Genomic DNA, 114868 nt, shown 5'->3' on the forward strand with positions numbered 1-114868 from the left:
CGGTCAAGGGCAGCAAGGTCCTGCTGTGTCGTCGGGCGATCGCCCCGCGCAAGGGCTTCTGGACCCTACCGGCCGGGTTCATGGAGAACGCCGAGACCACCGTGGAGGCAGCGGCTCGGGAGACCCTCGAGGAAGCATGTGCCGAGGTGGCCATCCATGGCCTCTATACTTTGATCAACCTGCCGCATATCAACCAGGTCTACATGATCTTTCTGGCCGATCTCGCCGGTGGCTTCGATGCCGGGTCAGAAAGTCTCGAGGTCGCGCTGTTCGAGGAACACGAGATTCCCTGGGACGAGCTGGCGTTTCCCACCATCGAGCGCACCCTGCGCCATTTCTATGCCGATCGTCATCATGACGATTTTCCACTACACATCAGCGATATCACCGCGGAAGACCGCGAGCGCTATTTCGGCAGCGCCTGAATCAGATCTTCTCCAGCTTCCACACGTCGTAGGCCGGTTCCTCGTAGGGGTGAGCCCGCTTCAGGGCCGTGACGGCGTCGTGGATCAGCGAGTCCTCGCATACCAGTTCCACCTTGAGCTCCTCGACTTTCTCCAACTCGCCGACCCGGCCGATATGCGGGTCGGCGCCGGCGAGCGGGCGGAACTGCCCGGTGCCGGGCGTCTGGAAACAGCAGGCCTCGTAGTCGCCGATGCGCCCGGCGCCAGTCGTGAAGATGGCTTCCTTGACGCTTTCGGCATCCTCGACGGGCACGAAAAAGGCGAGTTTGTACATGGGAGCGCTCCTATGCTGGTCGTGTGGTCGTTCTTGCCATAGTGGTCGGGCCCTTCTTTGCCAGCCCGGTGGTCTATCGTGTTCAGTATGAAACCTTCACCTCATGAGAGCATGCCGAGGGAGTGCAATGAAGGAGGGCCGAGGATGGAGCGCCATCTGCAGGAGTTATTGTCGGTATTGGGCCTGACATCGAAAGGTGAGTTGCAGCCTTTGTCGGGTGGCGATATCGCTGCCGTCTACCGACTCGACACCGATCAGGGGATGGTGGTGATCAAGCGTGACGATCCCGAGCGTCTGGCTGGCGAGGCCGATGGTTTGCGTGCCCTGCGCGATGCCGGCACTCGCCTGGTGGTGCCGGAGGTGTTGGGTGAGGCGAATGGCTGGCTGGTGATGGAGGCGCTCGACAGCGGGCTGTCGTCTACGGGAAACGACGAGGTGCTGGGCGAGGGGTTGCGCGAGCTGCATGAGCTGACGGCGGATCGCCACGGCTGGTATCGGGACAATGCCTGCGGGCGCACGCCGCAACCCAATGCTCCGCTCGCCGACGGCCGCGCCTTCCAGCGCGAGCGACGCCTGCTGCCCATGGCCGTGGCCTGTCATGAACGTGGTCTGATGGATGCCCGCCTGCGTGGACGCCTCGAGGCACTGGCCGCATCACTCGAAGACTGGCTGCCGGACGTGCCGGCGAGCCTGGTGCATGGCGACCTGTGGTCGGGGAATGTGCTGCATACCGCGCGTGGTCCCGCCATCATCGACCCAGCGGTGTATCGCCACTATCCCGAGGTCGACCTGGCCATGCTGACCTTGTTCGGCTCGCCTTCGGAAGCCTGCTTCGATGCCTACTGGAACGGCCCTGCCCCCGACGACTGGCCGCGGCGGCAGGCGCTGTTCCAGTTGTATCCGTTGCTCAACCACTTGTTGTTGTTCGGTGGCGCCTACCGGGGTGCCGTCGAGCGTACCCTGGACCGTCTCGCGGCTTACCAGGCCCTGTAGAGCAACAGCTTGCCGTCCATGGGACTGAGGCGAGAGGATTCCCGGACTGTTGTGGCCTTTTCTGGCGTTCACCTCACGGGAGCAATGACGCCTATCTGGCACCGAGAAGGTGCATGAGTGGTGGTGCCCCGTCGGTTGCTCCCGGCGGGTGAAAACCGTCTTTGTGGATTAGGAAAGGTTTAAGTTTCATAAGGGTAGGCGCAGAATAAAGGACATCATTGCTGACGGCATGCCGCGACAGAAATTCGTGATATGCGATATTTCGTTGAAAGGATGACGATTTTTCGTCCCTGGCGTGCCACTTGCCTGGCCAATAGCGGAACCACGGAGGAGGACCGCTGCCATGTCATTGCCACAACAGGCTTTCTGGTCGGCACCGCAGGCCATGCTGGTGGTCGACCCTGTCGCCGATCGACTGCTGGAAGCCAATCATGCCGCCAAGGCGCTGCTCGGCGGCGAATTCGATGCCTGCGCCGCCTATCCCTTCAGCCATTTTCTGGACGATTCATTGCCGCGATGGGCCAGTTCCGGCGACGAGCCGTTGGCCCGGTCGTCGCCATGGTCGGACGATCTGGTGCTCCTCGACCTGGCACGCCAGCCGCACAATGTCGAAGCTTTCGCCGTGACGATGGAGGGAGGGCCGCTGCTGCTGACCCTGATCGATCGCGACATTCGCAAGCCTCGGCTGGCCGAGCAACGCCTGCGCGACGACGCACAACCCCAAGTGGTCAAGGATAGCGGCGTGCTGCCGGAGCAGGAGTGGCAACGCCGCCTGCGGGACAATGCTGTCGCGGCCCTGCAGCGTAGTGCCGGCAAGGTATCGGGACAGGGTGGTGCCGCTGAGCTGCTGGGCGTCAAACCCACTACCCTGACCTCGCGATTGCGCAAGTGGCGCATCGATCCACGCGAATTCAAGCATCGTCATAACAGGGAGGGCGCTATTGACCTAAAGTCAACTTGAGGTCTTAGTCTTGCGTTGCACGAGGCACCACGAATCCTCGCGTGAGGGGAGGGAGCGGTCGGGAGAGGTAGCATACATACATGAATGTAGCTATAATCGCCCGATACGCTACGACGTGAGCCGACCACGGTGCCTGGTAACCACCTGAAGTGTATATCAATTTTTCCTGATAAAAGATTTGGGATGGCGTTCATGCATAACTTTGACTCACCTGGCGGAAGGTTTGTCGTTCAGGGGCGGCGTGCCTTCCTATCGCTACTGATATCCACGATGCTGGTCGGCCAGGCTCAGGCGGCGGATCTCTGGGCCATCACCCGCGATGCGCTGGAAAACAATGCCGAGCTGGCGGCGTCGCGATCGCGGCTCGATAGCGTCGAAGCCGGACGCGATGTGGTTGGCGGTGGGCTGCTGCCGCAAATCAGTGCCTCCGCGGAGGCGGCGCACAATCGTACCTACGATTCCCAGTCGACGTCTTTGGAAGGACTGGACGGTTCCGCCCCTGGTGGCCTGGAAGGGCTGAGTTCCCTCTTTGAGGAGGACGATGTCTTCAACAGCGCCGGTATGGGCCTGGAGGCCAGCCAGGCACTGTATGATGCTGCCACCAGCCGTGAAGTGACACAGGCCGAGCGGGAAATCGACCAGGAGGCTTTCAACCTGGCGGCCAGTGAGCAGCAACTGTTATTCGATGTAGCCAACGCCTATTTCGAGATTCTGCGTGCCAATGACATCCTGGCGGCGCGTGAAGCACAAGCGCGTGCCATCAAGCGCCAGTTGGCGCAGGTTCGCGAACAGTTTGAAGTCGGTTTGGTCGCCATCACCGATGTCGAGGAGGCCGTGGCCAGTTTCGACCAGGCCAGGGCCGATCGGATTGCCGCACAGAGCGACCTGCAGGTCAGTTTCGAAGCGCTGGAAAGGTTGACCGGAGAACGCTACGACAGTATCGAGAGCCTGGGCGAGGACATGCCGATCGAAATGCCCACGCCGGCTGAGCGCGATGCGTGGGTGGAACTGGCGTTGGCCAACAGCCCTGTGCTCAAGGGCGCCCAAGCGGGGGTCGAGGTGTCGCGCAGTGCCGTCGAAGTGGCGCGCGCGGCGCGGTTGCCGGTATTGGAGGCCTTTGCCAGCTACGATTATGCGGATAGCGACAGTGAGACCCTCAGTGGCTACGACTCGTCCAGCCAAGTCGGGCTGCGAGCCAATATGCCGCTCTATACCGGCGGTACCACCAGTAGCCAGATTCGCCAGAACACCTATGAACTCGAAGTCAGTCAGTATGATGCCGAGGCGCAGCGCCGTGACACGATCCAGCAGGTACGGTCGCTCTTCACGCGTGTCCAGAACGATGTCGCCACCGTCGAGGCTCGCCGCCAGGCGGTCGTGTCCAATCGCAGCGCTCTGGAGGCGACCCGTTCGGGCTACGAGGTCGGTACGCGCAATATCGTCGATCTGCTGAATGCCGAGCAAAACCTCTATGACGCCGTCGCGGCGCTCGCCGAGGCGCGTTACGACTTCGTGCTCGACCGCCTGGAGTTGTTCCAGCAGACGGGGATGCTCGATGCCGAGGATATCCAGGGGCTGAATGCGCGATTGAATGCCGATGAGCCGGTTTCACTTGAGTTCGAGAGTGGCAGCGATGCCTACCGCGATGCGATGGACATTGGTGAGCCGCCGCGCCGCTGACGGCAGTGGCCGATGGGTTATGTCTTGTCCGCAGTGGTCGTTCGGCCGAGTTGGCAAGGAGATAGGTAAGCATGGATCGCCATCGTCGTTCCACGCGATCAACAGGGACCGAGATAGATGCTAATCATGAAACATGAGCGAATTCGTTTGACGTCGGCGTTGCTGGGCCTCGGCTTGCTGCTGGCAGGTTGCGGTGATGAGCAGCAGGCGTCTTCGGCCGAGCAGCAGGCGCCGCCGCCTATGCTTGCTCAGGTGATGGAGATGGCGCCGCGGAATATCTCGCTCGACAAATCCTATCCCTCCATGCTGCGTAGCGACAATGAAGTCACGGTGGTGGCGCGCGTTAGCGGCACCCTCGAGGAGCGCCTTTTCGAACCCGGCGACCTGGTCGAGAAAGGTGAAAGCCTCTATACCATCGAGCCACCGTTGTATCAGGCGATGGTACGCCAGCGCGAGGCCGATCTGCAGAGCGCCGAGGCCGAGTTGAGCCGTGCCCAGCGGGATGCCAACCGCTACGAGCGACTGCTGGGACAGAACTCCATCAGTCGGCAGCAATACGATCAGGCCCAGTCCGAATTGCTGGTCGCGCGCGCCAATGTGGCGCAGGCCCAGGCAGCGCTCGACAGCGCTCGGATCGACCTCGACTACACCAGCGTCGAGGCACCGGTGGCGGGAATGATCGACCTCAGTGAGGTCAATGTCGGCAATCTGGTCGATGCCGGTACGGAACTGGTTACCATCACCCCGCTGGATCCACTCGAAGTGCGCTTCCAATTGCCTCAGGCGGATGCGTTGGAGCTCCGCCGTCAACGTCAGCAAAATAGCAGCCAAATTACCGCCGAACTGGTGTTTCCGGCGTCCAACAGCAGCCAGCCCCAGACGCTGCCGGGGCAACTCGACTTCCTGGGCGCGCGGGTCAGTGAGCGCACCAGCACCGTGGAAGCCAGTGCCACCTTCGACAACCCGGATAGTCTCTTCTTGCCTGGCCAGTTCGTGCGCGTGAAGCTCACGGGGCTCCAGCGTTTCGATGTGCTGGCGGTGCCGGAGATCGCGGTGACCGAAGGCTTGATGGGCCCCCAGGTCTTCGTGCTCGATGAGGAAAACAAGGTACGTGCCCGTAACGTGGAGCCGGCGGAAACCGCCGGGCCCTGGCTGATCATCGCGTCCGGACTCGAGCCTGGCGATCGTGTGGTGGTCAGTGATCCTGCCGGTCTTCAGCCTGGCAGGGTCATCGATCCGCAGCCTTTCGATGGTGAAGCGGAGAAGGTGGCCGAGACCCGGACGCCGCAGGAGACTGACGTCGGCTCCGAAGGAGAGCGGCAAACGGACAAGGCAGACGGGGCCTGATCGATGGGTATTTCCAATTTCTTTATCAAGCGGCCGATATTCGCCACCGTCATTTCGATCATTGTCGTGCTGGTCGGCTTGATGGCGATGCGCATCCTGCCGATCGAGCAATATCCCGAGGTGGTACCGCCGACAGTCACGGTGGAGGCCACCTACCCGGGGGCCGACGCCGAGACGATATCGCAGACGGTGGCGGCTCCTTTGGCCGAGGCGATCAATGGGGTCGAGAACATGCTCTACATGACCTCGACCAGTTCGGACAGCGGCACGATGAATATGGAGATCGCCTTCAGTATCGATTCCGATGGCGATACCAATACCATCAACGTCAACAACCGGGTGCAGCAGACCTTGTCGTCGTTGCCGGAAGCCGTGCAGGCCCAGGGTGTGACCGTCGAATTGAGTTCCAGCAGCATTCTGATGTTTGCCGCGTTGATCTCGCCCACCGGCGAGTACGACAACATCTACATGCAGAACTATGCCACGCTCAATATTCTCGATGAGCTGCGCCAGATCCCTGGTGTGGGCAATGCGCAGGTGTTGGGCGGTGGTGAGTTCGCCATGCGCATCTGGCTCAATCCGGACAAGCTGGCGCAATACGACCTGACGCCCGCCGAAGTAGCCAATACGATACGTTCGCAGAACACCGAGATACCGGCAGGCGGGCTGGCCCAGGTTCCGAACAGCGACCCGCGGGCCTATAGCTATACCGTTACGGCACCCGGGCGCCTGACGAGTGCGGAAGAGTTCCGCAACATCATTCTGCGCACCAATCCCGATGGCTCCGCGTTGCGTCTGGATGATGTCTCGCGTGTCGAGTTGGGAGCGTCGAGCTATGGGGTCGAGGCACGTCTCAATGGCAGTGCCATGGCACCGATTCTCATCAACCAGCAACCGGGAGCCAATGCCCTGTCAACCGCCGAGGCGGTCAGGGACGCCATGGGGCAGCTGGCGGAGCGTTTCCCGGCGGGGCTGGACTATGTGGTGCCCTATGACACCACGCTGTTCATCGGGGCGTCGGTGGAGACCGTCACCGAAATCTTCATCGAAGCGTTCCTGATCGTTGCGGTGATCGTCTTCGTGTTCCTGCAGAATTGGCGCACGACGCTGATCGCCATGTCGGTGGTGCCGGTGTCGGTGATAGGCACCTTCGCCGGTCTCTATCTGTTCGGCTTTTCGATCAACCTGCTGACGCTGTTCGCCATGATACTGGCCATCGGCATCGTGGTGGATGACGCCATTCTGGTGGTGGAGAACGTCGAACGTCTGCTCGAAGAGGACGATGAGATCCCGATACCCAGGGCGGCGATGCAGGCCATGAAGGAGGTCGGCGGCCCCGTCATTGCCACCTCCTTCATCATGGCGGCGGTGTTCGTGCCCGTGGCCTTCCTGGGCGGTTTCACCGGGCAGGTCTACCAGCAGTTCGCCTTGACCATCGCGGTATCGGTGGCGATCTCCGCAGTGGTGGCCCTGACCTTCACGCCGGCGATGTGCGCGCTTTTCGTCAAGCACAAGCGGCAGGTTTCCGACTCGACATTCGTGCGTGCCCTGCAGACGCCTTTGCGCCTGTTCGACCGAGGGTTCGCCTGGGTGACCGGCCTCTATCTGTGGATCGTGCGGGGGCTGGTCAGGTACTGGGGGCTGACCCTGATCCTGACGGTGGCCACGCTTGGCGCTTCCTACTGGATGTTCGAGCGTACGCCTTCGACCCTGGTGCCCGAAACCGATCAAGGGATCGTGATCGCCAGCATCTCGTTACCGGATGCGGCTTCACTGGCGCGTACCGAAGCCTACATGGAGAAGCTCAGTCACGAGATCGAGCAGACTCCGGGCGTGGCCTATTCCACTGCCGTGGCGGGGTACGACATGCTGACCAGCTCGGTCAATACCGCGCGTGGCGTGATATTCATCAGCATGGTCCCGTGGGAGGACCGCGAACTCACGGTCCAAGGCTTGATCGGCAAGGTCATGCAGGCCGGTGCCATGATCGAGGGCGGGTCGGCGATGGCCTTCAATATGCCCCCGATCATCGGCTTGTCGACGACCGGTGGTTTCACCGGTTATCTGCAATCCTATGCCGGGGCGAGCCCTCAGGAACTCCAACAGGCCGCCTTTCAGGTCATGCAGGCGGCCAATCAGCGTCCCGAGCTGAACCAGGTCTTTACCACCTTCAGTGCCAACGTGCCGTCATACCGCGCCAACATCGATCAGGAGAAGGCACTCAGCTATGGCGTGTCGCTCGATGACCTGAATACGACCCTGTCGAATACCCTGGGTACCGGTTTCGTGAACTACTTCACGTATCGCAACCGTAACTTCCAGGTCTATCTACAGAACGAGTCGGAGTTCCGCCAGACACCGGAAGACCTGAATGGCATCTTCGTGCGCAGCGCTGGGGGCGAACGTATTCCCCTGTCGGAATTCGTGACCATGGAACGTCAGGCGGTACCTGCGGTCATGACGCGCTTCAATGTCTATCCAGCCGCCCAGTTCCAAGGCGGGGCGGCGCCCGGCTACAGCTCGGGTCAGGCGATTGCCGCCATGCAGGAAGTCGTCAATGAGACCCTGGGCTCCGGTTGGGGCATGGGCTGGACCGGCACCTCCTATCAGGAGGTGAGTACAGGGAACGCGGCCACCATCGCTATCGTTTTCGGCATCGTCATGATCTTCCTGATTCTGGCCGCACAATACGAGAGTTGGGCATTGCCGCTGGCGGTGATCACCGCGGTGCCCTTCGCCTTCCTGGGAGCCATCGGCGGCATCGTGTTACGAGGGCTGGAGACCAGTGTCTATGTGGAGATCGGCATGCTGGTGGTGGTGGGTCTGGCGGCCAAGAATGCCATTCTGATCGTCGAGTTCGCCGAGTTGCATCGCCGCGAGTTGGGCAAGTCGATTCGCGACGCCGCGGTGATTGCCTCGGAATTGCGTTTCCGGCCGATCGTCATGACCTCGCTGGCGTTCATCTTCGGCACCTTGCCGCTGGCTCTGGCGACCGGCGCTAGCGACACCAGCAGTCACCATATCGGGACCACGGTGGCGATGGGCATGGTATCGGTGGCTATCCTGTCCAGCTTCTTCGTGCCGTCTTTCTACGTGATGATCGCGCGTGTCCAGCAATGGTTGGTGGACAAGCGCGGTGGCTCGAGACACGAAGAGGAGGCCACCGTCTAGGAAATATCGATCCCTGTCTCACTGGTGAGAGATGGAAAATTCATGGATGAATTTTTCATTGGCAGTGAATTGCACAAGGCCATTTCCCTGCACCGGGAAATGGCCTTCTTCGTCTTGCATCGCGCTCCAGCGTGATGGGGTCTGCCTGGCTATACTGGGGTTGTGAGGGCGGTCCAGCCGCCTGCATCGACCATAAAGCGTGTGGTCAGGGCTCCGGAAACGGGAATGCCATTTCTTGCGCGCGAAGCGTTAGGAGGCAGGGCGTCATGGAACTGCTGATCCAATCTGCGCTGAGTTTTCCCTCCGTCGTTCTTGTCGTGCTTCTGGGTCTACTGGCCGTCTATTGGCTGTTAGTGGCCATTGGGCTGGCACCGATCGAGTTTCTCGAGCACAACAGCCTGCGTGATGACCATCTTGCCAGTGCCATGGTATCGCTTGGTTTCGCCGGTGTGCCGGTATCGGTGGCACTGACGGCATTGCTTGGGTTGGGAACACTCGTGGCGGTGGCGCTGGAACTGTTGGTGCTGCGTTTCTTGCCACTGGGAATGTTGCGGCTGCCACTGGGCTTGGTCGTGCTATGGGGTTCCCTGGCTTTGGCCGCTCCGCTCAGTGTGTCCCTGTGCCGGAAGTTGCAACCACGTTTGCATCGCTTCCGCTCTGCCTGCCAGTGCTCGTTGCTGGGAGAGTCGGTGATTGTGAAGGCAAGGGAACAGGAGGACGATCTGTATCGCGCCACCCTGGAGGATGATCCGACGGTCGAAGTCATCTTGCACACTAAGCGTGGTGCCATCCCCGCTCCTGGGGAGCGCTGGGTACTGGTCAAGTACCTGGCTGGCGAAGAGGCTTACCGTGCCGTGCCCAGGTCCAAGTATCTGGATGCCCGGACACGACTCCGCAGGCTGCGTAGGGTGCAGCGTGAAGGAGGGCATGCAACGCATTGAAATGTCTTGCTCACGGGGAAGACAGTAGCCGTCGCAACCACGACCAACCGCGTTGCCAGAAGGGCAGGTGGTCGACCTTCCTGGCGAGCTTGAAGGCCAAGCGCGGGCGTGTCAGGAAGGTACGTATCGGTGCGACCTGGCTCGCCCGGTCGAGCATCGGAGCATGGCCACAGCCTGGCACCTCGAGGGATACCAACCCGGGTTGCGCCTCGCGCATGCGCTCGACCACCTCGGCACTCAGCAGGGGGGAGTCGGCACCGCGGATCACCATCAGCGGGCACTGGATGGCACGCCAGTCGGCCCAGGTGTCGCGCGGGGTGTCGTGCACGAACTGCTCGGTGATGCGTGGATCGAAGTGAAAGGTCCAACCGCCATCCGGCAGCCGCCGGGCACTGTTGAGAGCCAGTTCACGCCAGGCAGCCTCGTCGTCGATACCGAAGCTGGCGTAGTGCTTCCTGAGTTCCCGGGACAGATCGCGGAAGCTCGAAAAACGATGCGGCAAGGTGAAGTAACGTCCCAGATCCACCAGGCCTTCCTGCTCGAGTTCCGGCCCCACGTCATTGAGGACCAGTCGTTCGATACGTGCATGATGCTCCTCGTGAGCGGCCAGCAGCATGCCCAGCAGGCCGCCCATCGAAGTGCCCAGCCAGGCGACGCGTTCGAGCTCGAAGTGGTCGAGCAGTGCCACGGCAATGGTCATGTAATGGCTATAGAGATAGTCGTGGGCAGGAAACAGTGACCAGCTCGACAGGCCACGCCCGGGAGTGTCGGGGGCCAGGACTCGCCACTCGGGACCCAGCTCCCGCGCCAGGGCAGCGAAGTCTCCTCCATGCCGGGCCAGGCCATGCCAAGCGACCAGGGTGTGCGGCGCCTGGGGATGCCAGACGCGTATCGCTATCTCCAGTTCGCGTACGCGCACGAATTCCAGGTGATCCATCTCCGTCTCCTCTCGCCGGACACGCCCTGAGTGTAGCCGGTTTTTATTGCAGTGCAGCGTGAGAGGTGGTGCAAAGCAGGATCCTGGCTAGCGACGCATCAGCCCTAACAGGGTGTCGACCAGTTCGCCACCGCGTTCCCGGATCGAGAAGTCCTCGGGATTGCGGTGCCAGTCGTGCACCAGGCCACCGAAGGTGGATTGCAGCAATCGGGTGGCGGTTTCCGGACTCAACTCGGGCTTGAGCATATCGCGCTCGTGGGCTTGGCGGAATTGCTCGCACATCTCTTCGTGACATTCATGAGCCAGGCGATTCTGCATCTCCAGGGGATTGATATCACTGAAGAATTCACAACGATGCAAGACAATGGAATGAATGCGTCGATAGTGGGGCTGTTCCATCTTGGCCAACCCCTTGTGACACGCCAGGCGAATGGCCTCGAGGGGAGACTCGGTGAGAGCCGGGTCATTGATTTCCTCGACCAGCTCCTCGAAGGGCATGCGCACACGCTCCAGCAGGGCCAGGAACAGGTCGGCCTTGTTCTTGAAGTGCCAGTAGATGGCGCCGCGCGTCATGCCGGCGTGGCGCGCGATCTGCTCCAGTGAGGTGCGGGCGACGCCTTTCTCGTAGAAGACGTCTTCAGCGGCGTCCAGCAGGGCTTCGCGGGTTGCTTCGGCTTCGGCTTTGGTTCGTCTTGCCATGGGCGTGCGGGGTCTCGAGTCGCAATACACACTCATTTTACCCCAAAGTCGCCATACTTACATTCATGTTTGTATGATTGTATGGTACGAGCCGAATACTGGCGAGGGTCGTCATTGTCGTACAGGCACGGTATAAAGGAAACACTGTTCTGTCACAGGATGTCGTTTCATGGCTCGTGCTCCCTTCGAACTTGCTGGCGTGCGTGTGGCGCCGGGCAGCCGCGCTCAAATCGATGTGCCCGTCGCCAAGCTCTATACGCACGCGCCGCTGCATATCCCGGTGGAGGTGGTACACGGTCGCCAGAGTGGGCCGGTGCTGCTGGTGTGCGGTGCCATTCATGGTGACGAGATCAATGGTGTCGAGATCGTGCGTCGACTGCTGCGTTCCAAGGCGATCCGGTCGTTGCGCGGTACCTTGGTGGCGGTGCCGATCGTCAATGTGTTCGGCTTCGTGCAGCATACCCGGTATCTGCCCGATCGTCGCGATCTCAACCGCTGTTTTCCCGGGAGCGAATCGGGCTCGCTGGGCTCGCGGGTGGCGGCGCTGTTTCGTGAGCAGATCGTCGATCTGGCCACTCATATCATCGATCTGCATACCGGTGCCATTCACCGCACCAACCTACCGCAGATCCGGGCCCAACTGGCCCCCGGCAGCGAAACCGATGCCATGGCCATGGCGTTCGGCGCGCCGGTGATCCTCAATGCCGAGCTGCGCGAAGGCAGCATCCGCCACTATGCCCAGAATCGCGAGGTCCCGGTGCTGACCTACGAAGCCGGAGAGGCGCTGCGTTTCGACGAGTGGGCGATCGCCCCGGGGGTGCGTGGGGTACTGCGGGTCATGCGCGCGATCGGCATGCTGTCCGGTGAACGGCGCCGACGCGCGCCGCGACCCGCCGAAGTGGCCAATGGCTCGAGTTGGGCCCGGGCGCCTATCGACGGCATCCTGCGCCCCAAGGTGCGCCTGGGGGCACGTGTCGCCAGGGGAGAGGTGCTGGGCTTGGTGGCCGATCCTTTCGGCAATGCGGAAGGCGAGGTATGTGCCAATGCCGACGGCATCGTCATCGGCATGAGCAATCTGCCCCTGGCCAACGAAGGCGAAGCGCTGTTCAATGTGGCGCGCTTCGATGCCATCGAGGAGGCGGAGAGCGCGGTGGAGTCCTTCCAATCGGACTATGAGCCCAATCGCATTGGTATGAAATAGCCCTGCGCGCAAACAGACGGGCGGGCGAGACGGCTGCATGGGAGGGGCAAAGCGGCATATGATGGGGCCTGTCATCTTACTCCATTCATACGAGAGGCTCTCCCATGCAGTGGCCGTTTTCCCGGCGCGCCAAGGCGCTGACCAGCTCCGCCATCCGTGAAATTCTGAAAGTGACCGAACAGCCGGACGTGATCTCGTTCGCCGGCGGCTTGCCGTCGGCGGCAACGTTTCCGGTGGAGGCGATGCAGGTGGCGACCAGGAAGGTGCTCGGAGAGCAGGCGGAGAGCGCACTGCAATATGGTCCGAGCGAAGGGCTTGGCAAACTGCGTGAGTGGATTGCCAAGGAGTATTCCCGTGACGGCGCCGAGGTACGGCCTTCCCAGGTACTGTTGACCACCGGGTCGCAGCAGGCGCTGGATCTGATCGCCAAGGCACTGATCGATCCCGGCAGCCGCGTGCTGGTGGAAACGCCAACCTATCTAGGCGCGCTGCAGGCGTTCTCGCTGTTCGAGCCGGAGTACGTGTCGGTCGCCAGCGACGAACAGGGGCTGCTACCCGAGGCGCTGACCCCCGAGGTCATCGAGGGGGCGCGTTTCCTCTATGCCCTGCCCAACTTCCAGAACCCGACCGGCCGACGGCTGCCGCTTGCTCGACGTGAAGCGCTCGCGGCTATCGCCCGCGAGCATGACTTGCCGATCGTCGAGGACGATCCCTACGGCGAGCTCGACTACCAGGGCGAGCGACTGGCGAGTCTGCGCTCGCTGGCGCCGAAGCAGGTGATTCATCTGGGGTCGTTTTCCAAGGTGCTGGCACCAGGGCTGCGGCTTGGCTACGTCATTGCCGACGATCCCTTGATCGCCAAGCTGGTCCAGATCAAGCAGGCGGCCGACCTGCATACGCCGAGTTTCACCCAGCAGGTGATCTACGAGATTGTGAGCCAGGGCTTCCTGACGGGCCATATCCCGGGAATTCGCGCCCTCTATGCCGAACGCTGCCGGGCGATGCTGGCGGCACTGGAAAAACACATGCCCGCGGGCGTGCATTGGAACCGGCCCGAAGGGGGCATGTTCATCTGGGTGACGCTGCCCGAGTCGCTGGACAGCACCGAGCTGTTGACCGAAGCGATTCGTGAGCGAGTGGCGTTCGTACCGGGGGCACCGTTCTATGCCACGGCACCCCAGCCCAATACGCTGCGGCTCTCCTTCGTCACCGTCGAACCGGCACGTATCGGCGAGGGCATACAACGCCTCGGGCGGCTTGTCGCCAGGCAACTGGGTGGCGCGTCGGAGCACCTGCCGCTGGTTTGATGCCAAGGCAGGGTCAGGCGGGCTCCGCCTCCCGCTCGGCGACCAGGCCCAGTGCATCGTCGAACACGGCAAGACCGGCACCGTCGCGGTGCGCGTTCTCCGACAGGTGACGGCGGAAGCGGCGCCCGCCGGGGCAGCCCTGGAACAGGCCGAGCAGGTGGCGGGTGACATGGTTGAGCTTGGCGCCCTCGGCCAGCCGCTCGGCGATATAGGGGCGCAGGGCCTGTGCCGCGGCATGGCGGTTCTCGACCGGCGCGGGTTCGCCATACAGCGCTTCATCCACCTGAGCCAGCAGCCAGGGATTCTGATAGGCCTCGCGACCCACCATCACGCTGTCGACGTGGGCGAGCTGGGCCCGGCACTCCTCCAGCGTCTTGATGCCGCCGTTGATGCCGATATGCAGCTCGGGACGGCTGGCTTTCAGGCGATGCACGCGAGCATAGTTGAGCGGGGGTACGTCACGGTTTTCCTTGGGGGAAAGCCCCTGCAGCCAGGCCTTGCGAGCGTGCACGATGAACGTCTTGCAGCCGGCGTCCTCCACCAGCGAGATGAAACGCTCCAGGTCGGCGTCCTCGTCCTGGTCGTCGATTCCGATACGGCATTTCACCGTCACCGGAATCGAGACGGCATCGATCATCGCCCGCACCGCTGCGGCGACCTTCTCCGGATGGCCCATCAGACAGGCGCCGATCAGGTTGTTCTGCACCCGGTCGCTGGGGCAGCCGACGTTCAGGTTGACCTCGTCATAGCCCCATGCCTCGGCGATGGCCGCGCACTCCGCGAGTTCTCGTGCGTCGCTACCGCCCAATTGCAGGGCCAAAGGATGCTCCACCGCGTCATAGCCCAGAAACCGCTCCCGCGGGCTGCCATGCAGAATCGCCCCGGTCGTCACCATCTCGGTATACAGCAGCGCACGCCGCGTCAGCGTGCGCGCGAAGGCGCGGTAATCGCGGGTGGTCCAATCCATCATCGGCGCGACGGAGAAGGTGCGGTCTATATCGGGCATCGGGCATCACAAAGAGGTGAGCAGAAGGGCACACATTCTAGCAGCCCGGGAGCACGACGCGCGATACCCTGGAAAGGCATCGCTGGGTTTGCGATCGGTCGAGAAAATCCGTCAGTGATAGGCCTACTTGGCTAGTAAGCACTTACTGGGGCGATTTGGCGCGGCCAAGTTGGGGCTAGGGCAGTGATGCGTGAGTGTCCACGGCTGCCTCCTTGGCCTGGTGCCGCTCGTCCATACTGAGGGATCATGCACATGCCACCTTTCGGGGAGCCATCGTCACAAGGAACAGAACATGAGTACGGATCTCACAAGCCACCAGAGGGAACTCCTTTCCCGTGTTCTCCAACATGGCGGAGTGCTGGCGTCCCCCTTTGGCCATGCCGGCGAGGACAGTCTGTTGCCACAGGTATTGGACGATATCGATGACCTGGAAGCCAAGGGTCTGATTACGGTCACGCGCTTCCAGGACAGCCATGACCCTCAACGAATCGAACTCACCGCTACGGGATACACAGCCCTGGGGATCGAATAGAGAAGTGAGCGCTTCTCTCGACAACTGTCTCCCGTTCCTCCTATTGGTTATACAGCAGTGCTGGACAGGGCCATCCCCAATAGGTCTCAATGGCTTAGGGGTATTGGCAGGGAGTGGGTCCGGCTGTGACCCGAGGTGCGCGAGGAGGAGTGGATGAGAGTGTGGAGCGGCTGGTTGCGAGGTCTGGGTATTGGCGTGGTGGCGTCCTTGTCTCTCGCCGCCTGTGGCGACAACAACGATGATGCCGCGGCACCGGTCGCCGAGCCGGAGCGAAATGTCGAGGCAGCGTCATCCAATCCCGAAGCGGCACCTGCTCCCGAGCCATTCTCCGAACCGGTGGCAATCAGTGCGTCGGCGGAGCCACTTCCCGATCGTCGGCTGCGTGTGTCAGGCGAAACCAACCTGCCCGATGACGCCGTGCTGCTGATTATCGTCGAGCGCCGTGCCAGCGGTGTGCGCTGGCGTCATCGTACCAGCGTCAGTGACGGTCGCTTCTCGGCGGAGCCGTTCGGCCCCGGGAGTGGTCTGCCCGATGGGACATATACGATCACGGTGTCGTTGCAACCGGCGAGCGTTCAGCCCCAGGCGGTGCAGGCCCGGATTGGCGATCGCGGGCAGCACCTCAGTGGGCCGCTGGTATACGAGTCGGTGCATCAGGGCACGACTGCCGAATATTCCATCACCTATACCATGGGGGGCTGAACAGGATGTCGGCACGTGACGTGGCCGATCCCCCTTCCTTCCACTGCCTGCGCTTCGTTGACATCACGCTTGTCACTGCATACGCCAGCGGGCCTGGATCTTGCCATGCAGGCGGAGTGTGGCGTCGGCGGTGGTGACGTCGTTCTCGGCCTGAGACTCTCCCGTCAGTTGCAGTTCACCGGTGGGGCCTTGCTGGAGCCGCCGTACCTGGATCTTGCTTCGGTGTTCGACAACATAGAGCCCGACACGCTGGAAGGTCGAGGTAGGACTGACGGCAGCCAGATCGCCGCGGGCGAGGAAGTCGAAGTGTTGATCGGGGGCAGGCGTCACCAGCAAACACTCGGCCTCGACACCGACCGAGGCATAGAAGAGTTCCTGAGGCAAGGTAATGGGGCTTCTGACCTTGTCTAGCCAGGGCACCGGCGGTGTGGCGTTGAGTTGCAATATCTGGGGGGTGGGCTTGGGGCGATCGTCGAGGAGTTCGCTCAGTGGGCAGCCCAGTGCGCAGGCCAGGGCTACCAGTCGCTCATGGCCGATCTGTTTGATGGCGCCGGACTCCCAGTAGGAAATGGTGACATCCGATACACCCACCAGCCGCGCCAGCGCTGCCTTGTTCAGGCCGGCCTGTTGGCGTAGCCGCTTGATCCGAGGACCTAGAGCATCCATCGCTACATCTCTATTTGAGGTGAGGGTAGTGATGCTCCAGTATCCCGCTATTACTGTGCAAGATCACGCATCAACGATGTGACAACTTTGTGTCACAGGATAAAGTGCCATGCGTGTGCCAGGACATCGGAAGGTGACGCGGAGAAGCGGAAAGAAAAGCGCGCCGGTGTCTACAGACAACCGGCGGCGCGCAAGCGGAAGTGCACTGAAGGCGTCATCCAGGCCTAGGCGGGATTGCCGCGGCCTGATGGCGTTGACGCTCGGGGACGGCGCAATGAATGGGTCGTCTCCGAGCGCTTGGGCAGTATAGGCAGTCGGCTTTTGCGGAATAAGGGGGTACAATCGAAAACTTGTGTTTCCAAAATGGAAACATGATCGCGAGCCCGCTGGCGTCGCGGTCGGGAGCTGGCATGAAGAGGAGGGTGATGTGGCGACCCTGGATGCCTTGAAGGTCTTCGTCGAAGTGGTGCGTAACGGCAGTTTCACCGCAGCGGCCAGGCGCATGGGGATCTCCAAGTCGATGGCCTCCAAGCGGGTGGCGGCGTTGGAGGAGGAGCTGGGGGTGAGCCTGCTCAACCGCTCGACACGCTCGCTGCATCTCACCGAGGCGGGGCAGATCTACTATGAGCATGGGCTGCGTATTCGCGAGGAGCTGTCGGCGGCCGAGGCCCAGGTGCAATCGGTGACCGCTCGCCCCCGTGGACAGCTCAAGGTCAGCGCCCAAGTCAGTTTCGGTTTCATGTATCTGGCGGCGCCGACCACCGCCTTCATGCGTCGCTACCCGGACGTGGCGGTGGAGATTCTGCTCGAGGACCAGCGTTTCGAACCCATCGACGACTCGGTGGACCTGGCCATTCGCATGGGGCCGCTGCCTCCTTCGAGCCTGGTGTCGCGGCCATTGTGCAAGGTGGTCTATGGCTTGTACACCGCACCGGAATACCTGGTGCGCGTCAATCGGCCGCTGCATCCGCAGGATATCCGCGAGCACGACAGCATCTTCTATGGCAACTACGACCTGGGCGCGCACTGGCGTTTCTCGCTCAACGGCCAGCCGCTCGATATCGAGCCGCAGTCGCGACTGGTGATCAATAACCTGCTGGGAGTGGTGGAGGCGGCCAAGGCCGGCTTCGGCCTGGCCTATCTACCCACCTTCGCCGCCCGCGCGGCTGTTGCCGAAGGGGTATTGGTGCCGTTGCTGCAGCCGTACTGGAATGAGCACGGCAGCATGCTGGTGCTGTTTCGCTCGCGCAAGTACCTCCCCGACAAGACCCGCGCCTACCTGGACTTCATCACCGACTGGTTTCGCGAGCATCTGGCGCTATAACCTGTCCCCAGAGCTGATGGGTAGCGGCCGAGTGCGTATAATGCCGTCAAGTTCATTCACCCAACGGATCTGGCAAGACAATGACCGTACGTACCCGTATCGCCCCGTCGCCCACCGGCGATCCCCACGTGGGCACCGCCTATATCGCCCTGTTCAACCTGTGCTTCGCCCGCCAGCACGGCGGCCAGTTCATTCTGCGTATCGAGGATACCGACCGGGTGCGTTCCACGCCGGAATCCGAGCAGATGATCCTCGATTCGCTGCGCTGGTTGGGGCTGGAGTGGGACGAGGGTCCCGATGTGGGCGGGCCGCATGGCCCCTATCGCCAGAGCGAGCGCGGCGAACTCTACGCCGAATACGCGCGGCAGTTGCTGGAGGCCGGGCATGCCTTCAAGTGCTATCGCACCAGTGAAGAACTCGACGAGCTTCGCGAGGCGCGCAAGGCCGAGGGCCTGCATCTGGCCCTGAAGCCGGCCGACCTGGCCTTGCCCAAGGACGAGCTGGCCCGGCGTGAAGCCGAAGGGTGGCCCTACGTGGTGCGCATGCAGGTGCCTGCGGACGGCACCTGTGTGGTGGAGGACATGTTACGTGGCACCATCGAGGTGGACTGGGCCCAGGTCGATGCCCAGATCCTGCTCAAGTCCGACGGTATGCCGACCTATCACCTGGCCAACGTGGTCGACGACCACCTGATGGGCATCACCCATGTGCTGCGTGGCGAGGAGTGGATCAATTCGGCGCCCAAGCATCAACTGCTGTACGAATACTTCGGCTGGCCGATGCCGGTGCTCTGCCACATGCCGCTGTTGCGCAACCCCGACAAGTCCAAGCTTTCCAAGCGCAAGAACCCGACCTCGATCAACTATTACCGGCGCATGGGGTTCCTGCCGCAGGCGGTGACCAATTACCTGGGCCGCATGGGCTGGTCGATGCCCGACGATCGCGAGAAGTTCAGCCTCGACGAGATGATGGCGCATTTCGATATCCAGCGTGTGTCGCTGGGCGGGCCGGTATTCGACCTCGACAAGCTGACTTGGCTCAACGGCGTCTATATTCGTGAGGATCTCGACGACGATGCCTTCCTCGAGGCCCTGCGTGACTGGGCGTTCAATGAGGAGTACGTGCGTCAGATCCTGCCTCAGGTGCGCCCGCGGGTCGAGACGCTGTCCGATGTGGCTCCCCTGGCCGGTCATTTCTTCTCGGGACTGCCGCGTATCGACGAGGCCAGCTTCGCATCCGTCAAGCTGGAGCGCGAGACGCTGCTCAAGCTGCTGCAGTTCCTGGTCTGGCGCCTGGAAGGGGTGAGTCGTTGGGACAAGGAGGTGCTGCTGGCCGAGATCAAGGATCTGACCGGCTATTTCGAGTTGAAGATGAAGGCCTTCCTGGCGCCGGTGTTCATCGCCGTGACTGGATCCTCGACTTCGACTTCGGTGCTGGACGCGATGGCGATCCTGGGCTCCGATCTGACCCGGGCACGGCTGCGTCATGCCATCGAGGTGCTGGGTGGCGTCTCGAAGAAGCAGGCCAAGCGTTTCGAGAAGGAATACCGAGAGCTGTAAGTCGGAAGCTGTAAGCTGTAAGTAACCCCTTGAAAGGAAGAGGGCTGCCGTCGGGTAGGCAGGGTGCACGCCGCCTTGGCCTTTGGCTGTTGCTTAAAGCTTAAGACTTACAGCTTGCAGCTGATTTTTCTGTTGACCAACCCGGGGCGAATCAGTAATATGCGCCCCGTCTTCACGAGTCTTTCGACGAGTTCTGGGGCCTTAGCTCAGCTGGGAGAGCGCGACACTGGCAGTGTCGAGGTCAGCGGTTCGATCCCGCTAGGCTCCACCAACTCATCGTGACGACCGTTGCGTCCCATTCGTCTAGTGGTCCAGGACACCGCCCTTTCACGGCGGGAACAGGGGTTCGAACCCCCTATGGGACGCCACCTCTCCTGACCGATGTCGATGGTCATTCTCCAAGGCGCCGAAGGCGTCTTTTTTTGTCGCTGGGATTACCTTTTCTCATACTTCGTGTGTTGGCCATTTCGGTTATTCAGAGGCGGTCTGCAGGCAAATTTTTCCTCTTGTCACCCTTGACATGGCCTTCAAGTTGTCCACTTCCCGACATTGAGACGCCCGGCTTGTGCACAAGCCGGGCGGATGTTGTACGACTGTGAGGCTTTCTCCTTATCCCCTTTGAAATCAATAGCTTATATTTGATCAAAAAGTGATCAATCTAAGCGTAACCCGCCTGTCATGGTAACTGATGCGACTTTTCTCGAGGTTTTGAACAGGGTTATCCACAGAAAGTGTGGAAAACGAAGCGCCCCTCGGCAGGGGGCCAGGCGGCACCTGGGTTCGCTGTGGCGCAGCATGGAATCGCAGGGCAGAAGGGGTGCCCTGCGATTCGAGGGTATGAAGAGCGCTAGGATGAAAAAATGAGAAAAGTCAGTCTTTGCGTGCGGCTGCCGGGCGCAGGCGTCTGAGCAGCGAAGAGGTGTCCCAGCGGCCACCGCCCATGGCCTGGATATCGCCATAGAACTGGTCGACCAGGGCCGTGACCGGCAGGCGTGCCTCCACCTTGCGGGCTTGTTCCAGGCAGATTGCCAGATCCTTGCGCATCCAGTTCACGGCGAAGCCATGGTCGTACTGGTCGGCGATCATCGTCTGGTGGCGGTTCTCCATCTGCCAGGAATTGGCTGCCCCTTGGGAGATCACCTCGATGACCCGGGTCGGGTCGAGGCCGGCCTGTTCCGCGAAATGCAATCCCTCGGCCAGCCCCTGGACCAGCCCGGCGACACAGATCTGGTTGACCATCTTGGTGAGCTGGCCGCTGCCGGCGAGGCCGAGCAGGTTGACCGCTCGGGCATAGTGTTCGAGCACCGGCTGGACCCGTTCGAAGACTGGCTGCTGGCCCCCGCACATGATGGTCAGGACGCCGTTCTCGGCACCTTGCTGACCACCGGACACCGGGGCGTCGAGGAAGTCGACGTCTCGTTCGCGGCACGCAGTATCGAGTTCGTACGCGAGGGTGGCCGAGGCCGTCGTGTGATCGACCAGCACGCTGCCGGCGCTCATGCCGGCCAGGATGCCATGTTCGCCGAAGGTAACCTGGCGAACATCGTCATCGTTGCCTACGCACATCAGCACCAGATCGGCTCCTTCGGCCGCTTCGCGAGGGGAGGGGTGATGACTGCCCGTGTATGCCTGACACCAGGCTTCGGCCCTGGCGCTCGTGCGATTGTAGACGCGCACTTCAAGACCGGCATGGGCCAGGTGGCCGGCCATGGGATAGCCCATCACGCCAAGACCGATGAAGGCGACACGTGAGATCTCGTTATGCATTGGTTGGCTCCTCGATGCGAATGGCTGTGGAGAAATGAAAGAGGTCGCCCGTAGGCGACCCCGATGACTTTCTCGATACTTCAGCGTAGGACAGGAACACTCACTTGGCCGGGTAGTCGCGCTTGTCGTGCCCGATATAGAGCTGACGCGGGCGACCGATCTTGTAGTCGCCGCTGATCATCTCGTTCCAGTGGGAGATCCAGCCGATGGTGCGCGATACGGCGAAGACCACCGTGAACATATTGGTGGGAATGCCGATGGCCTTGAGAATGATGCCCGAATAGAAGTCGACGTTGGGGTAGAGCTTGCGCTCGATGAAGTAATCGTCTTCCAGAGCGATCTGTTCCAGGCGCTTGGCGATCTTGAGCTGCGGGTCATCGGCCATGCCCAGTTCGCTCAACACCTCGTCGCAGGTCTCTTTCATGACCTTGGCGCGTGGGTCGAAGTTGCGATACACGCGGTGGCCGAAGCCCATCAGGCGGAAAGGGTCGTCCTTGTCCTTGGCCCGGTCGACGAAGCGCTGGATGTTCTCCTCCGACTCGTCGCCGATCTCGTCGAGCATGTTCAGCACCGCCTCGTTGGCGCCGCCGTGGGCCGGCCCCCACAGGGCCGCAATGCCGGCGCTGATGCAGGCGAACGGATTGGCGCCAGTGGAGCCGGCCAGACGTACCGTCGAGGTGGAGGCGTTCTGCTCGTGGTCGGCGTGGAGCATGAAGATGCGATCCATGGCCTTGGCGAAGACCGGGTTGATCTTGTACTCCTCACAGGGGTTGCTGAACATCATGTACAGGAAGTTTTCCGCGTATTGCAGGTCATTGCGCGGATAGTTGAACGGCTGGCCGATGTTGTACTTGTAGCTCATCGCCGCCAGTGTCGGCATCTTGGCGATCAGCCGGATGGCGCTGATGAAACGATCTTCCTCACGGGTGATGTCCATATGGTCGTGATAGAAGGCCGCTAAGCCGCCGACCACACCACACAGGATCGACATGGGGTGGGCGTCGCGACGGAACCCCTTGTAGAAATTGGCCAACTGCTCGTGAACCATGGTGTGGTTACGAATGGTCCTTTCGAAGGTGGCGTATTCTTCGTTGGTCGGCAAGTCGCCGAACAGCAGCAAGTAGGACAGTTCGACGAAATTGGAGTGGTCGGCCAGTTGGTCGATCGGGTAACCGCGGTGCAGCAGTACCCCCTTGCCTCCATCGATATAGGTGATGGCGGATTGGCAGGAGGAGGTGGCCATGAAGCCGGGGTCGTAGGTGAAGAAACCTTCAGCGGTCAGGCCTCGGACGTCGATGACGTCAGGACCGACAGTGCCGGAGTAGACAGGAAATTCGATTACCTTGTCTAGCCCTTCGATCGTCAACTGCGCTTTCCTGTCAGCCATGCTGGCCTCCTCTATTTTATCTGGGTGTCAGGCGATAAGTCGTTGTCTCGCTTGCCATGTCGGCGAAAAAGGTCTGCCCACTATAGAAGTGTCCCGGGGATTGTCAATTAGCCCATCGGGCAGTTGCCTTGTGCAAGGGGAAGGGCTTGTTATAGGGTTTGTATAGCTGATGGTGCTTTGCACCATTTTCCCCCTTTCCTGGCGTCGGTCAAGGCAACACGATGGTCGTTCTTAGACTTCTGCGATTTGTCATGGTTGTCCCTAGTCCCTATAATCCACCCCGCGCGACAGGCAGGAGTAGAGGTCGCGCCGACTTGGCAGACGGCCGAGCCCTTCCTCAAAATCACCGCCCGCTCGGACCCATGTCCGATGCACAGAAGAGCGGGCTAAGAGAGTGTGTAAAGAGCCGTGAATAGCAAACGACCTGTAAACCTCGATCTTTCCACGATCCACTTCCCGCTTCCGGCGCTGACGTCGATTGCCCACCGTATTACTGGCGTCGTCCTGTTCATCGGCCTGATCTTCGGCTTCTGGGCGCTCGACAAATCGCTTTCCTCCGCTCAGGGGTTCGCGGCGGTGCGTGATGCCCTGGAGCACAATATCCTGGCCAAGCTGATTGCCTGGGGTCTGTTGTCCGCCTTGGCCTTCCATTTCGTGGCCGGCATCAAGCACCTGCTGATGGATATCCACATCGGCGTGACCCTGGAAAGCGGTGTGCGCAAGGCACAGATCACTGTGGTGGTCAGTGCGGTCCTGGTGATTCTGGCGGGAGTCTGGGTATGGTAACCAACATCACGAACTTCGGCCGCAGTGGCCTGTCCGACTGGTTGATTCAGCGCGTCTCGGCGATCATCCTCGCACTCTATACACTCTTCCTCGTCGGCTATCTGCTGCTCAACCCGGGACTGGATTATGCCGCCTGGAGCGGTCTGTTCGAACAGACGTGGATGCGGATCTTCTCCCTGCTGGCTTTCGTCTCGATAGCGGCGCATGCGTGGATCGGTCTGTGGACCGTGGTCACCGACTATCTCAGGTCGACCAGCGTCCGTCTCACCGTCCAGACCATCATCATCCTGGCCATCTTCGTCTTTCTGGTGTGGGGCGTTCAAGTCCTGTGGGGAGCCTGATTCATGTCTAACATGCGTAGCCTGACCTTTGACGCAATCATCATCGGTGGTGGTGGCTCTGGCCTGCGTACCGCCCTGGAACTTGCCAAATCCGGCAAGAAGACGGCCGTCCTGTCCAAGGTGTTCCCGACCCGCTCGCACACCGTTTCCGCCCAAGGCGGCATCACCTGTGCCATCGCTTCCGCCGACCCCAACGACGACTGGCGCTGGCACATGTACGATACCGTCAAGGGCGGTGACTATATCGCTGACCAGGACGCGGCCGAGTACATGTGCTCCGAGGGGCCCAAGGCGGTCTTCGAGCTCGAGCACATGGGCCTGCCGTTCTCGCGCTTCGACAATGGCCGCATCTATCAGCGCCCCTTCGGCGGCCAGTCCAAGGACTTCGGCAAGGGGGGCCAGGCGGCACGTACCTGCGCCGCCGCCGACCGTACCGGGCATGCGCTGCTGCACACGCTTTATCAGAATAATCTGAAGAACAACACCACCTTCCTCAACGAGTGGTATGCCGTCGACCTGGTCAAGAACGCCAATGGCGATGTGGTCGGCTGCATCGCGCTTTGCATCGAAACCGGCGAAGTGGTGCTTGTGAAGTCCAAGGCCACGGTATTGGCCACCGGCGGGGCCGGTCGCATCTACGCTTCCACCACCAACGCCCTGATCAACACCGGTGACGGTATCGGCATGGCGCTGCGCGCCGGCTTCCCGATGCAGGACATGGAGATGTGGCAGTTCCACCCCACCGGTATCTATGGCGCGGGCACCCTGGTGACCGAGGGTTGCCGTGGCGAGGGGGGCTACCTGATCAACAAGGACGGCGAGCGCTTCATGGAGCGTTACGCACCCAACGCCAAGGATCTGGCTGGCCGCGACGTGGTCGCCCGCTCCATGGTCATGGAGATCCTCGAAGGCCGTGGCTGCGGCGAGAAGGGCGATCATGTCTTCCTCAAGCTCGACCACCTGGGTGAGGAAGTTCTCGGCAAGCGCTTGCCGGGCATCGTCGAGCTGTCCAAGACCTTTGCGCATGTGGATCCGGCCCAGGAGCCGATCCCGGTGGTGCCGACCTGCCACTACATGATGGGCGGCATTCCTACCAATGTGCATGGCCAGGCGATCATGCAGGACGCCGATGGTAACGACCAGGTCGTCAACGGCCTGTTCGCCTGCGGCGAAGCGGCCTGTGTCTCGGTGCATGGTGCCAACCGCCTGGGCGGCAACTCGCTGCTCGATCTGGTGGTGTTCGGCCGCGCCGCCGGCATGTTCATCGAAGGGGCGCTCAACGACGGCATCGATTACCTCGACGCCTCCGAGTCGGACGTGGATGCGGCGATGAAGCGCATGAGCCGTTGGAACGAGTCGGCGGGCGGCGAGTCGGTGCCCGCGCTCAAGGCTGAACTGCAGGACGTCATGCAGAATGCCTTCGGTGTGTTCCGCCAGGAAGACAACATGCAGAAAGGGGTCAAGAAGCTTGCCGAACTGCGTGGCCGGATCGCCGAAGCTCACCTGGGCGACAAGTCGAACGCCTTCAACACCGCGCGTGTCGAGGCACTGGAGCTCGACAACCTGATGGAAGTGGCCGAGGCCACTGCGATTTCGGCGCTGGAGCGCAAGGAGAGCCGCGGCGCGCATTCCCGCTATGACTATCCGGACCGTGACGACGTCAATTGGCTGAAGCACTCGCTGTACTTCCCGGCTGACAAGAAGCTCGGCAAGCGCGACGTCAACTTCACGCCGAAGACTGTCGATACCTTCGAGCCGAAAGTCCGCACTTACTAAGGGGGTCACGATGTCCACGCTTCAGGTATCCGTATACCGCTACAATCCGGAAACCGATTCCGCACCTTACATGCAGGAGTTCCAGGTCGACACCAAGGGCCGCGACCTGATGGTGCTCGATGTGCTGAGCCTGATCAAGGAGCAGGACAGCTCCATGGCCTACCGCCGCAGTTGCCGTGAAGGGGTGTGCGGCTCCGACGGCATGAACATGAACGGCAAGAACGGTCTGGCCTGTGTCACCGCCTTGTCCGAGGTGGTCAAGAGCAACAAGCTGGCACTGCGTCCGCTGCCCGGCCTGCCGGTGATCCGCGACCTGGTGGTCGACATGGGGATCTTCTACAAGCAGTACGAGCGTATCCAGCCGTACCTGCAGAACGACGAGCCGGCGCCGGCCATCGAACGGCTGCAGTCGCCGGAAGATCGCGACAAGCTCGACGGCCTCTACGAGTGCATCCTGTGTGCCTGTTGCTCGACGGCCTGTCCGTCGTTCTGGTGGAACCCGGAAAAGTTCGTCGGTCCCGCTGGCCTGCTGCAGGCCTATCGCTTCCTGGCAGACTCGCGCGACACCGCGACCCGCGAACGCCTGGCCGATCTCGAGGATCCGTTCTCGGTGTTCCGTTGTCGTGGCATCATGAATTGTGTGGCGGTATGTCCCAAGGGACTCAACCCGACCCGCGCCATCGGCAAGATTCGCGAGATGCTGTTGGCCAATGCCACTTAAATCGTGGCGCTTAGCTTGCTATCATGGGCGCCGGTTTTCGGCTGTGACCAAGTGTCGCAGTCGGGCCCGGCCGCGTCGTCGAGAGCCGGTGCCTAGTGCACCGGCTCTCGACGATGGATGGCAAGGCTCGCGGACCCTATCGATCACGGCCAGGTCCGGAGTTCGCCGGTTAGCATGATCGCCCTTCCGGCAGGGCACCAGAAACGCCCGATGCGGCGATGCCGTATCCGGCGCCGACAACACCCCATCAGTGTAGGGTGACCGAGAGATGCAAGAAGGCATAATGGAGTTGATGTGGCGCACCTCCCACATGAGTGGTGGCAATGCCCACTATGTGGAAGCGCTCTATGAGCAATACCTCGTCGATCCAAATGCTGTCCCAGACGAATGGCGCAACTATTTCGATCGATTGCCCCGTCCAGACGGCAGCTCCTCCCACGATGTTCCACTAAGCCCGATTCGCGACCAGTTCTATCAGCTCGGCAAAAACCGACGCGCCACCCAGGCCGCAACGGCCATCGACAGCGGCGAGAGCAAGAAGCAGGTCAGGGTTCTCCAGCTGATCAACGCCTATCGTTTCCGTGGCCATCAGAAGGCCGATATCGATCCGCTCAAGCTGCGCAGTCAGGTACCGGTTCCCGATCTCGATCTTTCTTTCCATCAGCTATCGTCCGCCGACCTGGACACCGAGTTCCAGACCGGCTCCTTCTTCCTGGGCAAGGACAAGGCGCCGCTCAAGGAGATCGTCGATGCCCTGGAGCAGACCTATTGCCGGTCGATCGGCTGCGAGATCATGCATATCGTCGACACCGAAGAGAAGCGCTGGCTGCAGCAGCGTTTCGAGTCGGTGCGCTCGAAGCCGAAGTTCAGCCCCGAGGTGCGCAAGCATGTACTGGAGCGACTGACCGCGGCAGAAGGGCTGGAAAACTATCTGGCCTCCAAGTATCCGGGGACCAAGCGCTTCGGCCTGGAGGGCGGCGAGGTTTTCATCCCGATGATGGACGAGATCATCCAACGTGCCGGTGGCTATGGCACCAAGGAAGTGGTCATCGGCATGGCCCACCGTGGCCGTCTCAACCTGCTGGTCAATATCCTCGGCAAGAGCCCTTCCGAGCTGATCGAGGAGTTCGACGGCAAGAAGGTGATCGAGCAGGGCTCGGGTGACGTCAAGTATCACCAGGGCTTCAGTTCCAACGTCATGACCCCGGGCGGCGAAGTGCACCTGGCGCTGGCCTTCAACCCCTCGCATCTGGAGATCGTGTCGCCGGTGGTGGAGGGGTCGGTGCGCGCTCGTCAGGATCGTCGCGACGACAGCGAAGGCGACAAGGTGCTGCCGATCAATGTCCATGGCGACGCTGCCTTTGCCGGCCAGGGCGTGGTCATGGAGACCTTCCAGATGTCCCAGACCCGCGCCTACAAGACCGGTGGCACGCTGCACATCGTCATCAACAACCAGGTGGGCTTCACCACCTCGCACCCCGATGACACCCGCTCCACGGAGTACTGCACCGACATTGCCAAGATGGTTCAGGCGCCGATCTTCCACGTCAACGGCGACGATCCGGATGCCGTGCTGCATGCCACTCAGGTGGCCACCGACTATCGCCAGCAGTTCAAGCGCGACGTGGTCATCGATCTGGTCTGTTACCGCCGCCGCGGTCACAACGAGGCCGACGAGCCGTCCGGCACCCAGCCGATGATGTACCAGAAGATCAAGAATCACCCGTCGGCTCGCGCGCTGTACGCCCAGCGCCTGGCCGAGGAGGGTGTGGTGCCGGAAGAAGAAGGCCAGGCACTGATCGAGACCTATCGCCATGATCTGCTGGCCGGCAACCATGTCGCCAATGCCCTGGTCAAGGAGCCCAACAAGGAGCTGTTCGTCGACTGGGCGCCCTACCTCGGCCATCAGTGGACCGGCGATGCCGATACCACCGTCGACATGAAGCGCATGCAGCAGCTCGCCGCCCGGATGTGCGAGATCCCCGACGGCGTTCAGGTGCAGCGCCAGGTGGCCAAGATCTACGAGGACCGCCGCAAGATGCTGGCCGGTGGCATGGCGATCAACTGGGGCTTCGCCGAGACGCTGGCCTATGCCACGCTGCTCGACCAGGACCACCCGATCCGCTTCACCGGCCAGGACAGCGGCCGCGGCACCTTCTCCCACCGCCATGCGGTGGTGCACAACCAGAAGGATGGCAGCACCTACGTACCGCTAGAACATATCGCCGATGGTCAGCCACGCTTCACCATCCATGACTCCTTCCTGTCGGAAGAGGCGGTGCTGGCGTTCGAATATGGCTATGCCACCACGATGCCCAATGCCTTGATCATCTGGGAAGCCCAGTTCGGCGACTTCTTCAATGGCGCCCAGGTGGTGGTCGACCAGTTCATCTCCTCCGGCGAGACCAAGTGGGGGCGGTTGTGTGGCCTGACCATGCTGCTGCCGCACGGCTACGAAGGCCAGGGACCGGAACACTCCTCCGCACGCCTAGAACGCTTCCTGCAGCTGTGTGCCGAGCACAACATGCAGGTCTGCGTGCCGACCACTCCGGCCCAGATCTTCCATCTGCTGCGTCGCCAGGTGATTCGCCCGCTGCGCAAGCCCTTGGTGGTGATGTCGCCCAAGAGCCTGCTGCGTCACAAGGAAGCCACCTCGACCCTGGAAGAGCTGGCTCACGGCAAGTTCCAGATGGTGCTGCCGGACCAGGGCAAGCTCGAGGCGGAGAAGGTCAGGCGTGTGGTGCTATGCGCCGGCAAGGTCTACTACGACCTGGCCAGCTATCGCAGTGAGCACGAGCGTGATGACACCGCCGTCTTGCGTCTCGAGCAGCTCTATCCCTTCCCCAAGGAGGAGCTCTACGAGGCGCTCAAGGCTTACGCCAACCTGGAACAGGTGGTGTGGTGCCAGGAGGAGCCGCTCAACCAGGGAGCCTGGTACCAGAGCCAGCACCATATGCGTGTGGTCGCCGACATGCTGGGCGAGGGCCTGGGCCGCGGGCTCAAGTTCGCTGGTCGTCCGGCCTCCGCCGCCCCCGCGTCGGGCTACATGTCCGTTCATGTCGAACAGCAGCGCCAACTGGTGGACGACGCCTTCAATGCCTGAGGCGTCCTATCGGACGAGAGAGAACACACAAGGGAAACGAAATGGCTACCGAGATCAAAGCGCCAACCTTTCCGGAATCCGTTGCCGAAGGCAGCGTGGCTGCTTGGCACAAGCAACCGGGCGATAGCGTTGAGCGTGACGAACTGATCGTCGAAATCGAGACCGACAAGGTCGTGCTCGAGGTAGTGGCGCCGGAAGCCGGCACGCTGTCCGAGATCAAGGCGCAAGAGGGTGATACCGTCCAGTCCGCACAGGTGCTGGGCCTGCTGGGGGCAGCGGGTCAGAAAGCCGAGCCCAAGGTGAACGACAAGGCAGAAGCGAAATCCGTGAACGAGAGCGAAGCCAAGGCCGAAAAGCCGGCCGCTGCCAACAAGCCGGCTGTTTCGGCCAAGACCCATGAGGTCAAGGCGCCGAGCTTCCCGGAATCGATCCAGGAAGGCACCGTGGCCACCTGGCACAAGCAGGTCGGCGAGGCGGTCAAGCGTGACGAGGTGCTGGCCGATATCGAGACCGACAAGGTGGTGCTGGAAGTCGTGGCTCCCGCCGATGGCGCGCTGAGCAAAATCAACGCCGAGGAAGGTTCACAGGTGGAATCCGAGGCGGTGCTGGCACTTTTTGCTGAAGGTGCCGGAGGCGAGGTTGAGGAGGGCAAGACCCAGGCCGAACCGAGTGCCGAGGCCAAGGGAGCCGAGGAAAGCGGCGATGAAAAACTCGGTGACAAGATCCTGGCGCCGGCGGCGCGCAAGCTGGTCGCCGAGCACAACCTCGACGTGAGCAAGATCGAGGGGTCCGGCAAGGGAGGACGCATCCTCAAGGAGGATGTCCAACGTGCCGTCCAGGCGGGCAATGCCAAGAAGGCCGCCAACAAGCCTGCCGCTGCACCCCAAGCGAGTGCCGCGGCGGCTGTACCGGCCTTCGAAGGCGAGCGCCCCGAGAAACGTGTGCCGATGAGCCGTCTGCGCCAGACCATCGCCAAGCGACTGGTCCAGGCCCAGCAGACCGCTGCCATGCTGACCACCTACAACGAGGTCGACATGGGCGCGGTGATGGACCTGCGTGCCCAGTACAAGGATACCTTCCTCAAGGCCCATGACATCAAGCTCGGCTTCATGGGGTTCTTCGTCAAGGCGGCTTCCGAAGCCCTCAAGCGCTTCCCGGACGTCAATGCTTCCATCGACGGCACCGATATCGTCTACCACGGCTATCAGGATATCGGCGTGGCCGTCTCCACCGACCGCGGCCTGGTGGTGCCGGTGCTGCGCGATACCGACAGCATGAAGATCGCCGATGTCGAAAAGACCATCGTCGACTTTGGCAAGCGCGCCCGTGACGGCAAGCTCGGCATCGACGAGATGCAGGGGGGCACCTTCACCATCACCAACGGCGGCATCTTCGGTTCGCTGATGTCGACGCCGATTCTCAATCCGCCGCAAACCGCGATCCTGGGCATGCACAAGATCCAGGAACGTCCCATGGCCGTTAACGGCAAGGTCGAGATTCGGCCGATGATGTACCTCGCGCTGTCATACGACCATCGCATGATCGATGGCAAGGACGCGGTGCAGTTCCTGGTCACCCTCAAGGAGCTGCTGGAGGATCCAGCGCGCCTGCTGCTGGATATCTAAGGCGCGTCGTTACGCAACGAACTCTCAAGCGATCCGACTAAACAGGAAGATTTCATGGCCGATAAATTCGATGTGATCGTCATTGGCGCTGGTCCCGGCGGGTATGTTGCCGCCATTCGTGCCGCACAGCTCGGGCTGAAGACGGCCTGTGTGGAAAAGTGGACCAACAAGGAAGGCAAGGTCGTGCACGGCGGCACCTGCCTGAACGTGGGCTGTATCCCGTCCAAGGCGTTGCTCGAGACCTCGCACAAATTCGTCGAGGCGCGCGACCATTACGACGAGATCGGCATCGAGGTGGGCGATCTGTCACCGAATATCGCCAAGATGCTCGAGTTCAAGGAAAAGGTCATCGCCAAGAACGTCGGTGGCATCAGCGCCTTGTTCAAGGCCAATGGGGTCACCGCTCTCGATGGTACCGGCAAGGTGCTGTCCAGCAAGCAGGTCGAAGTCAACAATGGCGGTGACAAGACCGTCTATGAAGCCGACAACATCGTTATCGCCACCGGCTCGGTACCGGTGGAGATTCCGCCCACGCCGCTGACCGACGACTTGGTCGTCGACTCTAGCGGTGCCCTGGAATTCACGGAAGCACCCAAGCGTCTGGGCGTGATCGGCGCGGGTGTCATCGGCCTGGAGCTGGGCAGCGTGTGGAATCGTCTGGGCAGCGAAGTCACCATGCTGGAGGCCATGGACACCTTCTTGCCGGCGGTGGATACCGCCATTGCCAAGGAAACCCAGAAGCTGCTCAAGAAGCAGGGCCTGGACATCAAGTTGGGCGCTCGTGTCACCGGTTCCGAGGTCAAGGGCAAGGAAGTCGTCGTCAAGTATACCGATGCCAAGGGCGAGCAGGAGCAGACCTTCGACAAGCTGATCGTGTGTGTCGGTCGCCGTCCCTACACCCAGGGGGTGCTGGGTGAGGATGCCGGCGTCAAGCTCGACGAGCGCGGTTTCATCTTCGTCGACGATCAGTGCCGTACCAGCGTGCCGGGTGTGTATGCCATCGGCGACTGCGTGCGTGGCCAGATGCTGGCTCACAAGGCCTCGGAAGAGGGCGTGATGGTCGCCGACATCATCGCCGGCCACAAGGCCGAGATGAACTATGACGCCATTCCCTGCGTCATCTACACTGCCCCGGAAGTGGCGTGGGTAGGCATGAACGAGCAGGAAGCCAAGGCTGCCGGCATCGAGGTCAAGACCGGCTCCTTCCCGTTCTCCGCCAACGGCCGCGCGCTTGCCAACAATGCTCCGGATGGCATGGCGAAGGTCATCGCCGATGCCGAGACCGACCGCATCCTGGGGGTGCATATCGTCAGCCAGCACGCCGGCGAACTGATCGCCCAGGGTGTGATCGCCATGGAGTTCGGCTCCAGCGCCGAGGATCTGGCGTTGACCTGCTACGCTCACCCGAGCACCTCGGAAGCCGTGCATGAGGCGGCCCTGGCCGTCGGTGGCCACGCCATCCATATGGCCAACCGCAAGAAGCGCTAGTTCGCATTACGCAATAACAAGCGCCACCCGAGGGTGGCGCGTCGTTTCCGGCGACGTATCGGGAACGCACGGGGGTGACCCGGGTTCGGCGCCAGAAGCGCCGCCGCGGTCATCGTTCGAGTCACATGCAACCAATGGCATGAATCGATGAACCTTCACGAGTATCAGGGCAAGCAACTGTTTGCCGATTATGGTCTGCCGGTGTCCAAGGGTTTCGCCGTGGACACTCCCGAAGAGGCCGCCGAGGCCTGCAAGAAGATCGGTGGCGAGATGTGGGTCGTCAAGGCCCAGGTTCACGCCGGTGGCCGCGGCAAGGCCGGTGGCGTCAAGCTGATCAAGAGTCCGGAGGAGGCCAAGGCCTTCGCCGAGCAGTGGCTGGGCAAGAACCTGGTGACCTACCAGACCGACGAGAACGGTCAGCCGGTCGCCAAGATCCTGGTCGAGAACTGCACCGATATCGCCAGCGAGCTGTACCTGGGCGCTGTCGTCGACCGCCAGACGCGTCGCGTCGTGTTCATGGCCTCCACCGAGGGTGGCGTGGAGATCGAGAAGGTCGCCGAGGAAACTCCCGAGAAGATCCTCAAGGCGGAGATCGATCCGCTGGTCGGTGCCCAGCCGTACCAGGCACGTGAGCTGGCCTTTGCGCTGGGCCTTTCCGGTGATCAGGTCAAGCAGTTCACCAAGATCTTCCTGGGGCTGTCCAAACTGTTCCACGACAAGGACCTGGCGCTGCTCGAGATCAACCCGCTGGTGATCACCGACGAAGGCAACCTGCACTGCCTCGACGCCAAGATCAACCTGGACAGCAACGCCCTCTACCGTCATCCGGACCTGCAGGCGATGCGTGATCCGTCCCAGGAAGACGAGCGCGAGGCCGAAGCCGCGGCGTGGGAGCTCAACTACGTGGCGCTGGAAGGCAACATCGGCTGCATGGTCAACGGCGCCGGCCTGGCCATGGGCACCATGGACATCATCAAGCTCAATGGCGGTCAGCCGGCGAACTTCCTCGATGTCGGCGGTGGTGCCACCAAGGAACGCGTGGCGGAAGCCTTCAAGCTGATCCTCTCCGATGATTCGGTGAAGGCCGTGCTGGTCAACATCTTCGGTGGCATCGTGCGTTGCGACATGATCGCCGAGGGCATCATCGGTGCCGTCGAGCAGGTCGGGGTCAACGTGCCGGTGGTGGTGCGTCTCGAGGGTAACAACGCCGAGCTGGGTGCCGAGAAGCTGGCTTCCAGCGGTCTGAACATCATCGCTGCTACCAGCCTGACTGACGCGGCACAGCAGGTCGTCAAAGCGGCGGAGGGCAAGTAATGAGCATCCTGATCGACAAGAACACCAAGGTCATCTGCCAGGGCTTCACCGGTGGCCAGGGGACCTTCCATTCCGAACAGGCGATCGCCTACGGCACCCGGATGGTCGGGGGCGTGACCCCGGGCAAGGGCGGCCAGGAGCACCTCGGTCTGCCGGTGTTCAACACCGTCAAGGAAGCCGTGCAGAAGACCGGTGCCGAGGCCAGCGTGATCTACGTGCCCGCCCCGTTCTGCAAGGATTCGATCCTCGAAGCCGCCAATGCCGGCATCAAGCTGATCGTGTGCATCACCGAAGGCATCCCGACCCTGGACATGCTCGACGTCAAGGTGAAGTGCGACGAGTTGGGCGTGCGCCTGATCGGTCCCAACTGCCCGGGCGTGATCACGCCGGGCGAGACCAAGATCGGCATCATGCCGGGCCACATCCACCAGCCCGGCAAGGTCGGTATCGTGTCGCGTTCCGGCACCCTGACCTATGAAGCGGTCAAGCAGACCACCGATCACGGCTTCGGCCAGTCCACCTGCGTGGGCATCGGCGGCGACCCGATCCCGGGTTCCAACTTCATCGACATCCTCGAGCTGTTCGAGAAGGACCCGCAGACCGAAGCCATCGTCATGATCGGCGAGATCGGCGGTACCGCCGAGGAAGAGGCCGCGGCCTACATCAAGGAGCACGTCTCCAAGCCGGTGGTCTCCTACATCGCCGGTGTCACTGCCCCTCCCGGCAAGCGCATGGGCCATGCGGGCGCCATCATCGCCGGTGGCAAGGGCACCGCGGACGAGAAGTTCGCCGCCCTGGAAGCCGCGGGCGTCCGGACCGTGCGTTCCCTGGCCGAGATCGGCGACGCACTGAAGGAAGCCACTGGCTGGTAAGCCATGCCTTCCTGACCCGCACGAAAAAGGGCACCTTCGGGTGCCCTTTTTCCTGTCTGGAAGGGCGCTATGCTGGCACGTCGTCGACCTGGGTGCCGTTCATGCCGAGCAACTGGACCTCCAGGTCCTGGCCGTCGGCACCGCGCACGGCGACCGTTTCGGGCAGTGACTGGTCCTCGCCGTAGGCCTTGTAGGAAAAGCGCCAGACCTCGCCGGGCGTCAAGGTATTGCTCTCGTCATCGCTGACCTGATAGCCACCGTCGCTCTCGCTGAGTTCACCGTTCCACAGCGTGTCGATATCGGCAGGCAGCGAGAAGCTGGCCACGGGGTCGACGATATCGCTCTCCGAGGTGTTCTCGACAAAGATCTCGGCCACGTACCCACTCGACCATTCGCTGGTGACATTGCCGGTGATGGTGATATCGGCCTCCGCCTCGGTCTGGGTACTATCCTCTGTGGTCGTAGTCGAGTCCCCGGAGGTCGTGGTCGATTCCTCAGTGGTTGTCGTGGTTGAGTCACCGAGGATGTCGGCGGGGGTGGGAATGCTCATCGGCTCTCCGCTGGTGACTTCGCCGGTGCCGAGGTCGAGGTGGGTGCCGTCGGCAAAAACGGCGCGCTCCATGTTGACCAAGGTGTCGGTACCGCTTTCGCCCCGGATAGTGACCTCACCGTCTTCCGCGATCACGATGTCGAAGGCATCGTAGCTCTGCAGGTAGAGCGCCGTATCGTTGCCATCGCCGCCATCGAGCACGTCGTCGCCGTCATAGCCATGGTTGCCCGGGCCTCCTTGCAGAATGTCGTCCCCGACGCCGCCGGTGAGGTGATCATGGCCCAGGCCGCCGTCCAGGTAGACCCCGTCGTCGGATCCCTGGAGGGTATCGTCGCGGCGTGAGCCTATCACATAGTCGAAGCTGACCTGATTGGCTGATGCGTCGGTGATGGCGCCGAAGCTTTCGCCACCGGAGTTGACCCACAACGTGGTCGACATCTCGTCGGCCTCGGGATCGCGAATGGACTCCAGGACGTGCACGCTGTTGCCATGATCCCGGCCACCGTGGAAGTTGATATCGCGGTCGGTAGAGGCCACTTCGATGTCATTGCCCACCGAAGAACGCCAGGAGGCGAACAGCAGGCCGTGCCGCATGCCGGTATCCTCCAGCCCCGTGAAGGTACCGTCGTAGCTCTCCCGCAATTCGTAGGCATAGCCGTTGCCGCCACTGCCCTTGTTGAAGGCGCCATGGGCCTCGATGCCATCGACCACGCTGTCGAGCGACCTCGCGATGTGGAAGGCCTTGGAAGGACCATTGACGACCTGGATATCGGACAGCCGACTATCCACCGTGCCATCGAGAGACACGGCCTGATATCCCGTCAACTCGTCCAGGGTATTCTCGAAGGTCGCCTTGTCGGGGATGCCCAGCTCGAAGCCGATGCTGAAACCTTCCAGGGTGACGCCGTTGACCGTATCGAGGCGTTCGACCTGTGTCTTGCCGGCGTCGAAACCGAAATGCACGCCGCGGTCGAGGGTGACGGTGCCCCCATCGACGGCGGCGACCTTGGCCATGCTGGTGCGCAATTCGGCGTACTGCTGCTTGCGCCAGGAGGTGTCGCCGATCTCCTCGAAGAATGCGTCGTCGTTGTCCTGCCAGAGCCGCACGCTATCTCCGGGCTTCAGGCCATGGTCCTGGCCCAGCGTGAGAAGGCGTTCGCCCTCGTCGAGCGCGGACTGCAGCGAACCGATGGTTTCATTCTCGCTGCCATCCACGCGAATGCCATAGTCGTCATTACGATCGAGGGCCGCGTTGCTGAAGGTGAGGGTGGTCTGGCCGGAGCCGGCGCCGACCAACGAAATATCGGAACGAGCAATGGTGATGGCGTCATCGAAAACATAATGTCCAGCCTCGAGCTTGAGGATGGTGTTTTGGGGAGCGCTGCCGATCAATTCCTCGAGTTCTGTGGCCGTGGTGCTGATGCTGACGTCGATAATGCCGTTGTGGTTGCTCATGCAATGTCTCCAATCATTCCATAATGCTCGACAGTAGAGTGTTGTTACTGAGAGCGATGCCATGGCCTTTATATGAGCAGTTCCTGTAGAGACACTGCGTACTTATTACATGGAATACCGGTTCCATTTTGGTTTTATTCTCCGGGTCTGCTGCTGTTTATCGGTCATGGACAGGGCGTGAGAGGGGATGCTAACGGCCAGGAGGCAAGGAAGACAATAGAGTGTTCTGGCCGGTCGTGACGGGCATCAAGGACTGTGTCTCGGGGATTCTGCCAGGAGTCCGCTTTTGTTCTTGCGCACTCCCTTGATAAGGAAGATTTTTCTATTGAGCAATGGTGGGATGCCTTTGTGTCATCCTAATGAGTGACAAACATTTCTGTTACAAAAGTGTGATTAAAGTACTCATAACTTAGCAATTCGTCTGGTACTCTGGCGCCCCAGACGGCAAGTATGGCGAGAACATGCTTGTCGTGCTCGAGCTGATCCGCATCCATGACTCGGTTGTGTGCCATGACGTCCGACAACGACCTCACCGAATTGCAGCGTGCGATGAAGGCATGTCGGCATTCCTTTTTCTCGGTAGCCGGGTTCAGTCTGTTCATCAATTTGCTGATGTTGACGCCCGCCTTTTACATGCTTCAGGTCTATGACCGGGTCATCCCCACGGGCAGTGAGGAAACCTTGCTCATGCTGACCCTGGTGGTCATCTTGTTGCTCACGATCATGGGTGGCCTGGAACTGGTGCGTTCACGTCTCCTGGTTAGGGTCGGCAATCGCCTCGATAGCCTGGTCAGCGCCCGCCTCTACCGTGCCATGTGCCGCCATAGCCTCGATGTCGGTGGGCGCCAGACCGCCCAGCCGCTGGATGATCTGAGAACGGTCCGCCAGTTTCTCTCCGGCAACGGACTGTTTGCCTTCTTCGATGCTCCCTGGGTGCCGATCTATCTGGGGCTCCTGTTTCTGTTCAATGTCTGGTTCGGGGTATTCGCCACCTGCGCCGGGGCGGTGCTGCTGGCTTTGGCGCTCGCCAACGAGAAGGTGACCAGGACGCTGCTGGCCGAAGCCAGCGATGAGCACATTCAGGCGCAAGCCCTGGCCAACGGCAATCTGCGCAACGCCGAGGTGCTGCATGCCATGGGGATGCTGCCGGGAATCATGAGGCGCTGGGCGACGAAGCATCATGCTTCCCTGGTCAAGCAGTCCCGGGCGAGTGACCGCGCCGGTGGCTTGTCCAATTTGTCCAGGGTGCTGCGCATGCTGTTCCAGTCGATGATTCTCGGAGTGGGGGCGCTGCTGGTGCTGGATGGCAGCATCACGCCGGGCATGATGATCGCCGGCTCCATCATCATGGGACGAGCCCTGGCACCCATCGACCAGATGATTGGTAGCTGGAAGGGATTCCTCGGTTGGCGCGATGCCTACCAGCGGCTCGATGCGCTTTTCGCACAGGTGCCTGACGAACGGCGCTACCTGTCGTTACCCGCGCCCCTCGGCGACATGGCCATCGAGGACGTGACCGTGGTACCGCCGGGTGCCCGCCAGGCGGCCATCGATGGGGTCGACATCCGTGTCGCGAGGGGGGAGCACGTTGGCATCGTCGGGCCCAGTGCCGCCGGCAAGTCGACGTTGGCGCGGGCATTGTTGGGCATCTGGCCTTGCCAGGCTGGCACGGTGCGTCTCGATGGCGCGAACATCGACCATTGGAATCGTGATGAACTGGGGCCGCATCTGGGCTACCTGCCCCAGGATATCGAGCTGTTCGACGGTACCATCAGCGAGAACATCGCCCGCTTCGGCGAGGTCGATGCCGAGCAGGTCGTGACGGCGGCCACCAAGGCCGGTGTCCACGACATGATCCTGCGCTTGCCCGATGGTTACGACACGGTCATCGGTGCCACCAGCGGCGTGCTTTCCGGCGGGCAGCGGCAGCGGGTCGGCCTGGCTCGTGCCCTGTACGGCAACCCCGTGGTCGTGGTACTCGACGAGCCCAACTCGAATCTCGATGAAGGCGGTGAGCGTGCCCTGTCGCAGGCCATGCAATGTTTGAAGAACGAGGGAGTCACGCTGTTCGTGATCAGTCATCGCCACAATGTGCTGAAGAATGTCGACAAGCTGCTGGTGCTCAACGATGGGCAGGTCAGCCTGTTTGGGCCGCGTGACCAGGTGATTGCCAGACTGACCCAACCGCAGCGCGTGCGCTCGGAAGCGGCCACGCGCTCCGGCGGTGGGCGCATGGCGGCGGTCGGCACCCAGGGCCGCGGTGGGACGCCTCCGGCCGAGGGGCAACGGGAGTGAACGCGATGCACGATGCCGACAGTCGCTCCCGTGACGTCCTGCCGGTCAGTGGGCGAGGCTACCGGCGTCTGGGGCTGCTTATCCTCCTGATCGGCCTCGGTGGCTTCGGTGGCTGGGCGCTGGCGGCCAACCTGGCCATCGCGGTCGTCGCTCCCGGCAAGGTCTCGGTGGCCTCCTTCAAGAAGACGGTTCAGCACTACGAGGGTGGTATCGTCAACGAGATCCGTGTCGGCGATGGGGATCGAGTCGAAGCCGGCGATACCCTACTGGTACTCGACAACACCCGGGCGCTCTCTCAACTGCGGATCGCCCGCTCGCGGTATCTGATCAATCGGGCCAGTGAAGTCCGGTTGATCGCCGAACAGTCCGGCCGGGAGACGCTGCGCTTTCCCGACGAGTTGCTCGACAGCGACTCTCGACGCGTCGGCGATGTCCTCGCCGTTCAGCGAGGTCTGTTTTTTGCTCGGCGCCAGGCATTGCAGGGGGCGCTCGATGCTCTTGACCAGCAGACGCAACAGTTGCGCGAACAACGCGAGGGGCTTACCGCACTGGTGGAGATCACCCGTCAACGGGTCGCGTCGCTGCGCGAGGAAGCCGAGGATCACCGCTCGCTGTTCGAGAAGGGGATGGGCGATAAACAGCGGCTGCGGGAGCTGGAACGCCGAATCCTGCAATACCGTGGCGAGATCGCCCAGCACCGGGCCGAGATTGCTCGACTCGCGTCGCAAGCCAGTGAAAACGAATTGCGCAAGCAGGTGCGGGTGCAGGAGTTTCAGCAGGACATCGGCGAGCAATTGCGTCAGGTGCAGGGTCGGATCGCCGATGCCGAAGAGCGCATCACGGCATTGAACGACGAGGTGCGTCGCACTGCCGTGACGGCGCCGGTCGCGGGAACCGTGGTCGGGCTGCAGGTGCATACCCGTGGCGCGGTGATCGAGTCGGGAGACCCCATCATGGACATCGTCCCCAGCGGTGAGGGCTTCGTGGTGGAGGCCCGCATCGCCGATCGGGACATCGATAACATCTACCCGGGCCAGTCGGCGGAGATTCGCTTCAGTGCCTTCAACCAGCAACGCTCCGATGTCATCGAAGGCGAGGTGGTCCATGTCTCGGCCGACAGCTTCGAGGACGAAGCGACCGGAGCGGGATACTACAAGGCACGTGTCAAGGTCGTCGATGCGAAGCAGATGGCGCTGCCCCGGGATAGGCAACTGCTCGCCGGAATGCCGGCCGAGGTCATGATCCGCACCGGGGAACGTACCTTCGCCAGCTATCTCGTCAAGCCTGTCGCCGATATGCTGGCGCGAGCGATGCGCGCGGGATGAGTCGTCGAGAAGCGTTGACGGGAAGGCGGCCAAGGGATGCCGTGATCGGCTAGGATAGGTGAGTTCCCCTTGAACGACCGCTCAGGAGACCATGCATGGCCAAGGTGCCTGCCGCCTATCAAGCGACCCAGGGGTCGGTGCTGGATGTCGATCGCGACTTCTATTCCCGGCTGACCGATCCTGCCGCCCGGACCCGCATCGAGCAATTGACCGTGCCGATTCGCGACGGCCGTGCCTGGCGAGTGCCGGCCGGCCACGTGCTGCGGCTGTCCACCCTGGAGGGACCGCAGGTCGGCGACTTCAATCTATGGCACCTGCACAACCCCCGCGAACGCTTCTGGGCGTCGCGCACCCGCCAATTGCAGCGTGCCCATGTCTCGACCTTCGATCGGCTGTGGTCGACACTGCCTTATCTGCGCCCGATGGCGACCCTCATCGACGACACCTTGGCCGACTATGGAGTGGACCACGAGGGGGGGCGAGTGCACGACCTGCTGGGTACCCGCTGCGATCCCTACGTCAATCGGCTGCTCACCGGCGAAGACTTCGACCATCATTGCCACTCCAATCTGGTGCGTGCCGTCGCGCCCTTCGGCTTGACCGAATTCGACGTCCACGATGTGCTCAACATCTTCCAGTGCACCGGACTCAACGACGACGACCAGTACTTCATGAAGGCATGTCCGGCGCAGGAGGGCGATTATCTCGAGTTGTTCGCCGAGATCGATCTGCTGTGCGCACTGTCGTGTTGCCCGGGCGGTGATCTGTCGGTGGATCTGTGGGGGCCGAATGCACGCGATCCTCTGGCTACCTGTCATCCGATCGGTGTCGAAGTCTTCGCACTGGACGATGCCCTGCTGCAGGGGTGGCGGCCGCCCGAGATCGCCCCCTACCAGGGCGGTCACGGCATGCGCGGTCCCGCTATCGACTGGACGGTGGAGAAGGCTCGGCGCTTCGGATCGTAGCGACGGGAGCGTCGCGGGTCAGGCGAGGTCGACGCAACTCCGGTCGCGGCCGCTACGCTTGGCCCGCAACAGCGCCTGGTCGGCCCGGTGGAGCGTCTCTTCGAGGGGGTTCTCGCCGTTGCGATGCTCGCTGAGTCCCGCGCTGGCGGTGATCGACAGGGTCATGTCGCCCACCGTGATCGGGATCTCGGACAGACGTTGGCGGAGGCGGTCGACGATAGCGTGGGCTTCCTCGAGCTGGGTGTCGGCCAGTAGCAGCAGGAATTCCTCGCCGCCCCAGCGGGCGCAAAGGTCGTAGTCACGCAGTTCCTGCCGCATGACGTGCGCGATGGCCACCAGGACCTGGTCGCCGACATCATGGCCGTGGCGGTCGTTGATTCGCTTGAAGTGATCGATATCGAGCATCGCCAGGGTATAGCTTTGGGGATGCCGCTTGGCACACTTCGCTTCCTGCTTGAGGCGTTCACCGAACAGGCGCCGGTTGGGCAGGCCGGTCAGCGGGTCGTGGGTCGAGTCCTGCTTGAGGGCGAGATTGTGCTCGCGCATGAGCTGCTGGTAGCGATCCGAGATGCGTGACAGTTTTGCCTGACGCTTGAGGGCCTTGTCGTAGCGTTGCCGGGCGGACAGTTCGTCCTCCCGGGCATAGCGTTGGTAGGTGTCGGAGATGCTGATCAGGCGCTCGAGACGTTCCTTCTCCTCGAGGTGGTGCCGATAGAGGTCCTCCAGTGCCTCGTGCAGCGGGTGCCGGGCGTGGGCGGGATCGGCGAGCAGCGCCTCGACCCGGGCCAGCAGGGACGTCTCGTCGCGTGTCATGCCCCGACCCGTGCCGGTGTGATCGCGAAGGGAAAGCTGCAGTCTTCGCGAAACTCCTCGGCCAACTCGGCGATGCGCTCGTTGCGGGCATCATAGCGCCAGGTCACGCCGATCTCGCGGCCGCCGAGATGCGCTTCCTCGAGAAGATCGAAGATGTCCATCATGGCCTTGACCGAGCTGGTGTTGAGATAGACCAGTTCCAGTTCCAGGGCGAGTGGTCGCGACTCCTGGTCGAGAAAGTGCTCGACCCAGCCGATGACCTGGTCGAAGAGTTCATAGGAGTTCTCGGGATAGGAATCTCCCTGCATGGCGAGACGGCCGGCCTGCCAATCGCTTTGTATGGCCGGCGTGGCTTGGCTGCCGGGGATGTTCAAGTCGGTGGTCATAAGCTTACTCGGCAGGGTCAGATAATGGCTGTCAGGCTAAAGAATCCACGGCCGTCGGGCAACGCCGTGAGGGACGCCTGCATCGGTTCGCTCGACTTGCGTGCGATATCGAGCAGTCCCAGGCCCGCACCGGAGCAGGACGCCGCCTCGCGCGGCTGGCGAAGCTGTTGCTTGTAGGCTTTCTTCAGTTCCTGCTTGTCGAGACGAGCCAGGGCGTCGATGGTTGCGACCAGCCTTTCGCCATCCTCGCGCTCGACGAGGTTGCCGGCCGACACCAGGTAATGCCCCTGCTCGTTCTTGGCGACGGCAACGGTGGCGGAAGCGCTCTCCTCATCGTAGCCTTGAAGACGCGCATAGTGACGGATGTTTTGTGTCATTTCGATATAGGCGGCGAAGACGTCCATCGCGGCGGATGGCGTCGTCTGCTGGGAGTTCAGGTAATTGCGCAGGGCGTTGCCGATCTCCTCGATCAGGCTGCGCGATATGGGGCCATTGAAGCACAGCATGATACGTTGTTGCAGATAGCTTTCACGCATGCCTAACAGGTCCATGACACCTCCTATTGCGGTTTTCCCACCCCGGTAGGGGCCGTTGGGACAGGGGAATCGGTTGCTGGCTCCGTGCGTGCTTCGTGCTCCCGGATCCGTCGCGGGCAGCCATCGTCCTGAGTAAAGCGGAAGCCGAGAACGGTGATGTCGTCGCGTTGCGGCAGGCTGCCCTGGTAGGTGAGCAGTTCGGCCTCGAAGGCCGCCATCTGTTCATCCAGGGGGCGGTGGGCATGGGACTTCAGGATCGCTTCGAAGCGGCCCTTGCCGAACCCGAAGCCGTTCGCGCCGCCCGCCTGGTCGAGGAACCCGTCGGTACACAGGGAGTAGCTCCATCCCAAGTGTAGCGGCGCGGTCTGGTTGTGGTAGGTGGCCTGACGCTTGTGTCCGAGGGCGCGTTTGTGTCCTTGCAGCCTCTCCAGGGAGACTCCGTCCGTGGCATAGAGGCCGATCTTGGCCCCGGCGAAGGTCAACTGGCGTGCTTCGAGGTCCACCCACACCAGGCCGATATCCATGTTGGTGGCGATCGATGAGGGCAACTGGTCGGGACGCAGCGTTTCGCGACTCTGGCGGTCGGTTTCGTTGAGAATGGCGGCAGGATCCTCGGCGCCGACCTGCAGGATGGCGTGGTCGATGATCGCGCGGGCCAGCATGGTCATCAGCGAGCCCGGTACGCCGTGGCCGGCACAGTCGACGACGCCCAGCAGATAACCGCGCTCGGTGGCCCGAAAGACGTAGAAGTCGCCGCCCACCGTATCGCGAGGCTTCCACAGCACGCCGTAGAGGTGTTCGAGATGGAGCGCGAGTTGTCGGTCGGGCAGGATGGCGCGCTGGATAATGCTGGCGTACTGCAGGGAGTCGTCGATCTGCTGGTGCGCCGCCGCCATCTCGGCATTCGCCTGCTCCAGGGCCCGGGTGCGTTCGCGCACCTTGCCTTCCAGTTCCTGGGTATGACGTTCGACCTGATCCGCCATGTGGGAAAAGGCTTGGGACAATGCGCCGATCTCGTCGTTGCGGGATGTCGGAAGTCGTGAGCCGTAGTCGCCGGCAGCGATCGCCTGAGCCGAGAGTTTCAGGCGGTTCAGCGGGGCGAGGATCAACCTGTCGGTGGCGTAGGCGAAGGCAGCCAGGAGGATACCCAGGATCAGGGTCAGGGCGATAAGCAGTGGCCATAGCCAGCGACGTTCGAGGATCGGGGCAACGTTGAGGTCGAGGGCCGTGATCAGATGCCAGTCGAGTTCGGGGATGTAGCCGACCGAGAGCAGGCGTTCACGCTGGTCGAAGGTCACCCACAGTGTCTGGATCTGGTCGGGCGACTCGCGGGAGGCTTGCATGGCGTCGCTCAGGCGTTGCTGCTGTTCGGGATCGTTCAACAGGGACTGAATGGTCTGCCGCTCGTCGATATCGCTGGCGCTCGCACCGGAACTGAAGGCGATGCGCTCCTGAGAGGGATGGGCCTGCAGGGCCCCTTGGCGATCGACGATCATCGGCGTCAGCCCGGGAGCTTCGTCACGGATGAACTCATCGAGGAAGTCGCTGAGGTCGAGACCCGTACCGGCGAGCCCCACTGGGCCTTGCTCGCCCTGGACCACGACATTGAACCACACCTTGGTCACGCCAAGCTTGCGATCGATATTGACATTGAGATTGTAGGGCTCGCCGCTGCGAATCGTCTGGAAGTACCAGGCGTCTTCCGGGTCATTGGCATTGAGCCGATAGCTGGGCGCTTCTGGATTGGGCCGCTCGTCATCGATGAAATAGTAATCGCCACTGTCATGGTCGATGACGAAATAGGAGCGGTCGGCGAAATCGTGACGATAGCCCTCGGCCTCTTCGAAGAAGCGCGCCCTCTTGGCGGGATCCGCTTCGTCCTCGAGCCACTGGCGCGTCACGACGGACTCGGCGAAGCGCCGCGACAGGGCCAGTTCCCGCGACACCGGAGCCAGGATCTTCTGCATGTGCAGCAGGGTATAGTTCTCGGCGTAGGCGTTGGCGAAATGCCGTCGAATGTCGTCGATCGCCTGCCAGCCGATAATGGCGGCGGGTATCAAGGACAGAATACAGGCCAGCAGCAAGGTCGCGACCGACTTGCCTCGCAGCCCCCAGCGTGCAGCCATGATGAAAGGTCCCCGCTACGCTATGACAAACGGACTTGTGTCGTATGCCGTTAGTCATTCATTGACTAGTTCTTCTCATACTAAGATGCCACAAAGAAATCGTCATGGCGAGGTGGAAAAGGGGGTGGGCGGCGCTCGTGTGCAGACGTGCGACCGGTCAAGTCGCGATAGTGATGCAGCAGGTGCTCGATGACCCGCGGCCAACTGAAGTGGCGTTCGACATGCCGGCGAGCATGTCGTCCCATGGCGGCGGCATCGTTGAGGAACAGCTCTTTCACTGCTCGCGCCATGGCCTCGGGGGAGTGGGGTTCACAGAGGATGCCGCAGCCGAGAGGAACATTCTCCGCCAGCGCGCCGGCACGTGCGGCGACCACCGGCAGACCGCTGGCCATGGCCTCGAGGGCGACCAGCCCGAATGTCTCGCGGGTTCCCGCATGGATCATGGCGTCGGCGCTGGCCAAGGCCCGGGCCACTTCATTGGGGTTGCAGCAGCGATTGACGACGGTCACGTTGTCGGGCGTTCGGGTTGGCATGCCCGGCCCCATCACCAACAAGTGATAACGTGGACCAAGCAAATGCGCCGTTGTGAAAAGGACATCGATGTTCTTTTCCCGAGAGTTGCGCCCAGCGAAGACCAGTAGGCGTTGCGAGTCTTGCATGTCCAGCCAGACCCGGAGTTCGGGACTGCGACGCCGGGGGTGGAACGTATCCACGTCGACACCCAGGGGCTGGACACGTACGCCATCCACCCCCCATTCCTGAAGCCGGTCGGCCATCGAACGGCAGGGGGCCAGAACACTGTCGAAACGTTGGTAGAGGTCGGCGACATAGCGTTGCAGTCGCCGTGAAACGAGCTGCCCGAAGCGATCCCCCATCAACCGCGGCAGATCGGAATGGTAGAAGCCGACCACCGGCACGCCCAGCATCTGGCCGGCTTCCAGCGCCGCCCAGGCGGTGACATAGGGATCACCGGCCTCGATCGCGTCGGGGCGAAGCTCGATCAGGGCATCGCGCCAGGGGCGTCGGCGTAAGGGAAATCGATACTCTTGTCCCAGCGGCAGACGCAGTGCCGGCAGGGTCTGCAGAACGCCCAGGCGCAAATGTTCGCTGCCGGGAATCAGCAGGCTGGCGTCGATATCCCTCGACTGGGCAAAGTGCCGGTGCTTGGCTTGCAGGTAGGTTCTGACGCCGCCACTGCTGGGGGCATGAAACATCGTGATATCTGCGATATGCAAGGCTGTCTCCCAGGCGAGAATCGGTACCCGGCATCAGCCTAGCGGCGCAATACGACAGTTCGGCGACAAGGCAACAAAACGGCGGCCCGCAGGCCGCCGTCGAAACTCCCGGAGGGGGTGGTGGCTATCAGGCCGAGGGGCGGGCCACCAGCGAACGGGTCTCCTCGCGGGCCTCGGTGAGGACCACGCGAATGGCATCGCCGAGCTTGAAGCGTTCCTCGCCCTCGACCTGCACGCGGCCTTCCTTGTCGTCGATGGCCACCTTGTCGCGATCGCTGTGAATCAGCGGGGCCGGGATGAAGGCGGTAGCACCATTGGCGGTCAGGCGTACGCGCATGCCGCCGCGGCGGATATCGATGATCTCGGCATCGAACTCCTGCTGTTCCCTGGCGGCTGAAGTCAGGTAGCGCACATACAGCCAGTCCTTGACGTCGCGCTCAGCCATGCGGTTGAGCCGGCGGCGCTCGGTGAGCTGCTCGGTCAGCGCCTGGCTGGCTTCGGCCGGAGCGCCTTCGCCTTTCAGGACGCGCTTGATCAGGCGGTGGTTGACCATGTCGCCATACTTGCGGATCGGCGAAGTCCAGGTGGCATAGGCGGCCAGCCCCAGGCCGAAGTGCGGGCCGGGCAGGGCGGACATGCTGGTGAAGCCCTGGAAGCGGCGCAGGCGTGCATCGAGCCAGGCGTCATCGCGGCTTTCCAGCGCCCGCTTGAGTTCACGGTAGTGTGACAACTCGAGCAGGGCCTCGCGCTCGACCTCGATCTCCTGGGCGGTCAGGAATTCGTGGGCGGCCTCGGCCTTTTCCGGCTCGAAGGCGCGGTGCACGTTGAAGATGCCATGCCCGACCTTGTTGGCGAGCAGATCGGCGCAGCAGGCGTTGGCGGCGATCATCGACTCCTCGATCATGCGATTGGCGATGCGCCGCTCCTCGGTGCGGATATCCAGCACGTTGCCGGCATCGTCGAGGTCGAAGACGTAGTCCGGCCGGTCCTTGAACACCAGCGCATGTTCGGCGCGCCAGGCGCTACGCGCTTCGGTGAGCGCCTGCAGCGCCTGGAGCTGGGTACCGATTTCGTCGCTGGGGACCCAGTCGCCCCGGTCTTCCAGCCAGTCGGAGACCTGGTCGTAGATCAGTCGCGCCTTGGAGCTCATGGTGGCGGCGAAGAAGCGATAGTCACCGAGGCTGCCGTCGGTGCCGACCTCGAGGCTGCAGGCCAGGACGGGGCGCTCCTGGCCCTCCCGCAGCGAGCACAGATCATCGGCGAGGATCTCCGGCAGCATGGTGACGTTCTGGCCGGGCAGGTAGACGGTGAAGGCGCGGGTGCGGGCCTCCAGGTCGGCGGCATGGTTCTCTTCGACGTAGGCGGTGGGGTCGGCGATGGCCACCGTCAGGCGCCAACCGCCTTCGGGGCGCGCCTCGACGCGCAGGGCGTCGTCCATGTCGCGGGTCTTCTCGCCATCGATGGTGAAGAAGGGCTCGGCCGTGAGGTCTTCACGCGGGAGGCCTTCGTCGCGCAGCGGCCAGTCGTTGCCGGCTTCGGGCGAGGCCTGCTCCAGCGCGTGACGGGCCAGGGTCACACGCCACGGCACGGCCGGGTCGGCGCTCTTGGCCACCAGCTCGTCGATCTGGGTGAAGAAGGCGCGGTCGTCGGGCTTGAGGGGGTGGCGCACCATACGCGCCACGACCCAGTCGCCGTCGCCGATGCTGTCCTCGTCGAGGCTGCGCTTGATGCGCGCCTTGAGCGCGTTCTTGATCGACGGATGATCGGGCACCACGGCCAGGCGGCCGTCACGCTTCTGCACGCGGGCAATGAAACGCTGGAGACCCATTTCCAGCAGGGTGTCAGGCTCGACCGAGGTCTTGTCGCCTTCCTCCTTGAGGACAGCCTCGACGCGGTCGCCATGCAGCACCTGCTTCATGGCGGGAGGCGGCACGAAGTAGGACTCGCCGTTGTCGGTTTCGAGGAAACCGAAGCCCTTGTCGGTGGCCTTGATCACTCCCTGGACGCGGGGCGTGTTGTCGCGGATCTGTTGCTTGAGCTGAGCAAGCAGCGAGTTGTTCTGCAGCATCGGACACTTTTGCTTGGCGGGGGGACAGAGGGTCACTATACGGATTCAGGCCGGCCGCGCCAATCGTGACGCGGCCGATTTCCCACCTGCCGGCTACAGCAGTGCCATGGCAATGCTCGACTGGCCGTCGAGCAGATCGAACTCGCGATTCTTGAGCATTCTGGCCTGGGCCAGATAGAGCAGGGCATGAGCGACGTTGCCTCGTGAGACCTCGTTGGTTTCGGCATGGCTCAACGACGTGGCGACCTGCCGGGTAGCCGGTTCGTCGGTCAGGCGTCCAGGCTTGAGGATCACATGCGGAATCCTGGCACAACGCAGATAAGCATCGGCGGCGAACTTGGCGGCCAGGTAAGGGCGCAGCTTCTCCGGGGCCGCGAGTGGGTCGCTGGCACGCAGGGCGCTGACCATGATGAAACGCTCCAGCCCCACCTCCACCGCACGATCGACCGCACGAATGGCGCCGTAGAGGTCGATCAACAGGGTCTTGTCGGCGCCGGTATGCGGCCCCGAGCCGGCGGTGAAGATGACCTGATCGCAAGCGTAGAACGCCTGGCGCATGTCGCCCTCGAGGTCGGCGATCACCGTCTCGATGCCGTGCTCATGAAACCAGGGTTGCTGATCGGAATCGCGAATCATGGCGCGCAGTGGTATGCCGCCGCGAGCGGCGAGTTCGCAGAGCTGGCGGCCGATCTTGCCATTGGCGCCGATCACCAGAGTCTTCATCGTCAAGTCTCCTCACCGCGATACGGGGGTCGCTACACATGCTGCCAGTTTGGCAGGGAGTTGGGCAGGTAATCGGCGAGGTTCGACCAAGGTTTACCTCTATTGGTATTTGATTGGTTATGTTTAGGGTCTATATTGGTACTATTCCGATGCCAAGATAGGACTCGCTCATGGATCCTCGCTTTCAACAACTACGCCTCGACCCCGCACAGTCCTCGCCGCTGTATCACCAACTCGCACGGCGACTGGAACAGGCCATCGAGGCCGGCGTCTGGAGCCCCGGCGAGGCGCTGCCCTCCGAGCGCACCCTGGCCGAATCCCTGGAAGTGTCACGCATCACCGCGCGCAAGGCGCTCGATCGGCTGGCCGAGATGGGCCTGATCCGGCGTACTCGGGGTTCCGGTACTTTCATCGCGCCGCGGCTCAACCAGTCCCTGACGCGGCTGGTGAGCTTTACCGAAATGCTGACCCAGCGCGGCTTCACACCACGCTCTCAGTGGCTGTCGCGGACCCTCGGGACGCCCTCGGTGGAAGAGAGCATGCGCCTGGGTTTGGCCGCCGATACCCGCGTGGCGCGGCTCAAGCGTCTGCGCCTGGCCGACGAGGTGGTCATGGCCGTGGAGGAGAGCTGCCTGCCGCAGGCGGTACTCGAGGATCCCGAAGCGGTGACCTCATCGCTATACGCCACGCTGGCAGCGGTCGGCCGCCCGATCGCCAGAGCCTTGCAGCATGTCACCGCGGTCAACGCCGATCCCGAGCTGGCACGGCTGGCCGAAGTGCCGGAGGGCCAGGCACTGCTCAAGGTCACCCGCCTGGGGTATCTGGCTGACGGCAAGCCCGCCGAGCTCACCGTCACCTACTGTCGCACCGACTACTACGACTTCATGGTCGAACTGACGCGCTAGCTCGGGAGCCCACGCAATGATCTACGGCAATATCCTCACCCCCGACGGCTGGCGGCTTGGAGAGCTGCATTGGCAGGCGGGGCGCATCACGCGCATCGCCGGCGAGCCTGCCGACCCCGGGGCCAACGAACATCCGCGCATCCTGCCGGGGTTCATCGACCTGCATGTGCACGGCGGTGGCGGTGCCGATGCCATGGAAGGCGGCCACGCCCTGGCCACCGTGGCGCGCACCCACGCTCGCTTCGGCACCACCAGCCTGCTGGCGACGACCATGACCGCGCCGGACGACGAGATTCGTCGCGTGCTGGGCGAGATCGATGCCTACATGCAGGCGCCGCCCGCCGGCGGCGCCCGAGTGCTGGGCGTGCACCTGGAAGGCCCCTACATCAACCCCGGCAAGCTCGGTGCCCAGCCCGCTCACGCACGTCCGGGGCGGATCGAAGAGGTCGAGGCGCTGCTGGCGCTGGCGCCCATTCGCCTGCTGACGTTGGCGCCTGAGTTGGCTGGGCATGGCGAGCTGATTCGCCACCTCACCGAGCGCGGTGTGCGTGTGCAACTGGGCCATACCCTGGGCAGCTACGAGGAAGGGGTGGCGGCGCTGGAGCATGGCGCCTGCGGCTTCACCCACCTGTTCAACGCCATGACCGGGCTGCACCACCGCAAGCCGGGCATGGTCGGCGCGGCGCTGGCCCATGCCGACTACGCCGAACTGATTCCCGATCTGCTGCATGTGCATCCCGGGGCGATTCGCGCTGCCTTGCGCTGCATTCCCCGCCTCTATGCGGTCACCGATTCCACTGCGGCGGCGGGCATGCCCGAAGGCGATTACCGTCTCGGCGAACAGACGGTGACCAAGTGCCTGGGCGGCGTCCGCCTGGCCGACGGCACCCTTGCCGGCAGCACCCTGACCATGGACCAGGCGCTGCGCAACCTGGTCAGCATCGGCTTGCCTCTCGAGGAGGCCTCGCGACGGCTGTCGCGCTATCCCGCCGATTTCCTGGGACTGAACGAGCAAGGCCGCCTGGCCACCGAGTGCCTCGCCGACCTGGTGGTGATGGATACCGAACTGAACCTGCAGGCCGTCTATGTGGCGGGCCAGCTCATCGAAGGAGAAACCGATGTCACTGATGCTCGATGAAGCGCGCAACGCCCCGGAACGCATCCGCGGCCAGCTGGAGCGCAACCGGTCCATGCTCACCGAGGTCGGTGAGCGATTGCGGCTGGCCGAACCGCGCGCCGCGGTGACGGTGGCGCGTGGCAGTTCGGATCATGCCGCCAGCTATTTCGCCTACCTGTGCATGAAAAGCCGCGGCATCCCGGTGGCGTCGCTGCCGCCGTCGCTGACCACCCTGGCCAGGGCGCCGTGGCAGTTGCAGGGCCAACTGGCGGTGGCGATTTCCCAATCCGGCCAGAGCCCCGATCTGGTCACCACCCAGCAGGCGCTGGGCGCCGGCGGTGCACGCACGCTGGCGCTGGTCAACACGCCCCAGTCGCCGTTGGGCGCGGCCAGCGATATCGAGGTGCCGCTGTTCGCCGGTGAGGAGCGGAGCGTGGCGGCGACCAAGAGCTACCTGGCCACTCTGTCCGCCGGTGCCCAGTTGCTGGCGCACTGGAACCAGGACCGGCGACTGCAGACGGCCCTCGAGCAACTCCCCGAGTGCCTCGCCGAAGCGGTTGAGCAGGACTGGACATCGGCCATCGAGGCCCTGGCCGGTGCCGATCGGCTGATGGTGATCGGCCGCGGCGCCGGTCTAGCAGTGGCCCAGGAGGCCGCGCTCAAGTTCAAGGAGACCTGTGCCATCCAGGCCGAGCCGTTCAGCGGCGCCGAGGTGCGTCATGGTCCCATGGCGCTGGTCGAGCCGGGCTACCCCGTGCTGGTATTCGCGCCGCCGGGGCCCGAACAGGCCGGATTGCTGGAGCTCGCCGAGTGGCTGGAAGGCATCGGCGCCCGGGTCCTGCTGGCTGCCGACGAGGCCGTGCCCCAGCGGCAACTGACGATGACCGACGCCGCTCATGAGGCCCTGCAGCCGCTGTCGGTGATCCAGAGTTTCTATGTCATGGTCGCCGGCCTGGCCGAGGCGCGAGGCAGCGATCCCGATCGGCCCAGACACCTGCGCAAGGTCACCCGTACCCTCTGAACCCCACGTCAATTCGTGGCCACAACAACAATCCCTGGAGTCAATCATGTCATCCCCATCCTTGATGCTGAAGGCGCCGTTCGACGGCATCGTCGTTCTCCTCGCCGACGTGCCCGACCCGGCCTTTGCCGAGGGCATCCTGGGCGAGGGCATCGCCCTGGATCCCCTCGGCGATACCCTGCATGCGCCCTGCGACGGTGAAGTGGTGCAGTGTGCGCGGGCCAAGCATGCCGTGACGCTGCGCACCGACATGGGTATCGAAGTCTTGCTGCACCTGGGACTGGATACCGTCAACCTGGACGGCCAGGGCATCGAACTCCTGGTGGAGGTCGGCAGCCGCGTCGAATCAGGCGCCCCGCTGTGCCGCTTCGATGCCGACCGCCTGGCGCGAGGCGCAACCGCCCTGATCACACCGCTGATCGTCACCGATGGGGCCGGCTGGCAGGTCCGGCCGCTCACCGCGCTCGCCAGCGGCAGCCGAGTGCGGTGTGGCGAGCCGCTGTTGCGACTGGAGGCCGCCGAGGCGGCGCCATCCGCGACCACCGATGCCACGGGGTCGGCCCAGGAGCGTGCCCTGACGCTGGCCCTGGGCGGTGGTTTGCATGCCCGCCCGGCGGCCCGCCTGCGCGCCATCGCGCAACGCCATGAGGTGACGCTGACGGTCGTCGCCGAGGAGAACGAGGCCGATAGCGCGAGTCTGAGTGCACTGATGAACCTGGGGCTCGCCCACGGCAGCAGCCTGACCTTGATGGCCCGTGGGGCGCATGCCGAGCTGGCGCTGGACGAGGCCGAGGCGCTGCTGACCACGCCGGAAGCGGAGGAGCATGGTCAGGAAGCGCCCAGCGAGTCCTTGCCCACGGCCGGCGAGGGGCAGCTTCCCGGCCTGGTGGCCAGCCCCGGGCTGGCGCTGGGGCCGCTGGTGCCTTATCGCGCGGCACTTCCCGAGGTGCCCGTCGACGGCGAGGGCGACGCCGTCGAGCGCTTGCGCCTGCGGCAAGCGCTGGTGCGAGTCGGTGAGTCCCTGCAGGCCTCGATGCACCGCGCCGAGCGCGATGGCCAAGCGGCCGAGGCGGAAATCTTCGCCGCCCACCAGGCCTGGCTCGAGGATCCCGACCTGCAGGCCGCCGCCGGCGTGCGCCTAGCGGCGGGCCGCAGTGCCGGCCACGCCTGGCGTGAGGCGCTGGATGCCGAGGCCGATCGCTTGCTCGCCACTGGCAACGCACTGCTGATGGGGCGGGTCGCCGACCTGCGCGACCTGCAGTGCCGGGTGATGGCCGAGCTTGCCGATCCGCAGGGCAAGCCCGGTCTCGATCTGCCCGCTGGCGCCATCGTGATTGCCGAGGACCTGACCCCCTCGGAGTTGGTGACGATCGCCTCCCGGCAACCCGCCGGGTTGTGCCTGGCTGCCGGTGGTACTACCTCGCATGTGGCGATCCTGGCGCGAGCTCGCGGCATTCCCTGCCTGGTGGCGATGGGAGAGAGAGTGCTGCGCATGGCGAGCAGCGACCGCGCCGTGCTCGACGCCGAGCAGGGGCTCCTGGAGCCGACGCCGGATGCCGAGCGCCTGGCCGCGGTCGAGGCCAACATCCGCGACAACGCCAGGCGTGCCGCTGAAGAACGTGAGGCGGCCCAGGCTCCGGCGACGACTGTGGATGGCCGTGACGTCGAGGTCGGGGCCAATGTCGGCTCGGCTGCCGAGGCCCGCCTGGCAGCCGAGCAGGGCGCCGATGGCATCGGTCTGATGCGTAGCGAGTTCCTGTTTCTCGAGCGCCGCAGCGCCCCCGACGAAGAGGATCAGCGGTGTGAATACCAGGCGGCGGTCGAAGCCTTGGGTGGCAAGCCGGTGATCATCCGCACCCTGGATATCGGTGCCGACAAGCAGTTGCCTTACCTGATGCTGCCCCAGGTGCCCAACCCAGCCTTGGGGGTGCGCGGGGTGCGCCTATGGCAGCGCCATCCCGACTTATTGGATAGCCAACTGCGAGCCCTGCTCCGTGTCGAGCCACTGGAGACCCTGCGGATCATGGTGCCGATGGTCAGCGACGCCAGCGAGCTGCACTGGGTGCGTGGTCGGATGCAGTCCCTGGCCAAGGAGCAGGGGCTCACGATCCTGCCCCGACTGGGCGCCATGATCGAGGTGCCGAGCGCGGCGCTGTGTGCCGCCAGCCTCGCCGAGGAAGCCGATTTCCTGTCCATCGGCACCAACGACCTGACCCAGTACGTGCTGGCGATGGACCGCGAGGATCCTCACTTGGCCGCCCGGGCCGATGTGCTGCATCCCGGCGTCCTGCATCTGATCCAGGCCACGGTGACCGGGGCCGCCGGCAAGTGTCCGGTGGGGGTCTGCGGCGCCGCGGCCGGAGACCCCCTGGCGGCACTGGTACTGGTGGCGCTGGGGGTCGACGAACTGTCCGTGGAGCCGGCCCGGATACCGGCGATCAAGGCCGCGATCCGTCGCCTCGATGCCCGGACGCTGGCGGATGAGCTGCCCGCATTGCTGCGCCTGGCGGATGCCATGGCCGTGCGCGAACACCTTGCCGCCTGGCAACAGGCCTCGCAGGACACGACAACAACGAATCTCGAGAGGATGCCGTCATGATGACCGACATCGGTTCCCGGACCATGGCCGGGCTGCAGAAGCTCGGCCGCTCCCTGATGCTGCCCATCGCCGTGTTGCCGGTGGCCGGCCTGCTGCTGCGCCTGGGGCAGCCGGACCTGCTGGACATCGCCTTCATCGCCAGTGCCGGCGATGCCATCTTCGCCAACCTGGGGCTGATCTTCGCCATCGGTCTGGCAGTGGGCTTCGCCGACGACAACAACGGTGCCGCCGGGCTTGCCGGGGTGATCGGCTATCTGGTATTGGACGCCGTTCTCATGTCCCTGAACCCCGACATCGACATGGGGGTGCTGGCGGGGATCATCATCGGCAGCGTGGCGGGGCTGCTCTACAACCGCTACAAGGCCATCCAGTTGCCCGAATACCTGGCGTTCTTCGGCGGACGGCGCTTCGTACCCATTGCCACCGGGCTCGCGGCGGTGTTGCTGGGCATGGCGTTTGGCGTGATCTGGCCCTCCGTCCAGCACGGTATCGACGCCCTGGGGCAGTGGTTGATCGATGCCGGCGAGCTGGGGCTGTTCGTCTACGGGGTGCTCAATCGCCTGTTGATCGTCACCGGGCTGCATCATGTGCTCAATAGCCTGGTGTGGTTCGTCTTCGGCAGTTACGAGGCCGCCTCGGGGGCCGTGGCCAACGGCGACTTGAACCGCTTCTTCGCCGGTGATCCCACCGCGGGCAGCTTCATGGCCGGTTTCTTCCCGGTGATGATGTTCGGCCTGCCGGCCGCGGCACTGGCCATGTATCACGCCGCGCCCAAGGGGCGTCGGGCGCAGGTCGGTGGCCTGCTGCTGTCGCTGGCGCTGACCGCCTTCCTCACCGGGGTGACCGAGCCCATCGAGTTCACCTTCATGTTCCTGGCTCCGCTGCTGTACGTCATGCATGCGGCGTTGACCGGCCTCTCCATGGCGGTGATGCACCTGTTCGACGTCAAGCTGGGGTTCACCTTCTCCGCCGGGGCCTTCGACTATGCGCTCTCCTATGGCCTGTCGACCAATGGCTGGCTGATGATCCCCTTGGGCCTGGTCTACTTCGCCCTCTATTACGGCGTGTTTCGCTGGGCGATCGTGCGCTTCGACCTGCCGACGCCGGGGCGCGAACCCGAGGTCGCGGCGCCCAGCGGCCAGCAGCCGGCCGGCGAGCGGGGGCCGGCCTTCGTCAGCGCGCTTGGTGGTGCCGCTAACCTGGCTAGCGTCGGGGCTTGTACCACCCGCTTGCGCCTGGTGCTCGAGGATGTCTCGGCCATTGATGAAGCCGCGCTCAAGCACCTTGGCGCGCGCGGTGTCCTGCGGCTGCGTGGCGGTGGGGTGCAGGTCATCCTCGGCCCCATCGCCGATAGCGTCGCCGATGAGATCCGTGCCGCCCTGGAGGCACAGGGCGCGGAGGTGGCCGTGACCGGAGCGACGGCCGATCGTGGCGCCGGCGACGTCGACGCGATCGACGCCGAAGCGAGTGGCGACTGGCATCGCGCACTGGGGGGCGAACCCAATGTTCACGAGGCGGCGGTGGTGGCATTGACCCGCTTGCGGCTGCGACTGGCGGATCCCACCGTTGTGGATGAGCCGGCCCTGCAGCGACTCGGCGCCCGCGGGGTGCAATGGCTCGAGGGCGGCGTGGTTCATGTGCTGCTCGGCGAACGTGCCGCCGCAGTGGCCCAAGGGCTGCGAGGCGAGTGACAGGACAGGGGGCGTCCCCGACGCCCCCTGTCTCGACCCCCCGAGATGCGGTAGGCTGAGAGCTTGAGTGACTACCCACAGGGACCGTGCATGACGCCCCGCTTGATCGTTACCGACCTCGACCGCACCCTGCTCAATGCCGACCATGACCTGGATCCGCTGAGCGTCGACACTTTCCGTGCCCTCGAGGCGCAAGGGCACCATCTGGCCATCGCTTCCGGTCGCCACTACCGGGATATCCTGGCCATTCGCGACAAGCTGGGGGTGGCGGCCCACATCATCAGTACCAACGGCGCCTATCTGCACGGCCCCGACGACACCCTGCTCTCGGCCAGGTACCTCGACGAGATCCTGGTGCGCGAACTGATCGGCCTCGAGCGCCCACACGGGATACGCCTGAATCTGTATAGCGACGACGACTGGCTGATCGACGCGCCCATGCCGGAACTGCTCGCACTGCATGCGCATACCGGTTTCGGCTACCGGGTCACGGATCTCGATGCCCTGGACGGCGAGGGTATCGGCAAGGTGCTGTATATCGGCGAGCCCGAACAGCTCTCGAAGCTCGAGGCCGAGGTGCGCTTGCGCCACGGCGAACGGCTGCACGTCACCTACTCGATGGTCGATTCCCTGGAGGTCATGGCCGAAGGCGTCAACAAGGGCACCGCACTGCAGCGTCTGCTCGATGTCCTGGGGCTGACGCCGCGAGAGTGCCTGGCGTTTGGCGACAACCTCAACGATACCGAAATGCTGAATCTCGCCGGGCATGCCTTCGTGATGGCCAACGCCCATCCCGACCTGCCGGGCCAGGTACCCCGGGCGCTGCGTATCGGTCGCCATGACGAGTTGGCGGTGGCGAGGATGTTGTGCCGGCACTTCGATCTTGATATGTGAGCGCTGGCCATACGATGCTATTGGCTGGAGGGCCTGAAAAGGGGTGAGCCATGAATGACCCGAAACCTTCGTCACCGAAGCCAGGCGATCAACCCGACGAGCTGGCACGGCGCTATGCCGAGGCCCTCGAGCGATTGTCGGCCGGGTCGTCCCGGGCCTGGCAGGGCTGGCTCGAGCGGCAGGCGCGCGGGGATTTCTTCACCCTGCCCGACCCGGCGGTCGCGGCCAAGGCGCTCACCAGCCTGGGCCAGCAGTTCCTGCTGCATCCCCAACGCGCCCTGGAGGTCCAGCAGCAGCTGTGGCAGGGCTATACGTCACTGTGGCAGAACACCGCGCGGCGCCTGTCTGGCGAGGCGCCATCACCGGTGGCCCAGCCCGACCCGAAGGACCGGCGCTTCAAGGGGAAAGGCTGGGAGGAGAACCTTTTCTTCGATGCGCTGCGCCAAGCCTACCAGCTGACTGCCGAGCAGTGGTTGAAGGGGGTGCATGAGGTCACCGAGGAACTGGACCACGACGAGCGGGTGAAGGTCGAGTTCTACGCCCGCCAACTGATGGACGCCCTCGCCCCCAGCAACTTCGCCACCAGCAATCCGGAGGTGATCGAGGCCACGGTGCACACCGGCGGTGCCAACCTGCTGCAGGGCCTGGCCAACCTGATGGAGGACCTGGCGCGGGGGGAGGGGTTGCTGCGCATCAAGCAGAGCGATTCGGCCGGGCTGGAGCTGGGCAAGAACATAGCGGTGACCCCGGGCAAGGTCGTCTACCAGAACGAACTGATGCAGCTCATCCAGTACGCGCCGGCCACCGAGGCGGTCGACCGGCGACCGCTGCTGATCGTCCCGCCCTGGATCAACAAGTTCTACATCCTCGACCTGACCCCGCAGCGCTCCTTCATCCGCTGGGCCGTCGAACAGGGAATGACCGTCTTCGTCATCTCCTGGGTCAATCCGGACGAACGCTATGCCGAGGTGGCCTTCGACGACTACCTCATCCAGGGCACCCTCAAGGCCATGGACGTGGTAGCGGAGGTCACCGGCGAGGAGACGCTCAACACCATCGGCTACTGCATCGGCGGTACCCTGCTGGCCTGCACCCTGGCGCATCAGGCCGCCCGGGGCGATGAGCGGGTGCGCAGTGCCACCTTCTTCACTTCCCTACTCGACTTCAGCGAGGTGGGGCCGCTGGAGGTGTTCATCGACGAGGAGCAGATCCGCTACATGGAGCAACACATGGCGCGGCGCGGCTACCTGGAGGGCACGCACCTGGCCAACGCCTTCAACCTGCTGCAGTCCGCCGATCTGATCTGGGGCTTCGTGATCAACAACTACCTGCTCGGCCGCGCTCCCCAGGCCTTCGACCTGCTCTACTGGAATTCCGACTCCACCCGCATGCCGCGGCGCATGCAGAGCTTCTACCTGCGCAACATGTACCTGGAAAACCGCCTCGCCGAACCGGGGGCGATCTCCCTGGCGGGGGAGGCCATCGATCTAGGCAAGGTGCGCATCCCGGCGTTCTTCGTGGCGACCGAGAAGGATCACATCGCGCCCTGGCAGTCCTGTTACCGCGGCGCGCACCTGCTGGGCAGGCGCCCGCGGTTCCTGCTGGGTGGGTCCGGCCATATCGCGGGGGTCATCAATCCGGCCGGTTCCCCGAAGTACGGCTACTGGTCTTATGGCCGCCTGCCTCGCGATCCCGAGCGCTGGCTGGCCTCGGCCACCCATCACCCGGGCTCCTGGTGGCCGGAATGGCGCAACTGGCTCAAGCGCCACAGCGGCGGCCAGGTGGCGGCCCGCGAGCCCGGCGGTGAGCGCTTCCCACCCATCGAGGATGCGCCGGGTTCCTACGTCCAGGTGCGTGTCGATGCCACGGCAAGGACTGGCACCTGAATGTCGGCCAGAACGAGCGTTGCGAGCGGGATGCCAATGAGCACTGTGGTCGGACTCACGCACGCGTTGCGTGTTCACGCCGCATGGTCGAGCGCAGGCCGTCTTGGGACAAAGGCTACCACCTTGGTCGTAAGCGTCTTGTCGAGGCCATCGGCCATCACCCATGATCTAGGGGCGGCAACCCAACGATAGCTACGCAACGACAACAAAGGGGCGCTGCTGACACGCCGCCCGCTGCTGGCCCATTCCTGCGATGACGACGACTCCCGCCACCCTGATCGTGGTCGACGACGACCCCGAGATTCGTGAGCTGCTGGCCGATTACCTCGGCCGCCACGGCTACCGCGCACTGGTGGCCGAAGACGCCGAAGCGCTCAAGCGGCTACTGGCCCGCGAGATCCCGGATCTGCTGATCGTGGACATCATGCTGCCCGGCGATGACGGTTTCACCATCTGCCGCGAGGTACGCCGCACCAGCGAGGTGCCGATCATCATGCTGACCGCCAGCGCCGACGAGACCGATCGCATTCTCGGCCTGGAGCTGGGCGCCGACGACTACCTGGGCAAACCCTTCAATCCCCGTGAGCTGCTGGCGCGGATCAAGGCCGTGTTGCGGCGGACCCGCTGCGCCATCAGCGAGCCACCGGAGCATGCGCGCCTGGTGGCCTTCGGCGGCTGGCGGCTGGACCGGGTGACCCGCGAACTGATCGATCGCCAGGGCGAACGCAGCCCGCTGTCGGGGGCCGACTTCCAGTTGCTGCAGGTGTTCCTCGAGCATCCGGAGCAGGTGCTGTCGCGCGAGGCCCTGTACGACTTGAGCCGCGGCCGCCCGGCGCCGCCGCTCGATCGCTCCATCGACGTGCATGTGTGCCGCCTGCGCCAACGCCTCGGTGAGGACGCCCAGCATTCGCAGCTGATTCGCACCGTACGCGGGGCGGGCTATGTGCTGGCCACCCAGGTGGACGTCCTGCAGTGACGCAGGTGTCGCCATGGCGCCGCCTGCGGCGGCGTCTCGCGCGTTATCTGCCACGTACCCTGCGCGGCCGCTTCGTGCTGATCATGATCGTCGGCGTGCTTGGCGCCCAGCTCTCCAGCTATGCCATCTGGACCGCCCAGACACGCACCAGCCAGTTGGAGCAGATCGACGAGCTGTCGAACAACGTGGCCTTCAGCGTTGCCTCCACGGTGCGCTTCTTCCGTTCGTTGCCGTACGAATACCGGCATATCGTCCTGGATCAGTTGCGCAACATGGGCGGTACGCGTTTCTTCGTCAGCATCAACGACCACCGCATTCCCGTTCTCGATATCGGCGATGGTCCCGCCAAGGCGCTGGTGGTGGACAACTTCCAGCGGGTACTGGCCTCGGAGCTCGGCATCCGCGATGCGCTGGTGGAATTCTCGCGCCCCGAAGACCTGCGCCTGCTCAACAACGAGGTGCTGCTCAGGGACCTGCCACCGCGCTGGGGGCACTATAGCCTGTTGCTGGATCCGCTGGAGCCGCCGATCCTGGTGGTGCAACTGAAGCTCGAGTCGAATGCCTGGCTGTACGTCGCGACCCTGCTGCCGGTCCCGGACCTGTTCAACGACGACGGGTGGCTATCCGAGGAGCGTCTGTTCGCCGCCTTGATCGTGCTGTTGACGGTGATCGGCCTGTCGCTGCTGGGCATTCGCAGTGTCACCCGTCCGCTGGCCCGGCTGGCGCGGGCGGCGCGACAACTCGGCGATGACCTCGATACGCCGCCGCTGCCGGAGCGGGGCCCCCGCGAGACCCTGGATACCACCCAGGCCTTCAACCGCATGCAACAGCGCATCCGGCAACAGGTGGAGGAACGCGAGCGGCTGTTCTCGGCGATCTCCCACGACCTGAAGACGCCCATCACCCGCATGCGTCTGCGCGCCGAAATGCTCGATGACGAGGGACAGCGTGAGCGCTTCTGCGCGGCGCTGGATGAACTGGATCTGCTGGTCAAGGGCGCCCTGGCGTCGGTCAAGGGGCTGGACCTGCATGAGAATATCGAGCGCATCGACCCGCGCCGGATGCTGGACGACCTGGCCGAGGAATTGCGCCTCCAGGACGCGGAGGTGAGTATCGAAGGGCGGGTGGCACCGTTGGCGGTCAAGCCGCTGGCCTTCAAGCGTTGCCTGGGCAACCTGTTGGAGAATGCCGTCTTCTATGGCCGCCGCGCCGAGGTGATCCTCAGCGACGAGGCGCGGAAGTTGACCATCACGATTCGCGATCGGGGCCCGGGAATTCCCGAAGCGCAACGTCAACGGGTCTTCGAACCGTTCGTGCGGCTGGAGCCGTCGCGCAGCCGTCATACCGGCGGCAGCGGCCTGGGACTGGGCATCGCGCGTCATATCGTGCGTGCCCATGGCGGCGAGCTCGGGCTCGCCAATCATCCCGATGGCGGCCTGGTGGTGACGCTCGAATTTCCTCGTCAGTGAGAACCTTGCAACACTTTGCAGCATTAGGAAACACGGGGGACCACTGGCGATCGGGTAGGCTGACGATATCCCTTTGCCCGCGCCACCAGGAGGCGACCCATGAACGTCTACGACACCGCCTTTCTCGAAGCCCATATCCGCAAGACCATGGCCTTTTACCACCCGTGCGCCATCGATCCCCATGGCGGATTCTTCCATTACCTGCGCGACGACGGCGAGATCTATGACCGCCATCACCGCCATCTGGTCTCCAGCGCCCGCTACGTTTTTACCTATGCCCGCTACGGCGACCATTTCCAGCATCCGGAATACCTGCACTGGGCGCGCCACGGCCTGAGATACCTCGAGCAGGCGCATTTTCAGGACGACTATCAGGGCTATGCCTGGACGCTGCGCGATGGCCGGGTCGAGGACGACACCAATCACTGCTATGGCCTGGCCTTCGTGCTGCTGGCCTATGCCACGGCGCTCAAGGCCGGTATCGAAGAGGCTCGCGAAGGGCTTTACCGTGTGCACGCACTCCAGACGCGACGCTTCTGGGAGCCGCAATGGCAGCTCTATGCCGACGAGGCGGATCGTCACTGGCGGGTCGCCGACTATCGTGGCCAGAACGCCAACATGCACAGTTGCGAGGCATTGATCGCGGCCTTCGACGCCACCGGGGACGAGCAGTTTCTGGAGCGCGCCCTGCTGGTCGCCCGGGCCATCTGCCTGCGTCAGGCGGGGCAGAGCGCCTCAGAGCGGGGCAAGGGCTGGATCTGGGAGCACTACGATCGCCAGTGGCGCCTGGACCTGGACTACCATCGCGACGACCCGCGCCATCTGTTTCGTCCCTGGGGTTACCAGGTCGGCCACCAGACCGAGTGGGCCAAGCTGCTGCTGATGCTGGAGCGTCACCGCGCCGAGGCGTGGCTGCTGCCCACCGCTCGTCGCCTGTTCCTGACCAGCGTCGAGGCCGGCTGGCATCCCGAACACGGCGGCCTGGTCTATGGGCTCGATCTCAAGGGCGACATCTGCGACGGCGACAAGTACTTCTGGGTGCAGGCCGAGAGTCTGGCGGCCGCGGCGATGCTCGGCAGCCGTACCGGCGAGCGACGCTTCTGGCGCTGGTACGAGCGGCTGTGGGACTTCAGCTGGCGGCACATGATCGATCATCAGCACGGTGCCTGGTACCGAATCCTGAGCCCCGATAACCGACGTTACTCCGACGAGAAGAGTCCGGCCGGCAAGGTCGATTACCACACCATGGGCGCGTGCTACGACGTCATCGACACCTTGCGCCGGGGAAATATTTCAGTCTCGTAATAAAGCCGCAACACTATCCAGCACTAGGTAACCCCTCTCCAGGCCTTGAATGCGCTAGCGTGTCATGAGCCGTTGTGGATGACGGCTCATGACAACCAACAATAAGTGGAGACACGTCCCATGCGCGCATTCAAGCAACCCCCGATCCTCGGGAAGACGCTGCTCGGCCTGGCCGTCGCCGGTACCCTGGGCGCAACCCAGGTCCAGGCCGGTGAGGTGGAGGTACTGCACTGGTGGACCTCGGGCGGCGAGGCCCAGGCCGTCGGGGTGCTCAAGGAACTGGTCGAGGCGGAAGGCCATAGCTGGAAGGACTTCGCCGTGGCCGGCGGTGCCGGTGACAGCGCCATGACGGTGCTCAAGTCCCGCGCCATGTCCGGCAACCCGCCCTCGGCGGCGCAGATCAACGGTCCCGAAATCCAGGAGTGGGGTGAGCTGGGGCTGCTCGGCAACCTCGATGACGTCGCCGAACAGGGCGACTGGGATGCGCTGTTGCCCGAGGTGGTCGCCGACATGATGCGCCATGACGGTCAGTACGTCGCCGTGCCGGTGAACGTGCACCGAGTCAACTGGCTGTGGGCCAATCCCGAAGTGTTCGCCGATGCCGGCGTCGAGGTCCCAACCAGTTGGGACGAAATGTTCGTGGTCGGCGAGCAACTGCGCGCGGCCGGTTATGTGCCCCTCGCGCATGGCGGTCAGCCCTGGCAGGATGCCACCGTTTTCGAGAGCGTGGTGCTCAGCCTAGGCGGCAGCGACCTCTATCGTCAGGCCTTCGTCGAACTGGACGCCGAAGCGCTCGAAAGCGACACCATGATCGAGGCGCTCACCACCTTCAAGCGTCTGCGCGAACTGATGGATGACGGTATGCCGGGCCGCGACTGGAATCTGTCGACCTCCATGGTCATCGGGGGGCATGCCGCGATGCAGATCATGGGCGACTGGGCCAAGGGCGAGTTCATCGCCGCGGGGCTCGAGGCCGGCGAGGACTATGTGTGCGCGCCGGTGCCCGGCACTGCGTCGGACTTCATCTTCAATATCGACAGCTTCGCCATGTTCCGGGTCACCGATGACGCCGCCCGCGAGGCCCAGCAGACCCTGGCCAGACTGGTGCTCGAGCCCGAGTTCCAGAGTGCTTTCAACCAGGTCAAGGGGTCGATCCCGGCGCGTCCCGACCTCGACATGAGCGAGTTCGATAGCTGTGCCCAACAGTCGCTGGCGGACTTCCAGGGCGCCAGCGAGGGCAACACCCTGGTGCCGAGCATGGCCCACCGCATGGCCATGCGCAGCGATGTCCAGGGGGCCTTCTTCGATATCATCACCAACTACTTCAACTCCGCGGACATGACCGCCGAGCAGGCCGCCGAACGCCTGGTACGGGCGGCAAGCGTGGCCGGCTGACGGCCCGGATCGACTGCATGCGTGAAGCCCGTCCCGGGGCGGGCTTCCCCGATCCATCCTCGTTGTTGAGGTATCCCCCGATGAAACCTGTATCGACTTCCGCGGCGGCGTCCGCTGTCGCCGCGTCGCGGACCGGGCACCGCACGTCGGCGGCGCGGCTGCAGGAATGGTTGCCGCGCCTGGTGCTGGCACCCTCCGCCGCCATCTCGCTGTTCTTCGTTTACGGCTTCATGCTGTGGACCTTCGTGCTGTCACTGACCGGTTCGCGCATGCTGCCGAGCTACGACTTCGTCGGCTTTGCGCAATATGCGCATCTGATGGGCAACGAACGCTGGTGGGTCGCCGCCACCAACCTGGTGATCTTCGGCGGCCTGTTCGTCGGTATCTGCCTGGTGCTGGGGGCCTGGATTGCCATCCTCCTCGACCAGCGCATCCGTCAGGAAGGCGCGTTGCGCACCATCTACCTGTACCCCATGGCCCTGTCGTTCATCGTCACCGGGGTGGTGTGGAAATGGCTGCTCAACCCTGGCTTGGGCATCCAGGCCATGGTGCGCGGCTGGGGTTTCGAGAATTTCACCTTCGACTGGCTGGTGGACCCTGACATGGCGGTCTATACCCTGGTGATCGCCGCCGTGTGGCAAGCCTCGGGCTTCGTCATGGCACTGTTCCTGGCCGGCTTGCGTGGGATCGACGACAGCATCATCAAGGCCGCCCAGCTCGATGGGGCCAGCCTGCCGCGCATCTACTGGCGAGTGGTGATCCCCTGCCTGCGCCCGGTGGTGTTCAGTGCCGTGATGATCCTTTCGCATATCGCCATCAAGAGCTTCGACCTGGTGGTGGCGCTGACCGGCGGCGGGCCCGGCTACTCCTCGGACCTGCCGGCCACCTTCATGTATGCCCATGCCTTCACCCGTGCCCAGATCGGGTTGGGTTCGGCCAGCGCCATGCTGATGCTGGGTGGTGTGCTGGCGATCCTGATCCCCTACCTGTATTCGGAATTGCGGAGCCGCAAGCATGGATAACGTGATTCGCCGTCGCACCCCGGGAGCGCGTCTGGCGCGCGCCACCCTCTATGCCGCGCTGCTGGTCATGGCACTTCTCTACCTGTTGCCGTTGGCGGTCATGCTGCTCACCTCGGTCAAGCCGCTGGAGGAGATTCGTGCCGGGACCCTGCTGGCGCTACCGCTCGAGCCCACCTTCGCGCCTTGGGTCAAGGCCTGGGGCGAGGCCTGTACCGGCATGCGCTGCGAAGGCGTGAGTGGCTATTTCTGGAACTCCTTCGCCATCGTCATTCCTGCGGTACTGATCTCCACCACCATCGGGGCGCTAAACGGCTATGCGCTGACCAAATGGTGCTTCAAGGGCTCGGAGCTGCTCTTCGCGCTGATGCTGTTCGGCTGTTTCATTCCCTTTCAGGTGATCCTGCTGCCCATGGCCCAGACCCTGGGCTGGTTGGGGCTGTCGAGTTCGCGGGCGGGATTGATCCTGGTGCACGTGGTATTCGGAATCGCCTTCACCACGCTGTTCTTCCGCAACTTCTATGTGGCGGTGCCCAGCGAGCTGGTATCGGCGGCCAAGCTCGACGGAGCCGGTTTCTTTCGCATCTTCTGGCGCATCCTGCTGCCGGTATCGGCGCCGATCATCGTGGTCTCGGTGATCTGGCAGTTCACCCAGATCTGGAACGACTTCCTGTTCGGGGTGGCGTTCTCGGCCCACGACACCCAGCCGGTGACGGTGGCGCTCAACAACCTGGTCAACACCTCCACCGGGGTCAAGGAGTACAACGTCGACATGGCCGCGGCCATGATCGCGGCGCTGCCTACCCTGGTGGTCTACGTGCTGGCGGGAAAATATTTTGTCCGAGGGCTCACCGCCGGCTCGGTCAAGGGATAACAAGAAAGAGGTATCTGACATGTCAGCATTGGAAATTCGTGAGGTCCGCAAGGACTTCGGCAGCACCCGGGTGCTCAAGGACGTCAGCCTGGCCATCGATTCCGGCGAGTTCCTGATCCTGGTGGGTCCCTCGGGGTGCGGCAAATCGACCCTGATGAACGCCATCGCCGGCCTCGAACCGGTCACCGGTGGGGAGATCCTGATCGCCGGCGAGGACGTCACCTGGCGCACGCCGGCAGAACGCGATATCGCCATGGTCTTCCAGTCCTATGCGCTCTACCCGAGCATGACAGTACGCCAGAACATCGCCTTCGGTCTGGAGATGCGCAAGGTGCCCAAGGCCGAACGCGAGGCGGCGGTGGAGCGCGTTGCCGATCTGCTGCAGATCTCGCATCTACTGGAGCGCAAGCCGGCCCAGCTCTCCGGTGGGCAGCGCCAGCGAGTGGCCATGGGTCGTGCGCTGGCCCGCGAGCCCAAGATCTACCTGTTCGACGAGCCACTCTCCAACCTCGACGCCAAGCTACGCGTGGAGATGCGCACCGAGATCAAGAAGCTGCATCAGCGCCTGGGCACCACCATCGTCTATGTCACCCACGACCAGATCGAGGCCATGACGCTCGCCGACAGCATCGCGGTAATGCGCGATGGCCGGATTCTCCAGCTCGGTACCCCCGATGAGGTCTACAACGATCCGGTAGACATCTTCGTGGCCGGCTTCATGGGCTCGCCGTCGATGAACTTTATCGCCGCGACGCTCGAGGGCATGGCCGGCGATTATCGGCTACGTATCGCGACTCCCGGGGCGGAGGACCTGACCCTGCCCTGGCCGGCATCCCGTGAGCAGCCGGAACTGGCCGAGTGGGCGGGGCAGCCGGTGGTGCTGGGCCTGCGGCCCGAGCATTTCAGCGAAGAGGACGAGCGCCTCGGCGAGCAGGCCGAAGGCACCCTGTTCTCGGCGCCGGTCACGGTCGTCGAGCCCACCGGGGCCGATATCCTGCTGCGCTTGCCGCTGGGTGAGCAAGAGGTGACGGCTCGGGTCGGTCCCAAGTGCCGGGTGGGGGCGGGCGAGCACCTGGCGCTGCGCATCGACATGGGGCGGGCGGTGCTGTTCGATCCGCACAGCGAACAGCGCCTGGCATGAGCCAGGGGCTGGCTCCACTGCCGGCCGGCGTTCCGCCCGGGCTCAACGCACCGTGATCACCGTGCACTTGGCACTGTGCGTGACCTTGTGCGAGACGCTGCCTACCACCAACCCGGCGAGGTCGCCGAGGCCACGGCTGCCGAGTACGATGGCGTCGACGCCGAGCTGTTCGGCTTGACTCAGGATCGTGCGTGCCGGCTCGCCCTGGTCGAGGTGGGTCTCGACCTGGCTGACGCCCAACTCCTGGGCGTTGGCCCTGGCCTTGTCGATGACCTGCCTGCCGGCTTTCTGGATATCTTCCTCGTTGGCCTCGAGGGGAATGGCGCCGATGCCCCAGACCAGCGTGGTTTCGTGGGCCAGGGACTCGGGAATATGCAGGATGTGCAGCTTGGTATCGCCATTCTTGGCCAGTTCGCAGGCCACGTGCAGTGCCTTCCTGGCATTTTCCGAACCGTCGACGGCTATCAATAGCGAATTGAACATGGCGCGATCTCCCGTGCGGTGAGCTGATGGCTGCTTGGCTATCACTCCCCAGCCTAGACGATCATTGCCGGCTTGACTTGATCAAGGTCAAGCCCGGCGTTACTGACGACCGTTCTCGCCCTGGTCCAGGCGTCGCAACTGCTGCCAGAGTTCGCGACGCAGGTCGCCGATGCGTGGGGCTTCGCCGTCGTCGAAGGGCAGCGGCCGGGTCAGGCGCAGCGTGCGCAGGCCCAGGCGCGCGCTCAGCAGCCCCACGCCGAGTCCTTGACCGGCACGCGTCGATAGCTTGCCGGCCAGGTTCATCGACAGCAGTTCCATGCTGGCCTCACTGGCCATTTCGCTGGCGCCGGCAAAGGCCATGTTGTAGAGCACGGCGCGAAACAGTCGCAAGCGGCTGGCGTAGCCCAGTTCGAGGCCATAGAGCCGTGCCAGGCGGTCGACCAGCGCCAGGTTGCGCCACGCCACCAACGCCATGTCGACCAGGGTCAGAGGGCTCACCGCGACCATGATGGCGGTATCGCCGGACATCCGCGAAATCAGGCGGCGGGCCTCGCGGTCGCGCGGGGCCAACAGGTGGTGGGCAAGCAATACCCGTGTCTCGGCGCCGCCATGATGGGATTCCCAGGCCTTGAGGAACCCCTGCCAGTGAGGGTGGTCGTCATCCAGGTCGAGTTGTTCGCGGAGCTGTTCGGCGAGCCGGCGAGCCGCTTGTGGGGACTCGACATCGAGCCGTTCGAGGCGCTCGCGCAGCGTCACGTGACGACGCAGGCGCCTGAGTCGCCACAATTCGCGCAACAGGGCCGAGCCCCCCAGGCCAAGCGCCAGCAGGCCGAGCAGGCTCCAGGCACCGTTCAGCCAGTCGTTGCCCAGCGAGGCGGCATATAGTGTCTGGCCGACTTCCACGCTGCCCAGCGCCAGGCCGCCGCCGAGCAGCGTCAGCAGCCCCCAGCGGCGCTTGCGTGGACGCGCCAGGCTGTTGCTGACCACGGCCTCGGTCCGCTCGACAGTGTCGCTGACGGGCAGCGGGCGGGAAGCATGCTCCGGGTCGAAGGTCTCGGTGGGGCGCGGGTCGCGGAGCGGGGGGCCAGGCTCGTCCCGGTCGTCGAGGCGAAACCGCTGGCCGGGGCGCGGGTCGTGCTGTCGTGCTTCACTCATTGCAACTTGTCTCCGAGCAGCCACTCCAGGGCCACATCCAAGCGGATATGGGCCAGGGTACCATTCTCGCGCGGTGCCGGGCGGAAGGCACGAAAGTCGAAACCCTGGCGTGACCAGAATGTCGCATCGGGCAGTCGTGCCGGCACTTCGCCGGGAAACACCAGTACCTCTTCGCCATCGAGGGTAGTGCCGCGCAGCGCCGCGGTGCGCTTGCCCTGATGTTCGACCTCGCGGGCCTGGGTGGCGCGTATCGAAGCCAGTGACATCGCGCGCACCGGGACAGCGGCGAAGCGCAGGTCCCGAAGCGGCTCGGCCAACAGGGCTTCGAGCAGGGCGACCAGGTTGGCGTGCTGCTCGGGCGTCACATGATCGGCCTTGGTGGCGGCAATGGCCAGGCGATCGATGCGCGGCGAGAACAGCCGGGACAGCAGGCTGCGCTTGCCATAGTCGAAGCTCTTCATCAGGGTGCCGAGCGCCCGGGACAGATCCTCGAAGCGCTCGGGACCGGCATTCAGGGCCCCCAGCACGTCGACCAGCACGATCTGGCGATCGAAGCGCCGGAAATGGTCGCGATAGAAGGGTTTGACGATATGCTGCTGGTAGTGGGCAAAGCGCCTGACCAGGGTCTGGTAGACGCTATCCTCGGGCAGCTTGGCGAGCGTGGCGCGATCGCGGTCGCCAAGCCCCGGCAGCGGAAAGAACTGCAGTACCGGGGCGCCTTCGAGATCGCCGGGCAGCAGGAAACGCCCCGGTTGCAGGTCGGAAAAGCCGGCGGCACGGGCGGCACGCAGCCCTTGGGCATAGCGTTCGGCGATGGCGGCGAGCTGCGCTTCGTCGGCACTGGCGGCGGGGTCGAGAGTCGACACGGCATCGAGCCAGTCGGCGAACAGCGCGTGGCGCTCGCCTTGGCGTCGAGCATCGGGGTCGAACGGCTGGCTCTCGCTCCAGCTCAGATAGTCGTGGCCCAGCAGCGGCAGGTCGAGCAGCCATTCGCCGGGATAATCGAACAGGTCCAGGGTGAGGGTCGCGGTATCACGCTGGAACAGCCCGGAGCGGGCCGGCCGGTAGCGCAGCGTCAACCGCAGTTCACTGATGCCGCGGGTCGGTTCGGGCCAGCGTGGCGGGGTCGCGTCGAGCGCCTCCATGGCCTGGTCATAAGGGAAGCGCGGCACGCCGAGATCCTGCTGCGCCATGCGCTTGGCCCCCAGCAAGCGTCCCTCGCGCGCGGCGGGCAGCAGATCGAGGCGGGCTTCCAGGCCGACGTGGCGGAGTTGGTAGACCAGCGAGGTCAGAAAGGCGGTCTTGCCGGAATTCGACAGGCCGGTGACCGCCAGGCGCAACTGGCGGTCGCGACCACGTTCGAGCAGGTCGTTGAGTTCGCGGGCCAGAGACTGGCGCATGGCTGACGATTCCCTTCGCAATACGATCAGCCACTAATGTGCGGGCGTTGCCGGCGTCTGGCAAGTCGCTGCCAGGTGAGAGCCAGCAGCGGGAGCAGCGACAGCGGAATCAACAGGGCGTTGAGCATGGCCCAGCCGAGTCCGCTGACCAGGGGGCCGGCCAACAGGGCGGTCAGGGCCACGGTGGAGAACACCAGGAACTCGTTGGCGGCCTGGGTGCGAGCCTTCTCGGCCGGACGATAGGTCTCGGTGAGCAGGCCGGTGGCGGGCAGGAAAGTGAAATTCCAGCCCAGCCCCAGCAGGATCAGCGCCGTATGGAAGCCATGCACGCCGGCGTCGACCTGGGCCACCATGCCGCTGGCCACCAGCAGCAGGCAACCGAGGGTGATCATGCGACTGGGGCCGAAGCGGGCGGTCAGGTGGCCGGTGACGAAGGAAGGCAGGAACATCGCCAGCACATGCCACTGGATGGTGGTTGCCACGAGGTCGAAGTGAAAGCCGGCGCTGGCCATGGCCAGGGGCGTCGACGTCATCGCCAGGTTCATCACGCCATAGCCGACCAGGGCCGCCGTCACGGCGGCGATGAATACCGGTTGGCGCAGGATCTCGCCCAGCGGGCGTGGCGTATCGTCGCCATGGGTGATCTCGGCCGGTGGCAGACGCGTCAGGGCGAGGATCACCAGGGCGACCAGGTAGAGGGCGCCGAGACCCAGAAAGCTGCCGAGGAAGGGCGTCTCCGCCAGTTCGCGGCTGACCCGTGCCAGCCACGGGCCGAAGAACGCCGCCAACACCCCGCCGCCCATCACCAGGCCGATGGCGCGATCGCGCAGCGCCAGGGGCGCGGCTTCCACGGCGGCGAAGCGGTAGAGCTGGCCGAAGCCGATGCCGATGCCGATCAGCCAGGTGCCGAGCATGAAGAGGAAGAAGTTCTCGCCGATCAGCGCCTGCATGGCGGTACCGACGCCGACCAGTCCCAGCAGGTTGCCGAGCAGGAAGCCACGCTTGCGTCCCAGCCGTGCCATGATCAACGAGGCCGGGATGGTCGCGCACATCAGCCCCAGCCACTGGGTCGCCACCGGGGCGGTGGACCAGGTCGCGCTGGGGGCGAGGTTCGAGCCGATCAATGGCGAAACGGCGATCAGCAGAATGTTGCCGCTGACCAGCAGGGCCTGGCAGAGCGACAGTAGGGTGACGGTAAGCGGCATGCGGGGGGTCTCCTAGGCATCCTTGGCGAGTGAGGGGGGAATGTGGTCCGGAAGGCGGCGGCCGAAGCGTTGACGATATAGCGTAGGCGAGACGCCGTAGTGGCGCTGGAAAAGGCGACGCAACTGTTCGGCGCCCCCCAGTTGCCAGCGTCGGGCCAGGCGTTCCAGGGGGAGTGGCTGGGGACTCTCGATCAGTGCCAGCCGGGCCTGCTCCAGGCGCAGGCGGGTCAGGTAGCTGCCGGGAGTGGTCCCCAGCTGGTGGCGGAACAGGCGCGACAGGTGGCGTGGCGAGACGGCGATGTAGTCGGCCATGTCCTCCAGGCGGTATGCCTTGCCGGGATCGGCATGCAGACGGTCCAGCAGCCGTCGCAACGGACCGCTGGCCTTGTGCTGCTGGGCCAGGACTTCGCTGAACTGCGACTGGCCACCGGGCCGGTGCAGGAACATCACCAGTTCGCGGGCCACCCGGCCGGCAAGCTCGCTGCCCTGGTCGGCCTCGAGCAGCGACAGCGCGAGATCGATGCCCGCGGTCACGCCGGCGCTGGTATACAGGCCACCGGATTCCAGGTAGAGGGCATCGGCGAGTACCTCGATTCGCGGGTAATCGTTGGCGAGCTGCTTGCAGTGGCGCCAATGGGTGGTCGCTTGGCGTCCGTCCAGCAGCCCGGCGGCGGCGAGCAGGAAGGCACCGGTACAGATGGAGCCCAGGCGCCGGACGCGCGCGGCCTGGTGACGCAGTGTCTCCAACAGGGCCGGATCCTGGTATTGCGCCCTCACTCCGCTACCCCCGGAGAGCAGCAGCGTATCGAGGGGAGCGAGAGTATCGAGCTCTCGCCAGGCATGCTCGGCTTGCAGGATCAGGCCGCCGTTGGTGGTCACGGGGCCCGGTCGCTCGGCCACCAGATGTAGCCGATAGAGCCGGCGCTCGCTCAGTTGGTTGGCGGTGGCGAAGACCTGCCACGGGCCGCTGACATCCAGCAACTGGCAGTCGGGATAGATCAGCAAGGCAATGGTGCGGGGCATGACACTCTCCTGTGACGATCACTCGAGTGTCGACTGTGGAGGGCGTGTCCGCAACGACCGGTATCCCACCGATCAGGACATTGCGCGAAAAAACGCCCTGCCGGCGGGCAGGGCGTCGCATGGGGGCGTTCGTACGTCAGCCGGCGAAGGCCACGTAGATGGCGATGACCAGAACCACCAGCACGATACCGGCGGGGATGGCCCCCTTCCATGGCGTCAGGTCGACGGCTCCGCTGTCCTCGTGGATCCACGCGGTCTCCCGCGGGCGCAGCTTGCCCATGATCAGCATGATCGCGACCAGCAGCACGAAGACGCTGGCCACGAAGTGGAACTCGTTCATGATCGTCGGCAGCTTGTTGAACGGGGGAACGAAGTAGCCGGCGGCGATCAGCAGGCAGCCGCCGACCAGCGCGATCTTGGCCGCCATGGCGGGCACGCGTTTGGTCAACAAGCCCACCAGCACCACGGCCAGGATGGGAATAAAGTAGATGGCGTTCATCTTCTGCAGATAGCCGAACAGGCTTTCCTGGCCGGCCAACAGCGGGGCGATGGTCATGGTCACCACCGCCATGATCCAGCCGAACACCTTGCCCGACTTGACCACCTGCTCGTCGGTGGCGTTCTTGTTCAGCACTCCCTTGTACAACCCCAGGCTGAAGATGGTGGTGGTACTGTTGAGCGCGGAGTTGAACGAGGACAGGATGGCGCCGACCATCACCGCGGCGAAGAACCCCGTCAGGTAAGGGGGCAACACGTTGAACACCAGATGGCCGTAAGCCGCGTCGGCGCGCACGCCCTGATCGGCATACAGGTGGTAGGCGATGATGCCCGGCAGCACCAGGTACAGCGGCCCCAGCAGTTTGAGAAGACCGGTCAGCAGCACGCCCTTCTGGCCTTCGGCGAGGTTCTTGGCGGCGAAGGTGCGCTGAATGATCTGCTGGTTGGTGGTCCAGTAGAAGAGGTTGATCAGGAACACGCCGGTGAACAGGGTAGAGAAAGGCACCTGCTGATTGGCGCCGCCGATGGAGTTGAGCTTGTCCGGGTCGCTCTGCTTGAGGATCTCCCAGCCGGCCAGCACGCCACCATTGTCGCTGACTGCCTGCAGGCCGAAGTAGACGATCACGAAGCCGCCGATCAACAGGCCCACGCCGTTCAAGGTGTCGGATACGGCGACGGTGCGCAGGCCGCCGAACAGGGCGTAGATCGAGCCGATGATGCCGACGACCCACACCGTCAGCCATAGCAGGAGGGTGCTGGATTGGATGCCGGTGAGTCCCGGCAGGTCGAGCATGCCCTGCAGCCCTATGGCACCGGAATAGAGAATGATCGGCAGCAGGATCACCGCATAGGCGATCAGGAAGATGATGTTACAGATCAGCTGTGTCCCGCCGTCGAAGCGAATCAGCAGCATCTGCGGCACGGTGGTGATGCCGCTTCTCAGAAAGCGTGGCAGGAAGAACAACCCCAGTGCCACGAGTGCGAGTACCGCGACTACCTCCCAGGCCATCACACTCAGGCCGTCGCTGAAGGCAGCGCCATTGAGGCCCACCATCTGCTCGGTGGACAAGTTGGTCATCAACAGCGAGCCGGCGATCACCGGGAAGGTCAGCGCGCGGCCGGCCAGGAAGTAGCCACGGCTACTGCTGTGGTCGTCGCGCCGGGTCATGCGCCAGGTGATCAGTGCCACCAGCCCGGTAAAGAACAGGAACGATGCCAGGGTCAGGGCATGCATGGTGAGAGTCCTTTCAAGGGTGAGGATGGGTTTCGGCCAGTCAGCGGGCCGGAGTTATCCGTAAAATTACTTTAGATGCTGGGAGTCTATTGCGATATTTCGCTTCCTCCATACGCCTTTAGTCGTAATTTCTTGTCCATGAGTGCGAAATATTACTGAGGCATGGTGTGAGGAGGCGGTGGTGATACCAGCCCGAAGAGCTGCACCAGCATAGGGCTGACCGCAATCAAGAACCCCAGCACAGCAATACCGTAGCCTAGCACCTTCCTCCGGGAGTGCTTGGCCAGGGTCAGGCCGATGAGGCAGATCACCAGGCCCAGGAGGTTGAAAAGGTATCTGGCCATTTCCAGCACTTCGTAGATACTCATGCAGGCTCCTTGAAACGCCGGGTGGCGATTGGGGTCGACATCGTCATCGACTACTCTAGGGTATCAAGAGTGGCGATTGTCTCATTGTCACCATCGGAAGCGTTCACCAGGGAGCTGGCAAATTGAGCAAGGTATCCGTACAAGACGTGTTGGCATTCTGGTTCGACGAACTGACGCCGCGGCAATGGTTTGCCAAGGACGAAACCCTGGACCGCGAGATCGCGACACGTTTCTCGTCGTTGCTCGACGCGGCCCGGCATGGCGAACTCTGGCAATGGCGCCTTTCCGCCATGGGGCGGCTGGCCGAGATCCTGGTGCTCGATCAGTTCTCGCGCAATATCCATCGCGACACGCCCGCGGCCTTCGCCCAGGATCCCCAGGCCCTGGCGTTGGCTCAGGAAGCGGTGGCGCACCGCGTCGATCGACACCTCGATGTCACGCACAAGCCATTCCTGTACATGCCCTACATGCACAGCGAGTCGCTGGCGATTCACGACGAGGCGCTGCGATTGTTCGACCAGCCGGGGCTCGAGGAGAACCTGCGCTTCGAGCAGCGGCATCGCGACATCATTGCCCGTTTCGGGCGTTATCCCCATCGCAATGCCATCCTCGGGCGTGAATCGACCCCCGAGGAGATGACATTCTTGCAGGATCCCGGGTCATCGTTCTGAATGACCCGACAATGAGGGAAAAAGAGTCTTTCACCGGCAAAAGGAGAGGCAGAGATGGGCTTGATTCTGTGGTTGATCATTGGTGGTCTGGCGGGCTGGATCGCCGGCAACATCATGCGCGGCGGCGGCTTCGGCATCCTCGGCAACATCGGGGTCGGTATCGTCGGCGCGGTGGTCGGCGGCTTTCTGTTCAGCCTGCTCGGGCTGCAGTCGGGCGGCTTCATCGGCTCGTTGGTGACCGCGACGGTGGGTGCCGTGGTCCTGCTATGGGTAATCGCCAAGATCAGAAGCGGTTGAATGTGACTTAGCCTTGTCAGTAGGTAGGACAACACCGTCCAGCCAAGTGGCTGGGCGGTTTTTTATGGTCGTTAAGGTTGTGATGCGGCTATTGTGAATTTCTCTTTCACACATATGCAGTTTCAATTTGTGCCCCCCGGTTTCGATAGGTCTACGTTGCAGGATGCAAGATCGACGGTTCGCACGGCCTGGGACGTTCCTGAACGTCAGGGAGCCGGAAGCAGTGTCGGCTTGCGGGCTCGTGCGAGTTGGGTTTGGACGACACATCAGCCAACGAGGTGTTGACCATGGCAAACAACCCTCATACGAAGCCGAACAGCGGTGGTCCGAATGACAAGGACTTCAAGACCACCGAGCACAGCAAGTCGGAAAGCCTGAACGTGTACCGCAGCGATGCCGAGGGGCATGACCTGCGGACCAACCAGGGCACGCGAATTTCCGACAACCACAACTCGCTGAAATCCGGCGAGCGTGGCCCGACGCTGATGGAAGACTTCATCTTCCGCGAGAAGCTCAACCATTTCGATAACGAGCGTATCCCCGAGCGCATCGTGCATGCGCGTGGCGCGGCGGCGCACGGTTACTTCCAGCCTTACGACAACGCTGCCCAGTACTCCAAGGCGGGGCTGTTCCAGGACCCGGGCAAGAAGACCCCCGTGTTCGTGCGCTTCTCCACCGTGCAGGGGGCACGTGGTTCGAACGACACCGTGCGCGATGTGCGCGGTTTCGCGACCAAGTTCTATACCGACGAGGGCAACTGGGACCTGGTCGGCAACAACCTGCCGGTGTTCTTCATCCAGGATGCGATCAAGTTCCCCGATTTCGTGCATTCGGTGAAGCCCGAGCCGCACAATGAGATTCCCCAGGGGCAATCCGCCCACGACACCTTCTGGGATTTCGTGTCGCTGATGCCGGAGTCCACGCACATGGTGCTGTGGACGATGTCCGATCGCGCCTTCCCGCGCCATTTCCGCAATATGGAAGGTTTCGGTGTGCATAGCTTCCGGCTGATCGACAAGCAGGGCAAGGCGCGCTTCGCCAAGTTCCACTGGAAGCCGGTGGCGGGCACCTGCTCGCTGGTGTGGGACGAGGCCCAGAAGCTGTGGGGGCGTGACCCTGACTTCAACCGCCGGGCGATGTGGGACGACATCGAGAAGGGCGACTTTCTCGAGTACGAGTTGGGCATCCAGGTGGTCGAGGAGGAGGACGAGCACAAGTTCGACTTCGACATTCTCGATCCGACCAAGATCATTCCCGAGGAGCAGGTGCCGGTCACGCTGATCGGCAAGATGGTGCTCGATCGCAACCCGGACAACTTCTTCGCCGAGACCGAGCAGGTAGCCTTCAATCCGGCGAATGTCGTGCCGGGGATCGATTTCAGCAATGACCCGTTGCTGCAGGGGCGGTTGTTCTCGTATCTCGATACCCAGATGCTGCGCCTGGGCGGGCCGAACTTCCACGAGATCCCCATCAACCAGCCGGTATGCCCGTTCCACAACAACCAGCGCGACTCCATGCATCGCCAGACGATCAACAAGGGCCAGGCCTCCTACGAGCCCAATTCGATCGACGGCGGTTGGCCGAGCGAGACGCCGCCGGCGCCGGAAGACGGTGGCTTCGAGTCCCATTACGAGCGCATCGAGGCCAACAAGATTCGCGCGCGCAGCGAATCGTTCGGCGATCACTATTCCCAGGCCACACTGTTCTGGAACAGCCAGAGCGAGGCGGAGAAGGAGCATATCATCGCGGCCTACGCCTTCGAGCTGTCCAAGGTCGGTCGGCCGTGGATCCGCGAGCGGGTGATCAAGGAAATCCTGCCCAATATCGATCTCGAGCTGGCGCGCCGGGTCGGCGAGATCCACGGCATCGAAGCGCCGAGCAGCAAGCCGGCGTCGGCCGACGAACTGGGCAGGAGTTCACTGCAGGAATCCCCGGCCCTGAGCCTGATGGCGCGTCTGCCGGGCAATATCAAGAGTCGCAAGGTGGCGATTCTGGTGGCCGATGGTGTCGATATCGATGCTGTCGAAGCCGCCAGGAACAAGCTCGAGGCCGAGGGAGCCGAGGGATTGGTCATCGCACCGAGCATGGCGTCGGTGAAAGGAGCCAACGGCCAGTCCCTCGCCCCCGATGCGATGCTCAATGGCCAGCCTTCGGTGACCCTGGATGCGGTGATCGTCGCCGGTGGTGAACAGAGCGCCAGGGAGCTCGCCCAGTCCGGCATGGGCCGGTATTACGTGGCAGGAGGCCTACAAGCACCTCAAGGTGATCGCCGCGATCGACAAGGGCCAGGAGGTGCTGTCCGCCGCCGAGGTGCCGACTCAGGAGGAGGGTGTCATCGTCGGCGCCACGGTGGACGATGTCTTCACGTCGTTCAGCGAGGCGTTGGGCAAGCACCGTGTCTGGTCGCGTGATGCGAAGGCCAGTGCCATGCCGGCCTGACAGTGCCCGGACCGGCAAACGAAAGGCGCCCCGCTGTCGATCACGACAGCGGGGCGCTTTCCGGTCCGGGGCGCGGGAGCGCTATCAGGCCGTGGCAGAGGCCTTGTTGCCGACCAGTTCCTTGAGGGAGTCTTCGATGATGGCAAGGCCCTCTTCGAGTATCTCGTCCTCTATGGTGACTGGCATCAGGAAGCGGATGGAGTTGCCGTACATACCGCAGGAGAGCAGGACCAGGCCCTTCTCGCGGGCCTTCTTGCACAGTGCTGCGGTCAGATCGGCGTCCGGGGTGTGGTTGGCCTTGTCGGAGACCAGATCGAAGGCGGCCATGGCACCCATATTGCGGGCGTTGTCGACGCAGTCGAACTGCTGCTGCCAGGTGGCGAAGCGCTTGGCCAGCTTGTCGCCCAGCGTCTGGCTTTTCTCGAGGATGCCTTCCTCCTCGAAGACCTCGAGTACCGCCAGCGCAGCGGCACAGGAGACCGGGCTACCGGTGTAGGTGCCACCCAGCGAGTTGCCGCCGGAGGCGTCCATGTGCTTGTCGGTACCCACGACAGCCGAGATCGGCATGCCGTCCGCCATGCTCTTGGCCATGGTCATGATATCCGGCTCCACGCCGCTATGCTCGATCGCGAACATCTTGCCGGTGCGGCCGAAGCCGCTCTGTACTTCATCCACGATCATCAGCATGCCGTGCTCATCGCAGATCTCGCGAATCGCTTTCAGGAAGCTCGCCGGCGCGGGATAGAAGCCGCCCTCACCGAGTACCGGCTCGAGAACGATCGCGGCGGTATCCTTGGGATTGGCATCGGTTTTCAAGGCCATCTTCAGGCCGCGCAGGGCTTCGTCCTCGCTGACGCCGTGATACGGCACCGGATAGGGCGCGCGGAACACCGTGCCCGGCATGGGGCCAAAATCGGTCTGGTAGGGACTGACCTTGCCGTTCATCGCCATGGTCATGAAGGTGCGGCCGTGGTAGCCGCCATCGAAACAGATCACGTTGGTCTTGCCGGTCGCGGCCCGCGCAACCTTGACCGCATTTTCCAGGGCTTCGGCACCGGAGTTGGCCAGCATGACCTTGGCATGGCCACGCACCGGGACGATCTGGCTAAGCTTTTCAGCTACTTTCACGTAGCCCTCGTAGGGCATCACCGTCTGACAGGTGTGCATCACCTTGTCGAGCTGAGCCTTGACCGCGTCGACCACCTTGGGATGGCAATGCCCGATATTGAGCACGCCGATACCGCCGGCGAAGTCGATGAAGCGCTTGCCGTCGGCATCCCAGATCTCGGCGTTCTTGGCACGCGCGGCAAAGTGGGTGGCGGGGCTTGCCGCACCGCTGGCCACATAGCGCTGCTTGAGTTCGTTGAGTTCAGCATTAGTCATGACGTTGCTCCTGTCGAATAGGCGATTGGCACTCAGAGGCCACCGACACACACGTATTTTAGTTCAGTGAAATCGTCCAGTCCGTGATGCGACCCCTCGCGTCCCAGGCCGGACTCCTTGACGCCACCGAAGGGCGCCAGTTCGGTGGACAGGATCCCCTCGTTGACGGCCACCATGCCATATTCCAGCCCCTCCATGACATGCCAGATGCGCCGGTAGTCACGGGCATAGAAGTAGGCCGCCAGCCCGAATTCGGTGGCGTTGGCCATGGCGATGGCCTCCGCGTCGGTATCGAACCGGAACACCGGCGCCAGCGGGCCGAAGGTCTCGTCCGTGGCCACGCGCATGTCGGGTGTGACATCGGCGAGCACCGTGGGTTGGAAGAAGGTGCCGCCCAGGGCGTGGGGTTCACCACCGCATACCAGTCGCGCGCCCTTGCCCAGGGCATCGTGGATGTGTGCTTGCACCTTGTCCACCGCGGCCGCATTGATCAGTGGCCCTTGGACCACGTCATTTTCCAGGCCGTTGCCGACCTTGAGTTCGACGACGCGGGCGGCCAATTTCTCCACGAAAGCGTCGTAGACACTGGCCTGGACCAGAAAGCGGTTGGTGCACACGCAGGTCTGGCCGGAGTTGCGGAACTTGGAAGCGATGGCGCCTTCCACGGCAGCGTCGAGGTCGGCATCATCGAAGACGATGAAGGGCGCATTGCCCCCCAGTTCCATGGCGGCCTTCTTGACGGTGCCGGCACACTGGGCGAGCAGCTTCTTGCCCACCGGGGTAGAACCGGTGAAGGACACCTTGCGCACGCGGGGGTCGGTGGTCAGTACCTCACCGATCGCGGCGGGCTGGGCGGCTGTGACGACATTCAACACACCGGCCGGCAGGCCAACGTCGTCGGCCAGCTTGGCCAGTGCCAGGGCGGTGAGCGGCGTGGCTTCGGCGGGCTTGATCACCACCGGGCAGCCGGCCGCCAGCGCCGGGGCGCACTTGCGAGTGATCATGGCCAGCGGGAAGTTCCAGGGGGTGATGGCGGCGACCACGCCGATCGGTTCGCGAAACACCAGGATACGCTTGTCCACCCCATGGCTGGGCAGGGTCTCGCCGGCCATGCACTTGGCCTGTTCGGCATAGAATTCCACGAAGGCCGCCCCATAGGCGACCTCGCCACGCGACTCGGCGAGCGGCTTGCCCTGCTCCAGGGTCATCAGGTGGGCCAGCTCTTCCTGATGAGCCATGATGGCGTCGAACCAGGCGCGCAGCAGACGCGAACGCTCCTTGACCGGACGCTTGCGCCAGGCCGGCCAGGCGGCCTCGGCGGCGGCGATGGCCTCGCGGGCGTCGTCGGCTCCCAGGTCGGGTACTTCGGCGAGCACCTCGCCGCTGGCAGGATTGGTAACGGCGAATTGCCGGGCGCCAGAGCGCCATTGGCCGTCGATATAGGCTTTGGGAATCAACAGGTCGGGAAGTGTCGACATGGCGCTCTCCTGATATCAAGGTGCAAGCAACATAGGCTCGTGGCTATCATGTTTAACGCAGTGTGCAATATTTAAAACGCTTCGCCAAGCCCTTTGTCAGCTCGCTTGTCATGCCGGAGTAAGACAACGATGCTGGTCGTGATGACGCACAGAGCATCGGCGTGGCCGTTGGTTTCCGCTACACTAAGGCGCCGATTCTAGAGTCACGAGGTGAGCTTTGGTCGATCCCCTGAATGCCTGGTGGGCCCAGCAACTGGTCTTGTGCGATTGGGCCTTCGAGCCTGATCCGACTGCCGTAGAAGCAGAGCTGGCGGCTGCGCGCCTGCTCGAGCTGGGTGTTATCGACCGGGGTGAGTTGGGCTGGCGGCTGGTGGAAGCCTTGCCGTCGGGGCCGGGCGAGCCGCTGCGTCAACTGTCGGCGCTGGAGTTCCTGGCCCTTGCCGCGGCAGCCGGTTGGATGCCACTGGCGCAGGCGCAGGCCTGGGTGCGGCGTTTGGCCATGGACATCACGGCGCACTACGGCCAGCTCGATGATTGGCTGAAGGCGCTGTTGCAGGCGCGTGGCCAGGAAGGCTGGGTGCGTGGCGACGATGGTTTCTACGAGGCCTGCGAGGCCTTGGCCGTGCTGGAACACGATGGCGAGGGAATTACCTGGGAGGTACTGACCGATCACTTGACCCAGCGGCGCGAGCCCGCGACGTTATGGCCCGAAGGCGAAGGGCGCGATTTGTGGCGCCTGAGAGCGGCCTTCGCGCCGGTACTGACAGCGTCCATGGACGAATCTCGGGACTGGCCGGGGGTGGATGATTGGCTGGAAGAGGTCTGGCAGGTGCACGATCGCGAGGAGTTGATCCGTGTGATGCTGTGGTTGGCCGGACAAGGTGATCGCTATGGCTGGGACCTGGATGCTGCACGCCTGCTCGACCAGGACGGTGAGGCACGTCAGGAGTGGCTGGCCTCGCTGGGCAGCGCTGAGCCCTATGGCCGCGTAATGCTGGCCTTTCTGAACCGGGGCGAACCGCTGGAATGGGGGGGCTGGGACTGGCTGCGACTGATCGACCTGGCCTATGCCGGCCGTTGCCGGGATTGGCTGTCCGACGACGAAGCGGTGGCCTTCGCCGCTCATGCCGCGGACCTGATCGCACGCCGTTACAGCGACTGGGTAGCGCTGGTGCATGCCTACCAGCGTGGGCGCAGCCTGTTCGAAGGCCGCGATGGCATGGCCCGTGTCAGCCGCGACTGGGCGCTATTGCTGCACTCGCCGGCCAGCCCGTGGCACAAGCCCTTGCCGGCGGTGATCCACGAGGGCGATCGGCTGGCCGCTCAGAGCGCCATCCGTGCCTGGCGTGGTGATGCGCGTCAGTGGCTGTTGTCGTTGGCCGCGATACGTGAACCGGATCTGCTCTATCGTCAGGGCCCCCCCTCCGCCATCGCTGCGACGCGGCGCGAGGATGCCCAACGTTACCTGCGCGAAACCTTGGGCCTGTACCCCGACGACGGGATTGCCGGGCTGTCACGATACTGGTTACCCGCCCAGGCACATCACCTTAATCAACTCGCGGCGGATGCCAGTCACGAGGCATTGCCGTCGCTTACCACGCCCTTCGGACAGCCCGCCGACGAGGCGGTGGCACAGCGGGATAACCTCAAGCGCTGTAGCCGCCATGCGGCGACCATCCACATGGCCGAGAAGTATGCCTTCTATCTGCAGATGGCCATGGACAGTGGCGACTTCGATGCCGAGGGTTTGACGCGCCTGGCCGAATCGCTGCGCGGCGTGCTGTGTCGCTTCTATTCCGGTCCGCGCCGGCTGCTCGATGCCTGGGCGAGCTGGGAACAGGCCCTGCCGGAGGACGGACAAACGCCGCTGATATATGAGATCCGCTGGCATCGCGACGATCCCGGTAGCCCCTTCCACTGGTTGGATTGGCGTCCCGGCGCCTGGCAGGAGCCAGGGCCACGCTTGACGCTGACGCGTTTTACGGCGTTATCGCTGGTCGGGCCCTTGAATGCCGGTGCCTGGAGCGAACCGCTGCGCGAAAGTGAGCGTGAGGGCGACGCGATCCTTGAATGGATCGATGGACACTACGGTCTGCACCGCGCGGAAGAACTACGTGAATTCCTGACGTTTCTGCTCGAGGCTGGCGATCGTCAGGAATACCAGATCAACTATGCCCCCTATACCCTCAACACGGCGCGTCTGGAGGCGGAGATCGCCATCCTCGAATCCGGCGAGTGTGACGAGGAAGAGCGCAATCACCTGCTGCGCCTCGAGCGAGTCCGCGATAATGACGCCGGCTGCAACGAGGTCGACATGACCGCCTGGGATGTGGCCCAGACCGTCGACCTGGCGATCGCCGGTCGTCAGTTGGGGTGGCTGAACGAGGCGCGGTTCGCGGCCATTCTGGATGAGGCCCTGGCATTGGCCGAAGCGCATTATTCGGGTTGGCAGGAGTATGCCCGGGGCCTGTATGCCGGTTTTGCCTTCTTCATGGGAGAAACCGAGGAGCGCGAGTCCTATCTGAGGAGTTTTCGTGAGGCGCTGGTGGCCTGGATCACCGGCGCGCCACCCCTGGCCGGGGCCTGGGCGAGCCTCGACTTTCCCGGCGCTCGACCGCGGCACTGGGCACCGTTGCATATCGATACCTTGCCCGGCGATGCCCGAACGCTTCATTAGTGATCGCCAGATCTCGCCAAACACGATCAAGATGGATTATATTCTACGCCGGAATGACAAGGCTCTGCCTGTCGAGAGCCGATGATGAATCGTCGACAGGCCGTTATGGCAGTGGTACGGGGAAGGCAAGACGTGGGTCGCCCATGCCTTCACGCATCACTGCCACAGCGACAACCCCTTTATCCGCAGCGAGTTCGGCTGGCTGCGCGGAATGGGGGCGGTTCAAGGATTGCGAACGAGGTCGCCATGAAGATGGTCGCCATGACACTGGTAGCCAGCGGACTGCGTGTTGCAGGAGTGTGCGTGGTACTGGCTGTTGTCGCCGGCTGTGCTGGCCCCTCTCGGAACGACGATCAAGACTCCGCCGAATACTTCAGTAGGGCTATGCCTGGTCTCGATGGCCAGTTGTCGATGTCGCCGGTGGATAATCCCCTACACGAGATGAGCAGCTTCCAGCGCCCGTCATCGACGCTGGTTCGTCAGGCGCTACTGGCCGAGCACGAGCGTTGGGTCGGCACCCCGTATCGCCTGGGAGGCGAGGGCGCCTCGGGCATCGATTGTTCCGCACTGGTACAGAATATCTTCAATGAACGCTTTCGCATCGACCTGCCGCGTTCCACCGAAGGACAGGTGTTGCAGGGCAGTCGCATCGACCGTAGCGAGCTGAAGGCCGGCGACCTGGTGTTCTTTCGTCCGCCGGGACCCTACCGGCATGTCGGCGTCTATGTCGGCAATGGCTATTTCCTGCACGCCTCCACCTCACAGGGCGTGATTCTCTCCGAGCTGGATAACGTCTATTGGCAGCGCTACTACTGGCAGGCGCGCCGTCCCATGGATCAGACCCAACTGGCACAGCGGGTCGCCTGGCTGTCGGGAAGCTGAAGCGCCCCGCTATAGCGTTTCACGATGCGCCAGCACGAACAGGTCCTGACCGCTCACAACGTCACTTCTTAGGTTAGGCGCTATCCAGGCAAGCTGTTATCCGCTTTTCTTCAGGCCACCGGCTTCGTCGCCCCACACCTCCTCAAGGCGCTCCTTGCGACCGCAGGCCGACTTGTAGAAGCGGTAGCGCAACGGGTTCTCCTGGTAGTAGTTCTGGTGATAGTCCTCGGCGGGGTAGAAGGCGTCGAAGGCCTCGATCTGGGTGGCAATGTCGCGCTCGAAACGCTCGGCAAGCTCATCGCGGGTGGCTTTGGCCTGGGCACGCTCTTCCTCGTTGCGATAGAAGATGGCACTGCGATAGGATTCACCCGCGTCGCAGAACTGACGATCTTCGGCGAAGGGGTCGATATTGCGCCAGAAGACATACAGCAGTTCGGTGTAGTCGACCTGCTTCGGGTCGTATTCGATTTTCACCACTTCGGCATGGCCGGTACCACCCGCACTGACCTGATCATAGGTGGGGTTGTCGACGTCGCCACCGGTGTAGCCCGAGGTGGTGGAGATCACGCCTTCCACCGGGTCGAAAGCCTCTTCCATGCACCAGAAACAACCACCGGCGAAGTACGCTTCCTGCGTCTCTGTGTCACTCGTCGGGTCCGCAGCATGACTCACCGCGGCGGTGAGCAGCAACGCGATGCACAGCGGCATCAGCCGGGCGAATCGTGAGCCGGACTGGGACATGTCGATTACCTTGTTCGCTTTGTAGGGGAATGTCGTGAAAACATGAAACATTGTAATGTTTGGATGATAGCACGGGGCATAGGTTCCACGGCCAATGCCGTGTAAGGATCGCCGTCGCGATGTGACTCAAGGAACGGATTCATGCCGGTCAAGGGAGTATCTGTGTTGAAACGCCAACGTCTCGTCATCATTGCCATCATCGCCGTGGTGGTCGCGGTATTCTTCGCCAGCGGAGCCAACGAGGCCCTGACGCTGGACAATCTCAAGGCCGAGCAGACACGCTTCCAGGCCTGGCTCGCCGAGGATCCGCTCACCGTGGGCGGTGGGTTCTTCGTGATCTATGTGGTGATGGCGGCCCTGTCGCTACCGGGGGCGACGCTGTTGACGGTGCTGGGCGGCGCATTGTTCGGACTCGGCTGGGGGCTTTTGATCATTTCCTTCGCCAGTACCCTGGGCGCCACCCTGGCCTTTCTCATTGCCCGGACCCTGGCGCGAGGTCCCGTCGAGCGGCGCTTCGCTCGACAGCTCGAGAGCGTCAACCGTGGCATCGCCCGGGAGGGCGCCTTTTATCTGTTCACGCTGCGCCTGATTCCGCTGTTTCCATTTTTCGTCATCAACCTGGTGTTGGGGCTGACCCGCATGCGTACCTGGACCTTCTACTGGGTCAGCCAGGTGGGCATGCTGCCGGGGACGGCGGTGTACGTGAATGCCGGCCGCGAGCTGGGTCAGCTCGAGTCGCTGGGCGGTATCCTGTCGCCGGGGCTGATCGTCTCCTTCACGTTGATCGGCATCTTTCCGCTGCTGGCCCGGCGCCTGGTGGAGTTCGCCAAACGGCGGCGCCTGGCCCGGGAATATGGCAAACCGGGCGGTTTCGATTATGACATCGTGGTGATCGGTGGCGGTTCGGCGGGGCTGGTGGCGAGTTATATCGGGGCAGCGGTCAAGGCCAGGGTGGCGCTGGTCGAACGCGACAGGATGGGCGGTGATTGCCTGAATACCGGCTGTGTACCGTCCAAGGCATTGATTCGCGCGTCGCGGGTCGCCCAGGAAGTTCGCGATGCCGGGCGTTTCGGCATCGAGGTCGGCAAGCCGCGCATCGATTTCGCTGGCGTGATGGCCCATGTGCACCAGGCGGTGCGCGATGTCGAGCCGCATGACAGTCCCGAGCGTTACCGTGGGCTGGGTGTGGAAGTGGTGCATGGCGAGGCCCGGCTCCTGACCCCTTGGGAAGTGCGAGTCGGCGAACGGGTGCTGACCACCCGGCATGTGATCATCGCGACCGGGGCGCGCCCCCGGATCCCCGCGTTGCCGGGACTCGACGACAGCGAGGTACTGACCTCGGACAACCTGTGGCAGCTCGAGTCACTGCCCGAGCGCCTGGTGGTGCTGGGCGGCGGTCCCATCGGCTGTGAATTGGGACAGAGCTTTGCCAGGCTGGGCAGCCGCGTGACAGTGGTGGAAATGGCCCCGCAATTGCTGCCGCGGGAGGATCACGATATCGCGGCACAGCTTGCCCTGCGATTGGAGAACGAAGGCGTGCAACTGCGGCTGGGCACCCAGGCGCTACGCATCGAACCGGGTCCGAGCCATGGCGACCGCGGCAAGGTGCTGGTAATCGAGCGCGCCGGTGAGCAGGGTGTGGACACCGAACGGCTGGTCTTCGATCGGTTGCTGGTCGCTGTCGGCCGCGAGGCCAACGTTGGTGGTTTCGGCCTCGAGGCGTTGGGGGTATTGCCGCGCGATGACGGGACGCTGGAGGTCGACGAGACACTGCGCAGCCTGCACCCCAATATCTGGGCCTGTGGCGATGTCGCCGGTCCCTTCCAGTTGACCCATGCCAGTGCCCATCAGGCCTGGCATGCCACGGTCAATGCCCTGTTCGGCGAGGTCAAGCGCTTCGCCGTCAATTATCGCAACTTGCCGGCGGTGACCTTTACCGATCCCGAAGTCGCGCGAGTCGGCCTCAACGAACGCGAGGCCAGGCAACAGGGGGTGGAATACGAGCTGACGCGCTACGATTTGAGTGAACTCGATCGCGCCATCGCCGATGGCCGGATCCAGGGCTTCATCAAGGTACTCACGGTGCCTGGCAAGGATCGTATTCTCGGGGTCAGCATCGTCGGCCACGGTGCCGGAGAGTTGCTCGGCGAGTTCACCTTGGCCATGACCCATGGTCTCGGCCTGAACAAGCTGCTGGGCACCATTCATTCCTATCCGACCTTCTCCGAGGCAGCCAAGGCGAGTGCCGGTGTGTGGAAGAACGCCCACAAGCCCGAGCGATTGCTGGGCTGGCTCGAGCGCTATTTCACCTGGCGGCGCCGTGGCGGGCCCATCGACGAGTTGCGCCATAGCTTGCGCGAGCGAGATGACAAGGCGTGATTGCTGCCTGGCGGTGCAGCCCTGGCGTTGGGTGAGAGGAGGCAGTCGTCGTGAGCGTATCGCCACGCCGCATCATGACGTCGGCGATCCAGCATGGAGCGTGAGATTGCCATCGCGGGCGGGAAGCGAACACCAATAGCAACACAGGGCAGCCAGCGCTGCCCTGAGCGGGGTGACCCGGCGAAGCAGGGTTTCCTTCAGTGTTCGACGCCACCTTCGCCGTGCACGTGACCGTGTTCCAGCTCTTCCTGGCTGGCTTCACGCACGTTGGCGATCTCGACATCGAAGTTCAGGGTCTGACCGGCCAGCGGATGGTTGCCATCCACGGTCACGGTGTCGCCTTCGACCTTGGTCACGGTGACCATCAGCGGGCCGCCTTGAGTCTGCGCCTGGAACTGCATGCCCGGCTGGACTTCCTCGACGCCCTGGAAGGCATCGCGGGGAACTTCCTGGACCAACGACGGCTGAGTCTCGCCATAGCCTTCGGCGGGTGCCACGGTGACTTGCAGTTTGTCGCCGCTTTCACGGCCTTCCAGTTCCTTCTCCAGGCCCGGGATGATGTTGCCGGCACCATGGAGGTAAGTTAGCGGTTCGCGACCTTCCGAGCTGTCCAGCACCTCACCTGCATTGTTGGTCAGGGTATAGTGGAACGCGACAACGGAGTTCTGCGCAATTTGCATTGATGAACCTTTCGGTGAGTGCATGTCATCACTATGGTAACGCGCCGTCCCGGGGACTGTCAGGGGCATCAAGCAATTTTTCAACTTTGCCCTGCCAATCATGATGTTGATTCAAGCGTCGTGGGGCGGTTGCGTGGCTCTCGGGGCGGGGATACCCTAACGCAAAGATCACCGTGCCAGGCGTTCGTTGCCTGTAGCGATTTCCCTATCTTTCGGAGTAAGCCCATGACCGTGACCCTAATCTGGCTGATCGCCTTCGCCGTGATCCTGACTCTCACCTACAAGGGATGGGACGGACCGTTGGGCACCTTCTTCGATCGCAAGATGCCGGCGCTGCTGAGGAGTACCGGCGACGACCGTTGGGTGTGGTGCCCGGCCATCGCGGTGGTTGGCGCGACCTTTATCGTGCGTCCGGTCGACATGCTGTTGACCCTGCTGGTACTGGCGCTGTTGATCTGGCTGTGCGTCAAGCTGATCGGCTGGGTCATGAAAAAAGTCAAGATGCACTGAGCTACGAGCTACGAGCTACGACAAGGCCCGCGAGTTTCCTCGCGGGCCTTGTCATTGAAAGGGCTGTCGCCCTCGGGATCAGTAGGGGGCAACGCTCATGCTGGCGCCACTGCCGATCAAGCGTACCCGTTGTCCGACCTGGAAGTTGCGATCGGCCTTTTGGACCACGATCACGCTGTCGCCACTGTCGCGGCGAATTTCCATTTCCCAGGCGGTCGTCCGGTTGGCGGCATCCTCGATCTTGCTGCCAGCCACGGTGCCGCCGATGGCCCCGGCGGCAGTGGCTAGTCTGCGACCCGAGCCGCCACCGATCTGGTTGCCCAGCAGGCCGCCTATCACCGCACCGCCCAGACCGCCGACCACGTTGCCCTGCGGGCTGTCGGCCTGGATCTGCACCTGGCGCAGGGCGGTGATGGTGCCGTAGGTGACGGTCTGGCCGGTCTGGGCCTGGCTGCCGCGGTAGACATCGCCAGAATAGGTGCTGGTGTTGGCACAGCCCGCCAAGGTCAGCAGGCCGATGGCCAGGATAGGAAGAAGACGCTTCATGGAAACCTCCTGCGACTTGGCGCGCTGCCAAGCAATGCTGGTGTTAGAGAACGGTGTTTTATAACAGTTTAACGGTTCTTGGTCACTTGGACTAGTGGCAGGCCCCAGTGTAGCGCGAGGAAATCGCAAACAATAAGGAAAGGGTAAAACGCAACGGGGAGGCCTGAGAGGCCTCCCCGAGGGTCCTGTCAACTACCCTGTCGTCGGGTGCTCATGTCCCCTTAACCGAACTGGTTCATGGTGTTGTCCTTGCCGCCGGCCTTCAGCGCGCCTTCGCCGGAGAAGTACTCCTTGTGATCGTCGCCGATGTTGGACCCGGCCATGTCCTGATGCTTGACGCAGGCCAGGCCCTTGCGGATTTCCTGGCGCTGGACGCCGGCCACATAGGCCAGCATGCCTTCTTCGCCGAAGTAGCCCTTGGCCAGGTCGTCGGTGGACAGGGCCGCGGTATGGTAAGTAGGCAGCGTGATCAGGTGGTGGAAGATGCCCGCGTCGCGGGAGGCATCGCGCTGGAAGTTGCGGGTCCATTCGTCGGCGACAGCGGCCAGTTCGGTATCGTCGTACTCGGCGCTCATCAGCTTGGCGCGGTCGTAGGCAGAGACGTCCTTGCCTTCCTGCTCCCAGGCATCGAAGACCTGCTGACGGAAATTCAGGGTCCAGTTGAACGACGGGCTGTTGTTATAAACCAGCTTGGCGTCCGGTACCTGCTGGCGAATGGCATCGACCATCTCGGCGATCTGCCCCACGTGTGGCTTTTCGGTTTCGATCCACAGCAGGTCGGCACCGTTTTTCAGGCTGGTCACGCAGTCCAGTACCACGCGGTCGACACCGGTATTGGCCTTGAACTTGTACAGGCCGTTGGGCAGGCGAACGGGCTTTCTCAGCTCGCCGTCCAGCTTGATCACCATATCGCCTTCCTGAACGTCCGTGGCCGATGCGACCGGCGTGGTTTCGAGGAAGGAGTTGTACTGATAGGCCAGGTCGCCCGGCTCCTTGGACACCGGTACCTTCTGGGTCAGGCCGGCACCCAGGGAGTCGGTACGCGCGACGATCACGCCATCGTCCACCCCTAGCTCGAGGAAGGCGTAACGCACGGCATTGAGCTTGGCCAGGAAGTCTTCGTGCGGAATGGTGACCTTGCCGGCCTGGTGGCCGCACTGCTTGGCATCGGATACCTGATTCTCGATCTGGATACAGCAGGCCCCGGCTTCGATCATCTTCTTGGCCAGCAGGTAGGTCGCTTCCTCGTTACCGAAGCCGGCGTCGATATCGGCGATGATCGGTACCACATGGGTCTCGAAATTGTCGATCCTGGCTTGAACGGTCCTGACGGCGATCTCGTCGCCCTTGGCGCGGGCGTCGTCCAACTCATGGAACAGGTGGCCCAGTTCCCGGGCATCGGCCTGGCGCAGGAAGGTGTACAGCTCTTCGATCAGTGCCGGCACCGAGGTCTTCTCGTGCATGGACTGATCGGGCAACGGGCCGAATTCGCTGCGCAGTGCCGCTACCATCCAGCCGGACAGGTACAGGTAGCGCTTCTTGGTGCTGCCATGATGACGCTTGACCGCCAGCATCTTCTGCTGGCCGATGAAGCCGTGCCAGCAGCCTAGCGACTGAGTGTACTGGGACGCATCGGCATCGTACTCGGCCATGTCTCGACGCATGATGCCAGCGGTGTACCTGGCGATATCCAGCCCTGTCTTGAAGCGGTTCTGGGCCTTCATGCGCGCAACGTATTCCGGGCTGATGTTATCCCACTTGCCACCCTGGGCCTTGCGTAACTGGGCCATCGCGTTGAGATCGTCTTGGTAAGCTGACATAGGGCCATCCTTACATTGGGGGAACGAGTACTGCCTTGGTCGAACGGAGACAAAATTACTGGATGCTCGATTACCGCTTCAGAAGGCATGTAAAACAAGTGTTTTAATCTTGTCTTGTTAAGCACTATCGCCCACAACGAGGGCAGTCAACAATTATTACTTTGGGGAAGAGAGGGTTGTAGCTTGACTACAAACGGGCTGGTTTCGGCACTCTGTCTGTAGTCAATTTTCGCTGGGAAGGGGAAGATGCCAGTGAATCAATCACCTAGCGAGAGTCGCATATTGCAGTGCGGTATGCCGGCATCGAGAAATTCATCACCAAACGCTTCGAAGCCCAGGCGTTCATAGAACGCCAGGGCATGCGTCTGGGCAGCAAGTTCGACATGGGGGTGGCCACGCTCGCGAGCCGCCTGGATGGCAGCGCGCATCAAGGCGACGCCGACACCTTGGCCGCGCGCCTCGGCGAGTACGGCGACGCGGCCGATATGGCCATCGGGCAACAGCCGTGCCGTGCCGATGGCACAGCCATCCTGCCGGGCCAGGAAATGCAGGCAGTCGTCGTCGCGCCCGTCCCACTCTTCTTCCAGGGGCACGGCCTGCTCATCGATGAAGACGATACGTCGTATCTCACCGGCGGCCTCGCCCAACCGCTGCCAGTCGCCCGACTCGATGATGATGGCGGTGTCGTTCATGCTTCCTGTTCCTCCTCGTCATCCGGCAACGGCCACGACAGGCTGCCGCGGTCGAGTAGGTCGGCCAGCAGGGCAGCGCCGCCGGGGTGGGCCAGGGCGCCTCGGTCGAGCGGCTCGTCGGAGGCCAGCAGGCGAGCCAATGGCAGCACGCAGTCGAGGCCGTCGCCATCGACGAAAAGGGTCGCTCGTGCGTCGTCCTGCCGACGATAGGCGAAGCGCGAGCCGAGGGTGCGCTCGAGCTGGCCACCGGCGTGTAGCTCGGCGACAAGTTCATCGACTTCGGTCGGGGTCTCGTTGGGCACGAGTTGGTCGACGTACTTGGGTTGGGTCATCACACGACCGAACCACTGGGCGAGCTGAGTCGGATCGTCGAGGCTATCGAGGATCAAGGCGCGCATGCGAGCCAGTGCCGCATCGTCGAGTTCGCCGGGATCGTCGGGCACCGCCATGCCAGCGTCCGCGTAGCGCCGCGAGGCGGGCAACGTCTCGCCGATATAGTCGGCGAATGAGGTGATGGCCTCGTCGGCGGAGGGGGCGCGGAAGCCTACCGATACCGTCATGCAGTCGTCGGTCTGGCTGACGCCGTGGTGCGCGTAGCCGGGCGGCAGGTAGAGCATGTCGCCGGGCTCGAGTATCCAATCCTGGCCAGCCTCGACCTCGAAGTGCTGCAGAATGCGCAGGTCGAGGCCGGTCACGATAGGGGCGTCGTCGGCGACCGGTCCGCCCAGTTGCCAGCGACGTCGGCCGCTGCTCTGCAGCAGGAACACATCGTAGTGGTCGACATGCGGACCGACGCTGCCACCGGGGGGCGCATAGCTGATCATGATGTCGTCGAGTCGCCAGCGCGGCAGGAAGACGAAGTGCTCGAGCAGCGCGGCGACGTCGGGCACATAGTGGTCCACCGCCTGTACCAGCAGCGTCCAATCACGCTCGGGCAGACGCACGAAGGTGGCGTCGTCGAAGGGGCCGTGACTGACCTGCCAGGGACCCTCCTCGCCATGCTCTTCCACCAGGCGCGCCTCGATGCCGTCCTCACAGGCCAACCCCGCCAGTTCATCCGGATCGAGTGGGCTTTCGAAGTCCGAAAAAGCGCCACGAATCAATAGCGGCTTCTGCTGCCAGTAATCGCGCAGGAATTCGGTAGCGCTCAGACCGCCAAGCAGTTGCAGCGGGGTATGGGAAAGCATGATGTTCTCCACAGGGGATGCAAGCAGAGTGAGAAATAGGCTAGAGCGATAAGCTGTAAGCCTGAAGCCGTAAGAAAAAAACAAAATCTCCCATGCTTCAGGCTGTATAGCCAGAAACCCCACCTGAACTTCCGGTCGGTGGGGTTTCTTACAGCTTACGGCTTAAAGCTTTTTGGCCTGCTCCTCGGCATTGCCGATATAGGTTGCCGGGGTCAGCGCCTTGAGTTCGACCTTGACTTCTTCCGGCAGTTCGAGCGTCTCGATGAAGGCGGCGAAGCCGGCCTGGTCGATGCGCTTGCCGCGGGTCAGTTCCTTGAGCTTCTCGTAGGGCTGCTCGATACCGTAGCGGCGCATCACCGTCTGGATCGGTTCGGCCAACACTTCCCAACTGGCGTCGAGGTCGGCCGCCAGGCGCTCGGGGTTGGCTTCCAGCTTGGAGATGCCCTTGAGCGTGGCCTGGTAGGCGATCAGTCCATAGGCCAGGCCGACACCCAGGTTGCGCAGCACCGTGGAGTCGGTGAGGTCGCGCTGCCAGCGCGAGATGGGCAGCTTCTGGGCCAGGTGGCCGAGCAGCGCATTGGCCAGGCCCAGGTTGCCTTCGGAGTTCTCGAAGTCGATGGGGTTGACCTTGTGCGGCATGGTCGAGGAGCCGATCTCGCCCTCGACGGTCCTCTGCTTGAAGTAGCCCAGCGAGATGTAGCCCCACACATCGCGGTCGAAGTCGATCAGGATGGTATGGAAGCGACACACCGCGTCGAACAGTTCGGCGATGTAGTCGTGGGGCTCGATCTGGGTGGTATAGGGATTGAAGGTCAGCCCCAGCCGCTCGACGAAGGCGCGCGCGTTGGCCGCCCAGTCGATTTCGGGGTAGGTGGCGATATGGGCGTTGTAGTTGCCCACCGCACCATTGATCTTGCCCAGCAGTTCCACCGACTCGATCTGTTTCAGCTGACGGCGCAGCCGATAGGCGACGTTGGCCATTTCCTTGCCCAGGGTGGTGGGGCTGGCGGTCTGGCCATGGGTGCGCGACAGCATCGGCTGGGCAGCATGTTCGTGGGCGAGTGTCTCCACCGCCTCGGTCAACTCGCGCATCACGGGCAGCAGTACCTCGAGCCCGCCCTTGAGCATCAGGCCATGGGACAGGTTGTTGATGTCCTCGCTGGTGCAGGCGAAATGCACGAATTCGCTGATGGCGTGCAGCTCGGGTTGCGCGGCGATCTTTTCCTTGAGGAAGTATTCGACCGCCTTGACGTCATGGTTGGTGGTGCGCTCGATATCCTTGATGCGCGCGGCATCGGCCTCCGCGAAGTCGCGCACGAGGGAGTCCAGAAAGGCGGTCGCCTCGGCGGAAAGGGGCGGCACTTCGGTAATCTGCGGGTGGGCGGCCATGGCTTCGAGCCAGCGCACCTCGACGGTGACGCGGGCCCGGATCAGGCCGAATTCGCTGAAGTGCTCGCGAAGCGCACTGGCCTTGGCGCCATAGCGGCCATCGACGGGGGACAGGGCGGTCAGAGAGGAGAGCTGCATGGTCGAGGTTTCCGTGAATGATCGAATAGGAGGAGCGAAGGGGTGGTCAGCCTTGGTTGAGTCGCTCGATCGCCTTCTTGAGAGCGCCGCGCTGGAAGACCAGCTTCCAGCGTCGTCCCCCCTGCTGGTGCCACAACAGGGCGAAACGCACGCCGGCGAGCAGCGCGGCGCGCACTCGTTCGGGCATCATGCGTTGTTGCAGCAGCGAGGGCTCGCCCTGTACCACGATGCGGTACTTGAAGGTTGAAAGAGTGTCCTGATAGAGCTGGCCGAGGCTTGCCACCACATTCTCGTGCGTATCGCCGAAATGCTCGGCTTGCCCCTGGACATGGGTCAAGCGTGAGCCGAGCGTGGCCATCATGTCGTCGCTCTTGCGCAGCTTTTGCATCAGCATCAGCAACGAAAAGCCGTAACGCAATACCGCCGGGTTGGCTTGCTTGCGCCCGACCACCGCTTCGAGCAGATCGAGCCCTTGGCGCAGATAGTTGGGGTGTCCGCCGTAGATGGCCTCGAAGCTCTCCGGGTTGGTGTCGACGGTAGCGCGAATCAGCGTCGTCCAGGCGCGTTCGTCGACCTGGCCGTGGCGCGCGAGGTCGTCGACCACGCTGGCAGCCTGGAAGACGCCGGCCAGGGCCAGGGCCTGGCGTGTCACCGGGTCGTCCGGGGCACGATGGATCGGGGTGGTGGTCATGCAGTGGGCTCCGAACGTTTCCAGGTGGCGCGAATCACGCCGCCGCCAAGGCAGACCTCGCCAGCGTAGAGGACCAACGACTGGCCAGGGGTCACCGCGCGCTGGGGGACGTCGAAAACGACTTCCACGCCGCCATCCGCGGTGGTGCGCATGTGGCAGGGAACATCGGCCTGGCGGTAGCGGGTCTTGGCACTCAGGCGCGCCTCGCCGTGCGGTGCTTCGCCAGCTATCCAGTCCACCGGCTCGGTAGCCAAGGCATCGCTGTAGAGCAGCGGATGATGCTTGCCCTGTACGGCAACCAGCACATTGCGCTCGAGGTCCTTGGTCGCCACGTACCAGGGCTCTTCGGGATAATCGGCGAGGCCGCCGATCCCTAGTCCCTGGCGTTGCCCCAGGGTGTAGTACATCAGTCCCATGTGCTCGCCGATCACCTCGCCCTCGGGGGTCTCGATGACTCCCGGTTGGGCCGGCAGGTACTGCTGCAGAAAGTCGCGGAAGCGCCGCTCGCCGATGAAGCAGATACCGGTCGAGTCTTTCTTGCGTGCGGTGGCCAGGCCGTGGCGCTCGGCAAGGGCGCGCACCTCGGTCTTCTCCAGCTCGCCTACCGGGAACAGGGTGCGGGCGATGGCGGTCTCCGGTACGGCGTGCAGAAAGTAACTCTGGTCCTTGTTGGCATCCAGCCCCTTGAGCAGGCAGGCATGACCGTCGCGTTCACCGCGGCGCACGTAGTGGCCGGTGGCGATCTTCCCGGCGCCGAGCATCTCGGCATATTCCAGGAACACCCTGAACTTGATCTCGCGGTTGCACAGGATGTCCGGATTCGGCGTGCGCCCCGCCCGGTACTCGGCCAGGAAGTGCTCGAAGACGTTGTCCCAGTATTCAGCAGCAAAGTTGGCGGTATGCAGCTTGATGCCCAGGCGCTCGCATACGGCCTGGGCATCGGCCAGGTCGTCCTTGGCGGTGCAGTATTCGGTGCCGTCGTCCTCGTCCCAGTTCTTCATGAACAGGCCTTCGACCTGATAGCCCTGCTCGAGCAGCAGCAGGGCGGAGACAGAGGAATCGACACCGCCGGACATGCCGACGATGACCTTGCCCGTGGATGACATACGCATTCTCGGAGTGGGGTGGTGTCAAATGGGGCGTGATTATACCTTATCTTGGCTTCGAGCTTCGAGCCGAAACCAGCTGTCAGCCATAAGCTTTAAGCTGTAAGTAAACCCGTGTTCTGATCTTATCTCGCTTGCCTGAGCAATAATGCCGGCTTACGGCTTACGGCTTACGGCTTACGGCTTACGGCTTACGGCTCCGCGCGCAGCGCGTTGGTCAGCGTTCGTGAATCACGTCCATCGGGAACACTCGCCCCAGCCGGGCGTCGCGGACGCGTCGCAACACCAGCGGGCTGCGCAGGCGCCCGGCGTGATCCAGGTCTTCGATCTCGTCGAAGGTCAGCCAATGAATGGCGCGAATGTTCGGGTCCAGGGCGTTGCCGAGGTGCGCCAGGGCCATGCCGACGAAGGAGTGACTGTGAAAGGTCAGGCCGTCCGCGGCCCGATGAACGTATAGTCCCAGATAGTCGGTGATGCCGACGCGCCAGGCGCTTTCCTCGCGCACCTCGCGTTCGGCGGCCTCCAGAAGCGTCTCGTTCGGCTCCAGGTGGCCGGCCGGCTGGTTGAACAGGGTGAAGGGGCCGCCGCGGTCTTCCTCGACCAGTAGATAGCGGCCGGCGCGTTCGACCACAGTGGCCACGGTGACTCTTGGGGTCCAACGTTTCATCGGCGTCTCCGGCCTGTAGGGGATGAATGGCGGCTATGGGGAGTGCCGGTGGTGGCTGGGGCGTGCAGCGTCTCGCGGCGCCACTGCCCCGGTGCGAGGCCATCCAGGCGCCAGGGGCCGATGGCGACACGAACCAGACGCAAGGTCGGGTGGCCGACATGGGCGGTCATGCGCCGTACCTGGCGATTGCGACCCTCGCTGACGGTCAGCTCCAGCCAGGCAGTCGGGAGCCGCTCCCGGTGTCGCACCGGCGGTTGGCGATCGGCCACCTGCGGCGAGGCGAGGCGGCGTACCCTGGACGGGCGGGTCGGGCCATCGCCCAGGGTTACTCCCTGACGCAGGGCGTCGAGCGCTCGGTCGTCGGGCTCGCCCTCCACCTGGACCCAGTAGGTCTTGGGCTGCTTGTGGCGCGGATGGGCGATACGGTGGATCAGTTCGCCGTCGTCGCTGAGCAGCAGCAGGCCCTCGGAATCATAGTCGAGGCGTCCGGCGGGATAGATGCCCGGCACCTTTATATAGTCCGCCAGCGTCGCGCGCCTCTCGCGGTCGGTGAACTGCGAAAGCACCTGGAACGGCTTGTGAAATAGATAGAGGGCACTCATTGGACCAAGGTCTTGCTACCATGGATTGTCGACAAATATGAGGTCAAGCCTACTCTGATCGGTAGGGTGAATGCTATACTCCGCGCTCCACTGAACACACCACAGGGGAGTTCTCAATGGGGTTCCAGAAAATTGTCGTCCCGCAAGGCGGCGAAAAGATTACCGTCAATGCCGATAACACCCTGAACGTGCCGAATGAGCCGATCATCCCGTTCATCGAGGGTGATGGCATCGGGGTCGACGTCACCCCGGCCATGAAGATTGCCATCGATGCCGCCGTGGCCAAGGCCTACAATGGCGAGCGCAAGATCCATTGGATGGAAGTCTATGCCGGCGAGAAGGCCACCCAGGTCTATGACGCCGACACTTGGCTGCCCGAAGAGACCCTGGAAGTCGTCAAGGATTACGTGGTGTCCATCAAGGGCCCGCTGACCACCCCGGTAGGGGGTGGCATTCGCTCCTTGAACGTGGCCCTGCGCCAGAAGCTCGACCTCTATGTCTGTCAGCGTCCGGTACGCTGGTTCGAAGGCGTGCCCAGCCCGGTCAAGGGACCGAGCGATGTGGATATGGTCATCTTCCGCGAGAACTCCGAAGACATCTACGCGGGGATCGAGTGGAAGGCTGGCTCTGCCGAAGCCGAGAAGGTGATCAAGTTCCTGCGCGAGGAAATGGGGGTCACCAACATCCGTTTCCCCGAGATGTGCGGTATCGGTGTCAAGCCAGTCTCCGAGGCAGGCACCAAGCGGCTGGTGCGCCAGGCCCTGCAGTACACCGTGGACAACGATCGCGAGTCGCTGACCCTGGTGCACAAGGGCAATATCATGAAGTTCACCGAAGGTGCCTTCAAGGATTGGGGCTACGAGGTGGCGCGTGACGAGTTCGGCGCCGAGCCGCTCGACGGCGGCCCCTGGATGCAATTCAAGAATCCCAATACCGGCAAGAACATCGTGGTCAAGGACGTCATCGCCGACGCCATGCTGCAGCAGATCCTGCTGCGTCCGGCCGAGTACGATGTGATCGCCACCCTCAACCTCAACGGTGACTACCTGTCCGACGCCCTGGCGGCGGAAGTCGGTGGTATCGGCATCGCTCCGGGGGCCAACCTCTCCGATGCCGTGGCCATGTTCGAGGCCACCCACGGCACCGCACCCAAGTATGCCGGCCAGGACAAGGTCAACCCGGGCTCGCTGATCCTCTCCGCCGAGATGATGCTGCGCCACATGGGGTGGGTGGAAGCCGCCGACCTGGTGCTCAAAGGCATGGAAAAGGCGATCGCCAAGGGCGAGGTCACCTATGACTTCCATCGCGTGATGGAAAAGGCCGTGCTGCTGAAGTGCTCCGAGTTTGGCCAGGCCGTCGCCGACAACATGTAATCGGCAAGTGACGGATCACGAGACCCTCGTCCGTTCGATGGACGGGGGTCTTTTGCGTTCCGGGGGCTTGCAGAGATGCGATGGTGGACGCATCTTTATCTATGAACCTCGGAAGACGGCAGGCGTCGAAGTAGGGTTGACGCTCCGGCCGCAGACCGACTTGTGAAGATGGATAGTGCCTCTTATGTTCAAGATAGATGAGCCTGACATGCCATGGGTGGCGGCAGGAATGACGCGTCCCCACGAGCCACAGGAGGAGGATGATGGCCAGTTGGCGGTGGACCCTGCCGATCCGGAACTGGCTGAGCCACCGCTATATAAGGTAGTGCTGCACAACGATGATTTCACGCCCATGGAGTTCGTGGTCGAAGTGTTGCAGACCTTCTTCCAGATGGATAGTGAGAAGGCCGTACAGGTAATGCTGGCGGTGCACACCCAAGGCAAGGCGACCTGTGGAATATTTACCCGCGACATTGCGGAAACCAAAAGCCATCAAGTCAATCAATATGCTAGGGAGTGTCAGCATCCACTGCTGTGCGATATCGACAAGGCCGACTGAGGCCTGGCATGGTGAATGTCAGGATAGGTGGCCGAAGCTAGAGCGGCACACCCGGTTGTTGGAAGACGAGCTTGCGAAACCCGCGATTGTGCCCGATGGTGAGAATGCCGGTTTTTGAAAGTGCCGACCGATGCCCTAGGCGGCTAGAAGGGGACTGCCATGCTGAGCAAAGAACTTGAACTGACCCTGAACACGGCCTTCACGGTGGCGCGTTCCAAGCGACATGAGTTCATGACCGTGGAGCATTTGCTGTTGGCTCTGCTGGACAATGCCTCTGCGGCGGATGTATTGCGTGCCTGTGGGGCCAACCTCGATAAGCTGCGTACGGATCTGCAGGATTTCATCAACTCCACCACGCCGCTGATCCCCGAGGACCAGAGTGACCGTGAGACCCAGCCGACCCTGGGGTTCCAGCGTGTGTTGCAGCGTGCGGTCTTTCATGTCCAGTCTTCCGGCAAGAGCGAAGTGACCGGTGCCAATGTGCTGGTGGCGATCTTTTCCGAGCAGGAAAGCCAGGCGGTCTATTTCCTCAAGCAGCAGAACGTGGCGCGTGTGGATGCCGTCAACTATATCGCCCACGGCATCTCCAAGGTGTCGGGACACGGGCAGAATCCGTCGTCACCCTCCCCGGATGCCGAGGATGCCGAGGATGGTGTCGGCGAAAGCAGTGCCCATCCGCTGACCGGCTATGCCACCAACCTCAACGAGCAGGCCCGGCTGGGCAAGATCGACCCCCTGATCGGTCGCGATCATGAACTCGAGCGGGTGGTGCAGATCCTCGCCCGGCGGCGCAAGAACAACCCGTTGCTGGTGGGAGAGGCCGGCGTCGGCAAGACTGCCATCGCCGAGGGGTTGGCCAAGCGCATCGTCGAGGAAGACGTGCCCGAGGTCATCAGTGATGCCGTGGTCTACTCGCTGGACATGGGGGCCCTGCTCGCCGGCACGAAATACCGCGGTGACTTCGAGAAACGCTTGAAGAGCCTGCTGGCCGAGCTCAAGAAACAGCCCAATGCCATCCTGTTCATCGACGAGATCCATACGGTGATCGGTGCCGGTGCGGCTTCCGGTGGCGTGATGGACGCTTCCAACCTGCTCAAGCCGATGCTGTCTTCCGGTGAGCTGCGTTGCATTGGCTCGACCACCTTCCATGAGTTTCGCGGCATCTTCGAGAAGGACCGGGCGCTGGCGCGGCGCTTCCAGAAGGTCGATGTCATGGCGCCTTCGGTGGAGGATACCATCCGTATTCTCAAGGGGTTGCGTGGCCGTTTCGAGGAGCATCACCGCCTGAAGTACACCGATGGAGCCCTGGAGAGCGCGGTGCGCCTGGCCGATCGCTATATCAACGATCGTCACTTGCCGGACAAGGCCATCGATGTCATCGATGAGGCCGGTGCTCACCAGCGGTTGCTGCCACCGGAAGTGCGCGTGGACAGCATCGATGTCGAGCAGGTCGAGGCCGTGGTGGCGTCGATCGCCCGAATTCCGCCGAAGAGCGTCTCCAGCTCCGATCGCAAGCTGCTGTCCAACCTGGAGCGCGATCTGAAGATGCTGGTATTCGGTCAGGACGAGGCGATTACCAGCCTGGCGGCTGCGATCAAGCTGTCGCGCGCCGGCCTCAAGTCACCGGACAAGCCGGTAGGCAGTTTCCTGTTCTCCGGCCCGACCGGGGTCGGCAAGACCGAGGTGGCCCGTCAGTTGGCGGCACTGATGGGTATCGAACTGGTGCGTTTCGACATGTCCGAGTACATGGAGCGTCACACCGTGTCGCGGCTGATCGGCGCGCCTCCGGGCTATGTCGGCTATGACCAGGGTGGCCTGCTCACCGAGGCGATCACCAAGCAACCGCACTGCGTGCTGCTGCTCGATGAGATCGAGAAGGCGCATCCGGAAGTCTTCAACCTGCTGCTGCAGGTGATGGACCACGGTCGCCTGACCGACAACAACGGCCGCGAGGCGGATTTCCGTCACGTGATCCTGATCATGACGTCCAATGCCGGGGCCGAGCAGATCGCGCGGCGCTCCATCGGCTTCCAGCCTCAGGACCACTCCACCGATGGCATGGAGGTGATCCGCCGGACCTTCACGCCGGAGTTCCGCAACCGCCTGGATGGGATCATCCAGTTCCATGGGCTGGCGCCTGCGGTGGTGCGCAACGTGGTCGACAAGTTCCTGGTCGAGCTGCAGGCACAGCTCGATGAGAAACGCGTCCAGCTCGATGTCGACGATGAGGCTCGCGCCTGGCTGGCCGAGAAAGGCTACGACCCGGAGATGGGCGCGCGTCCCATGGCTCGTCTGATTCAGGAAAAGCTCAAGAAGCCGCTGGCCGAGCTTATCCTGTTCGGCGAACTGGCCGAGCACGGTGGTGTGGTGCATGTCACCCTGGAAGGCGACGAGCTGCACTTGGCAACCGAGGCCGAAGTGGCCTGAGGCTTTCCTCGCTCGTGAAAGCCAATCCATGGCGCCCTGTCAGATGACGGGGCGTCGTGGTATCTGGCCCTGCGGTTGTAGTGTCGCCCTGGATACGACATCGCCCGGATGAAGGGGCGAGGCGACGAAGCGGTGATTGCGGGAAGCCTAGGAGCCTCGGAAGAGTGGGAAATCTTCCGCAGTCTCAGTGTCGAGTCGGGCAGGCTCCTAGCGAGAGCGATAGACGATGCGGCCTTTGGAGAGGTCGTAGGGAGTCAGCTCGACCTTGACCTTGTCGCCGGTGAGGATACGGATGTAGTTCTTGCGCATCTTGCCCGAGATATGGGCTGTGACCACATGGCCGTTTTCCAGCTCGACGCGGAACATGGTGTTGGGAAGGGTGTCGACGACGACGCCTTCCATTTCGATATGGTCTTCACGTGCCATATAGGCGATTCCTCGTTACTCGATGGTGACTTGCTAAAATAGTGGTTTGCGATTTGCGGCGCTAGTGTCTTGCGATCCGTCGCGTCGAAAAAGACGTCAATCAAGATAGCGCGATATTGTGCCGCATGCCGGCCGTCAAGGCAAAAAACCTCGGTTCAAAGTGGAACCAGTCGACGCCAATGACGGCCATCGAGATATTCCAATGGCTGGAAGTCGCGTTTGTAGTTCATTTTGCGGCACTCTCGGATCCAGTAGCCGAGATAGACGTGGGGCAGGCCCCGCTCATAGGCCTGCGACACCAGCTTGAGTACCGCATAGGTGCCCAGTGAGCGTCGGTTGTAGTAAGGAGCAGGGTCGAAGAAGGTATAGATCGCCGACAGGCCGTGACCCAGCAGGTCGAAGGCGGCCACAGCCAGTAACTGGCCTTCGAGGCGGAGCTCGAGCAGGCGGGCGTAGGGGTGGTCGAGAGTCAGAAAGGTTCGATACTGCTCATGGCTGGGGGGAAACATGTCGCCGTCGGCATGTCGCGTGCGTATATAGCGTGCGTAGAGTTCGTAATGCTCGACGAAGAAACTCGCCGGGCGTTCATGTACCGTCAGGTCGGCATTGCGCCTCAGCAACCGCCGTTGGCTGCGGCTGGGCTGAAAGTCGGCGACCGGGATCCGTACCGAGATGCAGGCATTGCAGCCCTCACAATGTGGACGGTACAGGTGTCGGCCGCTGCGGCGAAAGCCGAGCAGCGACAAGGCGTCGTAGACGCCCTGGCCGGGAGACTCTTGCGGGTCGAGAAACAGCGTGGTGGCCTCACGACCTTCCAGGTAGCTGCAGGCATGGGGAACCGTCAGGAAGAACCGCAGATCCCGCACTGGCTGTTGCGGAGCTCTACTGCTCACTGTTGCCGTCTCCTTGGATGGTGGCGTGTATATCGCCTGGGCGGTCGTTGTGGGCACTAGCCGGCGCCTGGCCAAAGAGCCGGGTGCTCTGCTGTGCATACCTGTCAAGATAGTCGATGAAGTCGCCTCGGGCGATGTCTCGGGCGCCCATCCAGGCCAGATGCTCGGTACGCATCTGGCAGTCGATCAGACCACCACCACAAGCCAGCAGTCGGCGCGCCAGGTGTACCAGCGCGACCTTGGAGGCGTCGCGCTCACGCGAGAACATCGATTCGCCGAAGAACACCTTACCCAAGGCGACGCCATACAGCCCCCCCACGAGACGCTGATCCTGCCATACCTCCACCGAGTGAGCATGGCCCAGGTCATGCAGGGTCAGGTAGGCGGCCTGCATCTCGTGAGTGATCCAGGTGCCTTCCTGAAAGGCCCGAGTGGTGGCGCAGGCATCGATGACAGCCGCAAAATCACGGTCGAAACTGACCCGGAAGCCAGCGTTGCGCAAGCGCTTGGCCAGGCTGCGGCGGACACGGACCTCCTCGGGGAACAGCACCATGCGAGGATCGGGGCTCCACCATAGAATCGGTTGGCCATCGCTGAACCAAGGGAAGATGCCGCGCCGGTAAGCAGCCAGCAGCCATTCGGGGGTCAAGGCGCCACCGGCGGCGAGCAGACCATCGGGGTCGTCCAGGGCCTGATCGACGTTCGGGAACTGCACGCGGTCTGAGGAAAGCCAGGGTAGCATTCGCGTCGCTGCCGTCGTAGAAATCAGGGTTAGTGTGACCGGCTTTGGCCAGGGCCTCAAGCGCGCGACCCGAGCCCCTGTGCCCCGAGCCAAAGCCCCGGTATGATGGCGCCAGAAACCGGGCGGATTTTGCGCGGTGATCCGCGTCAAGTCCGGTAAGGCTCTAGAGTTGGACCACGGAAGACGCCGTTCGTGGCGCAAGGGGGATGGCCACTTGAGTGTCAAGAAAAAGACCGGAAGTGGGGGGCGTCGGGTATCGGCGGCCCAGGCCAAGGAAAAGGCCAAGCGCTTTGGCTTGCGCCTGCAAGGGGCCACTCGCGAGGGGGTGGTGATCCTGTTGCTGGCGGCCTGTGTGTTCCTGCTGCTGGCGATGTTCAGTTACCAGTCAGCCGATCCGGGCTGGTCGCATAGCGGCCCGGAAACCCGGGTCGACAACTGGATGGGGCCGATCGGTGCCTGGCTGTCCGATGTGTTGTACTCATTGTTCGGCGCCAGTGCACTGTGGTGGCCCGGCATGCTGGGGTTTGCTGCCTGGCGACTGGTGCGTTCGCGTCAGGTGCGTTTTGAATGGGATGCCACGGCGCTGGCGGTCCGTTCGGGAGGCCTGATGCTGTTGCTGCTGGGGACCACCACCCTCGGCGCCCTGCATTTCTACAACCCGCAAAGCGGGTTGCCCTATGCGTCGGGCGGCATCCTCGGTGAAGGCCTGGTGGCCAGCCTGGTACCGTTGGTCGGCACTCATGGCACCACCTTGCTGGCACTGGTGGCGCTGCTGTGCGGCTTTCCGCTGTTCTCGGGACTCTCCTGGCTGACGGTAATGGATGAAGTCGGACATCGAGCGTATCGCTTGCTTGCTCGGACTTGGGGCCTGCTAGGCGGTGCGCGTGAGCAGTTGGTGGCCCGTCGGGAGGCGATGCCTGCGTCCCGTGAAGAAGCGCCGCAATCGGATAACGCGGTCGATGATGAGGACGGCGCCCCGTCCTGGTGGCGACGGCTGATGCCTTGGCATCGTCAGGCGAAGGTGTCGAGCGTCGATCTCGATGAGGCCAACGGGCTCGCCGCCATCGAGATGCGCCGTGAACCTCGGCTCGGGAGCGAAGGGGGGACCGATATCCCTTGGGACGTGCCGGCTCGCACCCCATCGGCCAAGGCGCGCCCCGAGGCCGCCTATAGCGTGCAGGGCGGCGTTGCCGGCCGTCGCACCGTGCCCAGCCGCAAGGCAAGTGAGCCCACGGCCCCGACACCGGAGCCCGCCTCGCGCCGTGTGCCGGAAACCGTCCCCGATCCTGTGCTTCCCGATGATGACGAGCCGGCTTGGGCGGGCATGTCGCTGCATGCCGAGCGTGACGACATGACACCGGGTATGACCGGGGCATCGACTGGGTCGGCATCCGAGCCAGCGTCCACCGCCGAGCCCGAGGAGGACTCCGAGCCGGCCCCGGTCGCCTGGGCATCGTCGGGCTCCTCGCCCCATTCTCCGGCCCGTAGCGACAAGAAGCGCGAACCGAGTCTGGTGAGCTGGGGCGATGCCGACTGGGATGAGGATCCCGAGGACGAGCCACGCCTGGGGTGGCCACAGACCGACGAGCCGGCCGTGCCATCGGCGGAAGACAGCGACGATACGGCCGGCTACGACGAGGAGGACGTGACGCCCTCGATCGCACCGCGCCAGGCCACGGCAGAGCAGGGGCGAGCGGCGGCCGATGAACCCGAAGGGCCGACCTTGTGGACCGTGGAGCACTTGCAGAACCAGCGGCCGCTGTTCGATGATCTGCCGGACCCCGACGGTGAGTTGCCATCGCTGCGCCTATTGACGCCGGCCGAGGCCCACCAGCCCAACTATACGCAGCAGCAGCTTGCCGACATGGCCGAACTGCTGGAGACCCGGCTACGCGAATACGGCGTCAAGGCGGAGGTGGTCGAGACCTGGCCGGGGCCAGTGATCACGCGCTTCGAGATCAAACCGGCCGCCGGCGTGAAGGTGTCCAAGATCAGCAACCTGGCCAAGGACCTGGCGCGCTCGTTGATGGTCAAGAGCGTGCGGGTAGTGGAAATCATTCCCGGCCGGCCCACGGTGGGAATCGAGATTCCCAATCCGCACCGGGCGATGATTCGTCTGCGCGAGGTGATCGATTCCGACCGCTATCAGCACGCCGATTCGGCCTTGACCCTGGCCCTGGGTCAGGACATCGGAGGCGCCCCGGTGGTGGCCAACCTGGGCAAGATGCCGCACCTGCTGGTGGCGGGGACCACCGGCTCGGGCAAGTCGGTGGGGGTCAACGCCATGTTGATCTCGATGCTGCTCAAGGCCACGCCCGACCAAGTACGCATGATCATGGTCGACCCCAAGATGCTCGAGCTGTCGGTCTACGATGGCATCCCGCATCTGCTGGCCCCGGTGGTGACCGACATGAAGGAAGCCGCCAATGCCCTGCGCTGGTGCGTGGCCGAGATGGAGCGCCGCTACAAGCTGATGGCGGCCATGGGGGTGCGCAATATCGCCGGCTTCAACGGCAAGCTCGACGAGGCCGAGCGTGCCGGTGCCCAGGTGGCGGATCCGCTCTGGGAGCCGCAGCCCTGGCAGATGCACGAACAGCCGCCGGTGCTGGAAAAACTGCCCTACATCGTGGTGGTGATCGACGAATTTGCCGACATGTTCATGATCGTCGGCAAGAAGGTCGAGGAGTTGATCGCGCGTCTGGCGCAAAAGGCGCGTGCCGCCGGCATCCACCTGATCCTGGCGACCCAGCGCCCCTCGGTGGATGTGGTCACCGGCCTGATCAAGGCCAACATTCCCACGCGCATGGCCTTCCAGGTGTCGTCGCGGGTCGATTCGCGCACCATCCTCGACCAGGGCGGTGCCGAGAACCTGCTGGGGCATGGCGACATGCTGTATCTACCCGCCGGCGCCGGCCTGCCGATGCGTGTGCACGGGGCCTTCGTCGACGATGACGAGGTACACCGGGTGGTCGAGGATTGGAAGCGTCGTGGCGAGCCGGAGTACATCGACGAGATTCTCTCCGGTGGTGTATCCGCCGAGGCGCTGACCGGCCTCGAGGCCGAAGGGGGCGGCGATGGTGACGATGCCGAGCAGGACGCCCTGTATGACGAAGCGGTGATGTTCGTCACCGAATCGCGTCGCGCCTCGATTTCTGCCGTACAGCGCCGCTTCAAGATCGGCTACAACCGTGCCGCCCGCCTGGTAGAGGCCATGGAGAGCGCGGGGGTGGTGTCGTCGATGGGCACCAACGGTAGCCGCGAGGTGCTGGCGCCACCGCCTGTCGGTGGGGACTGAAGCGCCGCTACCACGATCACGCAATATGCAGCAATCGAGGAAGCCGCGTCGGGGCTGCAACCCGGCGTGGCTGGCCGAGGTCAATGCCTCGGGAATCAATGCCGGTCACGACAGCCGATCTCGACCCCATCGTGGCCACTAGGGAGTGAACATGAAACTGAAGACATCGCTGATGGCCCTGACGCTGGCCGTGATCACACCGCTGGCTGCAGCCGCCAATGAAGGGGCCGAGCGTCTGTCACGCCTGCTCGAGCCGCTGAATACCTACGCGGCGACCTTCGAGCAACAGATTCTCGATAGCAGTGGGCAGCGCCTCCAGGAAGCGCACGGCCAGATGTGGCTGTCTCGCCCCGGCAAGTTCCGCTGGGAGGTGGAGGCACCCTATCAGCAGGTGGTGGTATCCGACGGCGACGATGTCTATCTGCATGATCCCGACCTCGAGCAGGTGACCATCCAGCCGCTGGACACCCGGGTCACCCATACCCCGGCCCTGCTGCTTTCGGGGCGTGCCTCCGAACTCACCGACAGTTACCGGGTTTCCCGTCAGCAACAGGGCTCGGCGGAGACCTTCACCTTGACGCCACGCGGGGCCGACACCCTGTTCGAGGAGCTCAAGATGACTTTCTACAGCGAGCGTCTGGGGTACTTGCAGATGACCGACAGCACTGGCCAGCGCACCGCCATCGAGTTCAACGACGTCGAATACAACCCCAGCATCGATGATTCGCGTTTCGTGTTCGATATTCCTGATGGCGCCGATGTGATCCGCGAGTCACGGTGACCCGGCTTCGCCGGGAGCTGTAAGCGATAAGCTTGAAGCCGTAAGAGAATCCCCCGTGGCTGGTCCGGCCACGGGGGTAGGCTGTCTACGGCTTACGGCTTACGGCTTACGGCTCGGCGCTACGCGCCGCCGCCCTCATCGGCCTGGTCATCCAGCTCGGCGCGCCAATCCATGATCTGCTTGAAACGCGCTTCCTGGCCGTATTCGCTGGGCACGTAGAGATCGACCCTAGGCACTCCGGCGGGCCAGCAGTCATGTGAGCTGCCGGCGGGGTAGCCATGGGGCTCATTATGAGCGTAACGGTATCCCTCGCCATGCCCGAGGCTCGCCATCAGCTTGGTCGGCGCATTCCTCAGGTAGGTGGGCACCTCGAGGTCGGGGTGCTCGGCGACCGCGGCCTTGGCCTGCTTCCAGGCACGGTCGATGGTGTTGCTCTTGGGGGCCACCGCCAGGTGAATCGCCGCATGAGCAATGGCGCGTTGTCCCTCGTAGTCGCCCAGGCGCAGGAAGGCGTCCCAGGCCGCCATCACCAGTGGCAAGGCGCGGGGATCGGCATTGCCGACGTCCTCCGAGGCGATGGCGGCCAGACGACGCACCACATCCAAGGGGTCGCCGCCGCCCTGCACGAACTGGGCGATATACACCAGCGCCGCATCCGGGCGCGACGAACGCACCGACTTGTGGATGGCCGAGAGCAGGTCGTAGTAATGATCGCCCTGCTTGTCGAAGGCACTGGCCCGATGGCCGATGATCTCTTCCAGGGCTTCCCGGGGCAACCGTTCCCCTTCACCCTCGGGGATCGTGAAGTCGCAGGCGGTCTCGAGCAGCCCCAGGGCGCGGCGAGCATCGCCACTGGAGGCGCGGGCGAGAGTGGTCAGCACGTCGTCTTCGACATGGATCTCGCGGCTCCCCAGGCCGCGTTCGCGGTCGCTGAGGGCCTGTTGCAGCACCTGCAGCAGCTCGTCCTCGCCGAGGGGCTTCAGCACGTAGACCCGGGCGCGGGACAGCAGCGCCGAATTGACTTCGAACGACGGGTTTTCGGTGGTCGCGCCGATCAACGTCAGCAATCCCGATTCCACATGTGGCAGCAGGGCATCCTGCTGACTCTTGTTGAGACGGTGGATTTCGTCGAGGAACAGCAGGGTGCTGCGCCCCTGGGACTGGGCCAGGCGAGCACGCTCGACCGCCGCGCGAATGTCCTTGACTCCAGCCATCACCGCCGAGAGCTGCTCTAACTCGGCCCCCGATTCATTGGCCAGAATCTCTGCCAGGGTGGTCTTGCCTACCCCCGGCGGCCCCCACAGGATCATCGAGCGTACCGTGGCCATTTCCACCATGCGCCGCAGCGGCTTGCCGGGGCCGACCAGGGCATCCTGTCCGACATAGTCGGCTAGCCGCCGCGGGCGCATGCGGAAGGCCAGAGGGGCGCTGTCCTGGGACTGTTGCTGGCTGAAGAGATCCATGAATCGACTCCGGTGACTCTTGAGGCTTGGGACTATGATTTCGAGGACTTTACTTGACTTGAGCTACTTTCTACGACTTTAGGCGATGGCACAATGTTGGCGGAGGCACTAGGGTTATACATCCAAGGCTCGCAGAACGGCGAACGTAGTATTTTGTTACCGCCGTTGAACCTGAGCTTCTCGGGCGAATCCAATACAAGCCATCGTTTGCCCTTCTTACGCCAGCAGAGGAGGCCCTGCCATGCCCATGCTGACTCAACTGCGCCTGGACCATGCCAACATGGCGCGCCTGTTGCATGTCCTGCAGCTCAAGCAGAAGACGCTCGCCGCCGGCGAACGTCCCGACTTCCAGCTCATTCGTGAGGTGGTCGACTACATCCTCGACTACATGGATGGTTTTACTGTCCCCCTGGAACGGATCTGCAGCGAGCAGTTGCTAGCCAGGGCTCCTCAAGCCAGGGAACTGAGCTGTCGTCTTGCCAGCGACTACCGTGCCTTGCATGAGCGTTTGATGCGTCTGTCCCAGGATCTCGACATGATCCTCATGGATGCCGTGGTGCCCATGGATCGCTTCGCCGAGGACCTGAAGGCCTATCTCGATGCCCATCGTGCGTACCTACGCGATGAGCGCGAGGAGCTCTTCCCGCTGATTCGCGAGCATTTCGACGATGACGATCTTCAGCGCCTGGCTGCGGCGCTACCCGAAGGGGCCGCCGCCAAGCTCGAGTATCTGCAGGAAGCCTACCCGGAGCTCTATGCCGAATTGCGTGGTGCACCCGAGCCTGTCGTGTCTTGAACCAACCTGGGCTTGCCAGGGAGCCTCATCGGCTGCCGACGCGGGGCAAGTCTCGCCAGCGCGTCGTATAGCAGGGTGAACGTCGTCGGCTCTGCATCTGCCAGGCGGCGCTGGCGGCTTGTACGCCGAGCGTCAGTGCCTCGTAGCCGAAGCGCTGTCGAATACTATCCCAGGTGGCCATGAGGCGTTCCTGGCGTAGAGGATCGCTACCATCGAACAGCGACGGTTGGTGATGACGCCGTGGTACCAGATCGCCAAGCATGACTCCCAGCTTGTGGTAGGCCATACCGGGATGCCACAGTCGGGCCAGCAACGCCTGAGCGAACCGGTTGAGGAGCAGGGTGTCGGCACTGGGAAAGGGCAGGTCGGCCCACGCACTGGTGCGGCTTTGGGGCATGCTCGGCGAGGAATTGGTGCGTAGGAAGACACCCAGCGTGCGGGCCTGGAGATCGCCGCGGCGCAGCTTCTCGCCGGCGCGCTGGCAACGATGGCGCAGCGCCGCGCGAATGTCCCCGGGATCGCCGAGCGGTTTGCCGAAAGAACGTGAACACAGCACGCTGCGTCGCGGCGTCTCGAGTTCCTGGGGTTGCAGGCAAGGCATGCCGGCGAGTTCACGGGCCGTGCGTGCCACCATCACGCCGAAGCGGCGCTGCAGCCAGTCGTGGGGCGCATCGCGCAGCGCCGAAGCCGTAACGATGCCCTGGCCGGCCAAGCGTGCCTGTAAGCGATCCCCGATTCCCCAGATGCCGTTCAATGGCAGCTCACGTAACAGGGCCTCCAGATCCAGTGCCCTGGCATCGTGCCAGACGCATACCTGGGGGCGTGCCGGCTGACGCTTGGCGCACCGGTTGGCCAGCTTGGCCAGGGTGCGGCTGGGAGCGATGCCCACCGATACCGGCAATCCCACCTTACAGGCCACCGCCGTGATCAGTTCCCGCCCCAGGGCCTCGAGGTCGCCTGGCACACCGCACAGGTCGAGAAAGCACTCGTCGATCGAGTAGGGATCGAGACCCGGGATACGGGACTCCAGCACATCCTGCACCCGCGCCGACAGGTCGCCATAGAGAGCGTAGTTGGAAGAGCACAGGGTGACCTGACGACGCAGGCTCGGAGTGATCTTGTGGGTGGCAATGCCCATTGGAATGTCGAGCGCCTTGAACTCCTCGGAGCGGGCGATCACACAGCCATCGTTATTGGACAGCACGCCCACCGGACGACCTTCCAGATGGGGTGCGAACAGTCGCTCACAGGCCACATAGAAGTTGTTGCAGTCGACCAGCGCGAACATCCTCAAGGCTCCCGGAGCGGGTGTTGCAGATCATGGATCACGTGGCTGACCACGCCCCAGAGTCGGCACTCGTCGTCGAGTGGCAGTCGATCCGCATCCGGCTCGGTCGGGCGCAGCCACAGGCGCTGGTGCGTACCCTCCAGGCGCTGCAGGCACAGCTCGCCCTCGATGACGGCGATCACCCAGTGCCCTGGCCGTGGCGTCAGTGAGCGGTCCACCACCAGCAGGTCGCCGTGCTGAAAACCGGCGCTGGCCTGAGTGTTTCCCTCCACGAGCATGAAAAAGGTCGAAGCCGGTCGTGGTACGAGGTGGCGGTGCAGGTCCAGCGGTGCGTCCAGGTAGTCGTCAGCGGGCGAAGGGAAGCCGCTGGCGCCACGCCGCAGGGGCAGTGGTGGTGACGGTGGGGCGGGTGACATCATGCGCATCGCGATCTCCGAAGGGAAACGAACCTATAACTGTAAAAATAAACAGTATTCGGTTCATGGGCAAGCATTGCTCGGGTCGCGTTGCCAGGTGAGGTAGAATGCGCGCAACGTCCGGGTAGTGAGGATACGATCGACATGGATCGGTTGCAGGCGATGCAAATCTTTCGAGCCGTGGTCGAAGCGGGCAGCTTCGCCGGCGGCGCGCGCAAGCTGGGGCTGTCCAATGCCATGGTCAGCAAGCAGGTGGCACGCCTCGAGGAACAGTTGGGGGTCCGCCTGCTGGTGAGGACCACGCGTCGCCTGCAGCTCACCGCCGAAGGCGAGCGCTACCTGCAGGGGGCCGGGCGCTTGCTCGACGAACTGCACGAGCTGGAAGCCGGCCTAGGTGAGCAGCGTGGCGAGATCCGCGGCCGGTTGCGGCTCTCGGCACCGTTGGATTTCGGGGTGCGCGAGCTGATCCCGGCCCTGCAGGCCTTCGAGCAGAAGCATCCGGCGGTGGCGCTCGATGTTGTCCTGGAAGATCGCCGCGTCGATCTGTTGGCCGAGGACTTCGACCTGGTGGTGCGTATCGGCGAACTGGAGGATTCCAGCCTGATCGCCCGCCCGCTGATGGCGATGCCGATGCATGTCTATGCATCGCCCGACTATCTCGAACGCTATGGCGCGCCGCGCCACCCGCGTGAGTTGGCACACCACCGCTGCCTGCATTACAGCCTGCAGCGCAATGGACCAAGCTGGACATTGCTGGTCGATGGCAAGCCCGAGCGCATTCGCTATCGACCGGTGCTGACCTGCAACAACGGCCGCGCTCTGACCGAGGCCGCCGCACGCGGCATGGGATTGGTGCAGAAGCCGGCCTTCCTCGGCGAACCGGAAGTGGCGCGGGGACGTTTGGTGCGGGTATTGGAGGAGTTCAGTCCCGCGCCGCTGGGCGTGTACCTGCTGTACGCCGAACGCGAGCTGATGCCGGCACGGTTGCGGGTGCTTATCGACACCTTGCTAGCGCACTTTACGGAGAAAGGGGCATGAGGGGACCGATCCTGATTTTCGATTCCGGCGTCGGCGGTTTGTCGGTGGTCGCCGCCCTGCGTCAACGCTTGTCCGGCGCGGCCTTGGCCTATGTCTGCGACGATGCCATGCTGCCCTATGGCACCAAGAATGACGACTGGCTGGTGGCGCGCATCGTATCGGTATGCGAGACCGCGGTGCGTCAAAGTGGTGCCAGCGTCCTGGTGGTGGCCTGCAACACGGCCAGTACCCTGGCGCTCGATGCCTTGCGCGAGCGGCTGGCGGTGCCGGTGGTCGGCACCGTGCCGGCGATCAAGCCGGCCGCCCGGCTGAGCTGTAGCCGCCACCTCGCCCTGCTGGCGACCTCGGCCACCGTCAATCGGGCTTATACCCAGGCCCTGATCGACGACTTCGCCGCCGACTGCCGGGTGTTGCGCCTGGCCGCCGACCCCCTGGTCGAACAAGCCGAGCGTTGGCTGGTCGGCGGGGCACTCGATCAGCAGATGATGGCGAACTGCCTGGCACCGTTGTGGGACGATGCCAAACTCGACACCGTGGTACTCGGGTGCACGCACTTTCCGTTGCTGCGTGAAGCCCTGGAGGCCGCTGCACCGCGCCCGGTCACCTGGATCGACTCCGGTGATGCCATCGCCCGTCGCGTCGCGCAAGTGGTGATACGCCCCGCCCCTCTGAACGGCCCCGGACCTGCCTGGGTCACCGGCCCCGAGGCGCGGCTGGCGTCGGCGCTCGCGGCATACGGTTTCGCCGCACCGCGGTATCTCGAGGTGCCCTTGCCAGGCAAGCAGACCTCACCGGTGCCGGACGGTTCGCCGACTTTCATTGATGCCGACCTTTGACCGCAAGGAGACTCTGTGGCCGTACCCGTTGTCGACCCCGCCCGCTATGACGAGCAACTCGAAGCCAAGCGGGCGCGTATCACCGCTCAGTTCGCACGCTTCGCGCCACCTCCGCTGGAGGTGCATGCCTCGCCGGCGAGCCATTACCGCATGCGCTGTGAGTTCCGGATCTGGCATGAGGGCGACGATCTCTTCTATGCCATGTTCGAGGTCGATCCCCTCGATCCGAAGAAGAAGACCGTCATTCGCCTCGACGACTATCCGGTGGCCAGTCGGCGCATCAATGAATTGATGCCGCGCCTGCTGGATGCCGTACGCGACATCCCCGTCCTGCGGCGCAAGCTGTTTCAGGTCGAATTCCTGACCACACTGGCCGGCGAGGCGCTGATCACCCTGATCTACCACAAGCCCCTGGACGATACCTGGGAGGCCGAAGCCCGCGCGCTGCAAACCACACTCGGGGTGTCGATCATCGGCCGTT

The 114868-nt window shown here is 63.5% G+C and carries 96 protein-coding genes, 2 tRNA genes and 1 pseudogene (2 of these 99 only partly in view); 58 read left to right on the forward strand and 41 right to left on the reverse strand.

What is annotated here, in order from left to right:
- Positions 1-425, forward strand: partial view of an NUDIX hydrolase gene (locus tag ACFOEV_RS01845; protein WP_386771019.1) — the 3' portion only. The gene continues 133 nt to the left of window position 1, outside the view; the window shows 425 of its 558 coding nt (coding positions 134-558); its start codon lies beyond the left edge, outside the window; its stop codon occupies positions 423-425.
- Between the two features lies 1 nt (position 426).
- Here the strand turns inward: ACFOEV_RS01845 and ACFOEV_RS01850 are convergent, their stop codons facing one another.
- Positions 427-738 (reverse strand): NGG1p interacting factor NIF3, encoded by a 312-nt coding sequence (locus ACFOEV_RS01850; protein ID WP_386771021.1) that lies wholly within the window; start codon positions 736-738, stop codon positions 427-429.
- Positions 739-882: 144 nt separating this feature from the next.
- Here ACFOEV_RS01850 and ACFOEV_RS01855 point away from each other — a divergent pair, with 144 nt between their 5' ends.
- The 6 genes from ACFOEV_RS01855 (at position 883) to ACFOEV_RS01880 (ending at position 9831) form a co-directional block, all read left to right on the forward strand.
- Complete coding sequence (locus ACFOEV_RS01855) at positions 883-1731, forward strand: fructosamine kinase family protein (RefSeq protein ID WP_386771023.1); 849 nt, start codon at positions 883-885, stop codon at positions 1729-1731.
- A 343-nt stretch (positions 1732-2074) separates the two neighbouring features.
- The gene (locus tag ACFOEV_RS01860; protein ID WP_386771025.1) at positions 2075-2692 is read left to right on the forward strand and encodes a PAS domain-containing protein; all 618 of its coding nucleotides are present in this window, start codon (positions 2075-2077) and stop codon (positions 2690-2692) included.
- A gap of 192 nt (positions 2693-2884) precedes the next feature.
- Positions 2885-4372 carry a TolC family outer membrane protein gene (locus tag ACFOEV_RS01865; protein ID WP_386771027.1) on the forward strand — a complete coding sequence of 496 codons (1488 nt, stop codon included), beginning with the start codon at positions 2885-2887 and terminating at the stop codon, positions 4370-4372.
- Between the two features lie 126 nt (positions 4373-4498).
- Positions 4499-5719 (forward strand): efflux RND transporter periplasmic adaptor subunit, encoded by a 1221-nt coding sequence (locus ACFOEV_RS01870; protein WP_386771029.1) that lies wholly within the window; start codon positions 4499-4501, stop codon positions 5717-5719.
- Between the two features lie 3 nt (positions 5720-5722).
- A complete protein-coding gene (locus ACFOEV_RS01875; protein ID WP_386771031.1) occupies positions 5723-8890 on the forward strand; it encodes an efflux RND transporter permease subunit in 3168 nt (1055 codons plus the stop codon).
- A 266-nt stretch (positions 8891-9156) separates the two neighbouring features.
- Positions 9157-9831, forward strand: a complete 675-nt coding sequence (locus tag ACFOEV_RS01880; RefSeq protein WP_386771033.1) for a hypothetical protein — start codon at positions 9157-9159, stop codon at positions 9829-9831.
- A gap of 10 nt (positions 9832-9841) precedes the next feature.
- On the opposite strand, the gene ACFOEV_RS01885 is transcribed toward ACFOEV_RS01880, so the two are convergent.
- Together ACFOEV_RS01885 and ACFOEV_RS01890 are read right to left on the reverse strand one after the other, a co-directional pair.
- Complete coding sequence (locus ACFOEV_RS01885) at positions 9842-10768, reverse strand: alpha/beta fold hydrolase (RefSeq protein ID WP_386771035.1); 927 nt, start codon at positions 10766-10768, stop codon at positions 9842-9844.
- Between the two features lie 87 nt (positions 10769-10855).
- Complete coding sequence (locus ACFOEV_RS01890; protein WP_386771037.1) at positions 10856-11467, reverse strand: TetR family transcriptional regulator; 612 nt, start codon at positions 11465-11467, stop codon at positions 10856-10858.
- Positions 11468-11636: 169 nt separating this feature from the next.
- On the opposite strand from ACFOEV_RS01890, the gene ACFOEV_RS01895 reads away from it, so the two are divergent.
- Together ACFOEV_RS01895 and ACFOEV_RS01900 are read left to right on the forward strand one after the other, a co-directional pair.
- Positions 11637-12668 (forward strand): succinylglutamate desuccinylase/aspartoacylase family protein, encoded by a 1032-nt coding sequence (locus ACFOEV_RS01895; RefSeq protein ID WP_386771039.1) that lies wholly within the window; start codon positions 11637-11639, stop codon positions 12666-12668.
- Positions 12669-12772: 104 nt separating this feature from the next.
- Positions 12773-13975, forward strand: a complete 1203-nt coding sequence (locus ACFOEV_RS01900) for an aminotransferase-like domain-containing protein (RefSeq protein ID WP_386771041.1) — start codon at positions 12773-12775, stop codon at positions 13973-13975.
- Between the two features lie 13 nt (positions 13976-13988).
- Here the strand turns inward: ACFOEV_RS01900 and dusA are convergent, their stop codons facing one another.
- On the reverse strand, positions 13989-14981 hold the full coding sequence (gene dusA, locus ACFOEV_RS01905) for a tRNA dihydrouridine(20/20a) synthase DusA (RefSeq protein ID WP_386771043.1): 993 nt from the start codon (positions 14979-14981) through the stop codon (positions 13989-13991).
- Between the two features lie 292 nt (positions 14982-15273).
- On the opposite strand from dusA, the gene ACFOEV_RS01910 reads away from it, so the two are divergent.
- Complete coding sequence (locus tag ACFOEV_RS01910; protein WP_386771045.1) at positions 15274-15513, forward strand: hypothetical protein; 240 nt, start codon at positions 15274-15276, stop codon at positions 15511-15513.
- Positions 15514-15666: 153 nt separating this feature from the next.
- Positions 15667-16215: a hypothetical protein gene (locus ACFOEV_RS01915; RefSeq protein WP_386771047.1), complete on the forward strand. Its 549-nt coding sequence runs from the start codon at positions 15667-15669 to the stop codon at positions 16213-16215.
- Positions 16216-16287: 72 nt separating this feature from the next.
- Here ACFOEV_RS01915 and ACFOEV_RS01920 read toward each other — a convergent pair whose 3' ends face one another.
- Positions 16288-16881: a helix-turn-helix domain-containing protein gene (locus ACFOEV_RS01920; RefSeq protein ID WP_386771049.1), complete on the reverse strand. Its 594-nt coding sequence runs from the start codon at positions 16879-16881 to the stop codon at positions 16288-16290.
- A gap of 427 nt (positions 16882-17308) precedes the next feature.
- Between ACFOEV_RS01920 and ACFOEV_RS01925 the strand changes: the two genes are divergently transcribed.
- From ACFOEV_RS01925 to ACFOEV_RS01940, 4 genes are all read left to right on the forward strand, one after another.
- Positions 17309-18205, forward strand: a complete 897-nt coding sequence (locus ACFOEV_RS01925) for a LysR family transcriptional regulator (protein WP_386771051.1) — start codon at positions 17309-17311, stop codon at positions 18203-18205.
- Positions 18206-18285: 80 nt separating this feature from the next.
- Entirely contained in the window at positions 18286-19764 is a 1479-nt protein-coding gene (gltX, locus tag ACFOEV_RS01930; protein ID WP_386771053.1) for a glutamate--tRNA ligase, read from the forward strand.
- A gap of 195 nt (positions 19765-19959) precedes the next feature.
- Positions 19960-20035 (forward strand) — tRNA-Ala (locus ACFOEV_RS01935).
- 21 nt (positions 20036-20056) lie between these two features.
- Positions 20057-20132 (forward strand) — tRNA-Glu (locus ACFOEV_RS01940).
- A gap of 502 nt (positions 20133-20634) precedes the next feature.
- Here the strand turns inward: ACFOEV_RS01940 and ACFOEV_RS01945 are convergent.
- Both ACFOEV_RS01945 and gltA read right to left on the reverse strand, forming a co-directional pair.
- Positions 20635-21531 (reverse strand): NAD(P)-dependent oxidoreductase, encoded by an 897-nt coding sequence (locus tag ACFOEV_RS01945; RefSeq protein WP_386771055.1) that lies wholly within the window; start codon positions 21529-21531, stop codon positions 20635-20637.
- A 100-nt stretch (positions 21532-21631) separates the two neighbouring features.
- A complete protein-coding gene (gene gltA, locus ACFOEV_RS01950) occupies positions 21632-22918 on the reverse strand; it encodes a citrate synthase (RefSeq protein WP_386771057.1) in 1287 nt (428 codons plus the stop codon).
- Positions 22919-23326: 408 nt separating this feature from the next.
- On the opposite strand from gltA, the gene sdhC reads away from it, so the two are divergent.
- From sdhC to sucD, 9 genes are all read left to right on the forward strand, one after another.
- Positions 23327-23704, forward strand: coding sequence for a succinate dehydrogenase, cytochrome b556 subunit (gene sdhC / locus ACFOEV_RS01955; RefSeq protein ID WP_386771059.1), 378 nt, complete (start codon positions 23327-23329; stop codon positions 23702-23704).
- A complete protein-coding gene (gene sdhD / locus ACFOEV_RS01960) occupies positions 23698-24045 on the forward strand; it encodes a succinate dehydrogenase, hydrophobic membrane anchor protein (RefSeq protein WP_386771061.1) in 348 nt (115 codons plus the stop codon). Before sdhC ends, sdhD begins: the two co-directional genes overlap by 7 nt.
- Positions 24046-24048: 3 nt before the next feature.
- On the forward strand, positions 24049-25821 hold the full coding sequence (sdhA, locus tag ACFOEV_RS01965; protein ID WP_386771063.1) for a succinate dehydrogenase flavoprotein subunit: 1773 nt from the start codon (positions 24049-24051) through the stop codon (positions 25819-25821).
- A gap of 10 nt (positions 25822-25831) precedes the next feature.
- Complete coding sequence (locus tag ACFOEV_RS01970; protein WP_386771065.1) at positions 25832-26542, forward strand: succinate dehydrogenase iron-sulfur subunit; 711 nt, start codon at positions 25832-25834, stop codon at positions 26540-26542.
- A 268-nt stretch (positions 26543-26810) separates the two neighbouring features.
- Entirely contained in the window at positions 26811-29645 is a 2835-nt protein-coding gene (locus tag ACFOEV_RS01975; RefSeq protein WP_386771067.1) for a 2-oxoglutarate dehydrogenase E1 component, read from the forward strand.
- Positions 29646-29686: 41 nt separating this feature from the next.
- The gene (gene odhB / locus ACFOEV_RS01980) at positions 29687-31270 is read left to right on the forward strand and encodes a 2-oxoglutarate dehydrogenase complex dihydrolipoyllysine-residue succinyltransferase (RefSeq protein WP_386771069.1); all 1584 of its coding nucleotides are present in this window, start codon (positions 29687-29689) and stop codon (positions 31268-31270) included.
- Between the two features lie 54 nt (positions 31271-31324).
- Positions 31325-32758, forward strand: a complete 1434-nt coding sequence (lpdA, locus tag ACFOEV_RS01985; RefSeq protein WP_386771071.1) for a dihydrolipoyl dehydrogenase — start codon at positions 31325-31327, stop codon at positions 32756-32758.
- A 147-nt stretch (positions 32759-32905) separates the two neighbouring features.
- The gene (gene sucC / locus ACFOEV_RS01990) at positions 32906-34072 is read left to right on the forward strand and encodes an ADP-forming succinate--CoA ligase subunit beta (protein WP_386771072.1); all 1167 of its coding nucleotides are present in this window, start codon (positions 32906-32908) and stop codon (positions 34070-34072) included.
- The gene (gene sucD / locus ACFOEV_RS01995; protein WP_386771074.1) at positions 34072-34944 is read left to right on the forward strand and encodes a succinate--CoA ligase subunit alpha; all 873 of its coding nucleotides are present in this window, start codon (positions 34072-34074) and stop codon (positions 34942-34944) included. Before sucC ends, sucD begins: the two co-directional genes overlap by 1 nt.
- 67 nt (positions 34945-35011) lie before the next feature.
- Here sucD and ACFOEV_RS02000 read toward each other — a convergent pair whose 3' ends face one another.
- Positions 35012-36949: a cellulose binding domain-containing protein gene (locus ACFOEV_RS02000; RefSeq protein ID WP_386771076.1), complete on the reverse strand. Its 1938-nt coding sequence runs from the start codon at positions 36947-36949 to the stop codon at positions 35012-35014.
- 510 nt (positions 36950-37459) lie between these two features.
- Here ACFOEV_RS02000 and ACFOEV_RS02005 point away from each other — a divergent pair.
- The 3 genes from ACFOEV_RS02005 (at position 37460) to ACFOEV_RS02015 (ending at position 41534) form a co-directional block, all read left to right on the forward strand.
- On the forward strand, positions 37460-39244 hold the full coding sequence (locus ACFOEV_RS02005; RefSeq protein ID WP_386771077.1) for a type I secretion system permease/ATPase: 1785 nt from the start codon (positions 37460-37462) through the stop codon (positions 39242-39244).
- Between the two features lie 5 nt (positions 39245-39249).
- On the forward strand, positions 39250-40569 hold the full coding sequence (locus ACFOEV_RS02010) for an HlyD family type I secretion periplasmic adaptor subunit (RefSeq protein ID WP_386771079.1): 1320 nt from the start codon (positions 39250-39252) through the stop codon (positions 40567-40569).
- A 95-nt stretch (positions 40570-40664) separates the two neighbouring features.
- The gene (locus ACFOEV_RS02015; RefSeq protein WP_386771081.1) at positions 40665-41534 is read left to right on the forward strand and encodes an urea carboxylase-associated family protein; all 870 of its coding nucleotides are present in this window, start codon (positions 40665-40667) and stop codon (positions 41532-41534) included.
- A gap of 18 nt (positions 41535-41552) precedes the next feature.
- Here ACFOEV_RS02015 and siaD read toward each other — a convergent pair whose 3' ends face one another.
- The 7 genes from siaD to ACFOEV_RS02050 all read right to left on the reverse strand — a co-directional run bounded on the left by siaD (position 41553) and on the right by ACFOEV_RS02050 (position 49421).
- Positions 41553-42347 (reverse strand): biofilm regulation diguanylate cyclase SiaD, encoded by a 795-nt coding sequence (gene siaD / locus ACFOEV_RS02020; RefSeq protein WP_386771083.1) that lies wholly within the window; start codon positions 42345-42347, stop codon positions 41553-41555.
- Positions 42344-42733, reverse strand: coding sequence for a biofilm regulation phosphoprotein SiaC (gene siaC, locus ACFOEV_RS02025; RefSeq protein ID WP_386771085.1), 390 nt, complete (start codon positions 42731-42733; stop codon positions 42344-42346). The genes siaD and siaC overlap by 4 nt, the downstream gene beginning before the upstream one ends.
- Positions 42734-42750: 17 nt before the next feature.
- Complete coding sequence (gene siaB / locus ACFOEV_RS02030) at positions 42751-43284, reverse strand: biofilm regulation protein kinase SiaB (protein WP_386771087.1); 534 nt, start codon at positions 43282-43284, stop codon at positions 42751-42753.
- 8 nt (positions 43285-43292) lie between these two features.
- A complete protein-coding gene (gene siaA / locus ACFOEV_RS02035; protein ID WP_386771089.1) occupies positions 43293-45395 on the reverse strand; it encodes a biofilm regulation protein phosphatase SiaA in 2103 nt (700 codons plus the stop codon).
- Positions 45396-45475: 80 nt separating this feature from the next.
- Entirely contained in the window at positions 45476-46630 is a 1155-nt protein-coding gene (locus tag ACFOEV_RS02040) for a glycosyltransferase family 4 protein (RefSeq protein WP_386771091.1), read from the reverse strand.
- A 127-nt stretch (positions 46631-46757) separates the two neighbouring features.
- Positions 46758-48698 (reverse strand): exoribonuclease II, encoded by a 1941-nt coding sequence (locus ACFOEV_RS02045; RefSeq protein ID WP_386771093.1) that lies wholly within the window; start codon positions 48696-48698, stop codon positions 46758-46760.
- Positions 48699-48791: 93 nt separating this feature from the next.
- Complete coding sequence (locus tag ACFOEV_RS02050) at positions 48792-49421, reverse strand: SDR family oxidoreductase (protein ID WP_386771095.1); 630 nt, start codon at positions 49419-49421, stop codon at positions 48792-48794.
- 170 nt (positions 49422-49591) lie between these two features.
- On the opposite strand from ACFOEV_RS02050, the gene ACFOEV_RS02055 reads away from it, so the two are divergent.
- The 14 genes from ACFOEV_RS02055 to ACFOEV_RS02120 all read left to right on the forward strand — a co-directional run bounded on the left by ACFOEV_RS02055 (position 49592) and on the right by ACFOEV_RS02120 (position 67713).
- Positions 49592-50326, forward strand: a complete 735-nt coding sequence (locus tag ACFOEV_RS02055) for a GntR family transcriptional regulator (RefSeq protein WP_386771097.1) — start codon at positions 49592-49594, stop codon at positions 50324-50326.
- A gap of 16 nt (positions 50327-50342) precedes the next feature.
- A complete protein-coding gene (gene nagA, locus ACFOEV_RS02060) occupies positions 50343-51464 on the forward strand; it encodes an N-acetylglucosamine-6-phosphate deacetylase (protein ID WP_386771099.1) in 1122 nt (373 codons plus the stop codon).
- Complete coding sequence (locus ACFOEV_RS02065) at positions 51445-52464, forward strand: SIS domain-containing protein (protein ID WP_386771101.1); 1020 nt, start codon at positions 51445-51447, stop codon at positions 52462-52464. Before nagA ends, ACFOEV_RS02065 begins: the two co-directional genes overlap by 20 nt.
- Positions 52465-52510: 46 nt before the next feature.
- On the forward strand, positions 52511-55063 hold the full coding sequence (gene ptsP / locus ACFOEV_RS02070) for a phosphoenolpyruvate--protein phosphotransferase (RefSeq protein WP_386771103.1): 2553 nt from the start codon (positions 52511-52513) through the stop codon (positions 55061-55063).
- On the forward strand, positions 55060-56754 hold the full coding sequence (nagE, locus tag ACFOEV_RS02075; protein WP_386771105.1) for an N-acetylglucosamine-specific PTS transporter subunit IIBC: 1695 nt from the start codon (positions 55060-55062) through the stop codon (positions 56752-56754). Before ptsP ends, nagE begins: the two co-directional genes overlap by 4 nt.
- A gap of 90 nt (positions 56755-56844) precedes the next feature.
- A complete protein-coding gene (locus ACFOEV_RS02080; protein WP_386771107.1) occupies positions 56845-57648 on the forward strand; it encodes an HAD family hydrolase in 804 nt (267 codons plus the stop codon).
- 50 nt (positions 57649-57698) lie between these two features.
- Positions 57699-59534, forward strand: coding sequence for a PHA/PHB synthase family protein (locus tag ACFOEV_RS02085; RefSeq protein WP_386771109.1), 1836 nt, complete (start codon positions 57699-57701; stop codon positions 59532-59534).
- A 253-nt stretch (positions 59535-59787) separates the two neighbouring features.
- Complete coding sequence (locus tag ACFOEV_RS02090; protein WP_386771111.1) at positions 59788-60510, forward strand: response regulator; 723 nt, start codon at positions 59788-59790, stop codon at positions 60508-60510.
- An 83-nt stretch (positions 60511-60593) separates the two neighbouring features.
- Positions 60594-61979: an ATP-binding protein gene (locus ACFOEV_RS02095; protein ID WP_386771219.1), complete on the forward strand. Its 1386-nt coding sequence runs from the start codon at positions 60594-60596 to the stop codon at positions 61977-61979.
- A gap of 99 nt (positions 61980-62078) precedes the next feature.
- Positions 62079-63284: an AGE family epimerase/isomerase gene (locus ACFOEV_RS02100; RefSeq protein WP_386771113.1), complete on the forward strand. Its 1206-nt coding sequence runs from the start codon at positions 62079-62081 to the stop codon at positions 63282-63284.
- 120 nt (positions 63285-63404) lie between these two features.
- The gene (locus tag ACFOEV_RS02105; protein WP_386771115.1) at positions 63405-64679 is read left to right on the forward strand and encodes an ABC transporter substrate-binding protein; all 1275 of its coding nucleotides are present in this window, start codon (positions 63405-63407) and stop codon (positions 64677-64679) included.
- Positions 64680-64759: 80 nt separating this feature from the next.
- The gene (locus ACFOEV_RS02110) at positions 64760-65701 is read left to right on the forward strand and encodes a carbohydrate ABC transporter permease (RefSeq protein ID WP_386771117.1); all 942 of its coding nucleotides are present in this window, start codon (positions 64760-64762) and stop codon (positions 65699-65701) included.
- Positions 65694-66572, forward strand: coding sequence for a carbohydrate ABC transporter permease (locus ACFOEV_RS02115; RefSeq protein WP_386771119.1), 879 nt, complete (start codon positions 65694-65696; stop codon positions 66570-66572). The genes ACFOEV_RS02110 and ACFOEV_RS02115 overlap by 8 nt, the downstream gene beginning before the upstream one ends.
- Positions 66573-66591: 19 nt before the next feature.
- Positions 66592-67713 (forward strand): ABC transporter ATP-binding protein, encoded by a 1122-nt coding sequence (locus tag ACFOEV_RS02120; RefSeq protein WP_386771121.1) that lies wholly within the window; start codon positions 66592-66594, stop codon positions 67711-67713.
- Between the two features lie 42 nt (positions 67714-67755).
- On the opposite strand, the gene ACFOEV_RS02125 is transcribed toward ACFOEV_RS02120, so the two are convergent.
- The 7 genes from ACFOEV_RS02125 to ACFOEV_RS02155 form a co-directional block, all read right to left on the reverse strand.
- Positions 67756-68196 (reverse strand): universal stress protein, encoded by a 441-nt coding sequence (locus ACFOEV_RS02125; protein WP_386771123.1) that lies wholly within the window; start codon positions 68194-68196, stop codon positions 67756-67758.
- Positions 68197-68295: 99 nt separating this feature from the next.
- Complete coding sequence (locus tag ACFOEV_RS02130; RefSeq protein ID WP_386771125.1) at positions 68296-69351, reverse strand: TIGR01620 family protein; 1056 nt, start codon at positions 69349-69351, stop codon at positions 68296-68298.
- Positions 69348-70751 (reverse strand): YcjX family GTP-binding protein, encoded by a 1404-nt coding sequence (locus ACFOEV_RS02135; RefSeq protein ID WP_386771127.1) that lies wholly within the window; start codon positions 70749-70751, stop codon positions 69348-69350. Before ACFOEV_RS02135 ends, ACFOEV_RS02130 begins: the two co-directional genes overlap by 4 nt.
- 26 nt (positions 70752-70777) lie before the next feature.
- On the reverse strand, positions 70778-71956 hold the full coding sequence (locus tag ACFOEV_RS02140; protein ID WP_386771129.1) for an MFS transporter: 1179 nt from the start codon (positions 71954-71956) through the stop codon (positions 70778-70780).
- 12 nt (positions 71957-71968) lie between these two features.
- On the reverse strand, positions 71969-72979 hold the full coding sequence (locus tag ACFOEV_RS02145; protein ID WP_386771131.1) for a GlxA family transcriptional regulator: 1011 nt from the start codon (positions 72977-72979) through the stop codon (positions 71969-71971).
- A 136-nt stretch (positions 72980-73115) separates the two neighbouring features.
- Positions 73116-74711: a solute:sodium symporter family transporter gene (locus ACFOEV_RS02150; RefSeq protein ID WP_386771133.1), complete on the reverse strand. Its 1596-nt coding sequence runs from the start codon at positions 74709-74711 to the stop codon at positions 73116-73118.
- 152 nt (positions 74712-74863) lie between these two features.
- Positions 74864-75079, reverse strand: a complete 216-nt coding sequence (locus ACFOEV_RS02155) for a hypothetical protein (RefSeq protein ID WP_386771135.1) — start codon at positions 75077-75079, stop codon at positions 74864-74866.
- Positions 75080-75201: 122 nt separating this feature from the next.
- Here ACFOEV_RS02155 and ACFOEV_RS02160 point away from each other — a divergent pair, with 122 nt between their 5' ends.
- The 4 genes and pseudogenes from ACFOEV_RS02160 to ACFOEV_RS02175 all read left to right on the forward strand — a co-directional run bounded on the left by ACFOEV_RS02160 (position 75202) and on the right by ACFOEV_RS02175 (position 78486).
- On the forward strand, positions 75202-75750 hold the full coding sequence (locus ACFOEV_RS02160; RefSeq protein ID WP_386771137.1) for a DUF924 family protein: 549 nt from the start codon (positions 75202-75204) through the stop codon (positions 75748-75750).
- 54 nt (positions 75751-75804) lie between these two features.
- Positions 75805-76047 (forward strand): GlsB/YeaQ/YmgE family stress response membrane protein, encoded by a 243-nt coding sequence (locus ACFOEV_RS02165; RefSeq protein ID WP_386771139.1) that lies wholly within the window; start codon positions 75805-75807, stop codon positions 76045-76047.
- A gap of 287 nt (positions 76048-76334) precedes the next feature.
- A pseudogene (gene katE / locus ACFOEV_RS02170) lies at positions 76335-78227 on the forward strand (catalase HPII); the annotation flags it as partial.
- A 112-nt stretch (positions 78228-78339) separates the two neighbouring features.
- Positions 78340-78486, forward strand: a complete 147-nt coding sequence (locus tag ACFOEV_RS02175) for a hypothetical protein (RefSeq protein ID WP_386771141.1) — start codon at positions 78340-78342, stop codon at positions 78484-78486.
- Positions 78487-78570: 84 nt separating this feature from the next.
- On the opposite strand, the gene gabT is transcribed toward ACFOEV_RS02175, so the two are convergent.
- Positions 78571-79869 (reverse strand): 4-aminobutyrate--2-oxoglutarate transaminase, encoded by a 1299-nt coding sequence (gene gabT / locus ACFOEV_RS02180; RefSeq protein WP_386771143.1) that lies wholly within the window; start codon positions 79867-79869, stop codon positions 78571-78573.
- 32 nt (positions 79870-79901) lie between these two features.
- Positions 79902-81347 (reverse strand): NAD-dependent succinate-semialdehyde dehydrogenase, encoded by a 1446-nt coding sequence (locus ACFOEV_RS02185; protein ID WP_386771145.1) that lies wholly within the window; start codon positions 81345-81347, stop codon positions 79902-79904.
- 217 nt (positions 81348-81564) lie between these two features.
- Between ACFOEV_RS02185 and ACFOEV_RS02190 the strand changes: the two genes are divergently transcribed.
- Together ACFOEV_RS02190 and ACFOEV_RS02195 are read left to right on the forward strand one after the other, a co-directional pair.
- Positions 81565-84024, forward strand: a complete 2460-nt coding sequence (locus ACFOEV_RS02190; protein ID WP_386771147.1) for a DUF1266 domain-containing protein — start codon at positions 81565-81567, stop codon at positions 84022-84024.
- Positions 84025-84270: 246 nt separating this feature from the next.
- The gene (locus tag ACFOEV_RS02195) at positions 84271-84906 is read left to right on the forward strand and encodes a C40 family peptidase (protein ID WP_386771149.1); all 636 of its coding nucleotides are present in this window, start codon (positions 84271-84273) and stop codon (positions 84904-84906) included.
- Positions 84907-85002: 96 nt separating this feature from the next.
- Here ACFOEV_RS02195 and msrA read toward each other — a convergent pair whose 3' ends face one another.
- A complete protein-coding gene (gene msrA, locus ACFOEV_RS02200; RefSeq protein ID WP_386771151.1) occupies positions 85003-85647 on the reverse strand; it encodes a peptide-methionine (S)-S-oxide reductase MsrA in 645 nt (214 codons plus the stop codon).
- Positions 85648-85788: 141 nt separating this feature from the next.
- Between msrA and ACFOEV_RS02205 the strand changes: the two genes are divergently transcribed.
- Positions 85789-88026 (forward strand): FAD-dependent oxidoreductase, encoded by a 2238-nt coding sequence (locus ACFOEV_RS02205; protein ID WP_386771153.1) that lies wholly within the window; start codon positions 85789-85791, stop codon positions 88024-88026.
- 197 nt (positions 88027-88223) lie between these two features.
- Here the strand turns inward: ACFOEV_RS02205 and ACFOEV_RS02210 are convergent, their stop codons facing one another.
- Entirely contained in the window at positions 88224-88706 is a 483-nt protein-coding gene (locus ACFOEV_RS02210; protein ID WP_386771155.1) for an FKBP-type peptidyl-prolyl cis-trans isomerase, read from the reverse strand.
- Positions 88707-88931: 225 nt separating this feature from the next.
- Here ACFOEV_RS02210 and ACFOEV_RS02215 point away from each other — a divergent pair, with 225 nt between their 5' ends.
- Positions 88932-89216 carry a hypothetical protein gene (locus ACFOEV_RS02215; protein WP_386771157.1) on the forward strand — a complete coding sequence of 95 codons (285 nt, stop codon included), beginning with the start codon at positions 88932-88934 and terminating at the stop codon, positions 89214-89216.
- A gap of 78 nt (positions 89217-89294) precedes the next feature.
- Here ACFOEV_RS02215 and ACFOEV_RS02220 read toward each other — a convergent pair whose 3' ends face one another.
- The 9 genes from ACFOEV_RS02220 to ACFOEV_RS02260 form a co-directional block, all read right to left on the reverse strand.
- Positions 89295-89762, reverse strand: a complete 468-nt coding sequence (locus tag ACFOEV_RS02220) for an outer membrane lipoprotein (protein ID WP_386771159.1) — start codon at positions 89760-89762, stop codon at positions 89295-89297.
- Between the two features lie 221 nt (positions 89763-89983).
- Positions 89984-91582 (reverse strand): isocitrate lyase, encoded by a 1599-nt coding sequence (locus ACFOEV_RS02225; RefSeq protein WP_386771161.1) that lies wholly within the window; start codon positions 91580-91582, stop codon positions 89984-89986.
- 257 nt (positions 91583-91839) lie between these two features.
- Complete coding sequence (locus ACFOEV_RS02230) at positions 91840-92274, reverse strand: GNAT family N-acetyltransferase (protein ID WP_386771163.1); 435 nt, start codon at positions 92272-92274, stop codon at positions 91840-91842.
- Positions 92271-93461: a JmjC domain-containing protein gene (locus ACFOEV_RS02235; RefSeq protein ID WP_386771165.1), complete on the reverse strand. Its 1191-nt coding sequence runs from the start codon at positions 93459-93461 to the stop codon at positions 92271-92273. Before ACFOEV_RS02235 ends, ACFOEV_RS02230 begins: the two co-directional genes overlap by 4 nt.
- Positions 93462-93623: 162 nt before the next feature.
- Positions 93624-94988: an adenylosuccinate lyase gene (purB, locus tag ACFOEV_RS02240; RefSeq protein ID WP_386771167.1), complete on the reverse strand. Its 1365-nt coding sequence runs from the start codon at positions 94986-94988 to the stop codon at positions 93624-93626.
- A 46-nt stretch (positions 94989-95034) separates the two neighbouring features.
- On the reverse strand, positions 95035-95679 hold the full coding sequence (gene hflD, locus ACFOEV_RS02245; protein WP_386771169.1) for a high frequency lysogenization protein HflD: 645 nt from the start codon (positions 95677-95679) through the stop codon (positions 95035-95037).
- Entirely contained in the window at positions 95676-96785 is a 1110-nt protein-coding gene (gene mnmA / locus ACFOEV_RS02250) for a tRNA 2-thiouridine(34) synthase MnmA (protein WP_386771171.1), read from the reverse strand. Before mnmA ends, hflD begins: the two co-directional genes overlap by 4 nt.
- A gap of 217 nt (positions 96786-97002) precedes the next feature.
- Positions 97003-97452: an NUDIX domain-containing protein gene (locus tag ACFOEV_RS02255; RefSeq protein ID WP_386771173.1), complete on the reverse strand. Its 450-nt coding sequence runs from the start codon at positions 97450-97452 to the stop codon at positions 97003-97005.
- Complete coding sequence (locus ACFOEV_RS02260; protein WP_386771174.1) at positions 97449-98054, reverse strand: pseudouridine synthase; 606 nt, start codon at positions 98052-98054, stop codon at positions 97449-97451. Before ACFOEV_RS02260 ends, ACFOEV_RS02255 begins: the two co-directional genes overlap by 4 nt.
- Positions 98055-98170: 116 nt before the next feature.
- Between ACFOEV_RS02260 and icd the strand changes: the two genes are divergently transcribed.
- From icd to clpA, 3 genes are all read left to right on the forward strand, one after another.
- Entirely contained in the window at positions 98171-99427 is a 1257-nt protein-coding gene (icd, locus tag ACFOEV_RS02265) for an NADP-dependent isocitrate dehydrogenase (protein ID WP_386771176.1), read from the forward strand.
- Positions 99428-99611: 184 nt separating this feature from the next.
- Positions 99612-99986: an ATP-dependent Clp protease adapter ClpS gene (clpS, locus tag ACFOEV_RS02270; protein ID WP_386771178.1), complete on the forward strand. Its 375-nt coding sequence runs from the start codon at positions 99612-99614 to the stop codon at positions 99984-99986.
- A 159-nt stretch (positions 99987-100145) separates the two neighbouring features.
- On the forward strand, positions 100146-102413 hold the full coding sequence (clpA, locus tag ACFOEV_RS02275) for an ATP-dependent Clp protease ATP-binding subunit ClpA (RefSeq protein ID WP_386771180.1): 2268 nt from the start codon (positions 100146-100148) through the stop codon (positions 102411-102413).
- Positions 102414-102620: 207 nt separating this feature from the next.
- Here the strand turns inward: clpA and infA are convergent, their stop codons facing one another.
- The 3 genes from infA to aat all read right to left on the reverse strand — a co-directional run bounded on the left by infA (position 102621) and on the right by aat (position 104474).
- A complete protein-coding gene (gene infA, locus ACFOEV_RS02280) occupies positions 102621-102839 on the reverse strand; it encodes a translation initiation factor IF-1 (protein ID WP_013332816.1) in 219 nt (72 codons plus the stop codon).
- 155 nt (positions 102840-102994) lie between these two features.
- Positions 102995-103732, reverse strand: a complete 738-nt coding sequence (locus ACFOEV_RS02285; protein ID WP_386771183.1) for an arginyltransferase — start codon at positions 103730-103732, stop codon at positions 102995-102997.
- Positions 103722-104474, reverse strand: coding sequence for a leucyl/phenylalanyl-tRNA--protein transferase (gene aat, locus ACFOEV_RS02290; RefSeq protein WP_386771185.1), 753 nt, complete (start codon positions 104472-104474; stop codon positions 103722-103724). The genes ACFOEV_RS02285 and aat overlap by 11 nt, the downstream gene beginning before the upstream one ends.
- Before the next feature lie 214 nt (positions 104475-104688).
- Between aat and ACFOEV_RS02295 the strand changes: the two genes are divergently transcribed.
- Both ACFOEV_RS02295 and lolA read left to right on the forward strand, forming a co-directional pair.
- Entirely contained in the window at positions 104689-107769 is a 3081-nt protein-coding gene (locus ACFOEV_RS02295) for a DNA translocase FtsK (RefSeq protein ID WP_386771187.1), read from the forward strand.
- A 151-nt stretch (positions 107770-107920) separates the two neighbouring features.
- Positions 107921-108550 carry an outer membrane lipoprotein chaperone LolA gene (gene lolA / locus ACFOEV_RS02300; RefSeq protein WP_386771189.1) on the forward strand — a complete coding sequence of 210 codons (630 nt, stop codon included), beginning with the start codon at positions 107921-107923 and terminating at the stop codon, positions 108548-108550.
- A gap of 119 nt (positions 108551-108669) precedes the next feature.
- On the opposite strand, the gene ACFOEV_RS02305 is transcribed toward lolA, so the two are convergent.
- Positions 108670-110013, reverse strand: coding sequence for a replication-associated recombination protein A (locus ACFOEV_RS02305; protein WP_386771191.1), 1344 nt, complete (start codon positions 110011-110013; stop codon positions 108670-108672).
- A 247-nt stretch (positions 110014-110260) separates the two neighbouring features.
- Between ACFOEV_RS02305 and ACFOEV_RS02310 the strand changes: the two genes are divergently transcribed.
- The gene (locus ACFOEV_RS02310) at positions 110261-110809 is read left to right on the forward strand and encodes a hemerythrin domain-containing protein (protein WP_386771221.1); all 549 of its coding nucleotides are present in this window, start codon (positions 110261-110263) and stop codon (positions 110807-110809) included.
- 25 nt (positions 110810-110834) lie between these two features.
- On the opposite strand, the gene ACFOEV_RS02315 is transcribed toward ACFOEV_RS02310, so the two are convergent.
- Both ACFOEV_RS02315 and ACFOEV_RS02320 read right to left on the reverse strand, forming a co-directional pair.
- Positions 110835-112097 (reverse strand): Y-family DNA polymerase, encoded by a 1263-nt coding sequence (locus ACFOEV_RS02315; RefSeq protein ID WP_386771193.1) that lies wholly within the window; start codon positions 112095-112097, stop codon positions 110835-110837.
- Between the two features lie 2 nt (positions 112098-112099).
- Positions 112100-112522, reverse strand: coding sequence for a LexA family protein (locus tag ACFOEV_RS02320; RefSeq protein WP_386771195.1), 423 nt, complete (start codon positions 112520-112522; stop codon positions 112100-112102).
- A gap of 135 nt (positions 112523-112657) precedes the next feature.
- On the opposite strand from ACFOEV_RS02320, the gene ACFOEV_RS02325 reads away from it, so the two are divergent.
- The 3 genes in view from ACFOEV_RS02325 to trmA are tightly spaced (at most 15 nt apart) and all read left to right on the forward strand, a layout consistent with a single transcriptional unit that may run on beyond the window.
- Positions 112658-113551 (forward strand): LysR family transcriptional regulator, encoded by an 894-nt coding sequence (locus ACFOEV_RS02325; RefSeq protein ID WP_386771197.1) that lies wholly within the window; start codon positions 112658-112660, stop codon positions 113549-113551.
- Positions 113548-114387 carry a glutamate racemase gene (gene murI / locus ACFOEV_RS02330; protein WP_386771199.1) on the forward strand — a complete coding sequence of 280 codons (840 nt, stop codon included), beginning with the start codon at positions 113548-113550 and terminating at the stop codon, positions 114385-114387. The genes ACFOEV_RS02325 and murI overlap by 4 nt, the downstream gene beginning before the upstream one ends.
- Positions 114388-114402: 15 nt before the next feature.
- Positions 114403-114868: the beginning of a tRNA (uridine(54)-C5)-methyltransferase TrmA gene (gene trmA, locus ACFOEV_RS02335; RefSeq protein ID WP_386771201.1), read on the forward strand. 644 nt of this gene lie beyond the right edge of the window; the window shows 466 of its 1110 coding nt (coding positions 1-466); its start codon is at positions 114403-114405; its stop codon lies off the right edge, out of view.

Source organism: Litchfieldella rifensis (assembly GCF_042646605.1).
In the GTDB taxonomy this organism is placed as follows: Bacteria; Pseudomonadota; Gammaproteobacteria; order Pseudomonadales; family Halomonadaceae; genus Litchfieldella; species Litchfieldella rifensis.

What these genes read in the sequence shown, in the direction of transcription:
- gltX (WP_386771053.1), top strand. Translation starts at nt 18,286, where the DNA reads ATGACCGTACGTACCCGTATCGCCCCGTCGCCCACCGGCGATCCCCAC.
- ACFOEV_RS02105 (WP_386771115.1), top strand. Translation starts at nt 63,405, where the DNA reads ATGCGCGCATTCAAGCAACCCCCGATCCTCGGGAAGACGCTGCTCGGC.
- ACFOEV_RS02045 (WP_386771093.1), bottom strand. Translation starts at nt 48,698, where the DNA reads ATGCTGCAGAACAACTCGCTGCTTGCTCAGCTCAAGCAACAGATCCGC.
- ACFOEV_RS01875 (WP_386771031.1), top strand. Translation starts at nt 5,723, where the DNA reads ATGGGTATTTCCAATTTCTTTATCAAGCGGCCGATATTCGCCACCGTC.
- ACFOEV_RS02315 (WP_386771193.1), bottom strand. Translation starts at nt 112,097, where the DNA reads ATGTTCGCGCTGGTCGACTGCAACAACTTCTATGTGGCCTGTGAGCGA.
- ACFOEV_RS02055 (WP_386771097.1), top strand. Translation starts at nt 49,592, where the DNA reads ATGGATCCTCGCTTTCAACAACTACGCCTCGACCCCGCACAGTCCTCG.
- ACFOEV_RS01920 (WP_386771049.1), bottom strand. Translation starts at nt 16,881, where the DNA reads ATGGATGCTCTAGGTCCTCGGATCAAGCGGCTACGCCAACAGGCCGGC.
- ACFOEV_RS01895 (WP_386771039.1), top strand. Translation starts at nt 11,637, where the DNA reads ATGGCTCGTGCTCCCTTCGAACTTGCTGGCGTGCGTGTGGCGCCGGGC.
- ACFOEV_RS02185 (WP_386771145.1), bottom strand. Translation starts at nt 81,347, where the DNA reads ATGTCGACACTTCCCGACCTGTTGATTCCCAAAGCCTATATCGACGGC.
- clpA (WP_386771180.1), top strand. Translation starts at nt 100,146, where the DNA reads ATGCTGAGCAAAGAACTTGAACTGACCCTGAACACGGCCTTCACGGTG.
- purB (WP_386771167.1), bottom strand. Translation starts at nt 94,988, where the DNA reads ATGCAGCTCTCCTCTCTGACCGCCCTGTCCCCCGTCGATGGCCGCTAT.
- msrA (WP_386771151.1), bottom strand. Translation starts at nt 85,647, where the DNA reads ATGTCCCAGTCCGGCTCACGATTCGCCCGGCTGATGCCGCTGTGCATC.
- ACFOEV_RS02110 (WP_386771117.1), top strand. Translation starts at nt 64,760, where the DNA reads ATGAAACCTGTATCGACTTCCGCGGCGGCGTCCGCTGTCGCCGCGTCG.
- ACFOEV_RS01885 (WP_386771035.1), bottom strand. Translation starts at nt 10,768, where the DNA reads ATGGATCACCTGGAATTCGTGCGCGTACGCGAACTGGAGATAGCGATA.
- ACFOEV_RS02005 (WP_386771077.1), top strand. Translation starts at nt 37,460, where the DNA reads ATGACGTCCGACAACGACCTCACCGAATTGCAGCGTGCGATGAAGGCA.
- nagE (WP_386771105.1), top strand. Translation starts at nt 55,060, where the DNA reads ATGATGACCGACATCGGTTCCCGGACCATGGCCGGGCTGCAGAAGCTC.
- ACFOEV_RS02150 (WP_386771133.1), bottom strand. Translation starts at nt 74,711, where the DNA reads ATGCATGCCCTGACCCTGGCATCGTTCCTGTTCTTTACCGGGCTGGTG.
- ACFOEV_RS01850 (WP_386771021.1), bottom strand. Translation starts at nt 738, where the DNA reads ATGTACAAACTCGCCTTTTTCGTGCCCGTCGAGGATGCCGAAAGCGTC.
- ACFOEV_RS02165 (WP_386771139.1), top strand. Translation starts at nt 75,805, where the DNA reads ATGGGCTTGATTCTGTGGTTGATCATTGGTGGTCTGGCGGGCTGGATC.
- ACFOEV_RS02080 (WP_386771107.1), top strand. Translation starts at nt 56,845, where the DNA reads ATGACGCCCCGCTTGATCGTTACCGACCTCGACCGCACCCTGCTCAAT.
- ACFOEV_RS01915 (WP_386771047.1), top strand. Translation starts at nt 15,667, where the DNA reads ATGAGAGTGTGGAGCGGCTGGTTGCGAGGTCTGGGTATTGGCGTGGTG.
- ACFOEV_RS01890 (WP_386771037.1), bottom strand. Translation starts at nt 11,467, where the DNA reads ATGGCAAGACGAACCAAAGCCGAAGCCGAAGCAACCCGCGAAGCCCTG.
- sdhD (WP_386771061.1), top strand. Translation starts at nt 23,698, where the DNA reads ATGGTAACCAACATCACGAACTTCGGCCGCAGTGGCCTGTCCGACTGG.
- ptsP (WP_386771103.1), top strand. Translation starts at nt 52,511, where the DNA reads ATGTCATCCCCATCCTTGATGCTGAAGGCGCCGTTCGACGGCATCGTC.
- ACFOEV_RS01975 (WP_386771067.1), top strand. Translation starts at nt 26,811, where the DNA reads ATGCAAGAAGGCATAATGGAGTTGATGTGGCGCACCTCCCACATGAGT.
- ACFOEV_RS01910 (WP_386771045.1), top strand. Translation starts at nt 15,274, where the DNA reads ATGAGTACGGATCTCACAAGCCACCAGAGGGAACTCCTTTCCCGTGTT.
- ACFOEV_RS02260 (WP_386771174.1), bottom strand. Translation starts at nt 98,054, where the DNA reads ATGAGTGCCCTCTATCTATTTCACAAGCCGTTCCAGGTGCTTTCGCAG.
- aat (WP_386771185.1), bottom strand. Translation starts at nt 104,474, where the DNA reads ATGCTACCCTGGCTTTCCTCAGACCGCGTGCAGTTCCCGAACGTCGAT.
- mnmA (WP_386771171.1), bottom strand. Translation starts at nt 96,785, where the DNA reads ATGTCATCCACGGGCAAGGTCATCGTCGGCATGTCCGGCGGTGTCGAT.
- siaD (WP_386771083.1), bottom strand. Translation starts at nt 42,347, where the DNA reads ATGACACGCGACGAGACGTCCCTGCTGGCCCGGGTCGAGGCGCTGCTC.
- ACFOEV_RS02010 (WP_386771079.1), top strand. Translation starts at nt 39,250, where the DNA reads ATGCACGATGCCGACAGTCGCTCCCGTGACGTCCTGCCGGTCAGTGGG.
- ACFOEV_RS02115 (WP_386771119.1), top strand. Translation starts at nt 65,694, where the DNA reads ATGGATAACGTGATTCGCCGTCGCACCCCGGGAGCGCGTCTGGCGCGC.
- lolA (WP_386771189.1), top strand. Translation starts at nt 107,921, where the DNA reads ATGAAACTGAAGACATCGCTGATGGCCCTGACGCTGGCCGTGATCACA.
- siaA (WP_386771089.1), bottom strand. Translation starts at nt 45,395, where the DNA reads ATGGCTGCACGCTGGGGGCTGCGAGGCAAGTCGGTCGCGACCTTGCTG.
- ACFOEV_RS02305 (WP_386771191.1), bottom strand. Translation starts at nt 110,013, where the DNA reads ATGGATCTCTTCAGCCAGCAACAGTCCCAGGACAGCGCCCCTCTGGCC.
- ACFOEV_RS02320 (WP_386771195.1), bottom strand. Translation starts at nt 112,522, where the DNA reads ATGCGCATGATGTCACCCGCCCCACCGTCACCACCACTGCCCCTGCGG.
- sucD (WP_386771074.1), top strand. Translation starts at nt 34,072, where the DNA reads ATGAGCATCCTGATCGACAAGAACACCAAGGTCATCTGCCAGGGCTTC.
- ACFOEV_RS02065 (WP_386771101.1), top strand. Translation starts at nt 51,445, where the DNA reads ATGTCACTGATGCTCGATGAAGCGCGCAACGCCCCGGAACGCATCCGC.
- ACFOEV_RS02135 (WP_386771127.1), bottom strand. Translation starts at nt 70,751, where the DNA reads ATGCGCCAGTCTCTGGCCCGCGAACTCAACGACCTGCTCGAACGTGGT.
- ACFOEV_RS02195 (WP_386771149.1), top strand. Translation starts at nt 84,271, where the DNA reads ATGAAGATGGTCGCCATGACACTGGTAGCCAGCGGACTGCGTGTTGCA.
- ACFOEV_RS01945 (WP_386771055.1), bottom strand. Translation starts at nt 21,531, where the DNA reads ATGCATAACGAGATCTCACGTGTCGCCTTCATCGGTCTTGGCGTGATG.
- ACFOEV_RS02050 (WP_386771095.1), bottom strand. Translation starts at nt 49,421, where the DNA reads ATGAAGACTCTGGTGATCGGCGCCAATGGCAAGATCGGCCGCCAGCTC.
- ACFOEV_RS02205 (WP_386771153.1), top strand. Translation starts at nt 85,789, where the DNA reads ATGCCGGTCAAGGGAGTATCTGTGTTGAAACGCCAACGTCTCGTCATC.
- gltA (WP_386771057.1), bottom strand. Translation starts at nt 22,918, where the DNA reads ATGGCTGACAGGAAAGCGCAGTTGACGATCGAAGGGCTAGACAAGGTA.
- ACFOEV_RS02210 (WP_386771155.1), bottom strand. Translation starts at nt 88,706, where the DNA reads ATGCAAATTGCGCAGAACTCCGTTGTCGCGTTCCACTATACCCTGACC.
- ACFOEV_RS02155 (WP_386771135.1), bottom strand. Translation starts at nt 75,079, where the DNA reads ATGAGTATCTACGAAGTGCTGGAAATGGCCAGATACCTTTTCAACCTC.
- ACFOEV_RS02120 (WP_386771121.1), top strand. Translation starts at nt 66,592, where the DNA reads ATGTCAGCATTGGAAATTCGTGAGGTCCGCAAGGACTTCGGCAGCACC.
- infA (WP_013332816.1), bottom strand. Translation starts at nt 102,839, where the DNA reads ATGGCACGTGAAGACCATATCGAAATGGAAGGCGTCGTCGTCGACACC.
- ACFOEV_RS02090 (WP_386771111.1), top strand. Translation starts at nt 59,788, where the DNA reads ATGACGACGACTCCCGCCACCCTGATCGTGGTCGACGACGACCCCGAG.
- lpdA (WP_386771071.1), top strand. Translation starts at nt 31,325, where the DNA reads ATGGCCGATAAATTCGATGTGATCGTCATTGGCGCTGGTCCCGGCGGG.
- ACFOEV_RS02225 (WP_386771161.1), bottom strand. Translation starts at nt 91,582, where the DNA reads ATGTCAGCTTACCAAGACGATCTCAACGCGATGGCCCAGTTACGCAAG.
- ACFOEV_RS02085 (WP_386771109.1), top strand. Translation starts at nt 57,699, where the DNA reads ATGAATGACCCGAAACCTTCGTCACCGAAGCCAGGCGATCAACCCGAC.
- icd (WP_386771176.1), top strand. Translation starts at nt 98,171, where the DNA reads ATGGGGTTCCAGAAAATTGTCGTCCCGCAAGGCGGCGAAAAGATTACC.
- ACFOEV_RS02000 (WP_386771076.1), bottom strand. Translation starts at nt 36,949, where the DNA reads ATGAGCAACCACAACGGCATTATCGACGTCAGCATCAGCACCACGGCC.
- ACFOEV_RS01880 (WP_386771033.1), top strand. Translation starts at nt 9,157, where the DNA reads ATGGAACTGCTGATCCAATCTGCGCTGAGTTTTCCCTCCGTCGTTCTT.
- murI (WP_386771199.1), top strand. Translation starts at nt 113,548, where the DNA reads ATGAGGGGACCGATCCTGATTTTCGATTCCGGCGTCGGCGGTTTGTCG.
- ACFOEV_RS02100 (WP_386771113.1), top strand. Translation starts at nt 62,079, where the DNA reads ATGAACGTCTACGACACCGCCTTTCTCGAAGCCCATATCCGCAAGACC.
- ACFOEV_RS01860 (WP_386771025.1), top strand. Translation starts at nt 2,075, where the DNA reads ATGTCATTGCCACAACAGGCTTTCTGGTCGGCACCGCAGGCCATGCTG.
- sdhA (WP_386771063.1), top strand. Translation starts at nt 24,049, where the DNA reads ATGTCTAACATGCGTAGCCTGACCTTTGACGCAATCATCATCGGTGGT.
- dusA (WP_386771043.1), bottom strand. Translation starts at nt 14,981, where the DNA reads ATGCCCGATATAGACCGCACCTTCTCCGTCGCGCCGATGATGGATTGG.
- clpS (WP_386771178.1), top strand. Translation starts at nt 99,612, where the DNA reads ATGTTCAAGATAGATGAGCCTGACATGCCATGGGTGGCGGCAGGAATG.
- nagA (WP_386771099.1), top strand. Translation starts at nt 50,343, where the DNA reads ATGATCTACGGCAATATCCTCACCCCCGACGGCTGGCGGCTTGGAGAG.
- ACFOEV_RS02130 (WP_386771125.1), bottom strand. Translation starts at nt 69,351, where the DNA reads ATGAGTGAAGCACGACAGCACGACCCGCGCCCCGGCCAGCGGTTTCGC.
- odhB (WP_386771069.1), top strand. Translation starts at nt 29,687, where the DNA reads ATGGCTACCGAGATCAAAGCGCCAACCTTTCCGGAATCCGTTGCCGAA.
- ACFOEV_RS02310 (WP_386771221.1), top strand. Translation starts at nt 110,261, where the DNA reads ATGCTGACTCAACTGCGCCTGGACCATGCCAACATGGCGCGCCTGTTG.
- hflD (WP_386771169.1), bottom strand. Translation starts at nt 95,679, where the DNA reads ATGACCACCACCCCGATCCATCGTGCCCCGGACGACCCGGTGACACGC.
- ACFOEV_RS02220 (WP_386771159.1), bottom strand. Translation starts at nt 89,762, where the DNA reads ATGAAGCGTCTTCTTCCTATCCTGGCCATCGGCCTGCTGACCTTGGCG.
- ACFOEV_RS02235 (WP_386771165.1), bottom strand. Translation starts at nt 93,461, where the DNA reads ATGCTTTCCCATACCCCGCTGCAACTGCTTGGCGGTCTGAGCGCTACC.
- ACFOEV_RS02095 (WP_386771219.1), top strand. Translation starts at nt 60,594, where the DNA reads ATGATCGTCGGCGTGCTTGGCGCCCAGCTCTCCAGCTATGCCATCTGG.
- siaB (WP_386771087.1), bottom strand. Translation starts at nt 43,284, where the DNA reads ATGGACCTGTTAGGCATGCGTGAAAGCTATCTGCAACAACGTATCATG.
- gabT (WP_386771143.1), bottom strand. Translation starts at nt 79,869, where the DNA reads ATGACTAATGCTGAACTCAACGAACTCAAGCAGCGCTATGTGGCCAGC.
- ACFOEV_RS02125 (WP_386771123.1), bottom strand. Translation starts at nt 68,196, where the DNA reads ATGTTCAATTCGCTATTGATAGCCGTCGACGGTTCGGAAAATGCCAGG.
- ACFOEV_RS02215 (WP_386771157.1), top strand. Translation starts at nt 88,932, where the DNA reads ATGACCGTGACCCTAATCTGGCTGATCGCCTTCGCCGTGATCCTGACT.
- ACFOEV_RS01970 (WP_386771065.1), top strand. Translation starts at nt 25,832, where the DNA reads ATGTCCACGCTTCAGGTATCCGTATACCGCTACAATCCGGAAACCGAT.
- ACFOEV_RS02230 (WP_386771163.1), bottom strand. Translation starts at nt 92,274, where the DNA reads ATGAACGACACCGCCATCATCATCGAGTCGGGCGACTGGCAGCGGTTG.
- ACFOEV_RS02145 (WP_386771131.1), bottom strand. Translation starts at nt 72,979, where the DNA reads ATGCCCCGCACCATTGCCTTGCTGATCTATCCCGACTGCCAGTTGCTG.
- ACFOEV_RS01870 (WP_386771029.1), top strand. Translation starts at nt 4,499, where the DNA reads ATGAAACATGAGCGAATTCGTTTGACGTCGGCGTTGCTGGGCCTCGGC.
- ACFOEV_RS02255 (WP_386771173.1), bottom strand. Translation starts at nt 97,452, where the DNA reads ATGAAACGTTGGACCCCAAGAGTCACCGTGGCCACTGTGGTCGAACGC.
- sucC (WP_386771072.1), top strand. Translation starts at nt 32,906, where the DNA reads ATGAACCTTCACGAGTATCAGGGCAAGCAACTGTTTGCCGATTATGGT.
- ACFOEV_RS02140 (WP_386771129.1), bottom strand. Translation starts at nt 71,956, where the DNA reads ATGCCGCTTACCGTCACCCTACTGTCGCTCTGCCAGGCCCTGCTGGTC.
- ACFOEV_RS01865 (WP_386771027.1), top strand. Translation starts at nt 2,885, where the DNA reads ATGCATAACTTTGACTCACCTGGCGGAAGGTTTGTCGTTCAGGGGCGG.
- ACFOEV_RS01900 (WP_386771041.1), top strand. Translation starts at nt 12,773, where the DNA reads ATGCAGTGGCCGTTTTCCCGGCGCGCCAAGGCGCTGACCAGCTCCGCC.
- ACFOEV_RS02015 (WP_386771081.1), top strand. Translation starts at nt 40,665, where the DNA reads ATGGCCAAGGTGCCTGCCGCCTATCAAGCGACCCAGGGGTCGGTGCTG.
- ACFOEV_RS02325 (WP_386771197.1), top strand. Translation starts at nt 112,658, where the DNA reads ATGGATCGGTTGCAGGCGATGCAAATCTTTCGAGCCGTGGTCGAAGCG.
- ACFOEV_RS01855 (WP_386771023.1), top strand. Translation starts at nt 883, where the DNA reads ATGGAGCGCCATCTGCAGGAGTTATTGTCGGTATTGGGCCTGACATCG.
- siaC (WP_386771085.1), bottom strand. Translation starts at nt 42,733, where the DNA reads ATGACCACCGACTTGAACATCCCCGGCAGCCAAGCCACGCCGGCCATA.